Raw genomic sequence first — 98,120 nt, 5'->3', positions numbered from 1 at the left:
CCCGTCACTGGTAAATTCTGGCGCATAAGAACCTCAAGGGTTGGCTGTTTTATTTTATTGTTTTCGGCATTAAGCCCAATTTCTTGAGCGTTACGATAAAGCTAGCATGGAAACGATAGGTGCAAGCAAGTTAAGGGTTGCATCGCGCATGTCAATCTAGGCTATACCCTAACTTGATGTCAGGCAGGGCCGCGCCGCTTCGTCAGTGTCATTTTCAGAAGACGACTGCACCAGTTGATTGGGCGTAATGGCTGTTGTGCAGCCAGCTCCTGACAGTTCAATATCAGAAGTGATCTGCACCAATCTCGACTATGCTCAATACTCGTGTGCACCAAAGCGAGGTGAGCATGGCGACGGACACCCCACGGATTCCAGAACAAGGCGTGGCCACTCTGCCTGATGAGGCTTGGGAGCGTGCGCGCCGTCGTGCGGAGATCATCAGTCCGTTGGCGCAGTCGGAGACGGTCGGGCACGAAGCGGCCGATATGGCGGCTCAGGCGCTGGGCTTGTCTCGGCGCCAGGTATACGTTCTGATCCGGCGTGCCCGGCAAGGCAGCGGCCTCGTGACGGATCTGGTGCCCGGCCAGTCCGGTGGAGGTAAAGGTAAGGGGCGCTTGCCGGAACCGGTCGAGCGCGTCATCCACGAGCTACTGCAAAAGCGGTTCCTGACCAAGCAGAAGCGCAGCCTAGCGGCCTTTCACCGCGAAGTCACTCAGGTGTGCAAGGCTCAAAAACTGCGAGTGCCGGCGCGCAATACCGTGGCCTTACGGATCGCTAGCCTTGACCCGCGCAAGGTCATCCGCCGGCGGGAAGGCCAGGATGCCGCTCGTGACCTACAAGGTGTGGGCGGCGAGCCTCCTGCCGTGACCGCGCCGCTGGAGCAGGTGCAGATAGACCATACGGTCATCGACCTGATCGTGGTCGATGACCGCGACCGGCAACCTATTGGCCGCCCGTACCTGACCCTCGCCATCGACGTGTTCACCCGCTGCGTGCTCGGCATGGTCGTCACGCTGGAAGCGCCGTCTGCCGTTTCGGTTGGCCTGTGCCTCGTGCATGTCGCCTGCGACAAGCGCCCTTGGCTGGAAGGACTGAACGTGGAAATGGATTGGCAGATGAGCGGCAAGCCCTTGCTGCTCTACCTAGACAACGCGGCCGAGTTCAAGAGCGAGGCCCTGCGCCGGGGTTGCGAGCAGCATGGCATCCGGCTGGACTATCGCCCGCTGGGACAGCCGCACTATGGCGGCATCGTGGAACGGATCATCGGCACGGCGATGCAGATGATTCACGACGAACTGCCGGGAACGACCTTCTCCAACCCTGACCAGCGCGGCGACTACGATTCCGAAAACAAGGCCGCCCTGACGCTGCGCGAGCTAGAGCGCTGGCTCACATTGGCGGTCGGCACCTACCACGGTTCGGTGCACAACGGCCTGCTCCAACCGCCGGCCGCGCGCTGGGCCGAGGCCGTGGCGCGTGTCGGCGTACCGGCCGTCGTCACACGCGCTACTTCGTTCCTGGTCGATTTTCTGCCGATCCTCCGGCGCACGCTGACCCGCACCGGCTTTGTCATCGACCACATCCACTACTACGCCGATGCGCTCAAGCCGTGGATTGCGCGGCGTGAACGCTGGCCGTCCTTTCTGATCCGGCGCGATCCGCGCGACATCAGCCGTATCTGGGTCCTGGAACCGGAGGGACAGCATTACCTGGAAATTCCCTACCGTACCTTGTCGCATCCGGCTGTCACCCTCTGGGAACAACGGCAGGCGCTGGCGAAACTGCGGCAGCAAGGGCGCGAACAGGTGGATGAGTCGGCGCTGTTCCGCATGATCGGCCAGATGCGTGAGATTGTGACCAGCGCGCAGAAGGCCACACGCAAGGCGCGGCGTGACGCGGATCGCCGCCAGCACCTCAAGACATCAGCTCGGCCGGACAAGCCCGTTCCGCCGGATACGGATATTGCCGACCCGCAGGCAGACAACTTGCCACCCGCCAAACCGTTCGACCAGATTGAGGAGTGGTAGCCGTGGACGAATATCCCATCATCGACCTGTCCCACCTGCTGCCGGCGGCCCAGGGCTTGGCCCGTCTTCCGGCGGACGAGCGCATCCAGCGCCTTCGCGCCGACCGCTGGATCGGCTATCCGCGCGCAGTCGAGGCGCTGAACCGGCTGGAAGCCCTTTATGCGTGGCCAAACAAGCAACGCATGCCCAACCTGCTGCTGGTTGGCCCGACCAACAATGGCAAGTCGATGATCGTCGAGAAGTTCCGCCGCACCCACCCGGCCAGCTCCGACGCCGACCAGGAGCACATCCCGGTGTTGGTCGTGCAGATGCCGTCCGAGCCGTCCGTGATCCGCTTCTACGTCGCGCTGCTCGCCGCGATGGGCGCGCCGCTGCGCCCACGCCCACGGTTGCCGGAAATGGAGCAACTGGCTCTGGCACTGCTGCGCAAGGTCGGCGTGCGCATGCTGGTGATCGACGAGCTGCACAACGTGCTGGCCGGCAACAGCGTCAACCGCCGGGAATTCCTCAACCTGCTGCGCTTCCTCGGCAACGAACTGCGCATCCCGTTGGTTGGGGTAGGCACGCGCGACGCCTACCTAGCCATCCGCTCCGATGACCAGTTGGAAAATCGCTTCGAGCCGATGATGCTGCCGGTATGGGAGGCCAACGACGATTGCTGCTCACTGCTGGCCAGCTTCGCCGCTTCGCTCCCGCTGCGCCGGCCTTCCCCAATTGCCACGCTGGACATGGCTCGCTACCTGCTCACACGCAGCGAGGGCACCATAGGGGAACTGGCGCACTTGCTGATGGCGGCGGCCATCGTCGCCGTGGAGAGCGGCGAGGAAGCGATCAACCATCGCACACTCAGCATGGCCTGTCGACAACCTCTCGCGCAACCAAGACATCGCGGTCGGACTGCAAGTGATCTTGAAGCCACGGGCCCGTCCCACCCCGACATGGACCTCGATGCCCGAACGGACGTTAGATTTCGAGTTCTAGGCGTTCTGCGATGAAGGTTGGATCCCAGCCGGGATTGAAAGTGTCGACGTGGGTGAATCCGAGCCGCTCGTATAGGCCACGCAGGTTCGGGTGGCAGTCGAGCCGCAGCTTGGCGCACCCCTGCGTTCGCGCGGCATGGCGGCAAGCCTCGATCAGCGCGGAGCTGACACCCCGGCCCGCATGTGTCCGTCGCACCGCGAGCTTGTGCAGATATGCGGCCTCCCCCTTGAGGGCGTCGGGCCAGAACTCGGGATCCTCGGCCGACAAGGTGCAACAGCCGACGATGCCGTCGCTGCAACTCGCGACTAGGAGCTCGGATCTCAGGACGAAGGTCTCCGCGAATGTCCGGTCGATCCGCGCGACGTCCCAGGCGGGCGTTCCCTTGGCGGACATCCACGCCGCAGCGTCGTGCATCAGCCGCACAACCTCGTCGATATCACCCGAGCAGGCGACCCGAACGTTCGGAGGCTCCTCGCTGTCCATTCGCTCCCCTGGCGCGGTATGAACCGCCGCCTCATAGTGCAGTTTGATCCTGACGAGCCCAGCATGTCTGCGCCCACCTTCGCGGAACCTGACCAGGGTCCGCTAGCGGGCGGCCGGAAGGTGAATGCTAGGCATGATCTAACCCTCGGTCTCTGGCGTCGCGACTGCGAAATTTCGCGAGGGTTTCCGAGAAGGTGATTGCGCTTCGCAGATCTCCAGGCGCGTGGGTGCGGACGTAGTCAGCGCCATTGCCGATCGCGTGAAGTTCCGCCGCAAGGCTCGCTGGACCCAGATCCTTTACAGGAAGGCCAACGGTGGCGCCCAAGAAGGATTTCCGCGACACCGAGACCAATAGCGGAAGCCCCAACGCCGACTTCAGCTTTTGAAGGTTCGACAGCACGTGCAGCGATGTTTCCGGTGCGGGGCTCAAGAAAAATCCCATCCCCGGATCGAGGATGAGCCGGTCGGCAGCGACCCCGCTCCGTCGCAAGGCGGAAACCCGCGCCTCGAAGAACCGCACAATCTCGTCGAGCGCGTCTTCGGGTCGAAGGTGACCGGTGCGGGTGGCGATGCCATCCCGCTGCGCTGAGTGCATAACCACCAGCCTGCAGTCCGCCTCAGCAATATCGGGATAGAGCGCAGGGTCAGGAAATCCTTGGATATCGTTCAGGTAGCCCACGCCGCGCTTGAGCGCATAGCGCTGGGTTTCCGGTTGGAAGCTGTCGATTGAAACACGGTGCATCTGATCGGACAGGGCGTCTAAGAGCGGCGCAATACGTCTGATCTCATCGGCCGGCGATACAGGCCTCGCGTCCGGATGGCTGGCGGCCGGTCCGACATCCACGACGTCTGATCCGACTCGCAGCATTTCGATCGCCGCGGTGACAGCGCCGGCGGGGTCTAGCCGCCGGCTCTCATCGAAGAAGGAGTCCTCGGTGAGATTCAGAATGCCGAACACCGTCACCATGGCGTCGGCCTCCGCAGCGACTTCCACGATGGGGATCGGGCGAGCAAAAAGGCAGCAATTATGAGCCCCATACCTACAAAGCCCCACGCATCAAGCTTTTGCCCATGAAGCAACCAGGCAATGGCTGTAATTATGACGACGCCGAGTCCCGACCAGACTGCATAAGCAACACCGACAGGGATGGATTTCAGAACCAGAGAAAGAAAATAAAATGCGATGCCATAACCGATTATGACAACGGCGGAAGGGGCAAGCTTAGTAAAGCCCTCGCTAGATTTTAATGCGGATGTTGCGATTACTTCGCCAACTATTGCGATAACAAGAAAAAGCCAGCCTTTCATGATATATCGCCTGAATTAAGCCGCGCCGCGAAGCGGCGTCGGCTTGAATGAACTGTTAGACATCATTGGCGTGGAGCCGAGCAGACTGGCGGCTTCGTGCTTCACAAAGTAAATGAACGCAGTCAACTGATCAGCGCGTGAGGCCAAGCAATCCATCCCTTGTCCAAGGTAAGCCTGCTGGGCTTCAAGCAGCACGGGCTGATGTTGGACGGGCAGGCGTTCCATTACCCAGTTGGCAGCTACATCCTTCGGCGCGATCTTGCCGGTTGCTGCGCTGTACCAAATGCGAGACAAGGTAAGCACTACATTCCGCTCGTCGCCTGCCCAATCCGGTTGTGAGTTCCATAGTTTCAAGGTGTCGGCCAGTGCTTTGAATAGATCGCTTTCCGGGACTGGGTTGAAGAAATCTTCCGCGGCCGAACCTGCCAAGGCAAGGCTGTGTTGCCTTGCTTTAGTTAGCAGAATAGCCAGATCAACATCGGTTGTCGCGGGCTCGAAGATGCCCGCAAGAATGTCCTTGCGCTGCCACTCCCCGAATTGCAGTTCCCGTCTGGCTGGATAACGCCAAGGAACAACATCGCCGTACACGACGATGGTAACTTCCAAGGCACGGAGAGCTTCACTTTGGCCGGGAGAAGCGGAAACTTCCAGGAAATCTACGAACAGAGCCTGCCGCACAGTCTCATCGAGCTGTGCAGTCACAGTAACCAGCAAATCAATATCACTGCATGGCTTCAGGCCACCGTCGAGTGCAGAGCCGTACAAATGCACGGCCAGCAACGTCGATCCCAGATGATGCTCGATGACGTTGAGTGCCTGTGATAGCTGTACCGAAATCTCGGCGGGCACTGCGTTGCTCATGATGTCTAACTCCCAATTTGTGTAGGGCTTATTATGCACGCTTAAAAATAATAAAAGCAGACTTGACCTGATAGTTTGGCTGTGAGCAATTATGTGCTTAGTGCATCTAACGCCTGAAATAAGCCGTGCCGCGAAGCGGCATCGGCTTGATTGAATTGTTAGACGGCAAACTCGAGCCAATACTTGTGCAGGCCAACAATATTAGACGAGCACAGCATGGGCATTGCCGCTTTGATCTTCTCCAGTGACCAATTCCACCACTCCATCTCCAGAAGCAATGAAATTTCCTCATCGGTGAAGCGTTTCTTAATCTTCTTAGCGGGATTGCCGCCAACGATAGCGTAAGGCTCCACATCTTTTGTCACCAACGAGCGGCTGCCTATCACCGCACCGTGCCCGATCTTGATTCCGGGCATGACCATTGCCTCAGAGCCGATCCAAACGTCATTGCCAATGACAGTATTACCTGCTTTTTGGAAGGCATCGAGTGCGCTTGAGAATGCAGGTTCTTCCTGCATATAAAAGAACGGGAAAGATGATGCCCAGTCGTACCGATGCCCCTGATTGCCAGCCATGATAAAGGAAGCCCCACTCCCGATAGAGCAGAAACTACCGATGATCAACTTATCAACGTCATCACGGTCCGGAAACAGATACCGTGCGCAGTCATCGAATGAGTGCCCATGATAGTAGCCAGAGTAATAGCTGTACCGCCCAACTTTGATATTGGGGTTCTTCACTTGCTCAGAAAGCAGCTTGCCTTTGAAGGGGCTATCAAAGTAGTTGGTCATAAGAGATCCCGCGGTCTGTGACTTTGCCGTCTAACGTAGAAGTAACCGGCGCTGCGCGGCTTTATCGCGCTGCGTCCGAGTTGACTGCCGGGTTGGGCGGCAACGCTTCGATAGAGCGAAGGATTGCCCGCACTATTGCCTCCCTTTTGAAAAGGTCATCCATCCTGTTTGGCGTATCAATATTCAGTGCGAAGAATACGGGGCCAGTCGGCCACTCAACCCATCCTACCCACCAACCCATGCGGCCTTCCCAGCCCGTCTTTGCGCGCAGTATCCAGTTGCGACCGGCTTCCACAATCATGAGGTCCTTGACCAAGCGCTGATGTTCTACCCGAAAGGGCAACTCGTTATGATAGAGCTTCCTGAGAAATGCAATCTGTTCTTGTGCCGCGATAGCAAGATTGCCATCTATCCAGTAATCGCCATTACTTGTCGAAGGATCGGCGTTGCCATAGTCGATTTGCTTCAAATAGCGTCGAGCCTTGTCTTCACCGATCTCTTTTGCAAATAGCTCATAAATCCAGACAGTAGAATTCCGCATTGCTGATCGCAAGTCTTGGTCTTGGTTGTGAGCTGCAAAGCTTCTTTTGATGCCGTCCCATCGGAAAACTTGAAACTCATCACGTGCAGCGCCTGCGTCAAGTGCAAAAAGTGTATGTGGAATCTTGAATGTCGAGGCCGGCGAGTAGCGTTTCTCTGACCGCACCTGATCAAAAACCAATATGACACGATCTGTTTGGCGTTCGTCTGCCACAACTATCGTGCCTTTGGCTTGAAATTCGCTGAAAAACTTCCGCCAGTCAGAACGTTCGCGCATGCCTTCTTGTGCATGCGCGAACGTGCCAAAAACAAAAGTGGAGAAAAGTATTGCGAAGATTCGGATTGCCATTAAGTTTTCCTTGACGCCCAACACCTGAATTAAGCCGCGCCGCGAAGCGGCGTCGGCTTGAATGAGTTGTTAGGCAACACCGCGCTTTCTCTCGAAGGCTTGTCGTGTTTGAACCATGTAAACCGCCGGCCCGTCAGGCGTGGTGATGATCTTCTCCCGCACGAATCCTGCCTTCTCATAGCAGCGTATGGCTCGATGGTTGTTCGGAGTCGGGTCGGTCTGAATCTTCGTCACGGTGGGGTCCGAGAACAGTAGTTCAACGAGAGCGCGGACAAGCCTTGTTCCTAGGCCTTTGTTCAACTGTGTCGGGTCAGCCAGAGACTGGTCTATTCCTCGCACTCCTGGATCAGTTTCATCTTCCCACCAGCCATCACCGCTTCCGAGCGCGACGTACGACTGAGCATAGCCGATCGGTTCCTCGCCCAGCATTGCGATGTACGGTGTTACGGACTCTTCCGCCATAGCTCTGGGCAGGTAGTGTTCCAGCACTTCATCAAGAGTCGGTCGCTCTTCGTCACCACCCCACCACTCAACGATGTGCGGCCGGTTGAGCCAATCATGGAGCATCGGCAGGTCGCGCTCGGTCATGAGGCGAAGAGTTATGGGGGGGGTGCTCGCGGACATGAAATGGTCGCTCTGTGCTGCCTAACGTTTGACATGAGAGGCGGCGCAAGGGCGTAGCCCTTGTGACGTCCTCTCGATGGAAGGGTTAGGCCACGCGTTCAAGCGCGGCAACAGGATAGATTTGTACAGAGCCCGGATGAGACTCGGACTCGACGGCATAGCCTTCTGGGGTTAGTTTTGTGCTGTACCAGCCGACAACTTGACCCTGCCAAGCGGCGCCAGATTTCTTGCGTACGCGATCTCCCAGGCCAAACGTGGCGCGGAATGGGAGCGCAAACTGGTCAGTAGCTGGAGAACTGACTTCCTTACTACTTTGATCCATACCTAACCTTTCTTGTGGATGCCTTGAGGGGATCTGGTGATCCATATCTACCATTTGACTGGGTGAGCGTTGGTTGCATCCGCGGTGAGCTGCCAGGAACTGCGGCGCTAGGCGTGGGAACTACAACTTTCTGCGCAGGCTAAGAAGTTCAAAGCGCCGACTCTCCCCTGCGGGGCCTAACTTTGTTTTAGGGCGACTGCCCTGCTGCGTAACATCGTTGCTGCTCCATAACATCAAACATCGACCCACGGCGTAACGCGCTTGCTGCTTGGATGCCCGAGGCATAGACTGTACAAAAAAACAGTCATAACAAGCCATGAAAACCGCCACTGCGCCGTTACCACCGCTGCGTTCGGTCAAGGTTCTGGACCAGTTGCGTGAGCGCATACGCTACTTGCATTACAGTTTACGAACCGAACAGGCTTATGTCAACTGGGTTCGTGCCTTCATCCGTTTCCACGGTGTGCGTCACCCGGCAACCTTGGGCAGCAGCGAAGTCGAGGCATTTCTGTCCTGGCTGGCGAACGAGCGCAAGGTTTCGGTCTCCACGCATCGTCAGGCATTGGCGGCCTTGCTGTTCTTCTACGGCAAGGTGCTGTGCACGGATCTGCCCTGGCTTCAGGAGATCGGAAGACCTCGGCCGTCGCGGCGCTTGCCGGTGGTGCTGACCCCGGATGAAGTGGTTCGCATCCTCGGTTTTCTGGAAGGCGAGCATCGTTTGTTCGCCCAGCTTCTGTATGGAACGGGCATGCGGATCAGTGAGGGTTTGCAACTGCGGGTCAAGGATCTGGATTTCGATCACGGCACGATCATCGTGCGGGAGGGCAAGGGCTCCAAGGATCGGGCCTTGATGTTACCCGAGAGCTTGGCACCCAGCCTGCGCGAGCAGCTGTCGCGTGCACGGGCATGGTGGCTGAAGGACCAGGCCGAGGGCCGCAGCGGCGTTGCGCTTCCCGACGCCCTTGAGCGGAAGTATCCGCGCGCCGGGCATTCCTGGCCGTGGTTCTGGGTTTTTGCGCAGCACACGCATTCGACCGATCCACGGAGCGGTGTCGTGCGTCGCCATCACATGTATGACCAGACCTTTCAGCGCGCCTTCAAACGTGCCGTAGAACAAGCAGGCATCACGAAGCCCGCCACACCGCACACCCTCCGCCACTCGTTCGCGACGGCCTTGCTCCGCAGCGGTTACGACATTCGAACCGTGCAGGATCTGCTCGGCCATTCCGACGTCTCTACGACGATGATTTACACGCATGTGCTGAAAGTTGGCGGTGCCGGAGTGCGCTCACCGCTTGATGCGCTGCCGCCCCTCACTAGTGAGAGGTAGGGCAGCGCAAGTCAATCCTGGCGGATTCACTACCCCTGCGCGAAGGCCATCGGTGCCGCATCGAACGGCCGGTTGCGGAAAGTCCTCCCTGCGTCCGCTGATGGCCGGCAGCAGCCCGTCGTTGCCTGATGGATCCAACCCCTCCGCTGCTATAGTGCAGTCGGCTTCTGACGTTCAGTGCAGCCGTCTTCTGAAAACGACAGTCAGAATAGAGTCTGCTTTCCCATTTTTTGACACATGCCCGCGAAGGTTATAGATTTCAGCCTGACAGAAATGGGCTTTGAGGCACAACGGAACAGAAAGTGCACTTAAGCCGCCTTCAACCAAGGAGACATCGTGCAGGGGCACCGCATCGGCTACGTCCGGGTCAGCAGCTTTGACCAGAACCCGGAACGCCAGCTGGAACAAACCCAGGTGAGCAAGGTGTTCACCGACAAGGCATCGGGCAAGGACACCCAGCGCCCCCAGCTCGAAGCGCTGCTGAGCTTCGTCCGCGAAGGCGATACAGTGGTGGTGCACAGCATGGATCGGCTGGCCCGCAACCTCGATGACCTGCGTCGCTTGGTACAGAAGCTGACTCAGCGCGGCGTGCGCATCGAGTTCCTGAAGGAGGGCCTGGTGTTCACTGGCGAGGACTCGCCGATGGCCAACCTGATGCTGTCGGTGATGGGGGCCTTCGCTGAGTTCGAGCGCGCCCTGATCCGCGAGCGGCAGCGTGAGGGCATCGCCTTGGCCAAGCAGCGTGGCGCGTACCGGGGCCGCAAGAAAGCCCTGTCCGATGAGCAGGCTGCTACCCTGCGGCAGCGAGCGACGGCCGGCGAGCCCAAGGCGCAGCTTGCCCGCGAGTTCAACATCAGCCGGGAAACCCTCTACCAGTACCTCCGCACGGACGACTGACACATGCCGCGTCGCTTGATCCTCTCGGCCACGGAGCGGGACACCCTGCTTGCGCTGCCGGAAAGCCAGGATGACCTGATCCGCTACTACACCTTCAACGACTCCGACCTGTCGCTGATCCGCCAGCGACGCGGCGACGCCAACCGCCTCGGCTTCGCCGTGCAGCTCTGCCTGCTGCGCTACCCCGGTTACGCGCTGGGAACCGACAGCGAGCTGCCCGAGCCGGTCATCCTGTGGGTGGCGAAGCAAGTCCAGGCCGAGCCGGCGAGCTGGGCAAAGTACGGCGAGCGCGACGTGACCCGTCGCGAGCATGCCCAGGAACTGCGCACCTACCTGCAACTGGCCCCGTTCGGCCTGTCCGACTTCCGCGCCCTGGTGCGCGAGCTAACCGAGCTGGCCCAGCAGACCGACAAAGGCTTGCTGCTGGCCGGTCAGGCCCTGGAGAGCCTACGGCAGAAACGACGCATCCTGCCGGCGCTGAGCGTGATTGACCGGGCCTGCTCGGAAGCCATTGCGCGAGCCAATCGGCGGGTCTACCGCGCCCTGGTCGAACCACTCACGGACTCGCATCGGGCCAAGCTGGACGAGCTGTTGAAGCTCAAGGCCGGCAGCAGCATCACCTGGTTGACCTGGCTGCGCCAGGCACCGCTGAAACCCAACTCTCGGCACATGCTGGAACACATCGAGCGGCTGAAGACATTTCAGTTGGTGGACTTGCCCGAAGGCCTGGGCCGGCACATCCACCAGAACCGCCTGCTCAAGCTGGCCCGCGAGGGTGGGCAGATGACGCCCAAAGACCTCGGTAAGTTCGAGCCGCAGCGCCGCTACGCGACCCTGGCCGCCGTGGTGCTGGAGAGCACCGCGACCGTGATCGATGAGCTGGTCGATCTGCATGACCGCATCCTGGTCAAGCTGTTCAGCGGCGCGAAGCACAAGCATCAGCAGCAGTTCCAGAAGCAGGGCAAGGCGATCAACGACAAGGTGCGCCTGTACTCCAGGATCGGCCAGGCGCTGCTGGAAGCGAAGGAAAGCGGCAGCGACCCCTATGCCGCCATCGAGGCGGTGATTCCCTGGGACGAGTTCACCGAGAGCGTCAGCGAGGCCGAGCTGCTGGCCCGGCCGGAAGGCTTCGACCACCTGCACCTGGTCGGCGAGAACTTCGCCACCCTGCGCCGTTACACGCCGGCCTTGCTGGAGGTGCTGGAACTGCGCGCCGCGCCGGCCGCGCAAGGCGTGCTGGCAGCCGTGCAGACCCTGCGTGAGATGAACGCCGACAACCTGCGCAAGGTGCCGGCCGATGCACCCACGGCCTTCATCAAGCCGCGCTGGAAGCCGCTGGTGATCACCCCGGAAGGCCTCGACCGGAAATTCTACGAAATCTGCGCCCTGTCCGAGCTGAAGAACGCCCTGCGCTCCGGCGACATCTGGGTCAAGGGCTCGCGGCAGTTCCGCGACTTCGACGACTACCTGCTGCCGGCCGAGAAGTTCGCCGCACTCAAGCGCGAGCAGGCCCTGCCCCTGGCGATCAACCCGAACAGCGACCAGTACCTGGAAGAGCGTTTGCAGCTGCTGGACGAGCAGTTGGCCACCGTCACCCGCCTGGCCAAGGACAACGAGCTGCCCGATGCCATCCTCACCGAGTCAGGGCTGAAAATCACCCCGCTGGATGCGGCGGTGCCGGATCGGGCGCAGGCGCTGATCGACCAAACCAGCCAGTTACTGCCGCGCATCAAGATCACCGAACTGCTGATGGACGTGGACGACTGGACGGGCTTCAGCCGCCACTTCACCCACTTGAAGGACGGGGCCGAGGCCAAAGACAGGACGTTGCTGCTGTCCGCAATCCTCGGTGATGCGATCAACCTCGGGCTGACCAAGATGGCCGAGTCGAGCCCCGGCCTGACCTACGCCAAGCTGTCCTGGCTGCAAGCCTGGCACATCCGCGACGAAACCTATTCGGCGGCCTTGGCCGAGCTGGTCAACCACCAGTATCGCCACGCCTTTGCCGCCCACTGGGGCGACGGCACGACCTCATCCTCCGATGGCCAGCGCTTCCGCGCGGGTGGCCGGGGCGAGAGCACCGGGCACGTCAACCCGAAGTACGGTAGCGAGCCGGGACGGCTGTTCTATACCCATATCTCCGACCAGTACGCGCCGTTCAGCACCCGCGTGGTGAATGTCGGCGTCCGCGATTCCACCTATGTGCTCGACGGCCTGCTGTACCACGAGTCCGACCTGCGGATCGAGGAGCACTACACCGACACGGCCGGCTTCACCGATCACGTCTTTGCCCTGATGCACCTGCTAGGCTTCCGCTTCGCGCCGCGCATCCGCGACCTCGGCGAAACCAAGCTGTACGTGCCGCAGGGCGTGCAAGCCTACCCGACGTTGCGCCCGCTGATCGGCGGCACCCTGAACATCAAGCACGTGCGTGCCCACTGGGACGACATCCTGCGCCTGGCCAGCTCGATCAAGCAGGGCACCGTCACCGCCTCGCTGATGCTGCGCAAGCTCGGCAGCTACCCGCGCCAGAACGGACTGGCCGTGGCCCTGCGCGAGCTGGGCCGGATCGAGCGCACGCTGTTCATCCTGGACTGGCTGCAAAGTGTTGAACTGCGCCGCCGCGTGCATGCCGGCCTGAACAAAGGTGAGGCGCGCAACTCGCTGGCCAGGGCGGTGTTCTTCAACCGCCTTGGGGAAATCAGGGATCGGAGCTTCGAGCAGCAGCGCTACCGGGCCAGCGGCCTCAACCTGGTGACGGCGGCTATCGTGCTGTGGAACACGGTGTACCTGGAACGCGCCACCCAGGGGTTGGTCGAGGCCGGCAAGCCGGTGGACGGCGAGCTGCTGCAATTCCTGTCGCCGCTGGGCTGGGAGCACATCAACCTAACCGGCGATTACGTCTGGCGGCAGAGCCGCAGACTGGAAGACGGGAAGTTTCGGCCCTTACGGATGCCCGGAAAACCTTAGCGTACGATTTTTTCCGAATTCTGCGGGCTCCCCTATCTCATCTGCGCAAGGCAGAACGTGAAGACGGCCGCCCTGGACCTCGCCCGCGAGCGCCAGGCGCACGAGGCCGGCGCGCGGACCCGCGCCACGGCCCACGAGCGGACGCCGCAGCAGGAGCGCCAGAAGGCCGCCAGAGAGGCCGAGCGCGGCCGTGAGGCTTGGACGCTAGGGCAGGGCATGAAAAAGCCCGTAGCGGGCTGCTACGGGCGTCTGACGCGGTGGAAAGGGGGAGGGGATGTTGTCTACATGGCTCTGCTGTAGTGAGTGGGTTGCGCTCCGGCAGCGGTCCTGATCAATCGTCACCCTTTCTCGGTCCTTCAACGTTCCTGACAACGAGCCTCCTTTTCGCCAATCCATCGACAATCACCGCGAGTCCCTGCTCGAACGCTGCGTCCGGACCGGCTTCGTCGAAGGCGTCTATCGCGGCCCGCAACAGCGGCGAGAGCGGAGCCTGTTCAACGGTGCCGCCGCGCTCGCCGGCATCGCTGTCGCCGGCCTGCTCCTCAAGCACGGCCCCAACAGTGAAGTAGCTGATTGTCATCAGCGCATTGACGGCGTCCCCGGCCGAAAAACCCGCCTCGCAGAGGAAGCGAAGCTGCGCGTCGGCCGTTTCCATCTGCGGTGCGCCCGGTCGCGTGCCGGCATGGATGCGCGCGCCATCGCGGTAGGCGAGCAGCGCCTGCCTGAAGCTGCGGGCATTCCCGATCAGAAATGAGCGCCAGTCGTCGTCGGCTCTCGGCACCGAATGCGTATGATTCTCCGCCAGCATGGCTTCGGCCAGTGCGTCGAGCAGCGCCCGCTTGTTCCTGAAGTGCCAGTAAAGCGCCGGCTGCTGAACCCCCAACCGTTCCGCCAGTTTGCGTGTCGTCAGACCGTCTACGCCGACCTCGTTCAACAGGTCCAGGGCGGCACGGATCACTGTATTCGGCTGCAACTTTGTCATGCTTGACACTTTATCACTGATAAACATAATATGTCCACCAACTTATCAGTGATAAAGAATCCGCGCGTTCAATCGGACCAGCGGAGGCTGGTCCGGAGGCCAGACGTGAAACCCAACAGACCCCTGATCGTAATTCTGAGCACTGTCGCGCTCGACGCTGTCGGCATCGGCCTGATTATGCCGGTGCTGCCGGGCCTCCTGCGCGATCTGGTTCACTCGAACGACGTCACCGCCCACTATGGCATTCTGCTGGCGCTGTATGCGTTGATGCAATTTGCCTGCGCACCTGTGCTGGGCGCGCTGTCGGATCGTTTCGGGCGGCGGCCGGTCTTGCTCGTCTCGCTGGCCGGCGCTGCTGTCGACTACGCCATCATGGCGACGGCGCCTTTCCTTTGGGTTCTCTATATCGGGCGGATCGTGGCCGGCATCACCGGGGCGACTGGGGCGGTAGCCGGCGCTTATATTGCCGATATCACTGATGGCGATGAGCGCGCGCGGCACTTCGGCTTCATGAGCGCCTGTTTCGGGTTCGGGATGGTCGCGGGACCTGTGCTCGGTGGGCTGATGGGCGGTTTCTCCCCCCACGCTCCGTTCTTCGCCGCGGCAGCCTTGAACGGCCTCAATTTCCTGACGGGCTGTTTCCTTTTGCCGGAGTCGCACAAAGGCGAACGCCGGCCGTTACGCCGGGAGGCTCTCAACCCGCTCGCTTCGTTCCGGTGGGCCCGGGGCATGACCGTCGTCGCCGCCCTGATGGCGGTCTTCTTCATCATGCAACTTGTCGGACAGGTGCCGGCCGCGCTTTGGGTCATTTTCGGCGAGGATCGCTTTCACTGGGACGCGACCACGATCGGCATTTCGCTTGCCGCATTTGGCATTCTGCATTCACTCGCCCAGGCAATGATCACCGGCCCTGTAGCCGCCCGGCTCGGCGAAAGGCGGGCACTCATGCTCGGAATGATTGCCGACGGCACAGGCTACATCCTGCTTGCCTTCGCGACACGGGGATGGATGGCGTTCCCGATCATGGTCCTGCTTGCTTCGGGTGGCATCGGAATGCCGGCGCTGCAAGCAATGTTGTCCAGGCAGGTGGATGAGGAACGTCAGGGGCAGCTGCAAGGCTCACTGGCGGCGCTCACCAGCCTGACCTCGATCGTCGGACCCCTCCTCTTCACGGCGATCTATGCGGCTTCTATAACAACGTGGAACGGGTGGGCATGGATTGCAGGCGCTGCCCTCTACTTGCTCTGCCTGCCGGCGCTGCGTCGCGGGCTTTGGAGCGGCGCAGGGCAACGAGCCGATCGCTGATCGTGGAAACGATAGGCCTATGCCATGCGGGTCAAGGCGACTTCCGGCAAGCTATACGCGCCCTAGGAGTGCGGTTGGAACGTTGGCCCAGCCAGATACTCCCGATCACGAGCAGGACGCCGATGATTTGAAGCGCACTCAGCGTCTGATCCAAGAACAACCATCCTAGCAACACGGCGGTCCCCGGGCTGAGAAAGCCCAGTAAGGAAACAACTGTAGGTTCGAGTCGCGAGATCCCCCGGAACCAAAGGAAGTAGGTTAAACCCGCTCCGATCAGGCCGAGCCACGCCAGGCCGAGAACATTGGTTCCTGTAGGCATCGGGATTGGCGGATCAAACACTAAAGCTACTGGAACGAGCAGAAGTCCTCCGGCCGCCAGTTGCCAGGCGGTAAAGGTGAGCAGAGGCACGGGAGGTTGCCACTTGCGGGTCAGCACGGTTCCGAACGCCATGGAAACCGCCCCCGCCAGGCCCGCTGCGACGCCGACAGGATCTAGCGCTGCGTTTGGTGTCAACACCAACAGCGCCACGCCCGCAGTTCCGCAAATAGCCCCCAGGACCGCCATCAATCGTATCGGGCTACCTAGCAGAGCGGCAGAGATGAACACGACCATCAGCGGCTGCACAGCGCCTACCGTCGCCGCGACCCCGCCCGGCAGGCGGTAGACCGAAATAAACAACAAGCTCCAGAATAGCGAAATATTAAGTGCGCCGAGGATGAAGATGCGCATCCACCAGATTCCCGTTGGAATCTGTCGGACGATCATCACGAGCAATAAACCCGCCGGCAACGCCCGCAGCATCGCGACCGTCATCGGTGAGAAGTTCGGCAGGTATTGGGTGGTGACAATGTAGGTGCTGCCCCAAATGGCAGGTGCTATCGCTGTGAACAATAAATCGGGCGTGCGTAATGACATGCGATTACAAGACCTCCGCTACGGCGATGGGTTTTTGAGAGTTGCAGGCGCCGCGATGACCGCACCCTGACTTGGACTGGCCCTGCCTCGCACCAATCCACCTGCGGCTATGGCCGCGATCATGCGAGGCCCGAAAATTACACGACCTGTACACGTCCGCCGAACCCGGAACGCAACAGAGCTTCGTGGGCATCCCGATCCGGGTCGTAGCAGCAGTCCTGGACCAAACGCACGTCGTAGTCCGCATCACTAGCCCAGGCGACGCTTGAAAGAACAACGCCGGTGGTGCTTATCCCGGCCATGACAAGCGTGCTTACGCCGCGCGTCCGAAGGTCGGCGTCGAGCGCCGTGCCATAAAAGACGCTGGCTCGCGGACATGCATAGAAAAGGTCGCCCCGTTCGATCGCAAGCCCTTCGACGGGCAGACCGGTGCGAAATCGTCCGCTCGGGAGATACGGTGAGATTTGGCGATTCGTCGCCGGCGGCGCATGTTCATACTCTTCGCCGAGCGAAAAGTTGGGGAACAGCACGGGCCGGCCGCGCAAGGCGTGCTGGCAGCCGTGCAGACCCTGCGTGAGATGAACGCCGACAACCTGCGCAAGGTGCCGGCCGATGCACCCACGGCCTTCATCAAGCCGCGCTGGAAGCCGCTGGTGATCACCCCGGAAGGCCTCGACCGGAAATTCTACGAAATCTGCGCCCTGTCCGAGCTGAAGAACGCCCTGCGCTCCGGCGACATCTGGGTCAAGGGCTCGCGGCAGTTCCGCGACTTCGACGACTACCTGCTGCCGGCCGAGAAGTTCGCCGCACTCAAGCGCGAGCAGGCCCTGCCCCTGGCGATCAACCCGAACAGCGACCAGTACCTGGAAGAGCGTTTGCAGCTGCTGGACGAGCAGTTGGCCACCGTCACCCGCCTGGCCAAGGACAACGAGCTGCCCGATGCCATCCTCACCGAGTCAGGGCTGAAAATCACCCCGCTGGATGCGGCGGTGCCGGATCGGGCGCAGGCGCTGATCGACCAAACCAGCCAGTTACTGCCGCGCATCAAGATCACCGAACTGCTGATGGACGTGGACGACTGGACGGGCTTCAGCCGCCACTTCACCCACTTGAAGGACGGGGCCGAGGCCAAAGACAGGACGTTGCTGCTGTCCGCAATCCTCGGTGATGCGATCAACCTCGGGCTGACCAAGATGGCCGAGTCGAGCCCCGGCCTGACCTACGCCAAGCTGTCCTGGCTGCAAGCCTGGCACATCCGCGACGAAACCTATTCGGCGGCCTTGGCCGAGCTGGTCAACCACCAGTATCGCCACGCCTTTGCCGCCCACTGGGGCGACGGCACGACCTCATCCTCCGATGGCCAGCGCTTCCGCGCGGGTGGCCGGGGCGAGAGCACCGGGCACGTCAACCCGAAGTACGGTAGCGAGCCGGGACGGCTGTTCTATACCCATATCTCCGACCAGTACGCGCCGTTCAGCACCCGCGTGGTGAATGTCGGCGTCCGCGATTCCACCTATGTGCTCGACGGCCTGCTGTACCACGAGTCCGACCTGCGGATCGAGGAGCACTACACCGACACGGCCGGCTTCACCGATCACGTCTTTGCCCTGATGCACCTGCTAGGCTTCCGCTTCGCGCCGCGCATCCGCGACCTCGGCGAAACCAAGCTGTACGTGCCGCAGGGCGTGCAAGCCTACCCGACGTTGCGCCCGCTGATCGGCGGCACCCTGAACATCAAGCACGTGCGTGCCCACTGGGACGACATCCTGCGCCTGGCCAGCTCGATCAAGCAGGGCACCGTCACCGCCTCGCTGATGCTGCGCAAGCTCGGCAGCTACCCGCGCCAGAACGGACTGGCCGTGGCCCTGCGCGAGCTGGGCCGGATCGAGCGCACGCTGTTCATCCTGGACTGGCTGCAAAGTGTTGAACTGCGCCGCCGCGTGCATGCCGGCCTGAACAAAGGTGAGGCGCGCAACTCGCTGGCCAGGGCGGTGTTCTTCAACCGCCTTGGGGAAATCAGGGATCGGAGCTTCGAGCAGCAGCGCTACCGGGCCAGCGGCCTCAACCTGGTGACGGCGGCTATCGTGCTGTGGAACACGGTGTACCTGGAACGCGCCACCCAGGGGTTGGTCGAGGCCGGCAAGCCGGTGGACGGCGAGCTGCTGCAATTCCTGTCGCCGCTGGGCTGGGAGCACATCAACCTAACCGGCGATTACGTCTGGCGGCAGAGCCGCAGACTGGAAGACGGGAAGTTTCGGCCCTTACGGATGCCCGGAAAACCTTAGCGTACGATTTTTTCCGAATTCTGCGGGCTCCCCTGGTGGGAGTGTTATCATGGCTAATTGAGAATAAATATCAACCAGAGGGTTAGTGCAGGATCTCTGCGCAACCTTGGCAAGCCCGGCGCCCGACCTTATGATCGCGCCCTTCCCTCTTCTTTGGAGCACACCACAATGCGACCACGCCTCCCGCAGATGCTGGGCTGCTCCCTGCTCTGCGTGCCCCGCATGCTGGTCTGGATCTATTAGCTGCGCTCACGCGAACGCAACCCATCCGATCCATTCAGCAAAGGAGTACAAACATGACCCCCTGCCAACACTGGTCGCAGGTCGAATACCTGCACCTGACGGTGACCAACCCCAATATCTGCCTCAAGGGACAGCACAGCTACTACTCGGGTGCCTGGGATGGCCCATTCGAAGAGGTGGCGGTACGCTACCTCCATGGCGATCCCTTCAGCCGCAGCCCGGAAACCGGCTGGGAGCCGCTCTGGCATATCGACCGGCTCCATATCGGCGATTATGTGCAGATTGCCGCCGGGGTAAAGATCATCATGGGCGGCAACCACACCCACAACACGTCCTTCATCAGCACCTATCCGTTCGCCGATCTGACTGCGCTCCAGCGCAGCTTCCGCCCCGCAGGCGATACCCGCATCGGCAACGATGTCTGGATCGGCATGGAGGCGATGATCATGCCCGGCGTCACCATCGGAGACGGCGCCATCATCGCCGCCCGTTCGCTGGTCAATCAGGATGTGCCGCCCTATGCCATGGTGGCGGGTACCCCGGCCAGGGTGGTGCGGATGCGCTTTGGCGAGGAGGAGATTGCCCGGCTACAGGCCCTCGCCTGGTGGGATTGGCCGGATCAACAGGTCAACGATCTGCTACCGCTGATCCAGCAAGGTGACGTCGCCCTGCTTGAACAGGCGGCTGCCCACTGGGCGGAGCGCCATGAGTGACCACCGCTAACCAGTAGCTGACAGCAGGAGGGCGACCCTTGGGTCGCCCTCTGTTATCTCCGACATACTCTGGATGCCGTCATCGCACATCCACTCACTGCGCGCTTTTGGACTGGTTGAGGCTGCACTGCTTGCCGGGATAACCGGGTAGATCCTTGGCATCGCTGCCGCAGGCGAGCCGTTTGGCCTGTTGCAGCCTGGCCGCCAGATTGGCGCTGTCCACCGGCATCCATTGCATCTGCTTGCCGAGCCAGCTGGCCCAGGCAAACTCGACGAAATAGACCTGTTTGTCCTTGCGAAAGTAGCCCGCATTCTGCAGCAGCCCGGCCAAGGTGCGATAGGGATAATCAGGCAGCTTGTCGATGCTGGTCGGCAACTGCTCCGGGGTCAGCGGCTGCCCCTTCTCATCCTTGAGCCAGGCCCAATGGTTGTTCTGCATCTGGCTCCAGAAGTTGGCCTTGTCCTGCAGACGGCCAATCACCTTGACACGGGCATCCTTGACGCCCTGCTGCCACAACGCCTTGGTGAGATGGTGCCTGTCCACCAGCCAGTAATTGCCATCCGGCGCAATCACTACAGGAATCTCTTTCTTTTTCATCAACTTGTCGAGCTGCTTTGCGCTCATGCCCGCCAATGTGGCCTGGGTTTCATCGACCTGGATCTGGCCGACGCCCCCCTGGGTCGGGTGCAAGGCATCGATGCCGATCTCGCACCAGTTGCCCACCGCCGTGTCGCTCTGGCACGGGGCCAACGCCCAGGCACTCTGGCTCAACACACAGGCCAGCAATAACCATGCTTTCATCGTTTGACACTCCTCACCACATTGAACTGCACAGACGCCGGGAACGCTCTTCTACCCCGATTGGGAGTGAGAGTCGAATGCTGGCGGTCAGACCAGCAAACGGGATATCATGATTTCCCATCTGTCGGCGATATTTTCTCGCCGAGTTTTCTCCCCGCTTCACACTATTTGAAGGATCCGACCCATGAAAGGATGGAGCCCCTTGCTGGCCCTGCTGGGCTGTGCTGCTGTCCAGGCTGCCGATATTCCCGCCGGAACACAACTCGCCGCCGAGCAGATTGTCGTTCGCCACCTCAAGGATGAACCTGCGAGCCTGAGCCCGCTCAAGCTGGTCGGCCTGCCGGAGTTGCAGGTACTGCGGGATCTGTTCGAGGGGCTGCTGACCCAGGGGCCGGATGGCAAACCGGTTGCCGGGGTGGCGGCTAGCTGGGAGAACAAGGGCAACCAGTTCTTTACCTTCCATCTGCGCCCGGATGCGCGCTGGTCCAACGGCGATCCGGTCAAGGCCGGCGACTTCGTCTACGGCTGGCGCAAGCTGGTCGACCCGAAAGAGGCGGCCACCTTCGCCTGGTTTGCCCAACTGGCCCGTTTCGACAAGGTGGACGAGATCGTGGCTGGCAAATTGCCTGCCAGCGAGCTGGGGGTCAAGGCCCTCGATGACCACACCCTGCAGGTGACCCTCTCCCAACCGGTGCCCTACTTCCTGAACCTGCTAAGCCACCCCAGCCTGTCGCCGCTCCATCAAGCCAGCATCGAGCAGTACGGCAACCAGTGGACCCAGCCCGGCAAACTGGTGGGCAACGGTGCCTTTGTGCTGAACAATCGGGTGGTCAACGAGAAGCTGGAGCTGACCCCCAACCCTTATTACTGGGATCGGGCCCATACCGTATTGACCAAGGTGATCTTCATGCCGATCAATCAGGAGAGCGCGGCGACCAACCGCTACCTGGCTGGCGATCTGCATATCACCGAATCCTTCCCCAAGGAGCAGTACGACAAGCTGAAGCAGCAGATCCCGAATGAGGTCTATACCCCGGAGCAGCTCGGCACCTACTACTACGCCTTCAATACCCGTCAGGCACCACTGAACGATGTGCGGGTGCGCAAGGCGCTCTCCTACACCATCGATCGCGCCCTGATCGCCGACAAGGTGCTCGATACCGGCGAGAAACCGGCTTATCACTTCACTCCGGATGTGACCGCCAGCTTCACCCCAACCGCCAACCTGCTCTCCACCAGCAGCCAGCCAGCGCTGGACAGCAAGGCCAAGGCCCTGCTCAAGGAGGCCGGTTACGGCCCGGACAAGCCGCTCAAGCTGACCCTGCTCTACAACACCGCGGAAATTCACAAGAAGATGGCACTGGCGATTGCCAGCATGTGGAAGCAGAAGCTGGGCGCCGAGGTCGAGCTGACCAATCAGGAGTGGAAAACCTATCTCGACAGCCGCCAGAGCGGTCAGTTCGAGGTGATCCGCTCCTCCTGGGTCGCCGATTACAACGACCCTTCAGCGTTCCTTGGCCTGTGGGGCTCTCGTCACAGCGGCAATATGGCTGGCTTTGCCAATGCCCGTTATGACCAGCTGCTGGCAGAGGCGGCCAGCACCCAGGATGCCGCCAGCCGCAGCAAGCTGTTTGGCGAGGCGGAGGCGATCCTGCTGGATCAAGCCCCCATCGCCCCCATCTACCAGTACACCAATGCCCGACTCATCAAGCCATGGCTCAAGGGCTACCCCATCAACAACCCGGAAGATGTGGCCTACAGCCGCCAACTCTACCTCGTCAAACACTGAGACCGGCCACAACTATGCGAGGCCCCGCTGGGCCTCGCTATTGATACTGTTCACACCACGATTTCCAGCCTAAAATGCCGCCCCTTCTGTTCAATTAATCTTCAATGCCCAGTCAGACATGCGTTATTTGATACTGCTCTCGTTGTTGTGGACCCTGCCTGCACAGGCCAACAGCGAATCCCAATGCCAGCAAGAGTTTGTCGGCTGGATGCTGCACCAGCAGCAACAGTTCAGCGATCGCAAGTCTGACAAGATGGAGCGGCGCCGGGCCGAACGGGCTATCGAGTTGGCTCGTCAGGAGTACGACAAGCAGACCAGCTTTTGCAAGACGATGGAGCTGGTGCGCAGCTACAAAGATAGCGATCCGCGCTTTAAACCGAGAAGCGGCGAAGTTCACGATTTCACCCCGGCCAGCTGACCCTCACTTCATCAATTCATTGTGTTGATTAATTGACCCAAGCCAAGTTCGGGTCACTGAAGAGCCTTAGAATGATTAACTGAGAACGACAATAAAAAACATAGTTATCAGTTAGTTGGCTTTTTCAGGAACGACACATGACCAAACTCCATCAGGAGGGGGAGATACACTTCCCCGACAACATCGCACTCATCTCGACCACGGATCCCGCCAGCCATATTACCTATGCCAACCAGCACTTCTGTGATGTGGCCGGATATGGTACGACCGAAATGGAAGGCGTGCCCCACAATCTGGTGCGACACCCCGACATGCCCAAAGCGGCCTTCGCCGACATGTGGCAGCGGCTGCGACAGGGCAAAAGCTGGATGGGGCTGGTCAAGAACCGCGCCAAAAGCGGTCAGTTCTATTGGGTAAACGCTTACGTCACCCCGATCCTCAATGCGCAGAAGGAGATCGTCGAGTTCCAGTCGGTGCGCACCAAACCCGCCGCCAGCGATGTGGCCTGGGCCGAGCAGCTCTATGGCCTGCTGCGCAGCGGCAAAGCGCTTCCCTGGCTGAGCCGGTGTCACATTGAACCGGGTCAGCTGACCCTCTGGCTCTCCGCTTCTGCCTTGCTCACCACCCTTGCTAACTTTGCCACCGGCAACCTGTTATGGCTGCTGCCCACCGCCTTGTTGCTGTTGGCACAGGCAATCCACGGCTGGCGATTGCAGCAGCGGCTGGCTCATCTGCTCACCCTTGCCGATCAAGACAAGGGAACCCGCCTCTGTCAGGTGCTCTACACCCGACGGCGCGATACCCTGGCGGCCGTCGAACTGGCCCTGCGGATGAAGCAGGCCGAGCTCAAGGCCGTGGTCGGGCGCAGCGCCGACACCAACCAGCAGATCCTGCAGGCAGCCGAAGATGACCGGGGCAATATCCAGACCATCGATACCCACCTGCAGCAGCAGCGCGCCCACAGCGAGCAGCTGGCGACCGCCATCACCGAGCTGAGCCACTCCATTCGGGATGTGGCCCACAGTGCCCATGAGGCGAGCAATCTGGTTATAGAGGTACAGCAGGTCTCCGACGAGGGGCTGCAAGCATTGGCGACCACCCGTTCTGCCGTCAACCAACTCCATCAGGAGCTGGATGCCAACCATGCCGTGTTGGCCCAGCTCACCAGCGACAGCCAGAAGATCAGCGGTATTCTGGAGGTGATCAGTCAAATCGCCGACCAGACCAACCTGCTCGCTCTCAATGCAGCCATCGAGGCCGCTCGGGCGGGCGAACAGGGGCGCGGCTTTGCCGTGGTGGCGGATGAAGTGAGGGCGCTGGCCCAGAAGACCCGTGCCTCGACCAGCGAGATCCACGAGATGATCCAGGCGCTGCAACAGACTACACGACAGCTGTCGGACGGGATGACACAAGGGGCGCAGACCTCGGGGCGCTGCCAGCAGCACGCGGGCACCACCGCCGACGTACTCACCCAGATCAACCGGATGCTGGGGCAGGTAACCCGCACCAGCGACGAGATCGCCCAGGCGGTGAGTCAGCAGGCCGACGTGACCGCGACCCTCGATGAAGGGGTACACCAGATCCACCAGCTGGCCAGCCACACCGCCGACAACAGCAGGCAGGCGCTAGATGGCATCACCCTGCTGGTTGAGCGGCTGCAAGATCTCTCGCGGCTGATCAACCAGTTCAGATATTGAAGCGACAGCGATCAAAAAAGCGCGTCAACTGACGCGCTTTTTTCGCTTTGCCTGACAGGAGAGTTATTCGCCCTGCTCGCTGGCGGCAAACTCCGGCACCTTGGCCATGGCATCCAGCACCACCTGAATATCCGCTCCCGGTTTGCAGGCATTCTCGCTCAGGTGACGGCGCCAGGCGCGGGCCCCCTGCATGTTCTGGAACAGCCCCAGCATGTGGCGGGTCATGTGGGAGAGGTAGTTGCCCTTGGCCAGCTCCTGCTCGATATAGGGCAGCATCATCCGCACCACCTCGTGGCGGCTCGGCACGGCGTTATTCTGGCCGAACACCAGATTATCCACCTGCGCCAAAATGTAGGGGTTCTGATAGGCTTCGCGCCCCATCATGACGCCATCGACGTGTTGCAGGTGCTCGAGAGTCTGCTCCATGGAAGTAACACCACCGTTGAGGGCGATGGTGAGATCCGGGTAATCCTGCTTGACCCGATAGACGCGGGGATAATCGAGGGGCGGGATCTCGCGGTTCTCCTTGGGACTCAGGCCACTCAGCCACGCCTTGCGGGCATGGACGATAAAGGTGTCGCAACCGGCATCGCGCACCTGTTCGATAAAGGCCTGCAGAAATTCGTAGGAGTCCTGATCGTCGATACCGATACGGGTCTTCACCGTCACCGGAATATCGACCACATCGCGCATCGCCTTGACGCAGTCTGCCACCAGCGCCGGTTCACCCATCAGGCAGGCACCAAAGCGGCCGTTTTGCACCCGATCGGAGGGGCAGCCGACGTTGATGTTCACCTCGTCATAGCCGCGCTCCTCGGCCAACTTGGCACAGCGCGCCAGATCGGCCGGATTGCTGCCACCCAGCTGCAGGGAAATGGGATGCTCCTGCTCGCTGTAACCCAGATAATCCCCCTTGCCGTGGATGATGGCGCCGGTGGTCACCATTTCGGTATAGAGCAAGGTCTGGCGACTCATCAGTCGATGAAAGTAACGGCAATGCCGATCAGTCCAGTCCAGCATGGGGGCGATGGAAAAACGCTGCGCCTGCATAAAAATCATCCGGGTTGGCTAAAGAAAGGGGCGGATTTTATCACAACGTGAAGCAGCCCCAGAAAATGAATTTTGTCGCCGCGCCATGCGAGGCCCTGTGATAGTATCCGGCTAATAGAAAGGGTATCTGCGCGATCATGAAACAAGACCAACTTTTACAACGAGCCGAGCGACTCTGTATACAGCGAGGGATCCGCTTCACCCCGACCCGACGTCAGGTATTTCGCCTGCTGGCGGCACACGGCAACGCCATCAGCGCCTATGATTTGTTGGCCCAGTTGCAACAAACCGAAGCCAATGCCAAGCCGCCAACCGTCTATCGGGCACTCGATTTTTTGCTCGAACAGGGCTTTGCTCACAAGGTGGAATCTCTCAACGCGTTTATCTTCTGCTGCCACTTCGATCACGCTCACCCGATGCAGTTGTTGATCTGCGACGAGTGCGGGGATGTGGTCGAGCTTCACGATACGGCGATCGATAGCGCGTTTTCCGAGCAGGCCCACTTGCATGGTTTTACTATTACCAATAAGACGATAGAGGCACATGGCCAATGTGCCCGTTGTACGCCCACTGTAGGAAGTCATCATGAAGGCTGATTTTGTAAATCCGTTCCTGCTATCCCTGCTCAATGTGCTCTCGACCATGGCACAGCTGGAACTCAAACCGGGCAAACCGAAACGCAAGATGGATGAGCTGGCGCGCGGCGACGTCTCCGGCCTGATCGGCATGGTCGGCCCGCAGACCCGTGGTTCCCTCTCCATCAGCTTCGAGAAGGGGCTGGCGCTGGAGATCATGCGCCGCATGCTGGGGGAAGCTCCCGCCAACATCAACGAAGAGGTGACCGACATGGTCGGTGAAATCACCAACATGGTGACCGGCGGTGCAAAGCGGATGCTGGGCGAGAAGGGCTACGAGTTTGACATGGCGACCCCCATCATCGTCTCCGGCCCCAACCACACCATTACCCACCGTGCCGATGGCACCAAGATCATGATGCCGTTCGAATCGGATTTCGGTCGCGCCACTATCGAAATTTGCTTCGAGTAACCCTATGTGGAAAGCATTGAAATGGATTTTCATCTGCTGGGCCCTGCTGTTGATACTGTCGGACATTCAGATCAGCACCTCCCTCTACAAGTACGAAGATAACCGGGTGCTCATCAACTTCCCGCGCGGGGAAGCCAAGCAGCCTTGGGGCACCTTCGAGTGGCATGCCGGACGGGTAGAAACCCACTGGTATGGTCTGGATGGCAAACCCAAGCCGGCAGGCCCGCAAATCTGATCCGGTAACGGATCCGGCAGAAACAGAAGAGGCCAGCAGCTGCTGGCCTCTTTGCTATTTCGTTGTTTCTGAATCAAGCCGCTTCGGCAGCCAACTTCCCGCTTGGTCGCACCAGGATGCCGACGATGCAGGCCAGCAGAGTCGGCAGCAGCCAGGCAAGCCCCTTGTCGAACAGCGGCAGGAAGGCAAAGCCGTCCATCGCCATCCCGGCAGCCCCCAACCCATCGAGGCAACCAAACAAAAAGGCGACCGTCAGCACGCCGCGAAACGCCAGCCGTGGCTGGGCAAACCATCCCTTGAGGAAGGTCACCAGCACCAGCGCGATGGCAACCGGATAGATGGCCACCAGCACCGGAATCGAGAGGCCGATCAGCTCGCTCAGCCCCACATTGGCCACCAGTGCACAGAGCGCCCCCAGCAGCATGACCCAGTTGCGATAGGCCCAACCTGTCAGGCCATGGAAGTAGTCGGCACCGGCACAGAGCAGGCCGACCGCACTGGTAAAACAGGCCAGGGTGATGATGGCAGCCAGAATAAACTGTCCCGGTTGGCCAAACAGGCTCAGGACGTAGGCATTGACGATGGCGCCGCCATTACTGATATCGCTTGCCACCCCACCGGCGCTGTTGCCCAGCTGAAAGAGTGAGACATACACCGCCGACAACCCGACCGCCGAGATCAAGCCCGCAATGGTCAGATATTTGAACTGGCTGCGATAATCCTCGATCCCCTTCTGGCGCAGCAACCCGATGATCAGGGCGCCAAACATCAGGGAGGCCAGGGTATCCATGGTGTTGTACCCTTCCAGCATCCCTTTGGTCAGGGCTGCATCTATGTACTCACCGCTGGCATCAGGCATGGTGCCCTGCGGCGTCATAAAGACCCCGACCGCCAGAATGAGCAGCATCGCCATCAGGGCTGGGGTCAGATACTTGCCGACCGCATCAAGGAGCTTGCCGCGATCGAGCGCCACCAGGATCACCAGCGTAAAGAAACTCAGGGTATAGATCCGCAGCCCCGCATGACCGGCATCGCCAAGCCAGGGCTTGAGCCCCATCTCGTAGGCGACCAGACCGGTGCGGGGAATGGCAAAGGCGGGCCCCATGATGATATAGATGGCGATGGCCAGCGCTGTCGCCGCTCCGGCGGGCAGATAGCGGGTCATTCCGGTCCAGCCACTCGCGCCGCCCCCCGAACTCCCCTTGGCCACCGCAATCAGGGTGATCAGCGGCAAGCCCACTGCCGTTAGCAAAAAGCCGCACATAGCGGCCAGCAGATGCTCACCAGCCATAAAACCGGCCAGCGGCGGAAAAATGATATTGCCAGCCCCCAGATAGAAGGCAAACGTCATAAACCCCAATCCGAATACGTCGGACAACTTCAATGATTTCGTCAAACTCAACCTCATCTGCCTTATCAGCTTGTTATTGATTGCACCCACTGCCTGGCAGATAACCGGTAACAATACCTCTCGCCCCCACACGGCCCGCGGACCGGATGAGGCGCACCACCTTTAGCATAAAGAAGAGGAGTTCGATCTCAATCACCAATTAATATCTTGAAACAATTTACCGCTGCGGAATTAATCGCCGAACAACTCGGTGCTCCATAAACAGGTGTCACACGTGGCGTATGGGAGGCAAGAAGGGGGGAACGGGTTATAGCGGCAAGATACGGCTGCTCAGATGCTATCTGAGCACGGTGACAATTACGGCAGCAAAGCGAGGAGAAATGCGAGGCTCACAGAAAACAAAAGAGCCTGCACGGGGCAGGCTCTTGGCAATATCACATCGGGCGTGATCAGGCAGCTTCGGCAGCCATCTCGGTCGGACGCACCATCACGCCAACTACGCAGGCCAGCAGGGTCGGCATCAGCCAGGCGAGGCCCTTGTCGAACAACGGCAGGAAGGCAAACGCATCCATCTTCATACCGGCAGCACCCAGACCATCCAGGCAACCGAACAGGAAGGCAACCATCAACACGCCACGGAACACCAGACGGGGACGGCCGAAGTAACCCTTCAGGAAGGTGACCAGTACCAGCGCCACGGCAACCGGATAGATGGCAACCAGCACCGGAATGGAGAGGCTGATCAGCTGGCTCAGGCCCACGTTGGCCACCACGGCACAGATAACGCCCAGCAACACCACCAGCTTCTTGTAAGCCATGCCGGTCAGATTGTGGAAGAAATCGGAACAGGCGGAGATCAGACCGACTGCAGTGGTAAAGCACGCCAGAGTGATTATGGCCGCCAGAATGAACTGACCCGGCTGACCAAACAGGCTCAGTACGTAGGCGTTGACGATAGCGCCACCGTTGCTGACATCGGTCGCCACACCGGCGGCCGTGTTACCCAGCTGGAACAGGGAGACGTACACCACGCTCAGACCAACGGCAGAGATAAGGCCGGCAATGGCCAGATACTTGAACTGGCTCTTGTAATCGTTGATGCCTTTCTGGCGCAGTAGATCGACGATCAGGGCGCCAAACATCAGGGACGCCAGGGTGTCCATGGTGTTGTAGCCTTCCAGGATACCTTTGACGAAGGGGCTGTTCTGATAGTCACCGGACGCATCAGGCATGGAGCCTTGCGGCGCGACAAATACCCCGATAGCCAGAGTCAGCAGCAGCAGCATCAGTACCGGAGTCAGGTATTTGCCGATGGCGTCCATCAGCTTGCCCTGGTTCATGGAGACCAGAATGGCCACACCAAAGAAGATCACGGTATAGGCAGCCAGACCAACCTGACCCATGTCACCGATGAACGGCTTGAGGCCCATTTCATAGGCAACCAGACCGGTACGGGGCGCGGCAAAGGCCGGGCCTATGATGATATAGATGGCAACGGCCAGCGCAGTCGCGACACCGGCAGGCAGCAGCTTGGTCATGCCAGCCCAACCGTTACCGGCTTTCGCCACGGCCAGAATGGTTACCAGAGGCAGACCCACGGCAGTGACCAGGAAGCCAAACATCGCCAGGGAGAGGTGCTCACCAGCCATGTAACCGGCCAACGGCGGGAAAATGATGTTACCGGCGCCCAAGTAGAAGGCGAAGGTCATAAACCCTAATCCGAGTACATCGGACAATGTGAGTGATTTCGTCAAGTTCAACCTCGTCTGTCTTGTAAATTATTGCTTGTTATAGTTTTTATCGGTCGCTGACCGGGTGTGTTCAGGGGGTATAAAAAAAGAGCCCCGCATGTTTTTTCATCGCAACCAGTGGTTTTAGCTGGTCTGGAGCGGGCGCTCGATCTGGAACCAGCATAATGGCGTGAAAAAATAGTTCAAGACGAAATTTACATCTTCAAATAGAAGGGGTTGGTCAGTTGGATATATCTGTCGGAATAGGCCCCATCAGCAGAATGGATCACAATTTCACCCCTCTCACACCTGTTTAATCCTCTGCCAAGTAGCAATAAAACACGATTTGCCTCTTTACCCTCTCTGGTGATAACAGCTGTATAACAAATGCCATGCAGATCATAATTCGCCGAAATGCATAAAATTTCATCGGCCATCGCCGTCGGCAGCACCAGCGCCACCTGCCCGTTCGGGCTCAGCAAACGATCGCAGGCCGCCAGTAATGTGTGGCTGTCGAGGGCACCGGTATGGCGGGCCAACGCCCGCGCCGGATCGCTAAATGACTGGCCTGCCACGAAATAGGGAGGGTTGGAGACGACAAGTTCGTAAGGGGCGGCCTGATAATCCTGAATGGCACTATCTATGACGGTCACCCGATCGGCCCAGGGAGAGGCAGCCGCATTCTCTCGCGCCTGACTGGCCGCATTAATATCCAGCTCAACCGCATCAAGACGGCAGTCAGATCTGCTGCGCTGGGCCAGCATCAGAGCGATCAGGCCGCTGCCGGTGCCGATATCGAGCACTCGACGCGCCTGTTCGACCGGCGCCCAGGCACCGAGCAAAATGCCATCGGTGCCCACCTTCATGGCGCAGCGATCGTGATTGATATGGAACTGTTTGAAGGTAAATCCGCGACTACGTCCCATCTGGCCCCCGTCATCTGCAAAAATGGTGGGCGATTATAGCGGCTAAGACACACTCACCAATAGGAGCCGACGAGATAATCGCCTATAATCTGCCGTTTCCTTAATGACCGAGTATTGCCATGAGCCAGTCCTTTGATGATTTCGACCTGCACCCAGCCCTCAACCGGGCCTTGGCCGAGATGGGATTCACCCGCCCCACCACCATCCAGCAGATGGTGCTGGAGCCAGCCCTGGACGGCCGCGATATTCTGGCATCCGCCCCGACCGGTACCGGCAAGACCGCCTCTTTCCTGCTGCCGGCACTCCAGCATCTGCTGGACTTCCCGCGCCGCAAGCCGGGCCCCTGTCGCATGCTGATCCTGACCCCGACCCGCGAGCTGGCGCTGCAGGTGACCGCCCACGCCAAGGCGCTGGCGGCCCATACCAACCTCAGCATCGAAACCATCATCGGCGGCGTCAGCCATGAAGAGCAGCTGCCTGCCCTGACCAAGACCACCGACATCGTCGTGGCCACCCCGGGCCGTCTGCTCGAGTACATCGAGAAAGAGGAGTTCGAGAGCCACGACATCGAAGTGCTGGTGCTGGATGAAGCGGACCGCATGCTGGACATGGGCTTTATCAAGGATGTGAACCGCATCGTGGCCGAAGCACGCTACCGCAAGCACACCATGCTCTTCTCCGCCACCCTGGAAGGAGCCGGCCTTGAGAAGTTCGCCAACGAGATCCTCAAGGATCCGGTGGAGCTGCACGCCGAGCCGCCCCGCAGCGAACGTCGCCCCATCACCCAGTGGATCCATCTGGCTGATGACGCCGCCCACAAGCTGGCGCTGCTGACCCATATCCTGAAAGATCCGGAAACCCAGAAAGCCATCATCTTCGTCAAGACTCGCGAGCGTCTGGCGGAGCTCTCCGGCCAGCTGCAGGCTGCAGGTATCTCCTGCGCCTGGATCCGTGGCGAGATGGAGCAGAGCAAGCGTATCGAGTCGATCCGCAAGTTCCACGAAGGGGAAGTGCCCTTCCTGATCGCCACCGACGTCGCCGCACGCGGCATCGACCTGCCGAACGTCAGCCATGTCATCAACTACGACATGCCCTACGGCGCCGATGTCTACGTCCACCGGATTGGCCGTACCGGCCGCGCCGGCAACCGTGGCTGTGCCATTAGTCTGGTAGAAGCCCACGACATGGCGATGGTCGCCAAAATCGAACGCTACACCGAGGAGCGCCTCAAGCGCCGGGTGATCGACGAGCTGCGCCCGAAACACAAGGAAGCGCGGGTACCGGTGAAGAAGAAAAAGCCGGTCGACAAGAAGAAGTCCGCCAAGAAGAAAAAGAAGAAGTGATCGCCTGGCGATAAAGAGAAGGGCCATCCCGCGGGATGGCCCTTCTGCATTCTGAATCACTCTGACGAGTGGTTATGCCACCACTCTGCGCATTCCCATATGGGGGATATCATCTTCGAGATAGCCTTCCCCTTCCGCCACAAAACCGTGTTGGCCGTAGAAGCCCTGCAGATGAGCCTGAGCACCAAGCCAGATGCTGTGGGCAGGCCAGCGCGCCTCGCACGCCTTGACCGCCTCGCTGATCAGCTTATGACCAAGACCACCGCCGCGCGCCTTGGGTGAGGTCACCACCCGACCGATGGCGGCGCCGCTCTCATCGCCGAAGCCGGGCGCCATAATCCGCGCGTAAGCAGCAAGCTGGTCGCCCTGATAGCCGAGCAGGTGCCAGACCCCCTCGCGGCGATCGAGCCCGTCCAGATCCTGAAAGGGGCAGGTCTGCTCCACCACGAACACCTCGGCCCGCAGCGCCAGCAACTCATACAACTCGTCAGTGGTCAGTTCAGACCAGGGTTTCAGGATCCAGTTCATCGGCAACTCCTTATCAGTTCGGCCTGCCAGCATAATCGTGGCGCCAGCGCCCTGCATTAACCTTTGTTAAGTTCAGTGCCTGTAACGAGTTATTCAGCCCCAGAAAACTCTTCGATGAGATCAAGTCTCTGGTTCATCCAAATTGCAACAATATTGTTCGCAGCAATTGTGGCAGCCGATGCCAGCATTCCCTTCTCATCCTGCAACCACATCTTGGTGATCTGGCGAACAGTAGGAAGAGCCTTAATCACAGCGTCACGTTCTATGGCCGGCCAAGATTTCTCATCCCAGTTGCTGAGGCGCGGCTCGACTGGTTGGGTTGACATGAACTTCTGCTCTATTTCCATAAAATCCTGCGGAGCAATATTGACGTGCAACTCATTGATCGTCCAACTGGCATAGTATCCATGCACGATCGTGCCAAAATTCGGGGACACTCGCCCCATCTGGACCTCCAGTGTCTGCCACAGCCGTTTCCATGCGGGTTGATTGAACAAATTCTTCGGCACTGTGCAATAGGGCACTTGACTGTCACGACTGGAACCCCAGAACCCGCCAAATGCCTCATACGCAGGCCAACCGACCCGCTTAAAAATAAAACAGTGCATCTGTGATTCATTTCTGGAGGCATCTTCGAGGGCTAAACGTAGCAGAATGAGCGCAGCCTTAGCCTTTGTGGTAGCCGCATCGTAACCATTGTCTGATGCCATAAGAGCGACAGATTTGTCGCTGAAATTAGCCAACGCTTGTTCATAGCGGGCTTGAGCCAGTTCATCACTCACCTTGCTAGTTGGTTCAAACTGATTGAGATAGACCAACCAGGCTGATGCTTCTGCTGTGCTGTAGTCCTTTAATTTGGTCGCGGCGACAGCAGGGTTGCCAGGAATTGAACTCACAACCTTGGCAAACTCTTGCTCTTGAAGTGACAGACGTTCATCAAGCGCTTTGAGCCGTTCAGTCATACTATTTTTCAGACAATGCACCAGCATTGATGACTGTTCACTACAGCTATTACGCTGTTTCAACCACTGTCGCTGCTCAGTGCGCAGCACACTCCGTTTAGCTAACGGGGCTCTTTTGATCAGATACCGATATGATTCAGCAAGTTGTTCATCCAGAACACCAAGTCCATGGTTATGACAAATTTCTCGCTCTATTACTGTGCCAGCAACTGAGCAGTCAAATGAAGCAGAGTAAGCCGCCGAAATACTGCCAAAAAGCGTTAAAACTAACTGACCCACGGTTAATGACCATCTCATGGGTAAATTCCGCATTCCGTTGAAAATACTACACATGGTAATTTTGAACTCAAATGAGAACAACGCTAACGTAAGACTATGAACCTCAGCCTTTATTAAACAAAACGCAACCTTTTGCGAATGCGGCTCAGACTGATGGGCGTGATACCGAGATAGGCGGCAATCTGGTGGTCTGGCACTCTGGCATCGAGTGCGGGAAAGCTGTCGAGAAAGTGCTGATAGCGCGCCTGCGGGCTGCCGGTCAGCAGTAACTGTTCCTTCTTCTCCTTGATGCGCAGCTGCACCTCCAGCAGGTGCAGGTACCAGCGCGGCCATCCGGGCAGCTGGCGCAGGTCAGCCAGACTGAACAGCTGCAGATGGCAGGGCTCCAGCGCCTCCACGCTGTAGCGGGCCGGCTCGCCACTGAGCAGGTGGTGAAAGTCGAGAAACTCGTCCCCCTCCCAGTAGAACTCCTTGATGTACTCGCGGCCATCCTCCAGCACCAGCTTGGCCCGCAGCAGCCCCTGCTCCACCCTGACCAGCAGATCCGGGCTGTCACCGGCGTGCCAGAGGCAGCTTTTCGGGCTGAGGGTCAGCGGGCGGGCAAAAGAGAGGAGGCGCGCGGCCTCCTCTTTATCTGCGACCTGCGCCCAATCGAAGGGGGGTCTGTCAGTCAGCATGATTAACCGCGACGCTGACGCACGGCTTCAAACAGGCAGACGCCGGTCGCCACCGAGACGTTGAGGCTGGATACCGCCCCTGCCATCGGGATGCTCACCAGCTCGTCGCAATGTTCGCGGGTCAGGCGACGCATACCTTTACCTTCGGCACCCATCACCAGCGCCATCGGGCCGGTCAGTTTGGCCTGATAGAGGTCGTGATCGGCCTCGCCAGCGGTGCCGACAATCCAGACGCCGCGCTCCTGCAATTCGCGCAGGGTGCGGGCCAGGTTGGTGACCTGAATGAGCGGCACCACTTCGGCCGCGCCACAGGCAACCTTGCGTACGATCGGGGTGAGACCCGTGGCCTTGTCGCGCGGTACTATCACGGCATGAGCCCCGGCGGCATCGGCGCTGCGCAGGCAGGCGCCGAGGTTGTGCGGGTCAGTAACGCCATCCAGCACCAGCAGGAAGGGCTGGCTCTCATGTGCCGCCAACTCGTCCAGCAGGCTGGCCAGATCGTGCTCGGCCAGCTTCGGCGCATCTTTCACCCGGGCCATGATGCCCTGGTGATTGTTGCCTTCCGCTTTGTCATCAAGGGTCTTGCGGTTCACGCTCTGCACCTTGAGGCCGAGGGATTCCAGCTCGGCCAACAGGGGTTGCAGCCGGTCGTCATCCCGCCCCTTGAGGGCCCACACTTCGATGAAGCGCTCGGGAGTGCGCTCCAGCAGCGCGGTGACAGCGTGAATGCCGTAGATCAGTTCAGTACTCATTTAGTGCTCTTGGCCTTATCGCGAGCCTTTTTGCTCGGTCGTCTGTTGCTGGGTTTGGCGCGGCCACCCTTGTCGGATTTGCCGTGATCCTTGCCCTCTTTACGTTTTTCGTGGCGCTGGGCACTCTTGGCCTTCTCTTTCTTGATCTCGGCCTGCTTGCGCGCCATCTCTTTGGCGTTCTTGCCGGTGGCCTTGAGCGGCTCTTCCACCATCACGAAGTCGATCTTGCGATCATCCAGGTTCACGCCCATCACCTTAACCCGCACCTTGTCACCCAGACGGTAGCGACGGCGGAAGTTCTCGCCGATCAGCTGCATGTGCAGGGGATCAAACTGGTAGTAGTCGTTGGTAAGGGTGCTGACGTGCACCAGACCATCGATGTGGATCTCCGCCAGACGGACGAAGAAGCCAAAGCCGGTGACGCTGGCGATGACGCCGTCGAACTCGTCACCCACGTGATCCAGCATGTACTCGCACTTGAGCCAGTCGGCCACATCGCGGGTCGCATCGTCGGCACGGCGCTCGGTCATGGAGCAGTGTTCGCCCATCGGGTCCACTTCTTCCAGCTGGTAGTGATAACCACCGCTCGGGGTCCACTTGTGGCGCAGGTTGCCCTGTTGCTCCTTGGCTGTCTGATACTTGATCGCCCGGTGCAGGATCAGGTCGGGATAGCGACGGATTGGCGAGGTGAAGTGGGCGTAGGACTTCAACGCCAGACCGAAGTGACCGATGTTGTCAGCCTGATAGATGGCCTGACGCATGGAGCGCAGCAGCATGGTGGAGAGCAGCTCCGCATCCGGGCGCCCTTCAAACTTGGCTGCCAGCTCGGCAAAGTCTTTCGGCTCGGGCTCGAGACCGCCTTTGAGCTCCAGACCCAGTTCGGCCAGGAAGTCGCGGAAACCGGTCAGACGCTCTTCGCCCGGACGATCGTGGACCCGGAACAGGGCAGCAGCTTCGTTCTTCTCGATATAACGAGCAGCAGCCACGTTCGCCTGGATCATGCACTCTTCGATGATCTTGTGGGCATCGTTGCGCACCAGCGGCACGATGCGGTCGATCTTGCGCTGGGCGTTGAAGATGAAGCGGGTCTCCTCGCTCTCGAACTCCACCGCACCGCGCTGGTGACGGGCATGCTTGAGCGCCTTGTAGAGGTTGTTGAGCTCCTCGATATGGCCCACCAGCGGATCATACTGCTGACGCAGCTTGGGATCGCCATCGAGGATCGCGGCAACCTTGGTGTAGGTCAGACGGGCGTGAGAGTTCATTACCGCTTCGTAGAACTTGTAGCCGGACATACGACCAGCGGCGGAGATGGTCATCTCGCACACCATGCAGAGGCGGTCAACTTGCGGGTTCAGGGAACACAAGCCGTTGGAGAGCACCTCAGGCAGCATGGGCACCACGAACTCGGGGAAGTAGACGGAGTTGCCGCGCTGATACGCTTCGGCATCCAGCGCCGTGCCCGGCTTCACATAGGCGGAGACGTCAGCAATGGCAACCCACAGGCGCCAGCCGCCACCACGCTTGGCTTCACAGAAGACGGCGTCATCGAAGTCGCGGGCATCTTCGCCGTCGATGGTGACCAGCGGCAGGGCGCGCAGGTCGATGCGGCCCTCTTTGGCCTTCTCCGGCACCTGTTCGCCGAGACCGGCAACCTCTTTGGTCACCTCTTCCGGCCAGGTGTGCGGGATACCGTGGGTACGCAAGGCAATTTCGATCTCCATGCCCGGCGCCATGTTCTCGCCCAGTACTTCCAGTACAGTGCCGACGGCATTGATGCGGGAGGTGGCGCGCTGATTGATGCGCACAACCACGACCTGGCTCTGGCGAGCCCCTTTGTTTTCCCCTTCCGGGATGATGATGTCCTGGCCGATACGGCTGTCATCCGGCACCACGAAACCAACGCCATTCTCGACGAAGTAACGGCCGACAATGTCTGCCTCACGGGACTTGAGCAGGCGCACCAGACGCGCTTCCTGACGACCCTTGCGGTCAATCTCGGTCGGCTGCACCAGCACGTAATCGCCATGCATCAGGCGTTGCATCTCTCGGTTGTTCAGATACAGATCCGGACCACCACCTTCCGGACGCAGAAAACCGAAGCCATCCTTGTGGCCGATTACATAACCTTTGACCAGATTCAGGCGATCCGGCAGGGCATAACATTGGTTGCGAGTGAATACCAGTTGTCCATCACGCTCCATGGCGCGCAGACGACGACGCAAGGCTTCCAACGGCTCTTCATCTTTCAGCTTGAGGACCTTGGCCAACTCTTCACGGGACATGGGCTTTTCATGGCCCTTGATGAGTTCCAGGATCAACTCGCGACTGGCGATGGGGTTATCGTATTTTTCGGCCTCGCGTTCGAGGAAAGGATCTTTTTGAGACATAAGCAGGCCTTAGGGTAGGTGGTAACGGTGCCATTATATCGGAGGGGGGGGCGAATGGCATCCATCGGCTGCCTTTTGGCCAATCTCTCTGTCATACTATCTTCAGTTCGCTGGCATGATGAGACACAGAACTCATGAGTAAGGACACATTTGCCCAATCCGCCGCCTATCTCAAACAGGCGGTCCCCTTGATGATCAAGTACCAGATCCCCACGACGCCGGACAATTACCACCTGTGGTACAACTATGTCTCGGCCAGCATGCCCGAGCTCAACCAGGCGATTGATCAGGCAGTCAAAATGCAGGGAACCTGCTCGCTCACCACCTGCGAGCGACTCTATCACCAGTATCTGGCCGCTCAGGACGAGAAGCAGATGGAGGCGATGAAACTGAGCCTTGCCGCCATGGCCAATGAGCTCGGCCACTCCATGCAGGACGCCATCTCCGATACCGGCATGTTTCAGGAGATGCTCGACAAGAGTTTTGACAAGCTCAGCCGCATTGATGATGAGGGCTTCAGCCTGGAAGACACCATGGGGATCCTGCGGGAGCTGGTGCGCGAATCGCGGGATGTGCGCATGTCCACCATGCACTTTCGCAACCAGCTCAGCAATGCGGAGAAAGAGATCAAGGAGCTGCGGGCCGCGCTCAACGAGACGCGCAAGCTGGCCAACGAGGATGCCCTCACCAATCTGCTCAACCGCCGCGCCTTCGATCTGGAGCTGGAAGGATTGATCCGCAGCCAGCACCCCTTCTCGCTGATCCTCGCTGATATCGATCGCTTCAAGAACTTCAACGACGAGTACGGTCACCTGCTCGGCGATCAGGTGCTGCGCGCCTTCAGCAAACGGCTACGCGACGCCTGCAAGGAGGGGGTCACCGCCTATCGGCTGGGTGGGGAGGAGTTCGCCATGCTGGTCCCCCATCGCTCGCTGGCGCTGGCCAGACAGATGGCGGAGAGCATGCGCCGCGCCATCGAGCGGATGTCGATTCTGGATCGCAAATCGGGCCGCCGCATTGACCACATCACAGCCTCGTTTGGCGTGGGTGAGTTCAACGGTCAGGAGAGTGCAGACTGTCTGGTCGAACGTACCGACAAGCTGCTCTACAAGGCCAAGGAGCTGGGGCGCAACCGGGTGATGCCGCTCCCTTCCTGATTTAGTCCCCTGCCCGACCGCAATGCCAATGCAAAAAGCCAGTCAGATCAACTGACTGGCTTTTTGGTCTCTCTTGCTCCGACAGGGGCTGTTCATTCCAGCCCCAGTGGAACTCTGCTCAGTGTGAAGGATTACTCCTGCACCTCGCTAACACCTTCGACTTTCACATCAACACGGCGATCCGGAGCCAGGCAGACGATCAGCTCACGCTTGGACTTGCTGACGCAGCTGTCGCCGGTAACGGGTGAGGATTTACCACGCCCTTCCACATTGATCTTGGCGGCCGGGATCCCTTTACCAACCAGATAGTTGGCAACAGTCTGGGCACGCTGCTCGGAGAGCTTCTGGTTGTAGGCATCAGAACCGATACGGTCGGTGTGACCAATTACGGTTGCCACGCCATCTTTGGGTCGTGCTTCTTCAATCTGGCTATAGAGGCTATCCAGTGCCTGACTGGCCTCTGGCTTGAGGGTCGCCTTGTTGAAGTCAAACAGCACATCGGAGCTCAGGGTAAACTGCTTCTCAACCATCACAGGTGCAGGAGCAGGTTCCGGAGCCGGGGCGGGCGCCACAGGGGCAACCTGACCAAAGCGATAAACCGCTGCCAGTGAGAGCAGGCCGTTATCCATTCTCAGACCGGTATCATCGCGGCTGCCATACGGGGTGGTGTACTGGTACTCCAGGCGAGCGGCCCAGTCGAGATTGAACGCATACTCGGCACCCAGAGCACCGACCATGACAAAGCGGCTGTCATCTTTGTAGACATCGCTCTTGGTATCAGCCCAGCCATAACCGCCACCGACACGACCATACAGATCCAGATTATCGGTAACCGGGAAGCCCAGTTTCAGAGTCAGTTGAGCCAGCTGTGCTTTTACTTCATCACTGAAAGCGCCTGCCGCCGTAGTGGCATCGTATTTGTAATTGCCCAGATAGTCGTAACCCAGCTCCAGTCCCAGATTCTGGTTGATCTGATAACCGCCAAACACGCCTGCACCCAAGGCATCGTTGGTCTCATTGCCAAGGGTCAGGGCATTGCTTTCATCAATGCCGTAGAAGTTGGACCAACCCAGTTTGGCACCGCCATACCAGGTGTTGTCCTGACCGGCAGCCTGGGCATTGGCCGCCAGCAAGCCGGTAACCAGCAAGGTAATCAATGATTTTTTCATGTTTGAGCCTCTGCAACTTTATGTAGGAGGAGGTTGATTGATATCACCTCGTCTTATAGGTGCAACCACCCAAAAGCGATCGCAGCATATCAACGTTAGCCTATTTTCAAGTCACTGATATCAATTAACAAAAAACACTCTAACGCAACCACGTTACAAAAACAGCAACAAACGTTTGTTATTTGAACTGAATGTGACGCAAAAAGACGCACAGATGAGGGCAGATAGGAAAAAAGGCCAGCAACATGCTGGCCCGAAGCGATATCAGTGACGAACAAACTCGTAGTGCTGATCGATAAAGTCAGCAACACGCTGGCTCAGTACCTTGTGCACCGTCCTGGTCGGATGCACTTGATCCCAGAACATATGCTCATCGCAGTTGAGAGTTGCGGCTCGCCCTTTTGCCTGCCCGCTCACCACCGCCTGCGCCAGGATCGGGTTACCGGCAATAGCCACTCTTTCGGAGACACTCAAAGCCGGGGTCGCAGCCACCTCGGCGGCGCTGCCGGAGAACGGCTTCCACGTATAGCCGCCACCGTAACAGGCGTGTTCTGTGTCACTCAGTCCGAACTGCTGAGGATCGCGCATCATCTCGTCAAACTGCTTGTCCACTTCGAACAGCTTCACGATGCCAAGGGGAGCCAGCTCTCGAGTGAGGTTCTGCAACTTCTGGTTGTGGTAGCTGGCCACATGGCGCACCTTCTCCACCACCTTCATACTGCGGGCTGACGGGGTCTGCCCCAGATCAGGAATGTTGAACAGCAGGATCTGCTGCGCGCCGTTGAGCACCAACCGGTTGGATGCCAGCCGGATGGTATCGATCACCCGATCCGCATCCCGCTCGGTGTTCCAGCCATAAGCCAGATAGTCGTTGGCACCGACCCAGATAACCACCAGATCATCGGGGCGGAACTTGTCCTTTTTCAGGAACTGATCGATCTCGTAATCGAGGTTGTTGATCACCTGATATTTGGGATCCCAGGACCAGAAACCGAGCCAGCCGTTCAGAGCCCCCAGATGGTTATAGGCCACCGCGGTCGCACCGCCTTCCGCCTCGTTGGCCACGACCAGACCGGGGAAGCGCTCGTCACCCAACTGCTCCAGCCACACCGGGCCGTTGCTGAAACGCCCGTTGAAGTAAGGTGGGCTGGAGGGGAGATACCCCCGCATCTTCTTGTACATCTTGCCGGTGTCGGAGAGGCTGTCACCAAACATCACAACCCGGGAAAAAGGTTGGCGTCCCTCTGCCGCTTGCGCGGTCAATGCCATTAACCCTAATAAACAAACAAGCCATTTTTTCATATTGTTATGCTCTTCGATTAAGCAGGTGAGACCTGCGGACTTCTCCTCGAGTGGCGACAGGCATGGGAAGAGTCTGCTGCCACTGACTTCTGGTGAAGGCGACAGATTACAGTTCCAGATGAAATCACACATGTTCCGCCACCGATGAAATCGCTTGCGCTCACAAAACAGACAATCACACCAGCCTATTTCTTTCACGCTTGTTTCACGCCCCCCCCGGCACAATGCCCTCATACCAACGACAGGAGTATGAAATGAACAAGGCAAGCGCAAGCGTAATCGGACTGTTGACCCTGATGTCTGTCTCCTCTTTTGCCATGGCGGCCTACACAGGCCCGCAAGAGCAGAACAAGGTTTCCGTTGCTCAGCTGAAAGATCTGGCCGATGACAGCTGGGCCACCCTGGAAGGGAAACTGGTCAAGCACCTGGGCGGCGAGAACTATCTGTTCCGCGATGCCAGCGGTGAGGTGGAGGTCGAAGTGGATCAGGATGTGTGGCGTGGCACCGAAGTGGGCCCGGATGATCAGATCCGCATCCGTGGTGAAGTGGACCACAGCTGGAACAAAACCGAAGTGGAAGTGAAAACCCTGGAGAAAGTGGGCGCGGCCCCGCAGACCAAGGGCGGCTTTATCGCCAAATAAGGCCACTTCAACGATGAACTGGCCAGACGTTAAAAGGGCGCTTGATATCAAGCGCCCTTTTGCATGGTCCAGCGTCACAGCTTAACCGGCCCGACTGGCAAAGGCTCTCTTGAACCCCTTCTCGGCCTGATTGACCTTGTAGAGGTAACGGCGCGCCTCCTCTTTGGGATGCTGCTCGGTCAACACCTGATAGACCGCCTCGGGGGAGAGCCGGTTGATCCGGCCCGGCGCCGCCTTGCGATCGCTGGAGAAGGTATTGAGTACCCCGCCCGCACCACCGTTATAGGCGGAGATCACCGCATAGCGACGGGAGCGCGGATCCTCGATATCCGCCAGATAGACGGTCTGCAACAGGTGGAGATAGGCGGTACCGACATCGATGTTGTAGGCCGGGTTGAACAGCTCCTCCCGGGTCGGCTGGCCGTTCTTGCCCTTGACTCGCACATAGACGTCACGCCCAGCCGTAGCCGGAATGACCTGCATCAGGCCATAAGCGTTGGCATGGCTCACCGCATAGGGGTTGAAGCTGCTCTCGGTCTTGATCACCGCATAGATCAGGCTCTCCGGCACGCCGTATTTGCGCGACGCTTCCCGGATGATCCCCGCATACTTGTAGCCCCGTCGATCTTCATGGTTGGCCACCATGGGAATATCAACGAAGAAGATGGTGCGAATCCCCAAAGTGCGCTTCTTCATCGCAGTGTTGAGCAGGTAATCGGCATAACGCTCGGCGCGCCAGGAGGCGCGGATTGGCTGGCGCTGGTTGTCCAGCACCTGACCATAGAGGAAAGGCTCGCCGCCGGTCAGAATTTCCCGATCGGAGTAAAGATCCACTTCGGCCGGATCGTCCGGCGTCAGCAGGGTCTCGATAATGGCGCGACGCAGGTGAGCGCGGGGATCGATGCCAGATACCGTCTCTACCATGATGTGGCCGCTGGAGAAGTCAATGTGGGCCCGGCTCTTGTACTGATCCGTGTATTTGACGTAGTCAAACTTGCCCGCAAACAGCGCCTCCCGCCCCCATATCTCGTTCACGTTATGGGAGAGCGCGCTGATCATGTGTTCAAAACCGCGGATGTCCTTGCCGTTGACCAGATCGTCATCCTCACTCCCGCTGGGCTTGGGGGAAGATGAGCAGGCAGAGAGAAACAGCAGGGTGCACAGCAGCCAAAAAATTCGGCCCATAGGATCCTCAAACCGGGCAGCAGAGCTGCCCATCATTCATTTGCTGCGACTTCAGGAGCGGTCACGCCAGTGTGGCGCCATTCCCGCACCTGTTCACACGTACAACAGCCGGAGAGCTTACTGGGCAGGCGGGGTGTAACCTTCGATCTGCACTTCACCTGCATCAAACAGGTAGCTGACCATCTCTTTTTCCAGCAGTTGGCGATGCTCAAGATTCATCATGTTGAGCTTTTTCTCGTTGATCAGCATCACCTGTTTCTTCTGCCACTCGGCCCAGGCTTCCTTGCTGATGTTGTCAAAAATCCGCTTGCCGAGCTCACCGGGATAGAGTTGGAAATCCAGACCCGGGCCCTCTTTTTTCAGGCGTTGGCAAAATACAGTACGGCTCATGTTGACCTCTATGGTTGTAACTCTGGATAGGCGAGCAGACGGGCCGTGGCGGCCGCCAGCCCCACCTCGGCAGGATGGCGTAAGTTATACCAGAGTCGGTTATCTGCTTCCATGAGCCGCAGCGGCTGCGCCTCATCAATGTCAATCAGCAGCGGCTGAATATCGAGATGGAAGTGGCTGAAGGTATGGCGAAAACCGGCCAGTTCACGATAACTGTGATGGCTCAGGCCGAGGGACGCCAGCAGACCATCCACCTCCGCCAGCGAGGCCACCTGCGGGAAGCAGTAGAGCCCGCCCCAGATCCCCTGTGGCGGCCGCTTCTCCAGCAGCAACTCATCGCCGTGACGAATCAGCAGCATGATGCCATCGCGGGCCGGCATGCTCTTCTTGGGCTTGCTGTTGGGATAAGCGGTAGGCTTGCCTTGCGACAGCCCCTGGCAATCGGCCCGCACCGGACAGCGATCACAGGCTGGCTTGCTGCGGGTGCAGATCGTCGCCCCGATATCCATCATTGCCTGATTGTATTGCGCCACCCCCAGCTTGGGGGTGAGCCGGATGGCGATCTCCCACAGCTCGTTCTCCACCTGTTTTTGACCGGGCCAGCCCGGCAGCGCCAGCCAGCGGGTGAGTACCCGCTTCACGTTGCCATCAAGGATGGCATGAGGCTGACCAAGAGAGAGCGACAGCACGGCCCCGGCGGTAGAACGGCCAATGCCCGGCAGCGCCATCACCTCGTCAAAGCGCTCGGGAAAGAGGCCATGGTGATGATCGCGGATCTGCTGGGCCGCCTTGTGCAGGTTGCGGGCCCGGGCGTAGTAGCCAAGCCCGGTCCAGTGGTGCAGCACCTCATCGACAGGGGCATCGGCCAGCGCCACAACATCGGGGAAGCGCGCCATAAAACGCTGGTAATAGGGGATGACTGTGGCGACCTGGGTCTGCTGCAGCATGATCTCCGAGACCCAGACCCGGTAAGGGGTCTTCTCCTGCTGCCAGGGCAGGGTTTTGCGGCCATGAAGCTCGTACCACTCCAGAACCCGGCTTGCGAAGGTTGATTGATTCACGTTGTTCTCATGTCGTTGATATATGGGGAACTCTGCGGTTCCTTCGGCTCATCTGGCCTGCGTGGGCATAAAGTCATCCCGCGCACAGCGTCAGCTGTCTGGTGCGGCAGCGTAAGGCCTCGTCACGCCCAAGTCAAAGCCGCGCTGACTGACGCTGCGGGCAGGTGGTGGTCAAGCAGCAAAGCGGTAACAAAGACGATATACTCGGCCCCACGATTGATGACGGGAGAGACGGTTTGCAGACTTATCTGGTTGGGGGCGCAGTGCGGGATCGCCTGCTGGGATTGCCGCAGGGCGACAGGGATCATCTGGTGGTCGGCGCCACCGTGGAGCAGATGCTGGCGCTGGGCTTTACCCAGGTCGGTCGCGACTTTCCCGTGTTTCTTCACCCCAAAACCCAGCAGGAGTATGCCCTCGCCCGTACCGAACGCAAGCAGGGTCAGGGCTACACCGGCTTTGTCTGCCACGCCGCCCCCGATGTGACGCTGGAGCAGGATCTGCTGCGCCGGGATCTCACCATCAACGCCATCGCCGAAGATGAACAGGGAGAGCTCCATGATCCCTACGGTGGCATCAAAGATTTGGAGAAACGGCTGCTGCGCCACGTCTCCCCCGCCTTTGCCGAAGATCCGCTGCGCATCCTGCGGGTCGCCCGCTTCGCCGCCCGCTTCCACGCTCAGGGCTTTACCATCGCGCCGGAAACTCTCGCTCTGATGAGTGAGATGACGGCCGCTGGCGAGCTGGCCCACCTCACGCCGGAGCGAGTCTGGAAGGAGTTGGAGAAGGTGCTGCTGGGGCCAACCCCGCAGATCTTTATCGAGGTGCTGCGCCAATGCGGCGCCCTGAAGGCACTGTTCCCAGAGATTGATGCGCTGTTTGGCGTCCCCGCCCCGGCCAAGTGGCACCCGGAGATCGACACCGGCATCCACACCCTGATGGTGCTGGAGCAGGCGTGCCGGATCTCCCCGGAATTGACCGTCCGCTTTGCTGCCCTCTGCCACGACCTTGGCAAGGGAGTAACCCCCAAGGAATTCTGGCCCAGCCATCACGGTCACGGCCAGAAGGGGCTGCCGCTTATTCGCGCCCTGTGTGAGCGGTTCCGGGTACCCAATGAGTGCCGGGATTTGGCGCTGCTGGTGAGCGATCTGCACACCCACATCCACATCGCCTTTGAACTCAAGCCCGCCACCCTGCTCAAGGTCTTCGACAAGGCTGATGCCTGGCGCCGCCCCGAGCGCTTTGCTCAGCTGCTGGATGCCTGCCGCGCCGACTTCCACGGCCGCACAGGTTTCGAGGAGCGGGTCTACGCCGAGCCGGACTATGTGGCCGAAGCGCTGGCTGCCGCCCAAGCAGTGCCGGTGAAAGAGATAGTGGCGGCCGGTTACAAGGGGGAAGAGATCAAGGAGCGGCTTGCCAAAAAGCGGACCGATGCCATCAGCCGCATCAAGGATGAGTGGACCTTTATCGAAGAGTAACCTCGGCCCCATAACAGACGGCCGCCCTGATGATGAACTCCGCAAGGAGAGCATCGCCAAGGCGGCCGTTTTGCATCCAGGTTTGCATAGGAAGGGGTGTCAGCCCCCTTCTGATGCCGTTATGCGGGACCAATTCGCTCCATCAGGCTCATATGGGATGAGCCATCGTGGCGCTTGAGGTTCTGGCGATATTCGAACTGGCGCTGGCTCTCCTGCTTGAGTCCCAGCATCAGCGAATAGCACATCGCCAGCATGATCACCGAGAAAGGCAGCGCCGCTATGATGCTGGCCGCCTGCAAGGCTGCCAGGCCGCCGGAGACCAGCAAGATAGCGGCAACCAGCCCCTGCCCCAGACCCCATACGGCGCGGTGCAGTACCGGCGGCTCCTGATCACCGATGGAGAGCAGGGTGGTGATGACCAGCGTGCCCGAGTCACTGGAGGTGATGAAGTAGGTGCAGATAAGCAGGGTCAATACAGCCTTGGCGATCCAGCCGAAGGTCTCCCAGTGCAGCAGCTCGACCGTCTTGTAGAGCGCCAGCGTCACATCCTGATTGACCGCAGCGACCACGCCGCCACCGCCAAACAGCTCCAAATTCATCGCCGTACCGCCAAACACGGTGAGCCAGAACATGCCGAGCAGCGAGGGTACCAGCAACACACCGAGCACAAACTCGCGAATGGTACGCCCCTTGGAAATGCGGGCGATAAACATGCCGACAAACGGCGCCCAGGCAATCCACCAGCCCCAGTAAAACGCCGTCCAGCTCGACTGCCAGGCCGAGGTGCCGTTGGCCTCGGTGTTGGTCCAGAAGCTCAGTTTGACGATGTTCTGCAGGTAATCACCGATGTTCTGTACATAGGCGTTGAGGATATAGGTGGTCGGTCCCAGCACCAGAAAGAGTGCGAGAACGAAGACGCTCAGCCAGATATTGAGCTCGGAAAGGATCTTCACTCCGCGCCCGACCCCGGAAACCGCCGACAAAGTGGCGATCAGGCTGATACCGCCAATCAGCCAGAGCTGGTTGGACTGCGACACCGCCATACCAAACATCTGGTTGAGGCCGGTATTCATCTGGGAGACCCCCAGACCAAGAGAGGTCGCCACCCCGAAGACGGTGCCGAACACCGCCAGCACATCGGCCGCATGGCCCCAAAAACCGTAAATCCGCTCGCCAAGGATGGGGTAAAGCACAGAGCGGATCGCCAGCGGCAACTTGCGCCGGTAGCTGAAAAAGGCAAGTGACAGGCCGACGATCACATAGATGGCCCAGGGGTGCAGGCCCCAATGGAAAAAGGTGAGGCGCATGGCGATCTGGGCCGCTTCCGGGGTCATCCCTTCGGTAATGAACGGGTTGCCCTGCAGATGGTTCATCGGCTCGGCGATGCTCCAGAACACCAGACCGATACCCATGCCTGCGCTAAAGAGCATGGAGAACCAGGCGAAGTAGCCGAACTCCGGTACCTGGTCGTCGTCACCCAGCCGGATGCTGCCAAAACGGCTGAACATCAGGTAGACAGCGAAGAACAGGAACAGGGCGACCACCAGAATGTAGTACCACTTGAACCCGGCAATAATCTGATCCTTGGCACCGACAAACCAGGCGGCCGCGGTAACGGGAACAAATACGCCAAACAGCAAAAACAGGGTGATCACGGTGAGGGCCGTCATGGCCATGGTGGGGTTGAGGCCTTTCAATAGCCCTTTGCTTGCTCGCATCCAGCCTCCTTAGTCGTTGTTGAAAAAGTCTTCGCCCACATGATCACCGGCCCCGCCGATGGCGCGATAGACCAGCTTGCCAGCTGCTTGTTCGCGGTGATCCACCAGCGAAACCGAGGGCTGGCCATTCACGGCGTGACGCTTACCAAGGAAGATAGCCATGGGGACGCCCAGATTGGAGATACCGCTGGTGATCCAGAGGCGGTTGAAGTCGTAAGAGCCACCGATGAACTCCAGCTGGGCCAGGCCGGTATCGAGGCCGGTCAGATAGAAGTTCATGGCACTTTCGTCAGGAAAGAGGTGCACCAGCACATAGGCGTAGCGCAATTCATTCACCAACTCCTTTAGGTTGAAAGTACCTGTCTCACTGCAAGAGAGGGGTAACTCACCATCATAGTGGTGTACCTTGAGGTTGTTGGGGTCTTCATCATAGGCAGGCTGATAGCGCACAAAAGCCGAGGTATCCGGCAGTTCATAGCGTACTCTGACCACACGTAACTCGGCCACCAGAGACTTGATATCCAGCTCGTCATTCATCATTTAGCTCCTCAAATGCCAGGGTGAATTCCGTGAAATGCCCGTCAACCTAACACAAAATTAGTTAGAGCAGAAATTATTACAGCAAAAACCATATTGACCTTATGACGAATTAGGCGGAAAATTTTGCCCCTCTCCATAGCCCTCCAATGACGCACACCCCATGGAAAAACATGATGAAGTGCTGGTCGCCCTGCGCCAGATTATTCGTGCCATCGACATGCACTCCAGGCGCTTGATCAAAGAAGCCGGGCTCACCTCCCCGCAACTCTTGCTGCTCAAAGGGATCGACGAGCTGGGACAGACCTCCATGCGCCAGCTGGCCGATCACACCAACATGAGCCAGGCCACCGCCACCACCATCATGGACCGATTGGAGAGCCGCCAACTGGTGCAGCGCGTTCGCAGCAATACCGACAAGCGCAAGGTTCACGCGACACTGACTGACGCAGGTCGCGCCCTGCTGGCCCAGGCCCCGACCCCGCTGCAAGAGCGCTTCATCCAGCGTTTTCAGGCACTGGAAGCGTGGGAGCAGACCCTGCTGCTCTCCTCCCTGCAACGCATCTCCGCCATGATGAATGCAGACGAAATCGATGCCGCCCCGGTGCTGAGCGTCAGACCCCTCACCGAAGAGCAGGCATAAGCTGCTGAACAATTTCAGGCATAAAAAAAGCTCCCGAACGGGAGCTTTTTCGATCAGGGGCCGCAGAGGATTACTCTTCCAGGCTGATCCCGATATTGGAGACGCCATCCTGAGAGGCGAATGCTCTGATGGCCAGGATACGATCGCTGTCGCGCTCATGGGCAACCCGCTTGAGCAGTTCAACCTGGAACTCCAGCTCAGCTTCCATGTACTCGTGCTCGTAGAGCTCTTCTTCGGTCAGATCCCGCTCTTCCAGCAGCTCGATAAAACCGGCCACGGTACCGACTGACGCATGGCTGGCATCGTTGGCCTCTTCACCAACCCGGCAGATCACCGAGTTATAGGCGCAGCCCAGCGCAACACAGGCATCCAGCGCCGGATAGGCACCGTAGGATTCAAACTTGCGGGGATCCGGAATGTGAGACTCGAACTCTTCGAGAATGGCACCCAGATTGACCCGGGATCCCTTGACGGTGAGGTAGACCCACATCTGATCCAGCGCATGCCGGAAAGCGCCAGCATTGCCAAAGCCGGAGGCCTGACAGAACAGGGCATAGTTGGGGTACATGCGCTCTGCCAGCGCCAGGGTGTAGACGGTCTGTTGCCAAGGCTGTAGCTCGGCCAGTCGCTTATAAAACTTGTCACCAAACACTGGAGTCGGATCCTTTGCAAAATGTGGGGCAGATTGTAGCCCACGAGGCGCGCGGCGAAAACGAAAAAGCGCCCTGGTCGGCTATGTTGCGATATGAAGTCAGGTAAGATGGGTCGAGAGCGGCATCTTGTTGCGCCGCAAATTCTGATAAGGAACAAGAGTATGAGCCAACGTACCCTTCTTTTGCTCAGCCAGGATAATGCTCACTACGAACGGCTGCTCAAGGCCGCCAATCTCCCCCATCTGCGCATTCTGCGAGCCGATAACCAGAGCGATGCCGAGAAGCTGATCGGCGAAGCCCATATTCTGATGGCCGAACCGGCCCGCGCCAAACCGCTGCTGCCCAAAGCCAACAAGCTGAGCTGGTTCCAGTCCACCTATGCGGGAGTCGATGTGCTGCTCGACCCTGACAGTCGCCGCGACTACCAGCTTACCAATGTGCGCGGCATCTTCGGCCCGCTGATGAGCGAGTATGTCTTTGGTCATCTGCTCAGCCTGATGCGCCAAATTCCCCTTTATCGGGAACAGCAGAAACAGCGACTGTGGCAAAGCCACCCCTATCAGGGCCTCAAGGGGCGCACCATGCTGATCCTGGGGACCGGCAGCATTGGTCAGCATATTGCCCACACCGGCAAACATTTTGGCATGAAGGTGCTGGGCATCAGCCGCAGCGGTCGGGAGCGGGCCGGGTTTGATCAGGTTTATCAGCTACCTGCGCTCAACAAGATGCTGGCGCAGGCCGATGTCATCGTCAGCGTGCTGCCTGCCACCCGCGATACCCGTCATCTGTTCAATGCCGCCCGCTTCGAACACTGCAAACCGGGCGCCATCCTGTTCAACGTCGGTCGTGGCAGCGCCGTGCACTCGGGCGATTTGCTCACCGCACTGCGTACCGGCAAGCTGGCGATGGCGGTGCTGGATGTGTTCGAGCAGGAGCCGCTGCCCGCCGACAGTCCATTGTGGGGCCAACCCAACCTCATCGTCACCCCCCACAACAGCGCCTACAGCTTCCCGGATGATGTAGCCCAGATCTTTGTGCGCAACTACATCCGCTTTATCGATGGCCAGCCACTGGATGGCAAGATTGACTTCGACAAGGGTTATTGACCCTCACGGCGCATGTAAAAAGGCCCCGCCAATCTGGCGGGGCCTTTCATTTCAGGCTGTGACGACAGGAATCAACCCGCTGCCAGCGCCTTGCGGTAGCTCTTCACCTTGGCAAGGAACTGACGACGCTCCTTGCCGCTCAGGGGTTCAGCCATCGGCAGCTTGGCGGTCATGGCATTGACCGGGCGGTTGTTGATCCGCAGCTCGTAGTGCAGGTGAGCACCGGTCGAGCGACCTGTGTTGCCGGAGAGGCCGATCTTGTCGCCCATCTTCACTCGCTGACCGGTTTTGACCAGCAGCTTGCTCAGGTGCAGATAACGGGTAGAGAGAGTACGGCCATGCTTGATGACGATATAGGTACCCGCCAGCGGGTGGCTGGTTGCCTTCTGGACGATACCATCGCCAGTCGCCAGCACTGGCGTGCCCACCGGTACCGCGAAGTCGGTGCCCTCGTGAGGACGCACCATACCGGTTACCGGATGTTTGCGCGCCGGGTTGAAGTTGGAGCTGATGCGGTAGCGGCTGTGGGTCGGGTAGCGGCGGAATCCGCGCTCCAGACTGTTGCCCTGACCGTCGTAGTAGTTGCCGTCATCGGAGAGCCAGGCCGACACCGTCTTGCCCTGGCTGGTCACTTCCACACCCAGCAGCTGGCTGTTGCCAGTGCTCTTGCCTTCCACCGTCTCCTGGCGTACCAGCACTTTGAACTTGTCGCCCTTCTGCAGATCCTTGGCGAAATTCATCCGCCACTGGAACAGGTTGGCAATTTTCTGGATATGGTTGGCCGGAATCCCCGCATTGCGGGCACTGACATAGAAGCTGCCGTTGATCACGCCGTTGTAACGCTGCGGTTGCCACTCGACCTTCTCATTGATCATGGAGGCGGTATAGGCATCGTCGCTGCGCGCCATCACCAGTGTCTGCTTGATGTTCAGGCGGATTTTGAGTTGCTGCAGGATGTTGTCCTGATCGATCAGCAGCTCGATATTCTGGCCCGGCTTGAGGCGCGCCAGATAGTTCTTGTTGTCCGCGTCCAGCACCTTGTAGAGGGTGGTGGTGGATAGACCGAGATTGTTAAAAATAGCGGTCAGGTTTTCGCCGTTGCGGACCCGGTAATCCTGCCACTGGGGGGTGGTGTCGACCGGGATGTCGTCATCCGGCGCACTCTGATCAACCAGTTCGTGATCGGGAATTTCGTTAAAGTCGGTGTTGTTTTCGTTGGTTGCCGTACCGGCGGTATCAATGGGCAACTCAAGACGCAGCGGCCGCTCGAGGATGTCACCCGGAGCTGGCAATAATGCCACTGCTGACAGGGTCATGGCCGTCAGCATCAGCATGGCGTAAAAGTGTTTGCGGGGAACCGGTGGTTCCCAATTGGCAGCCTGTACTACCAAGGGACGGAGACGTTTCATCCGCTATCCTGTATTTAGATCTAAAGAGTGTGAGTTGCGATGTCAGTTGTGACAAAACCGTATAAAACTGTTTGTTGGACACAAATAATTACAAATAGTTCATCACAATCTGCATGAACCTCACATTTTATGCATAACCCGCCCGGATGGGCAGAAATGATCGTCTTTTTTAACCATTTTTTCCTATTTTTAAGAACCGGGTCGGATTCGATACTGAATAGAAACCTGGAATGTTGCGATAACTTTTCCATGGAGTGGATATGTCGTTAGCAAAACTGTTAATCAGAATAATTGTCGTCCTGTTCCTGATCGGTGCAGCGCTGCTGTTTGCACTGGAAGTCACGACGGTCCGCCAATCCATCCTCGACCAGATGTCAGCCAACCTGGAAACCGCCATCACCGCTCTCGGGCTGGTGCTGCAAGGAACCCTGCTCAATGACGACAATGTGCTGGCCGAGACCATCGTCAATGCCATGTTTGATGGCGGTTTCGTCAGCTCGGTCATTCTGGTGGATCCGGATGGTCAGGTACTGTTTCAGAAGGCATTCCACTCTACCCAGCAAAATGTCCCCGGCTGGCTTCCCTCGGTTATCGGCATGCCCCCCGTCAAAATTGAGCAAGAGTTAACCGATGGCTGGCGCATGCTGGGCACTCTGACCCTTGAGGGGCATAGCGGCTACGCCTATCAGCATCTGTGGAATGCCATCAGTCGCACCGGTCTGGCGCTGCTGGCGGGCCTCGTCGTATTTACCCTGATCATCTCTCTGGTCTGCAAACGCCTGCTACAGCCCCTGGAGCAGATCAACCTGCAGCTGATCCGTATCCGCAAACACCAGTTCAACAGCACCCTGCCCACTCCCTGGTTGCAAGACCTCAGAGAAGTGGCACTTTCCATCAACCAATTGGTTTCCGAACGCAAACGGGATCTGCTGCAACAACGACTCAAAATCACCCAGCTGGGAAAACAGCTGCCACTGACGACCCCACAGCCGCTGCAAGGAGTGAGCCCGCTGCCGGAAGGCGGGCAACTGCAAAAATTTGTCTCCACACAAGGGGAAATCGCGCTCTATCAGCGTTTCTTGCCCAGTCAGCCCCTCGGTGCCGACAGCGATCTCGCAACCATCCAGAGCGCCCTGCAACAGTGGCAGCACTCTCATATAGAAGGGGTCTTGCTGCCCCTCTCCCTGCTCAATCACCCGCAATGGTCCGAGATCGCCCCTCTGCTAAGCCAGGGTCGCGGCAAAACACTGGATTGGAGCTGGGATGTAGCCACATTCCCCGCCCACGGCCAAGCCACATTGGCTGCGTTGCAGGAACAGGGGTGTGAGCTCGCCTTCAGCGCCATTCCCCTCAATGCGGATACCTTCAATCAACTTGACCCACTCAATCCCATTTTTATCAGCTGTCAGCTGACCGATGCACCGCTCTACTGGAATCTGCTCTCCCAAACCATGCATGCCGCCGGTTATACCCTGCTGGCAGAATCGGGAGAGTGTCGTGACATCGACAAACTGCGGACCTGGGGTATCGATGGTTATGCCAAGGAGGCGCAATCATGAAAAAGCTCGCCATGCTGTTGCCCCTGCTGTGGCAACCCGGCCTGATGGCTGAAACCGTCACTATCACCACCGGGGGTGAGCAGGGGATTTATCACCAGATAACCAAAGAGTTTTGCCGTCTGGCCCATGAGGTCGATGAGCAACTTGCGTGCACATTGCAGAGCTCATCGGGTTCAATAGAAAACCTGAAGCGGCTGAAGAGTGGCGAGACCTCCTACGCCATGGTGCAGTCAGACTGGCTATATCAGGCAAACCAGGGCTTTGGCCCTTTTGCCACGCAGCCGCAACCTGAGCTGCGCGCCCTGTTTGCCACCCATGCCGAGCCCTTCACCATAGTGATCCGTGCCGATGGCGATATCACGTCACTGGAACAGCTCAAGCTCGCCCCCATCGACATGGGGTTGAAGAGTTCGGGTACCCGCCAGACGGCGCTGACCCTGTTCAACATCTTGGGAGCAAAAGAGCAGGATCTCGATCTGAAGAGCATGGCCAACCTGCCGGATGCGCTCTGCAGCAAGCAGATCGACGCATTTGCACTGGTGATGGGACACCCTAACCGGATTGTGCTCGACACCGCCAAACGTTGCGCGGTCAGTTTCCTCCCCATCGATGGGGTCACTCGGGATCAGCTACTCAAAGGGGTCAAATATTACCAACGCAGTCAGGTGCCCGCCCGCATCTACCCCGGCAATCTGAAGGCGACGCCCACCTTTGCCATTGCCGCCACTCTGGTTACCAATGCCACCATGCCGGAAGAGTCTGTCTATCGCCTGACCAAGGCCATGCTGGCCCAGCAGACCAAGTTCAATGAGCAGACTTATGGCTACGCCAATATGTTTCACCGGGCACGCAATAAAACCGGCCCGGTGCTGAGTATTGAGCAGCATCCGGGCGCAGCGAAATATTTCGATGAGTTGAAGGCGGCGGGCAAGCTATAGCTGACGACGGGGAGAGCGCAGTTGCTCGCTGGAGAAGCGGGTCTTCATAGATGTCCACTGCGCCAACCGATCGGCACTCCCCGCCAGCGTCCCTTCCCGCCGTGACTTCATGATCCAGATGCTTTTGGCATCGAAACTGTAAACGGGAATGAGGTCGGTACGCTTACTGCCCGGCAGGATCCGGCTGTTGATGTTGTCGAGCACCAGTGGGTCAGCCTTGGGTGTCGGGAAGTAGAGCGTCACCATGTGGAACTGGTTGTAACGCACAGCCTTGACGTAGGCCAGCCGCAGCTTCTTCTCATCCACCCCCAGCTCCATCAGGGTATAGTACTTGGAAATGCTGTAATCCTCGCAATCCCCACCCCGGGCACCGATGAACTCCAGCGGATTGGCCCAGTAATCCTCATCCCCCCACAGCTTGGGATCCTCGCTGTAGGTCAGATTGTTGAAGTAGTTGTTCACCAGCTCGATCTTCTGCTGGTCGGTTGTACCCGCTCTGGGGGTGAGCAGGCGAGAGAATGCCTCGGCCCGTTGAATGGCGCGGCCACCATACACTTCCTGCAGTTTGGCCCGCAGATCCGGACTGGCAATATATTCGGAAAGACGCGAAGCCTGCACGTTGGCGCAACATAGCGCCAACGTGCAAGCCGGGATCAACAACCATTTCATACCGGACACTCCATGTCAGATGCTGGAGGTCAGTATAGCCCCTCCGGATGAGAGGCTCAGCCGCTGATCAGCGACACTGGGCGAATGCGTCTGCCAGTTGCTGCATGAATTGGGGATAACCATCCGGGCCGAGCGGTACCTGCTCACCCACCTCATCAAGCAACAGCACCTTGGCGCCGGTATTGCGTGCCACCGATTCGATCACAGCCGGTGAGAATTGCGGCTCGGCATAAATGCAGCTCGCCTGCTTCTCTTCCAGCGCCTTGCGAATATCCACTAGCGTCTTGGCGCCAGGGCGACGCTCAGGGCTCACGGTAAAGTGACCCTTTGAACTCATGCCGTAGTGGCGCTCCCAGTAGCCATACGCCTCGTGGAAGACAAAGTACCCCTTCTCATTCACCGCCTTCATCTGGCCAGCAATCACCTTGTCTTTGGCATCCACCTTGGTAACAAATGCCGCGAGGTTGGCGTCATAACGAGCCTGATTGGCCGGATCCAGCTTGCCCAATTCACTTGCGATCGCCTTGGCAATCACCTTGGCCTGCGTCGGGCCAAGCCAGATATGGGGATCGACCCCTTCGTGATGATGTCCCTCATGCCCTTCATCATGATCATGGTTACCGTGCTCGTGGGCGGCATGATCGTGATCATCATGGTCATGGGAGTCATGACTATCCTGAGTCGCGTAGTTGAACAGCGGCATTCCCTCAACCTGAGTCAGGGCCAAAGCATGGGGATGATTGGCCAGCGGCTTGGCCATAAACCCTTCCAGCTCGGGGCCAACCCACACCACCAGATCGGCACTGTTGATGCTGCGAATATCGGACGGACGCAGGGAGAAATCGTGGGGAGAGGCACCGGTCGGCAGCAATACCTTGGGCTCGCTCACGCCGTCAGTGATCGCCGCTGCGATGAAGCCAAGGGGCTTGATGGTGGTCAGTACCTCAATGGCACGAACAGGCAAACTCACCGCCAGCAGGGCAGTGAAAAGCGCAATAATTCTCATTGGTGAATCTCGTCAGGGGGTGAGTATGTGATAATATAACAGCCGCTTTTTGTTATATTATAACTCTCACTGGCTGTAAACCCCGGAGTTGTCATGAGCCAACTGGTAGAGCTGAAAGAGGTCTCTCTCTCGTTTGATGGACACTCTGTGCTCGACAAGGTCTCCTTTACCCTCAATAAAGGCAAAATCACCACGCTAGTCGGCCCCAACGGGGCTGGCAAGAGCACCCTGAGCAAGCTGGTGCTGGGTCTGCTCACCCCGGACTCGGGCAAGATCACCCGCAGCCGCGATCTGAGAGTCGGCTATGTGCCCCAGCGCCTTTATCTGGATCCCACCCTGCCGCTGACGGTGCGCCGCTTCCTGCAGCTGGGCAAAAACAGCCGTCTCTCCATCGAGGAAGCTCTGGTCCGGGTGGGCGCCGAAGGGTTGCTGGAGAACCGGATGCAGAAGCTCTCCGGCGGTGAGATGCAGCGTGTACTGCTGGCCCGCGCCCTGCTGGTCAAGCCCGAGCTGCTGGTGCTGGACGAACCGGTGCAAGGGGTTGATATCACCGGCCAGATCGAGCTCTACGCCCTGATCGGCCAGCTCGCCGCCGAATTCAATTGCGCCGTGCTGATGGTCTCCCACGACCTGCATCTGGTGATGGCCAGCACCCACGAGGTGATCTGCCTCAATCGCCACGTCTGCTGTCATGGCGAGCCGGAAAGCGTGGCGCGCCACCCCGAATTTGCCCGTCTGTTCGGGCGACCGGAGCAGGAGGTGCTGGCTGTCTATACCCACCATCACCACTGCGACGGCGAACACCATCATCATGAACCGCAGGCTCCCGTCATCCGCCTGCCTTCTCGCAACAACGCTCACAGCAAATAGCGCAAGCAACAGGACATTCAAGTGGACAGCTTTCTGTTATACGCCCTCGCGGCCGGTCTCGGCATCGCCCTGCTGGCCGGCCCCCTCGGCAGCTTCGTGGTATGGCGCAAGATGGCCTATTTTGGCGATACCCTCTCCCACGCCTGCCTGTTCGGCATCGCGCTGGGCATCCTGCTGCAGGTAGATCTCACTCTGGCGGTAGTGGTCTGCTGCCTCGCCATGGCGATGCTGCTGGTGATCATGAGCCGCAACCAGCAGGTGGCGACCGATACCCTGCTCGGCATTCTGGCCCACAGCGCCCTGTCGCTCGGTCTGGTTACCTTGAGTTTTATGGATAACGTGCGGGTGGATCTGATGGCCTACCTGTTCGGCGACCTGCTCTCGGTACAACCGATGGATCTGCTCTGGATCTACGGCGGTGGCGCGCTGGTACTGCTTACCCTGTGGCGACTGTGGGATCCCCTGCTCTCCATGACCATCTCGGAAGAGCTGGCACGGGTAGAAGGGATCCGGGTCGATGTGCTGCGCTGCGTACTGATGCTGCTGATCGGGCTGGTGATTGCCGTGGCGATGAAGTTTGTCGGCGCGCTGATCATCACCTCCCTGCTGATCATTCCCGCCGCCACCGCCCGCCGCTTCAGCCAGACGCCGGAGCAGATGGCTGGCTTTGCCGCGCTGATCGGCTGTCTCGCCGTGCTGGGGGGGCTGACCCTATCCTGGTATCAGGACACCCCGGCCGGGCCTTCGGTCGTCGTCTGTGCCACCAGCCTGTTTGTCCTAAGCCAGTTCAAGAGAGCCTGATAACCCGAGCAATTACAACGGCATGCTCTGGCGTGTCTCCATCATCAGCCACTGGCGCAACCGGCTGATAGCGGGCTCATGGGCCCGCGAGCGCTTGCAGGTAAAGTAGAAGGCATCCCCCGTCTCCAGCTGGTGTACCGGCAAGGCCACCAGCTGGGGATCATCGGGCCGCAGCATGTAATCATTCACGAATGCCACCCCCTGATCCCAGGCCGCCGCCTCCATCGCCAGCAGCACATGGCTGAAATGGTGCATCCGCGCCTCGTCCGGGATCACCAGCCCGCCCGCCTTGGCCCAGCGCTGCCAATCCTCCCCCCGCGCCTTGTAGATGGACTGCACCGAAAGCAACGGCAACTGCCAAATGGCCTCGGGCCACTCCCCGCTGATCTGCTGCAACAGGCGGCGACTGCAGACCGGAAAGAGCCGCTCCTGATAGATAAGGTCGTGGCAGTAGCCCCGCCCGTGGGGTGAGACTGTGATAAAGCAGTCCGCCACCCGATCGGAGAGCTCGGGGTCTTCCGCCACCATCTCCAGACTCAAATCCAGCTCGGGGTAGAGTTGGCGCAATCCGGCCAACCGCGGGATCAGCCATTTCACCGCAAACGAGCTGTAGACCGCGAGCCGGACTCGCATCTCGCCACCACCACGCAGCTGTTCGCTGCTCTGGGCAATCTGGCTGAGCCCAGCAGCAATTCCCTCGAAATAACTCTCCCCCTGGGGTGTCAACGAGAGCAACCGCCCCTGACGCAGCAGCAAGCGCTCACCCAGAAAATCCTCCAGCAGACGGATCTGGTGGCTGACCGCACTCTGGCTGACGTTCAGTTCCAGAGCGGCGCGGGAGAAGCTGAGCAGCCGGGCCACCACCTCGAAATATTGCACCGCACGCAGAGGAGGAAGCTTCATTATCTAAATATCTCATGAGTGGTCATTTTTTATCATTTTACTGGATATCAACCGGCACGCTACCCTCCGCCCATCTGAAGTGGGAGGTGGTATGAATGCAGTAGGGATCGGCATCCTTTATCTGGTGCTGGGCAATATGGTGGCGGTTTTTTCCGATGCGCTGGTCAAGGTGCTGGAGCCGGATCAGCCCATCTTCCAGTTTGTCTTTTTCCGCCAGCTCTCGGCCGCCATTCTGCTGATGCCCTGGCTGCTCTGGTCATGGCGCCGCAACCCACCGGTGGCCATCAAGTGGCACCTGCTGCGGGCCCATATTTGGGCGGTCGGCGTCTGCCTGATGGTGGTGGCCCTCACCCGCTTGCCGCTCGCTACCGCCAATGCCCTCTTCTATGCCGCCCCCCTGATGATGGTGCCGCTGGCGGTGTGGATGGCGGGGGAAGCGATCTCGCGTCAGAAGGTGCTGACCGCAGTCATCGGATTTATCGGGGTTTTGATCGTGCTGCGCCCGACCGAGGTGAACTGGGCCGCGCTGGCGGCGCTGGGGGTGGCGCTGTCGATGGCGCTCAACAACCTGCTGATCAAGCGGATCCCGCTCAAGCAGCCCATCGCCCAGACCCTGTTTTTCACCAACGTGCTGAGCATGCCCTTTATTCTGGCGCTGGCATTGTGGGAAGGGGGCGACTGGCAGTGGCAGATGTGGTGGCCCGCCTTCGGCTCGTCGGCGCTGATCATGGTCTATGCGGGATTGTGCGTAGTGGCCTATCGCAAGGCGGAGGCGAGCAAGATCGCCTCGGCGGAATATACCGGTCTGCTGATGGCCGTCGCCATCGGGGTGTGGCTGTTTGACGAGCAACCGGGCCTGCCGCTGCTGCTGGGCTGTATCTGCATCGTCCTGCCGCTCATCGCCATGGCCCGCAGCAAACCAAAACCGCTGGCCGAACCGGCGCTTTAAGCGCTCAGGGTCGTTCCAGCAAAGGGGCGACCCTTTGCTGCAGATGGGGGACGATCTCATCCTCGAACCAGGGATTCTTTTTGAGCCAGAGGGTATTGCGTGGGGAGGGATGCGGCAACGGCAGCCAGCCGGGGCCATAGTCGGCCCAGCTGCGCACCGTGTCGGTGAGCGATCCCTTGGCCGCCCCCCGCAGGTAGTAGGCCTGTGCATACTGGCCGATCAGCAGGGTCAGTTCGATGTTGGGTAACAGCATCAGTACCTTGTCATGCCAGGTGGGCGCACATTCGGGGCGCGGTGGCAGATCGCCGGATTTTCCCCTGCCGGGATAGCAGAGCCCCATCGGCATGATGGCGATGCGGGATTCGTCGTAAAAGGTGGCCTTATCGACACCGAGCCAATGGCGCAAGCGATCGCCGGAGGGGTCATCCCACGGGATACCGCTGGCATGCACCCGGGTGCCGGGCGCCTGACCGATGATCAGCAAACGGGCACTCTCGGCCCCGCGGATCACCGGACGAGGCCCCAGCGGCAGATGAGCCTCGCACAGACGGCAGGCCCTGATTTGTTCAAACAACTTATCGATTCGCTGCATGACGTTGATAGTACCAGCATTTCCCTGTTTTCCCTCTTGTGGAAACAGGGCGCGCGCCCTACTATCGCCATGAGCGTTTAATTTAATAAACGGACAATAATGAAAAACTGGCTAGGTACCGGCACCGCGACCCTCTCCTTCATCCTGTGGGGGATGCTGCCGCTCTATTATCAATTCATGCCCGAGGTCAACATGTGGGAGCTCATCTCCCACCGGGTGCTCTGGTCTGTGGTGCTGCTGGGTGCCCTGTTTTTGCTGCTTGGCCACAAGGTGCCCTGGGCACAACTGCGCAGCGAACCGCGCCAGCTCGGCCTCATTCTGCTGGCGGGCCCCGTCATGTCCATCAGCTGGTGCATGTTCACCTGGTGCCTCACTACCGGGCAAGTGCTGACCACCAGCCTCGCCTTCTTTATGACCCCGCTGTTCAATATCGTATTCGCCGTCATCTTCCTCAAAGAGCGACTCACCCCGCAAAAGCATCTGGCGGTCGCCCTGGCGCTGGCGGGTCTCGCCTACATGCTGTTCTGCTACGGCCAGCTCCCCTGGTTCTCCCTCATCATGGGGGCCAACTTCGCCTGCTATGGCCTTATCAAGAAGAAGATCCACTACGACACCGGCACCTGCCTCTATCTGGAAGCCATGGTGCAACTGCCCGTCGCGCTGATCATCATCGGCACGCTGGCGTGGCACGGGGAGGGGGCATTCGTGAATGGGGATCTGGCCGACAAGCTGCTGCTGATGGGCAGTGCGCCCGCCACCCTGCTGCCGGTGGGGCTGTTCTGCTACGCAGTAGCGAGAACCCGGATGAGCACTGTGGGGCTGCTGCAATATATCGAGCCCAGCCTCGCCTTCCTGCTCGCCATCTACTGGTTTGGTGAGGCGCCGGACCCCATCAAGGCTGTCGGTTTCGCCTTTGTCTGGGCAGGTCTGCTGGTGAGCCTGTTACCGCTGCACCGGCTCAAGCGCCGCCCTCAGGGCGTACCGCGATAGGACTCCAGCACCTTGTGCCAGCGGGGATCCCTGTCCATCTGCTCGGCGATGTCGTTGAGGGTGGCATGCAGCTCTGGGCGAGATTTTGGCAGCAGGATATGGCGGGTATAGCTGGATTGGGGGAAGGGCGAGATAAACAGCTTGCCCTGATAGTGCTGTGCGTCGATGAAAAAACCCAGCGATGAACCACTCACCAGCGTCACATCGATGCGACCGCGCACCAGCAGCTCAAGATTGGTCTTCACCTTCTTGGCATCCTGACGCACCAGCTCGCCGCGGCTGGCCGCATCATCGATCCCCTGATAGCGGTAGCCCTCCACCCCGCCAAACACCAGCCCCTTGAGGGAGTCAGGCCCGCGATAGGTGACCGGGTTGTCGATGTTCGAGACCAGCTCGTTGGTGTCGCGCATCACCGGGAAAGTCCAGAGATAGCGTTCGCGATGGGGATCCCCCACCCAGGCGGGATTGACCCAGACCACCAGACCGTCAAAGTCGGGATCCGCCATCTCCAGCGCCAGTCGGGCGCGATTGACCAACCAAAGCTCGATTCTGGGTTCACCCCCCAGCTTTTCATTGAGATACTTGACCAGCTCGCGGCTCAGCCCTGCATCCACTCCGGTGTTGAAGGGGGGATGCTGATGGTAATCGTAGAGACGGATCGTCTCCCCCAGAGCCGGGACCGACAACAATAACCACAACCAAAACCAGACTCTCATCGCACCTCCTTGAGCTGCCTCTGAGTTTGGCACAGAGAATTTGAATGAGAGAACCCGCGACCACCACTCCAGCGCCGCAACCATCCACCCCTTCCCGCTGGTCTGTCTATATGGTGCGTACTGCCACCGGCCTGCTCTATACCGGGATTAGCACGGACCCGCTGCGCCGTCTGGGCCAGCACCAGAGTGGCAAGGGCGCTCGCGCCCTGCGCGGCAAGGGTCCACTAACGCTGGCGTGGCAACAGGAAGTCGGCGAGAAGGGGGCGGCCCTGCGCATCGAATACCGCCTCAAACAGCAGCCAAAATCCTTCAAGGAGCAGCTGATAAAAAGCCCGGCACTCTGGCAGAGCTGGAGCGCGCAGTGGTTAACCGAAACGACTCGGCCTTAAGGGATGCAGGCAAAAAAAGGCCACTCGATGAGTGGCCGGAAAGGGGAAATCAGGGAGCATCACACAACGTCTTGCACAACCTCAGGCGGGTTAGAGGTAGGTATTGGAACGCTTGCTGCGGTTGCTGATCAGCCAGCAAACCGCCAGCACCAGCAGCAACCAGGGGGCCAGCTTGATGATCAGAGCAAGCATGCCGCCCAGCGCCCCAAGCAGCACGAACAGACCGCTCACCAGCAACATGGCTACCAGGGTAAAACCGGTCAGTGCCATGACCAGCAGCACCACCAGCAAGATGAAAAATTCCAGCATAACTTGCTCCTTATCAGTACTTTGTCTGCCGGCTGATCAACCCTTCGGTCAATCCAGCCAGCGCTTCAATTCATAACGGGGCGGCATCACCAGCACCGCCAGCAGATAGGCTGCCAGTGCCAGCGGCGGCATCAGGATCAGGGCGAGCAGTGCCACCACCCGCACCGTGACTCTGGAGACCCCCAACCGCCTGGCAATACCGGCGCAGACCCCGGTCAGCTTGCGATGCACCAGATCCTTGGGCCAGGGGCTCATGATTACGCCTCCGCCTTCTGGCCTTTGAGGCGAGCCAGCTCGCGCTCGATCTCGTCATTGAGCTCCAGCTCGCGGAACTGTGCCTCCAGCGAGGGATTCTGCCCCAGGGTGGCCGCCTCCAGCTGGGCTTCCAGCTGATCGACCCGGCCCTGAAAACCGTCAAAACGCGCCATCAGCTCATGCATGCGCTGGTTGTCCACCTGGGCGCGGGCACGAATGCGGCTGTGGGCTGTCTGCTCGCGCAGGGTCAGCAGTTTCTGCTTCTCGCGGGCCTCGGTCAGCTTGGCCGCCAGTCGCTCGCTGTCGGCGGTAAGTTGGGCCAGCACCTCGGCGACCCGGGCCTTGTCCTGCTCCAGCTGTTCACATTTTTTGACCTCCGCCAGCTTCTCGGTGAGGGCGGCACGGGCCAGATCCTCACGCCCCTTCTGGATGGCGAGCTCGGCCTTGGCCGACCACTCCAGGATCTGCGCCTGCAACGCCTGCTGGTGACGCTCCAGCTGTTTCTGTTCGGCAATCACGCGGGCGGCCTGGGTACGCATCTCGACCTGCACCTGCTCCATCTCTTCGATCATCAGGCGCAGCATCTTCTCCGGCTCTTCACTCTTGTCGAGCAGGCTGTGCAGGTTGGCATTAATCACGTCGGTCAGGCGGCTGAATACGCTCATGGTCTGGCTCCTTGTTGATGGGATGGCTATCTCTTCCCATAGCATTACAAGAGCCGTGCCAAGAAAAATTATTGTTGTTTTACATATAGATGGGAATTTACTGAGGAAATTCAAGAAGGGGTTGTTGGTGAGAATAGCCAACCTTGTGGTGATTTTTACCAACAAAAAAGGGAGCCTGTGGCTCCCTTGTCGATGCGTCTGCGCTATCCGTCAGGCGGCGTGGCTGTGGCCCAGCTTGCAGTCCAGTTCGGTCAGCTTGGCCTCCATCCTGGCACGGCAGGTGTCGGAGAGATCGCGAATGCCGCTGGCACCGTGTTCCTTGCTGCAGACCGGGGCCATCACTTCCACCAGCACTTCGCCGTTATCCCAGCGATTGAGGTCGACCTGACCGAAGTAGCTGGAGCAGACGATGGGCACCACGGGAACTTCAGCCTGTACCGCAGTGTGGAAAGCGCCCGCCTTGAACGGCAGCAGGCCACGTCCCTGGGAGCGGGTCCCTTCCGGGAACATCCAGATGGAGGTGCCGCGGTTCTTGATGCGATCCACCACCTGACCTATGGTGCCGATGGCACGGGAGCGGTTGGAGCGGTCGATCAGCACGTTGCCGGAGAGCCAGAAGATAAGGCCGAACAGCGGCAGCCAGAGCAGGCTCTTTTTGCCCACCGCCACCACACCGGGCTGCACCGCACCGGTCACGGTGAAGATGTCGAAGTTGCTCTGGTGGTTGCAGACGTAGACCGCCGGGCCGACCGATTTGACCTCGTCGGCCACCGTCACCTTGACTCGCAGCCCGATCAGCGGGCAGACCGCGTGATACATGCGAGCGAAGACATAGACGTTGTTGGGATGGCGCGGACGAACCAGACAGAGCAGCAGGCCGAACAGGAACCAGAAAATGAGCAGCAGACCAAGCAGCAGCACACGGGCAATTTTGAGCATCGAACACCTCGAGTTTTAACTCGGCGCAGTATACTGATCCCCCTTTTAGCGAACAAGCGTTCGCCAAACAGAACCGACCACCCTCCCCGTCGCGCCACCCATAGTACTGCTCATCAATACGCCGCCGACTTGCCCCACCCGCCATTGGTCGTTAGGATGGCCCCATCTTGATGGACGGGGCGAACATGATTTTGCAACAACGGGTAGCGAAACATCTCCTGCTGCTGGTCTGCCTGCTGGTGCTCAATTGTGCGGCCCAGCCGCTGGCCCGGCTTGCCCTGCTCGATCACGCCCTCAGCTGTCAGGCACTGCCTGTTCCAGGCTCGGCAACAGATCAAGAGGATGCCAAACCGGCCAGCCCGCAGCCCACCAGCTGCCAGCTCAACGGCAAGTGGCTGAGCGCCGCCACCCTGCTCTGCGTCGAACAGCTCTTCTTTGCCGTGGCCGTGCTGATCGCCCTGCTGGCCCCCCTTTGGCGCTACACACCGCCACTGCCCCCTCCCAGAGTCATCTCGCCGCCCGAGCGGCGTCTGCACCTCACCCTCTGCGTCTGGCGGGAATGAGTTCGGCAGCGTTCTTTCGTTAGCTGTCACTCAATTTTTGCGAGACTAAAAAGATGTCGAATCTCTTCAAGGCGGCCCTGCTACTGGGCGGTCTGCTGTGGCAATCCATGGGATTGGCCAGCGACACGGGCTGGCTAACCAGCCCACAGAATGATCACGCCAGGGTACGGCTGCAGGCCGACCGCAGCACGGCAGATCAGACCCGCATCCTGCTCGATGTCGAGCTGGAGTCAGGCTGGAAAACCTACTGGCACAGTCCGGGAGAAGGGGGCATTGCCCCCCAGATCCTCTGGGATGAGCCGGTCGGTGCCTTTCAGTGGCGCTGGCCGGCGCCACGCCACTTCGAGGTAGCCGGGCTCAGCACCCAGGGTTATCAGTGGGAGGTGACCTTCCCTCTCAGCCTCAACTATCCCGCCGGGCAACCGCTCAAGGGGACTCTACGCCTCTCCACCTGCAGCAATGTCTGCATCCTGACCGACTTTCCCTTCACCCTCACGGTGGATGGGCGAGCGCCAGCCGACTTCGATTTTGCCTGGGCGAAGGCGATGAGTACCCTGCCCCAGCAATTGCCTGCCGAAACCCGGGTCGAGCTCGGTTATCAGCACAACCAGCTGCAACTGCGCGCCGAGCGGGCAGAGGGCTGGCAATCACCAGCGCTCTTTATCGACGCTCTGGAGGGGGCCGAGTTTGGCAAACCGGCGCTTGAGGTAGAGGGCAACACCCTGATCGCCCGGGTGCCGGTGAGCGATGGCTGGCAGGGGGATGCGCCGGATCTGCGCGGCCAATCCCTCGGCTTGCTGCTCACCAGTGGCGAACAGGCATGGCAGGGTAAGGAGACAATCGGCGCGCCGCTCGCACTGCCCGGCCAGAGCCATTCGCTGTTCTGGTTGCTGGGAGCGGCGCTGCTCGGCGGCCTCATCCTCAATCTGATGCCCTGCGTGCTGCCGGTGCTGGCGCTCAAGCTGGGAACTGTGTTGCAACATCAGGAGCGTGAACAGGGAACGGTGCGCAAGCAGTTCCTCGCCGCCAGCGCCGGGATCATCGCCTCCTTCTGGGTGCTGGCCGCCATGAGCAGCCTGCTGCGCGCCACGCAAGGGGCCGTCGGCTGGGGCATCCAGTTCCAGAGCGCCGGTTTTATCGGCTTGATGGTGCTAGTCACCCTGCTGTTTTGCGCCAACCTGTTGGGGCTGTTCGAGATCCGCCTGCCCAGCGCCCTCAGCACCCGCCTCGCCACCAGCGGCGGCAACGGCCTCGGCGGTCACTTCCTGCAGGGGAGCTTCGCCACTCTGCTGGCGACCCCCTGCTCGGCCCCCTTCCTCGGCACCGCGGTGGCCTTTGCGCTGGCGGCGCCACTTGGCCAGCTCTGGCTGATCTTCACGGCATTGGGAATTGGCATGAGCCTGCCCTGGCTGCTGGTGGCAGCCCTGCCACGGCTCGCCCTCTGGCTGCCGAAACCAGGGCGCTGGATGAACCATCTGCGCATCCTGCTCGGCCTGATGATGCTGGGCTCCAGCCTCTGGCTCACCAGCCTGCTCGACAACCATCTCGGCAGCTATGCCACCGGCTGGCTGATGGTTGCCATGCTGCTGGCACTGCTGGCTGGCATCATCTGGCGTTACGGCATGCGCGGCTTCACGCTGGCGATCGCCCTTACCGCCCTGATTGGCAGCCCCCTGCTGCTGAGCGGCGCCTTTAGCGCGCAGGGCTCGGCCAGCGTTGACAAGGTGGTCTGGCAGCCGCTCTCCGAACGCGCCATCACAGATGCGCTGGCCCAGAACAAACGGGTCTTTATCGATGTCACCGCCGACTGGTGCGTTACCTGCAAGGCCAACAAATACAACGTGTTGCTGCGCGATGAGGTACAACAGGCCCTCTCGGCCCCCGATGTGGTGGCCCTGCGCGGCGATTGGAGCAAACCAAGCGACACCATCGCCGCCTTCCTGCGTAAGCGGGGTGCGGCAGCCGTCCCCTTCAACCAGATTTACGGCCCGGAGTGGCCGCAGGGGGTCACGCTGTCACCCCTGCTCGACAAGGACGATCTGCTGACCACATTGCACAAGGCTGGCCTGCTTCAGGCTGGCACCACCCGATTTTAAGGAGTAATCATGAAACCGACTCTGAGCGCCCTGACCCTGCTGGCCTCCCTTTCTGCAACCCTGCTGGCCCCGGCCCTGCACGCCGCCCCTTTCACCCCGGAGCAGGAGGCGCGCATCAAGGAGCTGATCCGCGAGACCCTGATCGCCAACCCCAAGATCCTCGACGAGGCCGCCGAATCCTGGGAGAAACAGAACGCGGCAGCCCAGGAGGCGCAGCTTGGCAACTTCATCAAGGGCAACAAGGATGTGCTGTTCAACAGCGCCACCAGCCCGCGTCTGGGAGCCAAAAACCCCAAGCTGACGCTGGTGCTGTTCACCGACTACAACTGCCCCTACTGCAAGCAGTTCGATCCCCAGCTGACCAAGCTGCTCAAGGCCTATCCGGACGATCTGGGGCTGGTGATCAAGCTGCTGCCGTTCAAGGGGCAGACCTCCGCCAAGGCGGCCCAATACAGCCTGACCCTGTGGCAGCAAGATCCCGCCCGCTTCCTCACCCTGCACGACAAGCTGATGAGCAAGCAGGGGATGCTGACCGAGGCGGACATCAACAAGGCGCTGGCCTCCACCGGCAACACCGCGCTCAAACCGGCCGCCAAGGCGACCGAGGAGCTGCGCAACAGCCTGCGCATCGGCACCATTCTGGGGGTACAGGGCACACCGGCGACGCTTATCGGCAACCAGCTGGTACCGGGCGCCATCCCCTATGAGGAGCTGGAGCAACTAGTGCAGGCCGAACTGGCCAAGCAGGGGTAAAGGATGACCACCAATCCTCAACCCCGCTGGCGCCGCTGGGGCAAGGAGGCGCTCTGGCTGCTGCTGATGGCGCTGATCATCTCGACCCTGCTCGATCTGTGGCGCAGCCCAACCCTGCCAGAGGGGGCGATGAGCGCCCCCGTCACCCTGCAGGATGGCAGCAGCACGGATCTCGCTACCTTAAGCCAAGGCAAGCCACTGCTGGTCTACTACTGGGCCAGCTGGTGCGGGGTGTGCCGTTTCACCACCCCGGCGGTACAGCAGCTCTGGCAAGAGGGGGAAAACGTGCTGACGGTGGCGCTGCGCTCCGGCAATTCGGAGCAGTTAGCCAAGGGGATGAGCAAGAAGGGGCTCACCTTCCCGACCCACAACGACGAGTCGGGAGCGCTGGCCGCCAAGTGGCAGGTAGGGGTCACCCCGACTTTCCTCGTCATCAGGGATGGGACGCTTGTGAGCAGCACCACCGGCTGGAGCTCGAAGTGGGGCTTGCAATTGCGGCTCTGGTGGGCATCGCTCTAGCCACGCAACTTCGTTGCCTTTAACAGGGCCATCCCACCGGATGGCCCTTTTTTATGCCGACATATTTATCCCGACATCAGACGGGGAGCTGCATCCCGCGCACCTGCTCCAACAGGGCGGTCACCGCTGCCGAGCGCAGCGCATCGGGGGCGTAGCAGAGCCCCACCCGCCGCTTGAAGGAAGAGGCCGCCAGCTCGGTGACTGTACAACCGGGCGGGCAAAGCGAACGGGGCAACCAGCCGATCCCCGCCCCGGCGGCCACCATAGTCGCCGCCAGTCGCAGCGACCCCGCCCGCCGTGGATAGAGTGGCGCCTGATTGCCGAGGATGGCGATCAGCCGCAGGTGGGAGTCGTGGCGCGGGCAGGTGACCCAGGGCTCGTCCGCCAGCGCATCCGGGGTGAGCGATCCCTTGCCCGTCAGCGGGTGATCCGGCGGCAGCACCAGCACAAACTCCTCCTCCAGCAGGGGGATAAAGAGCTCGTCACCGCAACGCAGGGATTCACACCCCAGCCGCACATCGCCACAGCAGCCCTCCTCCAGAGTCAGCAGGATCTCCTCGTGGGCTAGCGCCCCGTTGACCAGCGCCCCCACCACACCATCGCCAAGGTCTGCCTCAATCCCCACCGTCAGCTCGAGGCAGGGGGAGGTTTCACGAAACTCGCGGGCGAGGGAGTCGGTGTCGGCGATCAGCCGCTTGGCGCGGGGATAGAGCCGGTGCGCCGCTTCGGTCCCCTCCACCCCGCGCGCCTGCCGCACAAACAGGGTCACCCCCAGCTCATCCTCCAGCGTTTTGATGGTGGTGGAGAGGGTGGGCTGGGTAATGAAGAGGCGGGTAGCGGCCGCCGTGATGTTGCGCTCCTCGAAGACAGCCACAAACGCACGCAGGGTTCGCACATCCATAGAATTCACCTATACCAGACAATCATAAAAGCCATTTTTCACGGCGACACTGGGCAAATATAGTGGCTTACCTGCCACAAGGCATCCCAATTTTCTATATCAGCGTCTATCAACACTGCCAGGAGCCATCATGCGCCATCTCTCTGTCATCGGCCTCGGGGCCATGGGCTCCGCCCTCGCCACCACCCTGATCAAGGCGGGCCATCCGGTCACCGTCTGGAATCGCAGCGCCGCCAAGGCGGCCCCGCTGCAAGCGCTGGGTGCGACACTCGCCCCCTCGGTTGGCGCAGCCATCGCCGCAAGCGATATCACCCTTGTCTGCGTCGATAACTACGCCGTCAGCCAGCAGTTGCTGGATGAGGCGAGCGACGCCGTGGCGGGCAAGCTGCTGGTGCAGCTCTCCACCGGCAGCCCGCAGGGGGCCAGAGCGCTGGAGAGCTGGTGCCACGCCCGCGGCGCCCGTTATCTCGATGGCGCCATTCTCTGTTTCCCGGATCAAATAGGCACCAGCGATGCCAGCATCATCTGCTCGGGGGCCAGCGCTGCCTTTAGCGAGGCCGAGCCGGTGCTGCGCTTGCTCGCCCCCACCCTCGACCATGTGGCCGAGGCGGTAGGCGCCGCCGCGGCGCAAGATTGTGCAGTTGCCGCCTACTTTGCCGGTGGTCTGCTCGGTGCTCTGCACGGCGCGCTGATCTGCGAGGCGGAAGGACTACCGGTAGCCAAGGTGTGCGCCCAGTTCAGCGAGCTTTCACCGATTTTGGGTGGCGATGTGGCCCACCTTGGCAAGACGCTGGCGAGCGGCGATTTCGATCACCCCTACGCCAGCCTGAAAACCTGGAGCGCCGCCATCAGCCGCCTCGCCGGTCACGCCACCGATGCCGGGATCGACAGCCGCTTCCCGCGCTTTGCCGCCGATCTGTTTGAGGAAGGGGTGGCGCAAGGGTTTGGTCAGCAGGAGGTGTCGGCCCTGATCAAGGTGCTGCGGGCGCGCAATGGAGCGGCACAATGAACGGTAAACAAATCGCACTGGTCACCGGCGCCGCTGGCGGGATTGGCCGCCAACTCTGCATTGGGCTGGCCGAGGCGGGTTATCGGGTGATCGCCACCGATCTGGCCTCTCACGCTTTCGACCATCCCGAGATCCACTTTCACCCGCTCGATCTGCGGGATGAGCAGGCCATCGTGCGCCTCTTTACCGAGGTGCGCGCGCAGCATGGCGGCATCCACCTGCTGATCAACAACGGCGCCATCAGCAAGTTCCACACCCGCTTCGAGGAGCTGAGCGCAGCCCAGTTCGATCAGGTGATGACGGTCAATGTGCGCGGCGCCATGCTCTGCGCCCGCGCCTTTGTGCAGGCCAACCGCGATCTGCCCTATGGCCGCATCATCAATATTGCCTCCACCCGCTGGCAGCAGAACGAACCAGGTTGGGATGCCTACGGCGCTTCCAAGGGGGCACTGGTCGCTCTCACCCAGTCCCTCGCCAACTCGCTGGCCGACCATCCCATCACGGTCAATGCCATCAGTCCGGGCTGGATCCAGGCGGAGGATTACCACACCCTGACCGAGGCGGATCACCGCCAGCACCCGAGTGGCCGGGTCGGTCGCCCCGACGACATCACCCGCGCCTGCCTCTTTCTGGCGGATCCTCGCAACGACTTTATCAACGGTGCCAATCTGGTGGTCGATGGCGGGATGAGCAAGAAGATGATCTACCACACCTCCGCCTCCTTCTGGGAGGAGTAACCCCTGCGGCGGCAGCCTCGCCCCGGCCTGCCGCCCGCTCCTTTTCTGCCCGTTTTTTCATCGCTTTTGCCCCGCCGCCCTTGCACTGGCCAGACCGACTGGCAACAATAGGCACTCAACTGACCCCTCTTCATCTAGCCCGTTAATTGATCGCCCAACTCATCGCGTTGGCGGGCTGTTTCCGTTAAAATGACGGGTTTTTGCCGTGCCTGGTTTGCCAATCCCCACCATCAGGCACTCGCAGCGTGAATCCTATGATGCCAGTGATGCAGGATCTGCCATGAACAACTACTTTCGGGTGCTGGGCGTCAAGTCCAACGCCAGCGAAAACGACATCAAGAAAGCCTATCGTCGGCTCTCAAACCAGTACCACCCCGACAAGCTGCACGGGGCCAGTGAAGAAGAGAAAGAGCAGGCAGCCATCAAGCTGCACCAGGTAAAGCAGGCCTATGAAGTGCTGTCCGATCCGAAACAGCGGGCCGCCTTTATCAAGGATTTCAACAACGTCATCGTGACCGACCCCGCCTCCGCCATGCAGGAGATGTGGGATCAGTTCTACCCCTGAAACAGCAGGCAGAAAGAGCAACTATGCAAAAGAGATGGGACCAGGCGCGGCTCAAGTCGCTGCAAAGCGATGCCAGCGAAAACATCGAATCCTACCGGGATCAGGACGACCCCAAGGGGCTGGAACAGTTCACCGACCAGATGAAGAGCCTGCTGCTGGCCGATATGAGCATGCTGGAGTTTATGCCCGAGTATCTGCCGCTGGCCCTCTATGGCCGGGTGCAGTTCCCGGCCAAGGCCAAGTCGCAGTGGAACAAGTGGCTCGCCAGCGGCGAGCAGCCGGGCTGGGACGAGTTCAAGGTGAGCGTCGGCTTCAACAACGCCGCCCTGCCGCTGGTCAAGGCGGTGCGGGCCCAGAGCGAAGATCAGCTGATGGAAGCCTGCGCCGTGCTGTTCCTGCTCGACAACCCGCTACCCCGCGGTAGCCACCGCGGTGATGACGACTATGAGCTGCGCGACGAAGAAGATGAAGACGGGGAAGATGCCGACGCCGACTACCATGGTGGCAGTGACCGCTATGGTGATGACGACGGCGATCAAGATATGTACGACGAAGTCCGTTTCTAATTGGGGCAAGGCATGAGCAACAGTCTGATAGAAATTACCGCCATCGAGATCAAAGAGCTGGCCGTTATCGAGCCGAAGCAGGCCAGCGAGAAGTTCGAGCTGATCGCCAAGACCATGTCTGACGACCAGCTGGCAGAAGTGATTGAAAACATTGATATCGTTACCCTGACCCAGATTAACGGCCAGCACGATATCTCCTTCCCCTCCATCATCTCCGAGCTGATGACCCCGGAGCGGATCCGCGACATCGTCTGCCAGCAGCCGCTCTATTGGGAAGAGGCGATCAAGAACAACGCCGATGAGCTGCAACAGCACACCTTCGACTTTCTCAACTACCTGATCCGCACCCAGGATAGCGAAGCCAAGCAGCGCGAGATCCTCGAGTGCGTGGCCGAAGATCCGGCCGGTCTCTTCTACCTCGCCATCCCCTTTATCGAGTTCTATCGCGGCGATCGCTATGAAGAGGACGAAGGCTATCGCGACGTGCTGCACGCCGAAGAGGAAGATCTCGAAGAGTCCCTGCGCTACAGCGAACGCCAGCAGAGCGAGGATGTCCACGACTTCGCGCTGGATGACCCGCGCAGCCTCTTGATGCTCATTCGCGAGCTGGCCCCCGAGGTGGAGAAAGCCATCAAGGCGCTGCTGCGCAACGAGCACTCCAGCTGGGACGGCATCATCAACAAGTTTGCCGCCGAGCTGGTGATGCAGGCCAAAGAGAAGAACAAGGTCGAGGAAGACGAGTACGGCGACGTCGACGACATGTTCAGCTTTCTGGATTAAGGAGCCCATTCATGCAGTTAGTCATTCGCGATGCCAACCAGGGCCCCTTTCTGACCCAGGTGCTGCGCTTTGGCCGCGACAATGAACGTTTGACCGAGCAACAGCTGGCCGCCATCAAGGGCAAGGCGGTGCTGATGAGCCTCAAATTCGCCGACAAGTACTACAACAAGTACAAGATGCACCTGCTGGAGCAGGCGGCCCACGACGTCATCGGCGTGGTGAGCCTCGGTCTGCAGGAGCTCTCGGCGCGTGATCCGGCCAAGGCGCTGGCGCTGCTGCAGGCGCCGGAAGGCCCCATCAAGCCGTTCCAGAAGGGCTGGTCGATGCTCATCACCGTCAGCCCCAAACAGGCTGGCAACAGCCTCTATGGTGATGTGGATGCCCGCCTGCTGGACAAGATCTCGAGCCCCCCCGATGTGGAGGAGTGGCAAGGGTGGCAGGAGTACGAGAAGGCGCTGACCGAGCACAACAAGAGCCGCCTGATGGAGCTCATCGACCAGCACTTTTTCGCCTGCGAAAGCGACCACCCCACCATGGAGGACAAGCTGGCCGAAGCGCTGCTCTACCGCATCCTCTGCGGCAAGGGCAGTGGCGCCGCCCCGCTCAAGGTGAAGCAGGATCTCAAGCGCAAGCTGGCGCGGGAGATTGAGCTCGTCGAGGGCTGGTACGACACCGACTACCTCGCTGCCCAGCTCACCCTGATGCTGAGCGCGCTACCCGCCGACATGGCCGCCGCCCTGCGTCAGGAGCTGAGCCCGGGCTTTGTGCCCAACCTGCTGCACACCCTCGGCTTTGTCCGCCAGTACCAGCTGCTGCAAAAAGAGAACGCCTCGCCGGAGAAGCTCGACAACATCGAGATGCGCGCCGGTCTCAAGCACCCGCTGCTCGGCTGGCCGCTCTACCACGACTTCTAAGGCCGCTTTCGCCGCCCATCAGTCGCACCACAACGCCCGGCCCGCCGGGCGTTGTAATATCTACGTCATCAGCCCCCACGATTGACCTAACAAATCGGGATGCAACCAGTTCAGATGGCTTCATTCAAACCTTGTTCGCAGCTATACTGCGCCCCTGATTCAGGGCTGAATAAACCGGTCATAATACAGGTCAGATTTTTATGCTGCTGCCACTTTTAATGCTTATCAGCGCCAATACTCCGCTACTGTCAGATACCCGCCTTTATCGAGAAGTTACCAATAATTGTAAAAATGTAGATTTGGAAAATTGGCAACATCCGACCAGAAAGGTATTACTGGAACGAGGCGTTATATTAAAAAAAGTCGAGTTATGTAACGATGGTAAATATCCAATCTATCATGTTCGACTCCCGTATGACCCGGGTGGTCAGACTCAAGATTATTTCAACCCACTCTATGTGGCCATGTATGGAGCCAACGGAAAATGGCCATATGCCATGGTCGATGAGGAAGGGACTATTGTCTATATGACCTATCGGAAAGGTTCTATTATCACACCGGACTACGATCTTTTCTCACCATAATCAGATTTTATCTCTGAGGAAAATACTCAAACCATGCCAAGGCAATATATTTCTATAAAAATATCATCACGATTATCAGCCCCAAAATGCTCTGATTGATATATTATTCGACTATCTTAAGTCACCTATCTGTCGAAACTAATCTGTATCACGTTATTACAACAAGAATATATATTATCCCCTGCGATGAAACGCTCAAAAATCCCCCACACCATCAGGTTCTGACAGGCCCTCATTTTCAATATTTATTCACTCAAACAGTGAAGCTGAATAAATAAGCTGCTACTCAACATGCCGGCGGCGATGGCGAAAGAGCAGCCAAAAGCGGGATGGTGATCTCACTATCAAATCAGTTCAGGCCAAAATGGGTTCCATTCAACCTCGACTACTCTGATACCTACCCAGCCAGCGCCAGCTTTTCAGCAGCCAAAACCGCATAAAAAACCGGAATAGATCAATAAAAGACAATTAATCTCGCCAGATTAAATTTCAGGTATGGCTATTTGTACCGCTTGGCCGCTAAATGACAGACCGGCCTTCAGACCAGCATGGAAGCGCACAAGGCTAGCCGGCAGCAGACCGGTACGCTCTCAGGATGAGTTGTGATTTTCTCTTCTCACAGGAGACAGACCGTGAGCGCTTCGACACCACACCCTCATCACGCCGCCGTCCCACCCGGCTCAGGCGCCCTGTTCTTTATCCAGACCTTCTCGACCCTGGGGTTTGCCGTGCTCTACTCCACGCTGGTGCTCTACGCCACCAAGCGGCTCGGCTTCAGTGAATCCCAAGCCAACGCCATGATGGGGGTCTTCGGGGCCTTCAACTATGGCCTGCACCTGTTTGGCGGTTATCTAGGCGGGCGCTACCTCAGCAACCGCAACCTGTTCGTGATGGGGATGGTGCTGCAGGTGATCGGCTGCTACTTCATCGCCGAGATGGGGATCACCGGCCTCTACTGGGGGCTCGCCATGTTCCTTACCGGCAGCGGCCTCAACGTCACCTGCCTCAACATGATGCTGACCCAGCGCTTCGCCCCGGATGATCACCGCCGCGAGAGCGCCTTCCTGTGGAACTACGCCGGGATGAATCTGGGCTTCTTTATCGGCTTCACGGTAGCGGGCTACTTCCAGCTCACCGAGGATTACCGCACCCTGTTCCTGTTTGCGACGCTGGGCAACATCATCGCCATCATCGCCACCTTCGCCTGCTGGCCCATTCTGGCGGATATCAGCACCCCACTGCGCCATGTCAAAGGGAGCGGCTTCTACCGCCGCATGCTGGCCGGGATCGCCATTCTGGCCATGCTGGTGCCGGCGCTGCGCCTGCTGCTGACCCACGCCAGCTTCAGCGGCAGCTTCGTGCTGATCCTGGGGGCCGTGATGCTGGTGCTGCTCTGCGTAATGACCGCCCGCCACCCGGACGCCGCCGAGCGCAGCCGCATGGTGGCCTACCTGATCCTCGCCCTCGGCTCCCTCATCTTCTGGTCGCTCTACCAGCTGGCGCCCATGGGGCTGATGCTCTTCTCCGAGCACAACATCAACCTCAACGTGTTCGGGCTGCGGGTTGCTCCCCAGTGGATCCAGAACATCAACACCCTCGTCATCGTCATCGGTGGCCCGCTGATGGCGCTGCTGTTCAAGCGGCTGCGCGAACAGGGCTGGAATATCGACATCCCCTCCCAGTTTGCCGCCTCCCTGTTCTGCATGGGGCTCGGCATGCTGGTGCTGCCGCTCGGCATCCATCTGGCGGGGGCCGACGGGCTGGTCGCCTTCAAGTGGATCGCCATCAGCTATGTGCTGCAGAGTTTTGGCGAGCTGCTTATCTCCCCCATCGGTTACGCCATGATTGGCAAGCTGGCCCCCGCCAGCCTGCAAGGTCTGCTGATGGGCTGCTGGATGATGGTGACCGGCGTTGCCTCCGTGCTGGCGGGCTATGTCTCCAGCGCCATGCCGCAAAATATCGGCAGCATCCCGGTGGCCACCAACCCGGGTTACAGCTCGGTATTCAATATGCTGGGCTGGGGGTCGCTGGCAGGCGGCGTGGTGTTGCTACTGCTGGTGCCCCGCCTGCGCCAACTGATCGCCTCGAAAATAACCCCGCAACCTGCGGCGACAGCAATCCCTGTATAATCGGGTTCGGGCCAGCCATTTCACTGGCCCCTGCCAGCGCGAACGGTTGAATCGGCAATGCAGCTGATAATGCGAAGGGCCCCGCCATCATGGATGGCGGGGCCCTTCTCTTTTGGCGGGATGGGTGACCCTAATCTGGCTGGCGAGCCCCCGTTTAGGCTTCGTCAATCAAGCCTATTTCCCTACAGGTCTCGTTGATCAAACATCCGATTTGGGGTTCCCAAACGCAGCAGCTTGAGCAATCGATATAGAAAAAGTGGCTGAATAATCGTCAACACTATGGTTAGCCAAGCCAATAGAGTTATGTTGCCAAGGTGACCATCGACATTTGTTAAAATCATCGAAGACACTACGGCAGCCGAGCCACTGAATATATGTTGAAAAACATTTTGCAATGACATGAATCCCGCCCTTTCCCAAGGCGCTGCCACTTGACTATTAACAGCAGCTACGGTGATCGTTCGGGTCGATGTAACCACCATGAATAACGTGAAAATCACTATGGTCGGCAACCCAGGCTCATGCCAAAAACCATCCCAAACAACCGCTATCGTCAATGCCCCCATCAAAATCGTCACTTTCATTGCGCCAAAACGGTCAATAAACAATCCGCCAAGCTGCATTGAAAACAGGCTAAAAATACCGCCCATGACATAGTACTGACTCATATCGCCGCGAGGGACATCAAGGTTAAATTGAAAATAAGCAGCTATGTTGGGAACAATAAGGAAGGTGCTGAAAATTGCCAACCCAATTGCCATAAACGCATTCAACACCACAGGTCGCTTCAACATTTCAATGGATGAAAAAGCCTTCTGGTTCAATCCCAAGTGGGCCGTCATTCCAGGCAGCCTTGTATATACCGCCACGCAGATACACAATCCCAAGCCACCTAAAACATAGAAAGGCGCACTCCATCCTTTCAACATTGCCAGCTCCAATCCCAACGGCACACCGGCAATCGCTGACAACGAAAATGCCCCCATCACGATGGCCATTGCTCGACCACGTTGATCTATTGGCGTGGCATCCACAACGATCGCCAGAGCAATGGATGTTGCAGGGCCAGCAAACATACCGGCCAGCAAGCGGGTAAAGAATAAACTTTCCATATCCCATGCCAAAGCACAGGCCCAAGTGGATAGCGTGATACCCAACAATGTGATCAGTGCGACATGCTTTCTATCAAATCGGTCGAGATATCTGGCACATAACAACGATGATAGTGCGGCGGCCAGTGCATACCCACCACCTAAATATCCTATATAGGTTGGACTTATATTTAGTGCGCGAGATAAATCAGGCCCGAGAGGCATAATCATCATAAAATCAAGCGCACTGACCAATTGAATCAATGCGGCCAACCAGACAACGTTAAAATCCATAACCGAACTATTGTTGTGAGTTTTTTTACCCACATTATTTTTATCTAGCATCATGGTGTTTACTCTCAATCTTTAGAGATAAAGAGTATAACCACTATCACATTTTAATTTTATTCGTTAAAATGGCATGAATTTTTATCAGATTAGGGATAATCAATGCGTACCGGCATGGAATTGAATGCGCTGAAAATTTTCATTGCAGTGGTTGAAAACAGCAGTTTTGTCGGGGCATCTAAAACCCTTCATATCCCCACCTCAAATGTGAGCCGCAGTATTTCTCAATTGGAAGAAGCCTTGAACCTTCAACTGATTGAACGCTCAACCCGCCATATGAAGCTCACACAATCAGGGCAACTGCTCTATACCCGAGTAAAACCACAGCTGGAATCACTGGAGCAAACCGAGGCTGAATTGACATCACAGCAGATTCAGCTGAAAGGGCCATTACGCATCTGCATCCCCAATGAGGCTGGGCCAAAACTGCTCGGTACTGCCATTGCCGACTTTGCCTGCCAACATCCTGAAATAACGATCAGCTGCATTACCAATCTCTCCGGACTTGAATCATTAAGAGAGGATTTGGATATGGCAATCATCATTCACAGAGGCAAGATGGATGATTGCGATTACATAGCCAGCCATTTGACCACCATTCCCTGTACTGTTGTTGGCTCCCCTTCATTGATCCAGAAGTGGGGGCTTCCCAACCACACATCACAACTCAAAACTCTCCCCTGCATAACTACGGTGAGCGCTCTGAAAGGGATGCCCTGGCAATTTACTCGCACAGGCAGTGAATTTTCCACCATCCAGGTGAATGAACACTATCGGGTCAATAGTGGCGAACTGGCGTTAAAAGCAGCCATAGCTGGTATAGGTTTTGCCATTCTTGCCAAGGTATCTTGCCAGGAGTTTATTGATGATGGCAGCTTGGTTGAAATTGAACTTGAGCTACCCGCCGCCCCATTGCAGTTGTTTGCTGTTTATGCAAATCGCCAATATCTTCCAGCTAAAACGCGTGTATTTATTGAGTTCGTACGACAAAATATTATGAGCTATCAGTAGCTAAAATCGGTAAAGCCTCAACAGGTCAGGCTGACTTTTCAAAATATTAAAAGGCGCTTTCCAGTTTTTAGCATTCGTGAGCTTTTGATTACGCTGTGCTAGTCGGATCTACGGCCCCTCACCCTGACCCTCTCCCAAGGGGAGAGGGGATCAGCCCCTGCCAACCTGTAGTCGTAGCTGTCACGCATTCCAAAATTGCTGCGATCTGGGCTCCCTTCTCCCCTTGCGGGAGAAGGGCCGGGGATGAGGGGAGCAAACCACCGACAAGCAGCAGGACGTTAAAGAAAACAGAGAGAAGTAGGGTCGATTAGCGAAGCGTAATCGTCCGCACCGCAATCTCGATGGCTATGGACATAGAGAAGAGATCTGCTGGCGTACCAGCAGAATAGCGGCAACCTGTTTTCGCGATCGTCTGATTACGCTTCGCTAATCAGACCTACGGGCCTCAGTATTTATTGACACCTCAATTATGTTTAACCCGTCACATACTCAAACAAACAAAAACATTATAATTACATTCCCACCTTTCAATTAGAAAGTTAAGAGCTGGCGTAAATATGTCCAATGAGAACAATGTTGAAAAAACCAAACAACTCATATCTACGGGCTCAGAAATAGCCGGTGCTGCCGTAGGCGGCGCTATTGGATTTTTTGCTGCAGGCCCCATCGGCGCAGCAGGAGCAGGATCACTTGGTGTTGTTTTAGCTAAGGCAGGTGCAAAGTTATTAGGAGATATTGCAGATCGGGTTATGTCTGACAGGGAAAAAACACGAGTGGGAGCAACTGCAGCAATTGCTTTTGATAAGATAAATAAAAATAACAAAGCAGGATTAAAACCAAGGGAAGATGACTTTTTTAGCTCAAAGAATGGCTCCCGTAGCCAATCAGAAGAGATCCTTGAAGGAACACTTAAAAAAGCTCGAGACGAGTATGAAGAGAAAAAGTTAGAGTTTCTAGGGAATTTTTATGCAAACGTAGCTTATTCGTCGGGAGTCAGTGTAGATGAGGCCAATTATTATTTAAGACTTTTTGATGCGATCACATATCGTCAACTATGTATTATCTGTCTCGCGTTCATGAAACCATACCATATTGACTTCCAAAACCTAAGAGATAGGGATTATCGAACTTATAACAACAGTATGCTGGCCACCAAGGCTATTTTACTTCAAGAAGTGTTTGAACTAGATAAACTGGGGCTCGTTGCCTGCAGAACTAATGATGGTAATGGATACTCAGCTTTACTTGGATGGTCTGATATTGTTCCATCTAAGATGGAACTAACGGCATTAGGAGAGAGATTTCAATCTTTATTTATGTGTGGTGGGAGGTTAACACTGTTAGATATAGACGCAGTTGCTGCACAGTTAAGATAAATAATAGGTTTTATCTACGGTTCCTTTAAATGAAGGGCGCTTTCGCGCCCTTCTATATTAATTACCCTTCCTGATTTTCTCCGGCTACCGGTTCGGTTCCGGCGGCGGGTTCAATCTCGATACGATCGACACGCTGCAAACCGCGGGGCAGCTTGGCGCCGCGGCGGCCGCGCTCGCCACGGTAGTAGTCGAGATCGGACGGTTTGAGGGTCAGCTTGCGCTTGCCGGCAAACAGAGTGACCGACTGACCCTGCGGGATCACGGCGGCCATCACCACAAACTCCTCCCGCGCCTTGACGCGAGCCGACGGAATGCTGATGAGCTTGTTGCCCTTACCCTTGCCGAGCACCGGCAAGGTGTTGAGCGGGAACAGCAGCATGCGCCCTTCGTTGGAGATGGCCATGCAGAGATCGGTCTCCGGCGAGCCGATCTTCTGGGGTGCCATCACCTGGCCCCCTTCCGGCACGGTGAGCAGCGCCTTGCCGTTCTTGTTCTTGCCGATGAGATCGTCATAGGTGCAGACAAAGCCGTAACCGGCATCGCTGGCGATCAGATACGGCTCGCCCTCGTTGCCCATCACCAGATGGCGCACCTCTTCCCCAGCCCCCAGCGCAAAGCGGCCGGTGAGCGGTTCGCCCTGACTGCGGGCGGATGGCAAGGTATGGGATTCGAGGGCGTAGGTTCGGCCCAACGTGGAGAGGAACACCGCCTGCTGGTTGCTGCGGCCACAGGCGTGGGCCAGATAGCTGTCCCCCGCCTTGTAGGAGAGCCCCTCGACATCCACGTCGTGGCCCTTGGCGGCGCGCACCCACCCCTTGTCAGAGAGGATCACGGTAACCGGCTCACTCGGGGTGAGCTCCTTCTCGGTCAGTGCCACGGCGGTGGCGCGCTCCACCAGCGGGGTGCGGCGATCGTCGCCGTACTTCTCGGCGTCCGCCAGGATCTCTTTCTTGAGCAATGTGCTGAGACGGCGCTCGGAACCCAGGATCAGTTCCAGCTTGTCGCGCTCTTCCGCCAGTTCGTTCTGCTCGGCGCGCAGCTTGAACTCTTCGAGCTTGGCCAGGTGGCGCAGTTTGAGCTCGAGGATCGCCTCGGCCTGGGTCTCGCTGATATTGAAACGCTCCATCATCACCCGGCCCGGCTCCTCCTCGGTACGGATGATCTCGATCACCTCGTCGATGTTGAGGTAGGCGATCAGCAAACCTTCGAGGATGTGCAGGCGGGCCAACACCTTGTCGAGGCGATACTGCAGGCGGCGGCGCACCGTCTCACGGCGAAAACTCAGCCACTCGGTGAGGATGGTCTTGAGGTCTTTCACCTGGGGCCGATTGTCCAGACCCAGGATGTTGAGGTTGACCCGGTAATTCTTCTCCAAGTCCGTGGTGGCGAACAGGTGGGCCATCAGCCCCTCCACATCCACCCGATTGGAGCGCGGCACTATGACCAGACGGGTCGGGTTTTCGTGGTCCGACTCATCGCGCAGATCGGTGACCATGGGCAGCTTTTTGGCCACCATCTGGGCGGCGATCTGCTCCATGATCTTGGCGCCCGAGGCCTGATGGGGCAGCGCCGTGATGACGATGTCGCCATCCTCTTCGCTCCACACCGCCCGTTGCTTGATAGAACCCTTGCCGGTCTCGTAGATTTTGCGGATATCGTCGCGCGGCGTGATGATCTCGGCATTGGTCGGGTAGTCCGGCCCCTGCACATGGGCCATCAGGGCATCCAGGCCAGCATTGGGATTATCCAGCAGTTCCACGCAGGCGTGGGCCACTTCCCGGGCGTTGTGGGGTGGGATATCGGTCGCCATCCCCACCGCGATGCCGGTCACCCCGTTGAGCAGGATGTGCGGCAGGCGGGCAGGCAGCACCACCGGCTCTTTCATGGTGCCGTCGAAGTTCGGCGTCCACTCCACCGTGCCCTGGCCGAGCTCGGAGAGCAGCAGCTCGGAGAAGCGCGACAGCCGCGCCTCGGTATAACGCATGGCGGCGAAGGATTTGGGATCGTCCGGCGCACCCCAGTTGCCCTGACCATCCACCAGCGGGTAGCGGTAGGAGAAGGGCTGGGCCATCAGCACCATGGCTTCATAACAGGCGATGTCGCCGTGGGGGTGGTACTTACCCAGCACGTCACCCACGGTACGGGCTGACTTCTTGTGCTTGGAGAGCGCCGACAGCCCCAACTCGCTCATGGCGTAGATGATGCGCCGCTGCACCGGTTTGAGGCCATCGCCGATATGCGGCAAGGCCCGATCCATGATGACGTACATGGAGTAGTTCAAGTAAGCCTGTTCGGTAAAGGTGCGCATTGGCTGGCGCTCTACCCCGTCCAGACTGAGCTCGATAGCATCACTCATATGTTTTTCTCTTGCTATGGCGCGCCCCTGGAGGGCACGCCTGAAATGCGGGTCGGCAGGTGACCGACGGCTTAAATGATGGCGAGGTTGCCCTTCTCTTCGAGCCATTCGCGGCGATCGCTCGCCCGCTTCTTGGCCAGCAGCATGTCCATCAGCTGCAGGGTCTCATCCCCTTCGGCCTCAGGCCCCATGGTGAGCTGCACCAGACGGCGAGTGTTGGGATCCATGGTGGTTTCCCGCAGCTGTTTCGGGTTCATCTCACCCAGACCCTTGAATCGGGTCACCATCACCTTGCCTTTCTTCTTCTCGGCCTCGACCCGCTGCAGCACGCCGTTCTTCTCGTCCTCGTCGAGGGCGTAGTAGACCTCTTTACCGATATCGATCCGGTAGAGGGGCGGCATGGCGACATAGACGTGGCCCTGATTGACCAGCGCGCGGAAGTGCTTCACGAACAGGGCGCAGAGCAGGGTGGCGATGTGCAGACCGTCCGAGTCCGCATCCGCGAGGATGCACACCTTGCCGTAGCGCAGGCCGCTGAGATCCTCTGAGTCGGGATCGAGCCCGATAGCGACCGAGATGTCGTGCACCTCCTGCGAGGCGAGCACCTGACCGGCCTCCACCTCCCAGGTGTTCAGGATCTTGCCGCGCAGCGGCATGATCGCCTGAAACTCGCGATCCCGCGCCTGCTTGGCGCTGCCACCCGCAGAGTCACCCTCCACCAGGAACAGCTCCCCCTGCATGGGGTCGGCGCAGTTACAGTCAGTCAGCTTGCCGGGCAGCGCCGGGCCTTGGGTAATCTTCTTGCGCACCACCGTCTTGGCGGCGCGCATCCGGCGCTGGGCGCTGGAGATGCAGATCTCGGCGATCTGCTCCGCCAGCTCGGTATTGCTGTTCAGATAGAGGCTGAAGGCATCCTTCACCACGCCGGAGACGAACGCCGAGCTCTGGCGGGAGGAGAGCCGCTCCTTGGTTTGGCCGGCAAACTGCGGATCCTGCATCTTGATGGAGAGGATATAGGCGCAGCGATCCCAGATATCTTCCGGGGTCAGCTTGACCCCGCGCGGCAACAGGTTGCGGAACTCGCAGAACTCGCGCATGGCGTCGAGCAGGCCCTGACGCAGGCCGTTGACGTGAGTACCGCCCTGCGCGGTGGGAATGAGGTTCACATAGGATTCGGCGAGGCATTCGCCCCCTTCCGGCAACCAGCAGAGCGCCCAGTCCACCGCCGATTGTTCGGAGCTGAACGAGCCGATAAAAGGCTGCTCCGGCAGGCAGGTGAACTGCTTGACCGCGTCGACCAGATAATCCTTGAGGCCATCTTCGTAGCACCACTCCAGCTTGATGCCGGTGTTCTTGTCGAGGAACTTGATGGTGAGGCCGGGGCAGAGCACGGCCTTGGCTTTGAGCAGGTGCTCCAGCTTGGTGACCGAGAACTTGGGCGAATCGAAGTAGCTCGCCTGCGGCCAGAAGCGCACCCGGGTGCCGGTGTTGCGACGACCACAGGTGCCGGTGATGGTCAGCTCCTGCACCTTCTCGCCACGCTCGAAGGCGATGTCATAGACCTGACCGTCGCGACGTACCGTCACCTCGACCCGATCGGAAAGGGCATTCACCACCGAAATACCCACCCCGTGCAGACCGCCGGAGAACTGGTAGTTCTTGTTGGAGAATTTGCCGCCCGCGTGCAGCTTGCAGAGGATCAGCTCCACCCCGCTGACACCCTCTTCCGGGTGGATATCGACCGGCATGCCGCGGCCGTCGTCGATCACTTCGAGGGACTGGTCTTCATGCAGGATCACCTCCAGATTGCGGGCGTGACCTGCCAGCGCTTCATCGACGCTGTTGTCGATGACCTCCTGGCCGAGGTGATTGGGCCGGGTGGTGTCGGTATACATGCCGGGGCGGCGACGCACCGGCTCAAGGCCATTGAGGACCTCAATGGCATCCGCATTGTATTGAGTAGACATGGAGGGCCTTGCGAATTGACGTTTGGAGGGAATCTTAACTGCTAGGCGGGGGTAGAACAAACTCCCCGCACCGAAAGCTTGATCTGGAGAAGAACAAGCAGGGCGAGACCGCCCTTATTGACTCAAACCTGACTATAACCCGAGGAAACGGATGATCTGGGCGGGGTAGCGCTCGAACGCGACAAAGGCGTGGTTGCCGCCGCACTCCAGCGAGAGGCGGGCAAAGCGGTACTCATCCAGCGCCTTGCGATAGTCGAGCACCTCATCCCCCTGCTGTTGCAGGATCCAGAGTCGCTCCGGCGCCGCCACCGGTACCGCCAGTGCCCGCAGCTCATCCATATGTTCAGGCAGCAGTACATACTGCTCACCGGTATAGGGATTGGTCTGGGGGCCGAGGTAGTCGCAAAGGAGCTCGTGCGGGCGCACCGCCGGATTGATCAGCGCCGCGCGGCAGCCGTACTGTTCGCTCACCCGGGTCGCCATAAAGCCGCCGAGTGAGCTGCCCACGGCGCCGAGCTTGAATTCACTACCATAACGACGCAGCAGATCGGCAATGGTCTGTTCGATAGCCGCCCAAGCCGCCGCCGGCGTATTGGGCTGAGCCGGAATGATCACCTCGATGTCGGGCCGATTGGCGGCCACCCAGGCAGCCATCTGCTGCGCCTTGGCGGAGCCCGGTGAGGAGTTGAAACCGTGCAGATAAAGGAGAACCGACTTCATGGAATGCTCTCCTCAATAACCGGTGGCGTTGGGGTCGGGCACAAACTGTCCCACCGGCAGGCGCCACACCTCGCTGGCCACCCGCCCATCCGGATAGAGGGTGAGATAGCGCCAGCCCGGGCCGGATTCATCCAGCGCGAAGCCGTCGGATAGCGGTTTGAACTGAATGCAGGTGGAGGGGCTGGCAATCAGCCGCACCCCGCGGTGCACCTCGTCAAACTCCTGATGAACGTGGCCGAACAGGATGGTCTTCTGCTGCGGATGACGAGCCAGCACGGCGAACAGGTCATCGGCATTCTTGAGATTGTGCTGATCCAGCCAGGCGCAGCCCACCGGTACCGCCTGATGGTGCAGGGTGATAAGGGCGTGGCGATCAGGATATTGACGCAGGGCACGGTCGAGGGCGGCCAGCTGGTGATCGCCAATCATGCCGTGGGGTTTGCCGCGCACCTGGGTGTCGAGCAGGATCACCTGCCAGTGGTCGCCCACCAGCTGTTTGGATTCGCTGATCCCGGCGGCATGGAGATATTCGGTCATCAGCGGGCTGTCATCGTGATTGCCCGGCAGCCAGTAGATGGGGCGGCCCAGGGGCGCCATCATGGAGGCGAAACGCTGATAGGATTCCGGGCTGTGATCCTGCGACAGATCGCCGGTCGCCAGAATTACCTCGTAGGGGTGTTCATTGGCCTGCACCTGTTCCAGCACGGCGGCCAGACTCTCTGCGGTGCGCACAGCCAACAGCCGCCCTTCGGCACTCGCGAAGAGGTGGGTGTCGGTAATTTGCAACAGGCGCACACTGCCGTCCTGCGCCTGGGGGAGCTCTGTTTCCAAAATCACGCTTCTTTTTATTTGTTCAACTGGAGATATTGATCGGGCTGGTACCATGTCTGAGACAAAATTTTAGCCATTCGGCCAGAAACAGATTTACCTGCTCCTTTTCGTCCCGCTGGTGCATCTTTTTATTGGGATAATCATAACGTGGTTGCAAACGGGAAATCTGTTGCGCTGCACACACTTCCGCCATCCGCACATCGTGATACAAACGAATCTCTATCTGAGCTTGTAAATATTCGGGCAATTCGGGGTTGTGCTGGCTCAGGATCACCTGATTGGTGAAGCGACTCTCGCCAATGATGGTGAGCTGGAACTGCAGATCGTTGCCGACCCGATAGCGGCGCTCGGCGCCGACTTCCCCATCAGGCGGCAGCAGTTTCATCAACGCCATGTAGTTGACCTCGCAGGTACGCTGCAAGGACATCAGATCAGGCACATAGCGCCTGCTCTGTTGCAGGGTCAGCGCCACCTCAGCGATCCGCCAGCCAGCGGGCGCGCAGCTCGCCGTGGTTGAGAGCAAGCCACTGCAGGGCGATGACCGAGGCCGCATTGTCGATGCGCCCCTCTTTGAGCCAGGCATAGGCCTGCTCGCGGCTCACCACGTGCACCCGGATATCTTCGCCCTCATCAGCCAGACCGTGCAGACCACTCGCCTTGCTGGCATCCACCTCGCCCACAAAGACCTCGATCCGCTCGGTGCTACCGCCCGGGCTCACCAGATAGCTGATGGCATGCTCGCAGCGGGCCACCTCGATCCCGGCCTCTTCCACCGCTTCGCGGCGCACCACCGCCTCGGCGGTCTCCCCTTCGTCGATAATGCCGGCCACCAGCTCCAGCAGCCAAGGGGTCGGGCTGGTCTCCATTGCGCCGATACGGAACTGCTCCACCAGTACGATCTGGTCGCGTACCGGATCATAGGGCAGCAGCGCGGCAGCATGGCCCCGCTCGAACAGCTCGCGCACGATGGGCTGGTTCCAGCCGCCCGCAAATAACCGATGCTGCAGACGATAGACGTTCACCTTGAAGAAGCCGTTATATCCAGCTGATTTTTCAATGATTTTTACATCATCGGCGGCGTAATGCCGATCTTGCGGCAAGGGTTGCTGCGACATCCGGGGCTCCCGTCAGCTTGACTTGTATCAGTTTGACCATAAAATCCGAGGAACATGAATGAACGTTCATTCACTCGGCGTGCCATGGTAATGAGGGGTGGATTTTAGCAGCCACAGACCATTTGGCTAGGCGCGCGGGGAGAAAACTGCGTCCGGTTCTTGACGTTCCCGTCACCGGACCTGAGACTCTTAGCATTAAATTTTGCTTATAGTAGAGTGATTAAGCTGCAATCAAGCTTGGTCGGTGACAATATTTGCCTCTCCAGCAACCAGTTTGGGTTACTACATAAGGTTAAAACGATCTATGAAAAGAACACTTTTGTCAGTCATGGTGTTGCTGGGCGTCAGTGCCGGTGCCCATGCCGAAAACCTGCTCGACATCTACCAGCAAGCCCAGATCAAAGACCCGCAGTTGCTGCAGTCCAAAGCCGTTCGCGACCAGGCCTTCGAGAAGATCAACGAATCCCGTGCCCCTCTGCTGCCCCAGATCGATCTGGGTGCCGGGCTCAATTATCTGCAAAACAAGAACGATACCCAGAGCAATACCAACGCCAAGGGCGAGGTGACGCTGTCGCAATCCCTCTATCGTCGCAGTAACTGGGTCAATCTGGATATCAGCGAGAAGCAGGCCACCCAGTCAGATGTCGCCTACAACCTCGAGATCCAGAACCTGATGGTGCGCACCGCCAAAGCCTACTTTGATGTGCTCAAGGCGATGGATACCCTGGAGTTCGTCCGTGCCAACAAGGTTGCCGTAGAGCGTCAGCTGGAGCAAACCCAGCAGCGTTTCGAAGTGGGCCTGACCGCCATCACCGACGTCCATGAAGCCGAAGCCTCCCGCGACCAGGCGCTGGCTGACGAGATCAATGCCGAAAACTCGCTGGACAACAGCTACGAGACCCTGCGCGAGCTGACCGGTATCGATCATCGCAATCTGGACGTGCTGAACACCGATCGTTTCAGCCCGCAGAAGACCGCCTTCGGCTCCGACAAGTGGCTGGAGCTGGCGCTGGACAAGAACCTGCAACTGCACAGTGCCCGCATCAGCAAGGACATTGCCAAGGAGCAGATCGATCTGGCCAAAACCGGCCATGAGCCGACTCTGGATCTGGGTGCCGGACTGCAAACCAGCAATACCGATTACAAGCTGGATAGCATTCCGGGCGGCAATGACAATCAGGCCAATATCGGTCTGACCTTCAAGCTGCCCATCTACAGCGGTGGCGCCACCAGCTCCAAGGTGAAGCAGGCTCAATACAACTACGTAGCGGCCAGTGAACTGCTGGAGAAGAACTTCCGCTCGGTGCAGAGCACAGTACGCTCCTCCTACAACAACGTGAACGCCAGCATCGGCTCGGTGCGCGCCTACAGCCAGTCTGTGGTCTCCGCCGACAGCGCCCTGAAGGCGACCGAAGCCGGTTACGAAGTAGGTACCCGTACCATCGTCGACGTGCTGGACTCCACTCGCAAGCTGTACGAGGCCAAGCAGAAGCTCTCCGAAGCCCGTTACAACTACATTCTCAATATCCTGAGCCTGAAACAGGCTGCCGGTATTCTGGAAGCGCAGGATCTGGTGGAAGTAAACCAGGGTCTAATGCCTGCCACGGCAAAAGCCAGAGGCTGATAGCCGCTATCGGACATGAAAAAGGCGACCGCAAGGTCGCCTTTTTGTTATCCGTATTTCTGTCGGCTTGCTACCGCCGATAGAGAGCCCCGCCAGATTGCGGGGCCAGTGGCGCGTTAGCCGCGCTCGCGGATCGTCTTGATGATGTCGGTGGTGGAGCAGCCATCCTCGAAGTTGAGAACTCGCACCTGGCCGCCATTGGCGGTCACCTCGGCGTAACCGGCGATATCTTCCGGCTTGTAGTCGCCGCCCTTGACCAACAGGTCGGGCAGGATTTCGGCGATCAGGCGCTGCGGGGTATCCTCGGAGAAGGGCACAACCCAGTCCACCGCGCCCAGCGCAGCCAGTACGGCCATGCGACGCTCGGTCGGGTTGACCGGACGACCCGGCCCTTTCAGACGGCGAACCGACTCGTCGGTGTTGACCGCCACGATCAGGCGATCCCCCAGCTTGCCGGCGTTGGCCAGATAGGAGACATGGCCGGCGTGCAGGATGTCGAAGCAGCCGTTAGTCATCACCACCTTCTCGCCACGCAGACGGGCGGCACGAACCGCTACTTTCAGCTGGGCTTCGGACATGACGCCGAAGCCGGTCTCCTGCTCGGTGTAAAGTGCATTGGCCAGCTCGACCGGACTGACGGTGGAGGTACCCAGCTTGCCGACCACGATACCGGCAGCGGTATTGGCCAGCGCGCAGGCTTCGTCCAGGCTCTTGCCTGCCGCCAGTGAGGTAGCCAGAGTGGAGATGACGGTATCACCGGCACCGGTCACATCATAAACCTCGTGGGCCTGAGCCGGCAGATGCAGCTCCGGCTGACCTTCGCGGATCAGGGTCATGCCGTTCTCGGAACGGGTAACCAGCAGGGCATCCAGCTCGAAACGCTTGACCAGATCCAGTCCCTTGGCGACCAGCTCCTCTTCGCTCTTCACCTTGCCCACCACGGCCTCGAACTCGGACATGTTGGGGGTCAGCAGGGTGGCACCGCGGTACTTCTCGAAGTCGGTACCCTTGGGGTCGACCAGCACCGGAATACCGGCGGCACGGGCTCGCTGGATCATGCCGGGCACATCGTTGAGAGCACCCTTGCCATAGTCGGAAAGGATCATCACGTCGCTGTTTGGCAGCGCCTGCTCGACCTTGCTCATCAGCAGAGTGGCATCGACGGAGTGGAAGGGCTCTTCAAAGTCCAGACGCAGCAGCTGCTGGTTGCGGGACAGCACCCGCAGCTTGGTGATAGTCGGGAAGTCGGCCAGACGAACGAAATCACAGGCCACCTTGACGCCAGCCATTTGGCCAGCCAAGGCATCGGCAGCCTCGTCCTGACCGGTCAGGCCAAGCAGCACAGCGTGGGCGCCAAGGGCAGCGGAGTTGAGGGCCACGTTGGCCGCGCCACCGGGACGCTCCTCAATGTGTTCAACCTTGACCACGGGCACCGGCGCCTCGGGGGAGATCCGACCGGTAGGGCCATGCCAGTAACGGTCCAACATGACATCGCCAACGACCAGAACGCGGGCTTTTTCAAAATCGGGCAGGGTGATCTTCATCTGTATCGACTCTCAAAACCTGAAAAATCAGCGGGCGATTTTATCACACTCTTTTATCCGGTGTAGAAAAAGCCGACCGCAGTTGCCGCCGCTGTCACGCTAACCGGACGCAGGCTACCCCTCTGACCAGCACACAGCCATTCGCCCCCGCCCCCTCTTTTCGGCTAGAATCCCCCGATTGTGTTTGCGAACAAGAGATTAGCCATGGCCCATGACAACGCTCCCCGCCTGGAGCCCCGCCTGTTTCATCCCCGTTACTGGGCCAGCTGGTTCGGCCTCGGCCTGCTCTGGCTGCTGACCCTGCTGCCGTGGCGCAGCCAGATGTGGCTGGGCCGTCAGCTCGGTCGCCTCGCCGCCAAGATTTTGAAGTCCCGGGTCAAGATTGCCCGTCGCAATCTGGAGCTGGCGATGCCCGAGCTGACCCGGGATGAGCGGGAGAAACTGCTCAAGGCAAACTTCGAGAGCGTGGGCTGCGCCGTGTTCGAGGTGGGAATCGCCTGGTTCTGGCCAGACTGGCGGATGCGCAACCTGATGAAGGTGGAAGGGGAAGAGCACGTCATCGCCGCCATGGAAAAAGGTCAGGGCATGCTGCTGCTCTCCTGCCACTTCCTGACGCTGGAACTCAACGCCCGCTGTTTCGGGCTGGTGCGCCCCGGCGTGGGGGTCTATCGCCCCAACACCAATCCGGTGCTGGAGTATGCCCAGTATCACGGTCGCTGCGCCTCCAACAAATATCTGGTAGACCGGATGGATGTGAAGGGGATGATCAAGGCGCTGCGCAACGGCGACGCCCTCTGGTACGCGCCGGATCACGACTACGGCAGCCACGCCAGCGTGTTCGTGCCTTACTTCGCGGTGGAGCAGGCCGCCACCATCACCGGCACCGCCACCCTGGCGCGGGTGAAGAACACCGTCACCCTCCCCTGCTACAACATCCGCACCAGAGAGGGTTACACCCTGCATATCGGGGCACCGCTCGCCGACTACCCCAGCGGTGACGACATGATCGATGCCGCCCGCGCCAACCGCGAGATTGAAGCCGCTGTGCGCAAGGCGCCGGAGCAGTACATGTGGCTCCATCGCCGCTTCAAGACCCGCCCCTCCCCCGAGGATGCCGGTTTCTACTAAACCGCAGCCCCCGACAGGGGATAGCTCGTAAAAACCGACAAACCGCCTGCTGGCGGTTTGTTTTTATCTGCTAAGCAAGCTCCCCGAACATCTGCCGCTCGATAACATCCTGCATGTTGGCGCCCATTCCCATCAGCCAGCAGCAAAAGAGCCCTCATCACCGACCGTAAAAACTGAAAGCGGGTTACAAATTTATTGATTCATTGGTAAGCAATGGAGTGTTGCGATAGATCCATCGTCACTACCCACTGATGAGTAATTGAGTGATTTGTCCCATTCGAATACAAAAATTGAATTTGTGACGAAAGTCACTATTCAGCAAGAGAGCCACAAAACAACTTTAGTGATTTGAGTCACAAAAAATGACCATGCAAAACAGAAAAGATCGAAATGTAGCCGAATTACAGCATGGGAATGTGATGTGGGTCACTGGTTATGGAGGGGGTATCGCTGGGTATCCGAGATCTGGATCACAAGACACCCCGTTTTCAGCCTAATTTGATCGCAAGCTGGTAGATTGAAGTTGCTTAGACGACAGGGATGGAGGTTCGGCAAAACCGGCCATCCCGAACTACCACTTTTAATCAAACAGGCTTAAAACGGGGTCCCGACATGTTATCACCGGATACCAAAGTCAAGATACAGAATTTTGGACGCTTCCTGTCCAATATGGTCATGCCCAACATAGGCGCCTTTATCGCCTGGGGCTTTATTACCGCCCTCTTTATCCCCACCGGCTGGCTGCCCAATGAAACCTTGGCCAAGCTGGTCGGCCCCATGATCACCTACTTGCTGCCGCTGCTGATTGGCTACACCGGCGGCAAGCTGATGGGCGGTGATCGTGGCGGCGTGGTCGGTGCCATCACCACCATGGGAGTCATCGTGGGGACCGACATTCCCATGTTCATGGGCGCCATGATGGTCGGCCCGCTCGGTGGCTGGGCCATCAAGCGCTTCGACAAGGCGATGGACGGTCGCGTCAAGAGCGGCTTCGAGATGCTGGTCAACAACTTCTCTGCCGGTCTTATCGGCATGCTGCTGGCAATCCTCGCCTTCTTCGTGATCGGCCCCTTCGTCAAGGTGCTCTCCGGCGTGCTGGCCGGTGGCGTCGGCTTCCTGGTGGATAACCACATGCTGCCGCTCACCTCCATCTTCGTCGAGCCGGCAAAGATCCTGTTCCTCAACAACGCTATCAACCACGGCATCTTCTCGCCGCTGGGGATCCAGCAGGCGACCGAGCACGGCAGCTCTATCTTCTTCCTGATCGAAGCGAACCCGGGCCCGGGCATGGGCGTGCTGCTGGCCTACATGGTGTTCGGTCGCGGCGCCGCCAAGCAGTCCGCAGCCGGTGCCTCCATCATTCACTTCTTCGGCGGCATCCACGAGATCTACTTCCCGTATGTGCTGATGAACCCGCGCCTTATTCTGGCGGTGATCGCCGGCGGCATGACCGGGGTCTTTACCCTGACCCTGTTCAATGCCGGTCTGGTCTCCCCTGCCTCACCGGGTTCCATCTTCGCCGTGCTGTTGATGACGCCGAAAGCCTCCCTGATCGGAGTCGCCCTCTCCATCATCAGCGCCACCCTGGTCTCCTTCCTGGTCGCCGCCGTGTTCGTCCGCGCCCAGCAGCCGGAGGCTGACGAGGCCGATGCCCTCGGTGAAGCCACCCGCAAGATGAAAGCCATGAAGGGCGGCAAGCCCGAAACCGCAGCGGCCAAGAAGCCGGGCGGCGAACTGATGGCGGTACGCAATATTGTGGTTGCCTGCGATGCGGGCATGGGCTCCAGCGCCATGGGCGCCGGCATGCTGCGCAAGCGGGTGCAGGCCGCAGGGCTCGATATCAGCGTCACCAACCGCGCCATCGATCAGCTCGACGATCAGGTGGACTGGGTCATCACCCACAAGGATCTGACCGAGCGGGCCCGTCGCCATGCGCCGAATGCTCATCATATTTCCCTGACCAACTTCCTCGACAACGGCCTCTATCAGGAGCTGGTACAGAGCCTGAGCCGCGCTGCCAACGATGATGTCGCCAACCCGCAACTACTGGTGGCGGCCAACGACGACAGCTACGAGCCGCAGGCAGCCGAAGTCTTTACCCTGAGCCGTCATGACGTGCATCTGGGGCTGAAAGCGGACAACAAGGAGGCCGCCATCCTGACAGCAGGCCGACTGCTGGCGGAGCGGGGCTACGTGGCGCCCGACTACGTCAACGCCATGCTGGAGCGTGAACAGCTGGTCTCCACCTACCTCGGCGAATCCATCGCCGTGCCCCACGGCACCATAGCCGCCAAGGAGTTTGTGAAGCGTACCGGCATCGTCATTTGCCAGTACCCGGCCGGGGTCGCCTTTGGCGAGGCTGCCGATGAGGTAGCGCGGCTGGTGATCGGCATCGCCGCCCGCAACGACGAACACATGCAGGTGATAACCCGCCTGACCAATGCACTGGATGAACCCGGTCTCATCGACCGGCTGGCCAGCACCACGGATCCCCAGGCCTTCCTGGATCTGCTGGGTGCCGAACAGGCTGCGTAATCATCTTTCATCGTCTTTGGTTCAAGAGGTTAATATCATGAAAACATTGCATTTTGGTGCTGGTAACATCGGTCGCGGCTTTATCGGCAAAGTGCTGGCGGATGCCAGCCATCAGGTCACCTTCGCCGACGTCAACGACCCCCTGATCGACCAGCTCAACCACCGTCAGGAGTACAAGGTCCATGTAGTAGGGGCGGATCAGAAGCTGGACGTGGTGCGCAACGTGGCGGCGGTGAGTTCCGCCGGTCACGAGGTGATCGCCCGTATCATCACCGCCGATCTGGTCACCACGGCAGTAGGCCCCAACATTCTGGACAAGATTGCCAGCACCCTGGCCAAGGGGCTGCAAGCTCGCTTCGATGCCGGCAACCTGACACCACTCAACGTGATCGCCTGCGAAAACATGGTGCGCGGCACCAGCCACCTCAAGCGGGAGGTACTCAAGTACCTGCCGGTCGCGTATCATGCCACGCTCGAATCCTGTATCGGCTTCGTCGACTCGGCGGTGGATCGCATCGTGCCGCCCGCCGCGGCTGCCAACGATGATCCGCTGGAAGTGACGGTAGAGAGCTTCAGCGAGTGGATCGTCGACCAGACCCAGTTCAAGGGGGAGCTGCCACAGGTGGCAGGCATGGAGCCCACCGACAACCTGATGGCCTTCGTCGAGCGCAAGCTGTTCACCCTCAACACCGGCCACATCGTCACCGCCTACCTCGGCAAGTTGCGGGGCTACCACACAGTGCGCGAGGCGATCGAAGATCCGGTGATCCGCAGCAAGGTGCGCCGCGCCATGGAGGAGAGCGGTGCCGTACTGGTGAAACGCTACGGCTTCGACCCGCGTCTGCACGCCGCCTACATCGAGAAGATCCTGGCCCGCTTCGCCAACCCCTATCTGGTGGACGAGATTGACCGGGTCGGTCGTCAGCCGCTGCGCAAGCTGGCGGCGGGAGATCGACTGGTGAAGCCGCTGCTGGGCACCCTGGAGTACGGCCTGCCGAGCGATCAGTTGCAGGAGGGGATCGCCGCGGCGCTCCACTATCGCAATGCCGATGACCCGCAGGCGGTGGAGCTGCAAGCCCTGCTGGCGGAGCTTGGCCCGGCCAAAGCGCTGGCCCGCGTCACCGGACTGGATGAAGAGAGCGAAGTGGTTCGCGCCATCGTCGCCCGTTACGAAACCCTGTAATAACCCTGCTTGCGGCGCATTCAGCCACCACTGATAGCGCGCCAAGCGCTTGAATGGCAAGGGAATGTGCCCCATATGATAAAAACCGGGAGAGAGGCCCACTCTCTCCCTGTCAGCTGGACCCAATGCACCTATGACCACACACCAGGAAGATGAAGTACTGGAACGACTGAATGAGCAGGATGGCCCCCGCGGCTTCTTTCTCGAAGCCGTGACCATCCTGGAAGAGGCGGTCGACTCCCTGATGCGACGCGCGTTCCGTCAGGAGGAGTATGCCGTCAAATACGCCATCGAACCCCTGCTCAACCAGAGCGGCCCCCTCGGCCAGCTGGAGGTGCGCCTCAAGCTCATCTTCGCCCTCGGCCTCATCTCACTCGAGCGCTATCAGGATATCGAAGCCTATATCAAGATCCGCGACTTTCTGGTGCGCGACCCCAAGGATTACCGCTTCAGCGACAAACCGATCCGCGACCTGCTCGACCGCCTGCACGGGGTCAATCAGGGCGGCATGATGAAGCTGGAGCCCCCCGCCAGCGAAGAGGATTGGGCCTTCTACCAGATGCAGCTCAACCGGCTCGATCAGATGGTGCGCTCCGCACTGGTACTGGCGCTGGCCGACTGCGTCGGCGAGCTCCACAAGGAGAGCCCCATCTAATCCGGCCCCGAGGCCACACCATCACCACGGTTGGCGTCTGGCTGGCGCCCTTCACACCACCGCCAGCCACCATGACGCCGACTGTCGCACATCTCCCCATCCCGGCCATGACGCCCGCACCTTCGGGTGTCAATCTGACCAACTTAGCCACTACACTAGCTCCATACTCACTGCCTGAATCGAGGTCTGCATGATTGCCCTCTCTCTGGCCGGGATCGCCCTGGTCTCCGTGCTGGCCCAATGGCTTGCCTGGTCGCTGCGGGTGCCCGCCATCCTATTTCTGCTGCTCACCGGCCTGACTCTGGGCCCGGTCAGCGGCCTGCTCGACCCCGATGCCCTGCTCGGGGAGCTGCTGTTTCCGCTGGTCTCCCTGTCGGTGGCCATCATCCTGTTCGAGGGGGCGCTGACCCTCCATCTCGCCGAGCTCAAGGGGATCGGCAAGGTGGTGCGCAATCTCTGTTCCACCGGCATGCTGGTCAGTTTCGCCGTCATCGGCAGCGCCGGTTACTTCCTGCTGGGGCTGGACTGGCGGGTCGCCACCATGCTCGGAGCTGTACTGGTGGTAACGGGCCCGACGGTGATCGCCCCCATGCTCAACGTGATCCGCCCCACCCGGGAGGTGGACCGTATCCTGCGCTGGGAGGGGATCGTCATCGACCCCATCGGCGCCCTGTTTGCGGTGCTGGTGTTCGAGGCGGTACGCCTCGGCAGTCAGGGGGATCTCATCAGCCATACCCTGCTGGCTCTGGCCAAAACGGTGGGGGTCGGCTCTCTGATCGGCGTAGTGGCGGGCTGGCTCACCACCCTGCTCATTCGCAAGGACTGGCTACCGGTCAGCCTGCACAAGTTCGGGGTGCTGGCGCTGGTGCTGGTCACCTTCAGCCTCTCCAACTGGCTGAGCCACGAGTCCGGCCTGCTGGCAGTGACCGTGTTCGGCATCTGGCTCGCCAATCAGGAGGGGCTGGATCTGGAGGAGGTGCTGGCGTTCAAGGAGGATCTCGCGGTCATCCTCATCTCCAGCCTGTTTATCCTGCTGGCGGCCCGCCTCGATCTGGCCCAGCTCTGGCAGCTCGGCCCCATGGTGCTGGCGCTGCTCTGCGTGGTGCAGTTCGTGGCGCGCCCGCTCTGTATTCTGGTCTCGACCTGGGGCTCGGATCTCTCCTGGCGGGCTCGCGCCCTGCTGAGCTGGATCGCCCCGCGCGGCATAGTCGCGGCGGCGGTCAGTGCCTCGTTTGCCATCAGCCTGCATCAGGCCGAGATCCCCGATGCCGACAAGCTGGTGCCGCTGGTATTTGCGGTGATCATCTCCACCGTGGTGTTGCAGAGCCTCACCTCGGCACCGCTGACCAGCCTGCTCAAGATGCGCCAGAGCGCCCCCAACACCTGGCTCATCATAGGGGCCAACTCGGTGGCGCGGGCTATCGGCAAGGCGCTGGCGGATCAGGGGGTGCCGGTACAGCTCTGCGATCCCGCCTGGGAGTTCTGCAAACAGGCACGGATGAGCAACCTCCCCTGCTACTTCGGCAACCCCCAGTCGGAACATGCCGAGCTGCACCTGCCGCTCACCAGTATCAGTACCGTGCTGGCGCTCTCCCCCAACCGCCACAACAACGCACTCGGG

At 59.4% G+C, this 98,120-nt stretch carries 94 protein-coding genes and 1 pseudogene (1 of these 95 running past the window's edge); 47 read left to right on the top strand and 48 right to left on the bottom strand.

All coding sequences use genetic code 11. The features are described from left to right. Positions 1 to 347: 347 nt before the first annotated feature. Positions 348 to 2,027 (top strand): Mu transposase C-terminal domain-containing protein, encoded by a 1,680-nt coding sequence (locus VF684_RS12720; protein WP_000179844.1) that lies wholly within the window; start codon positions 348 to 350, stop codon positions 2,025 to 2,027. Between the two features lie 2 nt (positions 2,028 to 2,029). Then, a complete protein-coding gene (locus tag VF684_RS12715) occupies positions 2,030 to 3,022 on the top strand; it encodes a TniB family NTP-binding protein (RefSeq protein WP_001381192.1) in 993 nt (330 codons plus the stop codon). Here the strand turns inward: VF684_RS12715 and VF684_RS12710 are convergent. From VF684_RS12710 to dfrB, 8 genes are all read right to left on the bottom strand, one after another. Beyond that, positions 2,991 to 3,491, bottom strand: a complete 501-nt coding sequence (locus tag VF684_RS12710) for a GNAT family N-acetyltransferase (protein WP_000376623.1) — start codon at positions 3,489 to 3,491, stop codon at positions 2,991 to 2,993. The two genes, VF684_RS12715 and VF684_RS12710, sit on opposite strands and share 32 nt — an antisense overlap. Before the next feature lie 127 nt (positions 3,492 to 3,618). Further along, positions 3,619 to 4,458 carry a sulfonamide-resistant dihydropteroate synthase Sul1 gene (sul1, locus tag VF684_RS12705; RefSeq protein ID WP_000259031.1) on the bottom strand — a complete coding sequence of 280 codons (840 nt, stop codon included), beginning with the start codon at positions 4,456 to 4,458 and terminating at the stop codon, positions 3,619 to 3,621. Then, positions 4,452 to 4,799 carry a quaternary ammonium compound efflux SMR transporter QacE delta 1 gene (locus VF684_RS12700; RefSeq protein WP_000679427.1) on the bottom strand — a complete coding sequence of 116 codons (348 nt, stop codon included), beginning with the start codon at positions 4,797 to 4,799 and terminating at the stop codon, positions 4,452 to 4,454. Before VF684_RS12700 ends, sul1 begins: the two co-directional genes overlap by 7 nt. Before the next feature lie 15 nt (positions 4,800 to 4,814). Then, a complete protein-coding gene (locus VF684_RS12695; protein WP_045898630.1) occupies positions 4,815 to 5,660 on the bottom strand; it encodes an AadA family aminoglycoside 3''-O-nucleotidyltransferase in 846 nt (281 codons plus the stop codon). Between the two features lie 158 nt (positions 5,661 to 5,818). Beyond that, positions 5,819 to 6,451 carry a type B-3 chloramphenicol O-acetyltransferase CatB3 gene (locus VF684_RS12690; RefSeq protein ID WP_000186237.1) on the bottom strand — a complete coding sequence of 211 codons (633 nt, stop codon included), beginning with the start codon at positions 6,449 to 6,451 and terminating at the stop codon, positions 5,819 to 5,821. A 61-nt stretch (positions 6,452 to 6,512) separates the two neighbouring features. Next, the gene (locus VF684_RS12685) at positions 6,513 to 7,340 is read right to left on the bottom strand and encodes an OXA-2 family oxacillin-hydrolyzing class D beta-lactamase OXA-21 (protein ID WP_014386432.1); all 828 of its coding nucleotides are present in this window, start codon (positions 7,338 to 7,340) and stop codon (positions 6,513 to 6,515) included. A 69-nt stretch (positions 7,341 to 7,409) separates the two neighbouring features. Beyond that, positions 7,410 to 7,964, bottom strand: coding sequence for an aminoglycoside N-acetyltransferase AAC(6')-IIa (locus tag VF684_RS12680; protein WP_023622803.1), 555 nt, complete (start codon positions 7,962 to 7,964; stop codon positions 7,410 to 7,412). Between the two features lie 85 nt (positions 7,965 to 8,049). Then, the gene (gene dfrB / locus VF684_RS12675) at positions 8,050 to 8,286 is read right to left on the bottom strand and encodes a trimethoprim-resistant dihydrofolate reductase DfrB (protein ID WP_111901768.1); all 237 of its coding nucleotides are present in this window, start codon (positions 8,284 to 8,286) and stop codon (positions 8,050 to 8,052) included. Positions 8,287 to 8,602: 316 nt separating this feature from the next. On the opposite strand from dfrB, the gene intI1 reads away from it, so the two are divergent. The 3 genes from intI1 (at position 8,603) to VF684_RS12660 (ending at position 13,483) form a co-directional block, all read left to right on the top strand. Continuing rightward, the gene (gene intI1, locus VF684_RS12670; RefSeq protein WP_000845054.1) at positions 8,603 to 9,616 is read left to right on the top strand and encodes a class 1 integron integrase IntI1; all 1,014 of its coding nucleotides are present in this window, start codon (positions 8,603 to 8,605) and stop codon (positions 9,614 to 9,616) included. Positions 9,617 to 9,952: 336 nt separating this feature from the next. After that, complete coding sequence (locus VF684_RS12665) at positions 9,953 to 10,513, top strand: recombinase family protein (protein ID WP_001161490.1); 561 nt, start codon at positions 9,953 to 9,955, stop codon at positions 10,511 to 10,513. Positions 10,514 to 10,516: 3 nt separating this feature from the next. Continuing rightward, a complete protein-coding gene (locus tag VF684_RS12660) occupies positions 10,517 to 13,483 on the top strand; it encodes a Tn3-like element TnAs1 family transposase (RefSeq protein ID WP_001138014.1) in 2,967 nt (988 codons plus the stop codon). A gap of 331 nt (positions 13,484 to 13,814) precedes the next feature. Here the strand turns inward: VF684_RS12660 and tetR(A) are convergent, their stop codons facing one another. Further along, positions 13,815 to 14,465, bottom strand: coding sequence for a tetracycline resistance transcriptional repressor TetR(A) (tetR(A), locus tag VF684_RS12655; protein ID WP_000164043.1), 651 nt, complete (start codon positions 14,463 to 14,465; stop codon positions 13,815 to 13,817). Between the two features lie 105 nt (positions 14,466 to 14,570). Here tetR(A) and tet(A) point away from each other — a divergent pair, with 105 nt between their 5' ends. Next, positions 14,571 to 15,770, top strand: coding sequence for a tetracycline efflux MFS transporter Tet(A) (gene tet(A) / locus VF684_RS12650; RefSeq protein ID WP_000804064.1), 1,200 nt, complete (start codon positions 14,571 to 14,573; stop codon positions 15,768 to 15,770). 31 nt (positions 15,771 to 15,801) lie between these two features. Here tet(A) and VF684_RS12645 read toward each other — a convergent pair whose 3' ends face one another. Together VF684_RS12645 and VF684_RS12640 are read right to left on the bottom strand one after the other, a co-directional pair. Continuing rightward, positions 15,802 to 16,686, bottom strand: coding sequence for a DMT family transporter (locus tag VF684_RS12645; protein WP_000058717.1), 885 nt, complete (start codon positions 16,684 to 16,686; stop codon positions 15,802 to 15,804). 137 nt (positions 16,687 to 16,823) lie between these two features. Further along, positions 16,824 to 17,216, bottom strand: a complete 393-nt coding sequence (locus tag VF684_RS12640) for a cysteine hydrolase family protein (RefSeq protein ID WP_001351729.1) — start codon at positions 17,214 to 17,216, stop codon at positions 16,824 to 16,826. Positions 17,217 to 17,219: 3 nt separating this feature from the next. On the opposite strand from VF684_RS12640, the pseudogene VF684_RS12635 reads away from it, so the two are divergent. Further along, positions 17,220 to 18,971: pseudogene (locus VF684_RS12635) on the top strand (Tn3-like element TnAs1 family transposase); the annotation flags it as partial. Positions 18,972 to 19,267: 296 nt separating this feature from the next. Next, a complete protein-coding gene (locus VF684_RS12630; RefSeq protein ID WP_139440960.1) occupies positions 19,268 to 19,927 on the top strand; it encodes a CatB-related O-acetyltransferase in 660 nt (219 codons plus the stop codon). Positions 19,928 to 20,021: 94 nt separating this feature from the next. Here VF684_RS12630 and VF684_RS12625 read toward each other — a convergent pair whose 3' ends face one another. Next, entirely contained in the window at positions 20,022 to 20,729 is a 708-nt protein-coding gene (locus VF684_RS12625) for a ParB-like protein (RefSeq protein ID WP_139730656.1), read from the bottom strand. Positions 20,730 to 20,913: 184 nt separating this feature from the next. On the opposite strand from VF684_RS12625, the gene VF684_RS12620 reads away from it, so the two are divergent. The 3 genes from VF684_RS12620 (at position 20,914) to VF684_RS12610 (ending at position 24,633) form a co-directional block, all read left to right on the top strand. Further along, positions 20,914 to 22,518 carry a peptide ABC transporter substrate-binding protein gene (locus tag VF684_RS12620; protein WP_440174291.1) on the top strand — a complete coding sequence of 535 codons (1,605 nt, stop codon included), beginning with the start codon at positions 20,914 to 20,916 and terminating at the stop codon, positions 22,516 to 22,518. A 118-nt stretch (positions 22,519 to 22,636) separates the two neighbouring features. Then, entirely contained in the window at positions 22,637 to 22,936 is a 300-nt protein-coding gene (locus tag VF684_RS12615; RefSeq protein WP_005335795.1) for a hypothetical protein, read from the top strand. Positions 22,937 to 23,073: 137 nt separating this feature from the next. Continuing rightward, on the top strand, positions 23,074 to 24,633 hold the full coding sequence (locus VF684_RS12610; RefSeq protein ID WP_139730654.1) for a methyl-accepting chemotaxis protein: 1,560 nt from the start codon (positions 23,074 to 23,076) through the stop codon (positions 24,631 to 24,633). 63 nt (positions 24,634 to 24,696) lie between these two features. Here the strand turns inward: VF684_RS12610 and dusA are convergent, their stop codons facing one another. Continuing rightward, positions 24,697 to 25,683: a tRNA dihydrouridine(20/20a) synthase DusA gene (gene dusA / locus VF684_RS12605; protein ID WP_043849695.1), complete on the bottom strand. Its 987-nt coding sequence runs from the start codon at positions 25,681 to 25,683 to the stop codon at positions 24,697 to 24,699. A gap of 137 nt (positions 25,684 to 25,820) precedes the next feature. On the opposite strand from dusA, the gene zur reads away from it, so the two are divergent. The 3 genes from zur to VF684_RS12590 are packed head-to-tail and all read left to right on the top strand — an operon-like array spanning position 25,821 to position 26,965. Beyond that, positions 25,821 to 26,279, top strand: coding sequence for a zinc uptake transcriptional repressor Zur (gene zur / locus VF684_RS12600; protein ID WP_139730653.1), 459 nt, complete (start codon positions 25,821 to 25,823; stop codon positions 26,277 to 26,279). After that, on the top strand, positions 26,269 to 26,730 hold the full coding sequence (locus tag VF684_RS12595) for a chemotaxis protein CheX (RefSeq protein ID WP_005335807.1): 462 nt from the start codon (positions 26,269 to 26,271) through the stop codon (positions 26,728 to 26,730). The genes zur and VF684_RS12595 overlap by 11 nt, the downstream gene beginning before the upstream one ends. A gap of 4 nt (positions 26,731 to 26,734) precedes the next feature. Beyond that, complete coding sequence (locus VF684_RS12590) at positions 26,735 to 26,965, top strand: hypothetical protein (RefSeq protein WP_440174289.1); 231 nt, start codon at positions 26,735 to 26,737, stop codon at positions 26,963 to 26,965. Between the two features lie 73 nt (positions 26,966 to 27,038). On the opposite strand, the gene brnQ (VF684_RS12585) is transcribed toward VF684_RS12590, so the two are convergent. The 3 genes from brnQ (VF684_RS12585) to VF684_RS12575 all read right to left on the bottom strand — a co-directional run bounded on the left by brnQ (VF684_RS12585) (position 27,039) and on the right by VF684_RS12575 (position 30,972). Continuing rightward, positions 27,039 to 28,316 (bottom strand): branched-chain amino acid transport system II carrier protein, encoded by a 1,278-nt coding sequence (gene brnQ / locus VF684_RS12585; RefSeq protein ID WP_234921504.1) that lies wholly within the window; start codon positions 28,314 to 28,316, stop codon positions 27,039 to 27,041. Positions 28,317 to 28,765: 449 nt separating this feature from the next. Further along, entirely contained in the window at positions 28,766 to 30,070 is a 1,305-nt protein-coding gene (gene brnQ / locus VF684_RS12580; protein ID WP_040067130.1) for a branched-chain amino acid transport system II carrier protein, read from the bottom strand. A gap of 191 nt (positions 30,071 to 30,261) precedes the next feature. Further along, on the bottom strand, positions 30,262 to 30,972 hold the full coding sequence (locus tag VF684_RS12575) for a tRNA1(Val) (adenine(37)-N6)-methyltransferase (protein ID WP_139730651.1): 711 nt from the start codon (positions 30,970 to 30,972) through the stop codon (positions 30,262 to 30,264). 119 nt (positions 30,973 to 31,091) lie between these two features. Here VF684_RS12575 and srmB point away from each other — a divergent pair, with 119 nt between their 5' ends. Next, positions 31,092 to 32,315 (top strand): ATP-dependent RNA helicase SrmB, encoded by a 1,224-nt coding sequence (gene srmB / locus VF684_RS12570; protein ID WP_005343175.1) that lies wholly within the window; start codon positions 31,092 to 31,094, stop codon positions 32,313 to 32,315. A 72-nt stretch (positions 32,316 to 32,387) separates the two neighbouring features. Here srmB and VF684_RS12565 read toward each other — a convergent pair whose 3' ends face one another. From VF684_RS12565 to rnr, 5 genes are all read right to left on the bottom strand, one after another. Then, the gene (locus VF684_RS12565; protein ID WP_139440954.1) at positions 32,388 to 32,843 is read right to left on the bottom strand and encodes a GNAT family N-acetyltransferase; all 456 of its coding nucleotides are present in this window, start codon (positions 32,841 to 32,843) and stop codon (positions 32,388 to 32,390) included. Between the two features lie 89 nt (positions 32,844 to 32,932). Beyond that, complete coding sequence (locus VF684_RS12560) at positions 32,933 to 34,102, bottom strand: lysozyme inhibitor LprI family protein (RefSeq protein ID WP_139440953.1); 1,170 nt, start codon at positions 34,100 to 34,102, stop codon at positions 32,933 to 32,935. A 95-nt stretch (positions 34,103 to 34,197) separates the two neighbouring features. Beyond that, complete coding sequence (locus VF684_RS12555; protein ID WP_440174287.1) at positions 34,198 to 34,761, bottom strand: Crp/Fnr family transcriptional regulator; 564 nt, start codon at positions 34,759 to 34,761, stop codon at positions 34,198 to 34,200. A gap of 2 nt (positions 34,762 to 34,763) precedes the next feature. Beyond that, entirely contained in the window at positions 34,764 to 35,513 is a 750-nt protein-coding gene (rlmB, locus tag VF684_RS12550) for a 23S rRNA (guanosine(2251)-2'-O)-methyltransferase RlmB (protein ID WP_139440951.1), read from the bottom strand. After that, complete coding sequence (gene rnr / locus VF684_RS12545; RefSeq protein ID WP_106844083.1) at positions 35,510 to 37,903, bottom strand: ribonuclease R; 2,394 nt, start codon at positions 37,901 to 37,903, stop codon at positions 35,510 to 35,512. Before rnr ends, rlmB begins: the two co-directional genes overlap by 4 nt. Positions 37,904 to 38,037: 134 nt before the next feature. Here rnr and VF684_RS12540 point away from each other — a divergent pair, with 134 nt between their 5' ends. Continuing rightward, positions 38,038 to 39,060 carry a GGDEF domain-containing protein gene (locus VF684_RS12540; RefSeq protein WP_019445736.1) on the top strand — a complete coding sequence of 341 codons (1,023 nt, stop codon included), beginning with the start codon at positions 38,038 to 38,040 and terminating at the stop codon, positions 39,058 to 39,060. A 131-nt stretch (positions 39,061 to 39,191) separates the two neighbouring features. On the opposite strand, the gene ompA is transcribed toward VF684_RS12540, so the two are convergent. Then, the gene (gene ompA / locus VF684_RS12535; RefSeq protein ID WP_005363030.1) at positions 39,192 to 40,229 is read right to left on the bottom strand and encodes a porin OmpA; all 1,038 of its coding nucleotides are present in this window, start codon (positions 40,227 to 40,229) and stop codon (positions 39,192 to 39,194) included. Between the two features lie 264 nt (positions 40,230 to 40,493). Next, positions 40,494 to 41,531 (bottom strand): SGNH/GDSL hydrolase family protein, encoded by a 1,038-nt coding sequence (locus VF684_RS12530; RefSeq protein WP_042081581.1) that lies wholly within the window; start codon positions 41,529 to 41,531, stop codon positions 40,494 to 40,496. 254 nt (positions 41,532 to 41,785) lie between these two features. Here VF684_RS12530 and VF684_RS12525 point away from each other — a divergent pair, with 254 nt between their 5' ends. Beyond that, positions 41,786 to 42,172, top strand: coding sequence for a YgiW/YdeI family stress tolerance OB fold protein (locus VF684_RS12525; RefSeq protein ID WP_005335826.1), 387 nt, complete (start codon positions 41,786 to 41,788; stop codon positions 42,170 to 42,172). Positions 42,173 to 42,253: 81 nt separating this feature from the next. Here the strand turns inward: VF684_RS12525 and mltC are convergent, their stop codons facing one another. From mltC to mutY, 3 genes are all read right to left on the bottom strand, one after another. Further along, positions 42,254 to 43,357: a membrane-bound lytic murein transglycosylase MltC gene (gene mltC / locus VF684_RS12520; RefSeq protein ID WP_042052484.1), complete on the bottom strand. Its 1,104-nt coding sequence runs from the start codon at positions 43,355 to 43,357 to the stop codon at positions 42,254 to 42,256. 117 nt (positions 43,358 to 43,474) lie between these two features. Further along, on the bottom strand, positions 43,475 to 43,747 hold the full coding sequence (locus VF684_RS12515) for an oxidative damage protection protein (protein ID WP_005335828.1): 273 nt from the start codon (positions 43,745 to 43,747) through the stop codon (positions 43,475 to 43,477). Positions 43,748 to 43,755: 8 nt separating this feature from the next. Further along, entirely contained in the window at positions 43,756 to 44,808 is a 1,053-nt protein-coding gene (mutY, locus tag VF684_RS12510) for an A/G-specific adenine glycosylase (RefSeq protein WP_201911836.1), read from the bottom strand. Between the two features lie 236 nt (positions 44,809 to 45,044). Here mutY and VF684_RS12505 point away from each other — a divergent pair, with 236 nt between their 5' ends. Further along, positions 45,045 to 46,283 carry a multifunctional CCA addition/repair protein gene (locus VF684_RS12505; protein ID WP_201911838.1) on the top strand — a complete coding sequence of 413 codons (1,239 nt, stop codon included), beginning with the start codon at positions 45,045 to 45,047 and terminating at the stop codon, positions 46,281 to 46,283. Positions 46,284 to 46,402: 119 nt separating this feature from the next. Here VF684_RS12505 and VF684_RS12500 read toward each other — a convergent pair whose 3' ends face one another. Both VF684_RS12500 and VF684_RS12495 read right to left on the bottom strand, forming a co-directional pair. Then, entirely contained in the window at positions 46,403 to 48,001 is a 1,599-nt protein-coding gene (locus VF684_RS12500) for a BCCT family transporter (protein ID WP_201998095.1), read from the bottom strand. Between the two features lie 9 nt (positions 48,002 to 48,010). Beyond that, entirely contained in the window at positions 48,011 to 48,538 is a 528-nt protein-coding gene (locus VF684_RS12495) for a hypothetical protein (RefSeq protein ID WP_005335836.1), read from the bottom strand. 163 nt (positions 48,539 to 48,701) lie between these two features. Here VF684_RS12495 and VF684_RS12490 point away from each other — a divergent pair, with 163 nt between their 5' ends. Then, a complete protein-coding gene (locus VF684_RS12490) occupies positions 48,702 to 49,181 on the top strand; it encodes a MarR family winged helix-turn-helix transcriptional regulator (protein ID WP_139440946.1) in 480 nt (159 codons plus the stop codon). A 70-nt stretch (positions 49,182 to 49,251) separates the two neighbouring features. Here the strand turns inward: VF684_RS12490 and VF684_RS12485 are convergent, their stop codons facing one another. Next, positions 49,252 to 49,833, bottom strand: a complete 582-nt coding sequence (locus VF684_RS12485; protein ID WP_021231718.1) for a YjaG family protein — start codon at positions 49,831 to 49,833, stop codon at positions 49,252 to 49,254. Between the two features lie 162 nt (positions 49,834 to 49,995). Here VF684_RS12485 and VF684_RS12480 point away from each other — a divergent pair, with 162 nt between their 5' ends. After that, positions 49,996 to 50,940: a D-2-hydroxyacid dehydrogenase gene (locus tag VF684_RS12480; protein WP_005363043.1), complete on the top strand. Its 945-nt coding sequence runs from the start codon at positions 49,996 to 49,998 to the stop codon at positions 50,938 to 50,940. A 71-nt stretch (positions 50,941 to 51,011) separates the two neighbouring features. On the opposite strand, the gene mepM is transcribed toward VF684_RS12480, so the two are convergent. Beyond that, on the bottom strand, positions 51,012 to 52,349 hold the full coding sequence (gene mepM / locus VF684_RS12475) for a murein DD-endopeptidase MepM (protein WP_335819946.1): 1,338 nt from the start codon (positions 52,347 to 52,349) through the stop codon (positions 51,012 to 51,014). Between the two features lie 260 nt (positions 52,350 to 52,609). Here mepM and VF684_RS12470 point away from each other — a divergent pair, with 260 nt between their 5' ends. Further along, positions 52,610 to 53,908 carry a LapD/MoxY N-terminal periplasmic domain-containing protein gene (locus VF684_RS12470; protein WP_139440945.1) on the top strand — a complete coding sequence of 433 codons (1,299 nt, stop codon included), beginning with the start codon at positions 52,610 to 52,612 and terminating at the stop codon, positions 53,906 to 53,908. Beyond that, positions 53,905 to 54,846, top strand: coding sequence for a TAXI family TRAP transporter solute-binding subunit (locus VF684_RS12465; protein ID WP_139440944.1), 942 nt, complete (start codon positions 53,905 to 53,907; stop codon positions 54,844 to 54,846). The genes VF684_RS12470 and VF684_RS12465 overlap by 4 nt, the downstream gene beginning before the upstream one ends. Here VF684_RS12465 and VF684_RS12460 read toward each other — a convergent pair. After that, entirely contained in the window at positions 54,841 to 55,515 is a 675-nt protein-coding gene (locus tag VF684_RS12460; protein WP_005335848.1) for a transglutaminase-like cysteine peptidase, read from the bottom strand. The two genes, VF684_RS12465 and VF684_RS12460, sit on opposite strands and share 6 nt — an antisense overlap. A 67-nt stretch (positions 55,516 to 55,582) precedes the next feature. After that, positions 55,583 to 56,521, bottom strand: a complete 939-nt coding sequence (gene znuA, locus VF684_RS12455; protein ID WP_139440943.1) for a zinc ABC transporter substrate-binding protein ZnuA — start codon at positions 56,519 to 56,521, stop codon at positions 55,583 to 55,585. A gap of 93 nt (positions 56,522 to 56,614) precedes the next feature. Between znuA and znuC the strand changes: the two genes are divergently transcribed. Continuing rightward, positions 56,615 to 57,391 (top strand): zinc ABC transporter ATP-binding protein ZnuC, encoded by a 777-nt coding sequence (gene znuC, locus VF684_RS12450; protein WP_139440942.1) that lies wholly within the window; start codon positions 56,615 to 56,617, stop codon positions 57,389 to 57,391. Between the two features lie 21 nt (positions 57,392 to 57,412). Continuing rightward, positions 57,413 to 58,192: a zinc ABC transporter permease subunit ZnuB gene (gene znuB, locus VF684_RS12445; protein ID WP_005354863.1), complete on the top strand. Its 780-nt coding sequence runs from the start codon at positions 57,413 to 57,415 to the stop codon at positions 58,190 to 58,192. A 12-nt stretch (positions 58,193 to 58,204) separates the two neighbouring features. Here the strand turns inward: znuB and VF684_RS12440 are convergent, their stop codons facing one another. Beyond that, positions 58,205 to 59,095, bottom strand: a complete 891-nt coding sequence (locus tag VF684_RS12440; RefSeq protein WP_042052463.1) for a LysR substrate-binding domain-containing protein — start codon at positions 59,093 to 59,095, stop codon at positions 58,205 to 58,207. Between the two features lie 91 nt (positions 59,096 to 59,186). On the opposite strand from VF684_RS12440, the gene VF684_RS12435 reads away from it, so the two are divergent. Beyond that, positions 59,187 to 60,044, top strand: a complete 858-nt coding sequence (locus VF684_RS12435; RefSeq protein ID WP_005335858.1) for a DMT family transporter — start codon at positions 59,187 to 59,189, stop codon at positions 60,042 to 60,044. A 4-nt stretch (positions 60,045 to 60,048) separates the two neighbouring features. Here VF684_RS12435 and VF684_RS12430 read toward each other — a convergent pair whose 3' ends face one another. Beyond that, positions 60,049 to 60,636: a uracil-DNA glycosylase family protein gene (locus VF684_RS12430; RefSeq protein ID WP_139440941.1), complete on the bottom strand. Its 588-nt coding sequence runs from the start codon at positions 60,634 to 60,636 to the stop codon at positions 60,049 to 60,051. A 99-nt stretch (positions 60,637 to 60,735) separates the two neighbouring features. Here VF684_RS12430 and rarD point away from each other — a divergent pair, with 99 nt between their 5' ends. Beyond that, positions 60,736 to 61,626, top strand: a complete 891-nt coding sequence (rarD, locus tag VF684_RS12425; RefSeq protein ID WP_139440940.1) for an EamA family transporter RarD — start codon at positions 60,736 to 60,738, stop codon at positions 61,624 to 61,626. On the opposite strand, the gene VF684_RS12420 is transcribed toward rarD, so the two are convergent. Then, positions 61,608 to 62,342, bottom strand: a complete 735-nt coding sequence (locus tag VF684_RS12420) for a substrate-binding periplasmic protein (RefSeq protein WP_005354874.1) — start codon at positions 62,340 to 62,342, stop codon at positions 61,608 to 61,610. The genes rarD and VF684_RS12420 overlap by 19 nt on opposite strands. A gap of 44 nt (positions 62,343 to 62,386) precedes the next feature. On the opposite strand from VF684_RS12420, the gene VF684_RS12415 reads away from it, so the two are divergent. Further along, on the top strand, positions 62,387 to 62,731 hold the full coding sequence (locus tag VF684_RS12415; protein WP_139440939.1) for a GIY-YIG nuclease family protein: 345 nt from the start codon (positions 62,387 to 62,389) through the stop codon (positions 62,729 to 62,731). 90 nt (positions 62,732 to 62,821) lie between these two features. On the opposite strand, the gene pspG is transcribed toward VF684_RS12415, so the two are convergent. From pspG to VF684_RS12395, 4 genes are all read right to left on the bottom strand, one after another. After that, the gene (gene pspG, locus VF684_RS12410; protein WP_005335871.1) at positions 62,822 to 63,040 is read right to left on the bottom strand and encodes an envelope stress response protein PspG; all 219 of its coding nucleotides are present in this window, start codon (positions 63,038 to 63,040) and stop codon (positions 62,822 to 62,824) included. A gap of 48 nt (positions 63,041 to 63,088) precedes the next feature. Further along, positions 63,089 to 63,295 (bottom strand): PspC domain-containing protein, encoded by a 207-nt coding sequence (locus tag VF684_RS12405; RefSeq protein ID WP_005335873.1) that lies wholly within the window; start codon positions 63,293 to 63,295, stop codon positions 63,089 to 63,091. A 2-nt stretch (positions 63,296 to 63,297) separates the two neighbouring features. Continuing rightward, on the bottom strand, positions 63,298 to 63,960 hold the full coding sequence (gene pspA / locus VF684_RS12400; protein WP_110303598.1) for a phage shock protein PspA: 663 nt from the start codon (positions 63,958 to 63,960) through the stop codon (positions 63,298 to 63,300). Positions 63,961 to 64,170: 210 nt separating this feature from the next. Then, positions 64,171 to 64,899, bottom strand: a complete 729-nt coding sequence (locus VF684_RS12395) for a 1-acylglycerol-3-phosphate O-acyltransferase (protein ID WP_201998093.1) — start codon at positions 64,897 to 64,899, stop codon at positions 64,171 to 64,173. A 185-nt stretch (positions 64,900 to 65,084) separates the two neighbouring features. Here VF684_RS12395 and VF684_RS12390 point away from each other — a divergent pair, with 185 nt between their 5' ends. From VF684_RS12390 to VF684_RS12375, 4 genes are read left to right on the top strand one after another with little or no spacing between them, the layout of a single operon-like run. Next, positions 65,085 to 65,462, top strand: a complete 378-nt coding sequence (locus tag VF684_RS12390; protein ID WP_005335876.1) for a hypothetical protein — start codon at positions 65,085 to 65,087, stop codon at positions 65,460 to 65,462. A gap of 53 nt (positions 65,463 to 65,515) precedes the next feature. After that, complete coding sequence (locus VF684_RS12385; protein WP_139440937.1) at positions 65,516 to 67,558, top strand: protein-disulfide reductase DsbD family protein; 2,043 nt, start codon at positions 65,516 to 65,518, stop codon at positions 67,556 to 67,558. A gap of 9 nt (positions 67,559 to 67,567) precedes the next feature. After that, the gene (locus VF684_RS12380) at positions 67,568 to 68,311 is read left to right on the top strand and encodes a DsbA family protein (protein ID WP_139440936.1); all 744 of its coding nucleotides are present in this window, start codon (positions 67,568 to 67,570) and stop codon (positions 68,309 to 68,311) included. A 3-nt stretch (positions 68,312 to 68,314) separates the two neighbouring features. Continuing rightward, the gene (locus tag VF684_RS12375) at positions 68,315 to 68,830 is read left to right on the top strand and encodes a protein disulfide oxidoreductase (protein WP_058057951.1); all 516 of its coding nucleotides are present in this window, start codon (positions 68,315 to 68,317) and stop codon (positions 68,828 to 68,830) included. Between the two features lie 76 nt (positions 68,831 to 68,906). Here the strand turns inward: VF684_RS12375 and VF684_RS12370 are convergent, their stop codons facing one another. Continuing rightward, on the bottom strand, positions 68,907 to 69,731 hold the full coding sequence (locus VF684_RS12370) for a LysR family transcriptional regulator (protein WP_201998092.1): 825 nt from the start codon (positions 69,729 to 69,731) through the stop codon (positions 68,907 to 68,909). Between the two features lie 130 nt (positions 69,732 to 69,861). On the opposite strand from VF684_RS12370, the gene VF684_RS12365 reads away from it, so the two are divergent. The 8 genes from VF684_RS12365 to VF684_RS12330 all read left to right on the top strand — a co-directional run bounded on the left by VF684_RS12365 (position 69,862) and on the right by VF684_RS12330 (position 77,015). Then, positions 69,862 to 70,740 carry an NAD(P)-dependent oxidoreductase gene (locus VF684_RS12365; RefSeq protein ID WP_139440934.1) on the top strand — a complete coding sequence of 293 codons (879 nt, stop codon included), beginning with the start codon at positions 69,862 to 69,864 and terminating at the stop codon, positions 70,738 to 70,740. After that, positions 70,737 to 71,477 (top strand): SDR family NAD(P)-dependent oxidoreductase, encoded by a 741-nt coding sequence (locus tag VF684_RS12360; RefSeq protein WP_139440933.1) that lies wholly within the window; start codon positions 70,737 to 70,739, stop codon positions 71,475 to 71,477. Before VF684_RS12365 ends, VF684_RS12360 begins: the two co-directional genes overlap by 4 nt. A 280-nt stretch (positions 71,478 to 71,757) precedes the next feature. Beyond that, positions 71,758 to 72,042: a cold adaptation protein ActJcold adaptation protein ActJ gene (atcJ, locus tag VF684_RS12355; protein ID WP_005343121.1), complete on the top strand. Its 285-nt coding sequence runs from the start codon at positions 71,758 to 71,760 to the stop codon at positions 72,040 to 72,042. A 23-nt stretch (positions 72,043 to 72,065) separates the two neighbouring features. Beyond that, positions 72,066 to 72,608, top strand: coding sequence for a cold adaptation protein AtcA (gene atcA, locus VF684_RS12350; RefSeq protein ID WP_113739871.1), 543 nt, complete (start codon positions 72,066 to 72,068; stop codon positions 72,606 to 72,608). A gap of 12 nt (positions 72,609 to 72,620) precedes the next feature. Further along, positions 72,621 to 73,388 carry a cold adaptation protein AtcB gene (gene atcB, locus VF684_RS12345; RefSeq protein ID WP_139440932.1) on the top strand — a complete coding sequence of 256 codons (768 nt, stop codon included), beginning with the start codon at positions 72,621 to 72,623 and terminating at the stop codon, positions 73,386 to 73,388. Positions 73,389 to 73,399: 11 nt separating this feature from the next. Then, on the top strand, positions 73,400 to 74,302 hold the full coding sequence (gene atcC / locus VF684_RS12340) for a cold adaptation protein AtcC (protein WP_139440931.1): 903 nt from the start codon (positions 73,400 to 73,402) through the stop codon (positions 74,300 to 74,302). Between the two features lie 200 nt (positions 74,303 to 74,502). After that, complete coding sequence (locus VF684_RS12335; RefSeq protein WP_201998087.1) at positions 74,503 to 74,886, top strand: hypothetical protein; 384 nt, start codon at positions 74,503 to 74,505, stop codon at positions 74,884 to 74,886. Positions 74,887 to 75,518: 632 nt separating this feature from the next. After that, entirely contained in the window at positions 75,519 to 77,015 is a 1,497-nt protein-coding gene (locus tag VF684_RS12330) for a peptide MFS transporter (RefSeq protein WP_139440929.1), read from the top strand. Between the two features lie 182 nt (positions 77,016 to 77,197). On the opposite strand, the gene VF684_RS12325 is transcribed toward VF684_RS12330, so the two are convergent. After that, complete coding sequence (locus VF684_RS12325; protein ID WP_234879877.1) at positions 77,198 to 78,454, bottom strand: MFS transporter; 1,257 nt, start codon at positions 78,452 to 78,454, stop codon at positions 77,198 to 77,200. A 102-nt stretch (positions 78,455 to 78,556) separates the two neighbouring features. Here VF684_RS12325 and VF684_RS12320 point away from each other — a divergent pair, with 102 nt between their 5' ends. Both VF684_RS12320 and VF684_RS12315 read left to right on the top strand, forming a co-directional pair. Beyond that, a complete protein-coding gene (locus VF684_RS12320) occupies positions 78,557 to 79,465 on the top strand; it encodes a LysR family transcriptional regulator (protein ID WP_440174282.1) in 909 nt (302 codons plus the stop codon). A gap of 557 nt (positions 79,466 to 80,022) precedes the next feature. Further along, positions 80,023 to 80,841 (top strand): hypothetical protein, encoded by an 819-nt coding sequence (locus tag VF684_RS12315; RefSeq protein ID WP_139440926.1) that lies wholly within the window; start codon positions 80,023 to 80,025, stop codon positions 80,839 to 80,841. Positions 80,842 to 80,902: 61 nt separating this feature from the next. Here VF684_RS12315 and parC read toward each other — a convergent pair whose 3' ends face one another. From parC to nudF, 6 genes are all read right to left on the bottom strand, one after another. Beyond that, entirely contained in the window at positions 80,903 to 83,197 is a 2,295-nt protein-coding gene (gene parC, locus VF684_RS12310; RefSeq protein ID WP_440174281.1) for a DNA topoisomerase IV subunit A, read from the bottom strand. Positions 83,198 to 83,268: 71 nt separating this feature from the next. Continuing rightward, positions 83,269 to 85,164, bottom strand: coding sequence for a DNA topoisomerase IV subunit B (parE, locus tag VF684_RS12305; protein ID WP_439977870.1), 1,896 nt, complete (start codon positions 85,162 to 85,164; stop codon positions 83,269 to 83,271). A 132-nt stretch (positions 85,165 to 85,296) separates the two neighbouring features. Next, the gene (locus VF684_RS12300; protein ID WP_139440923.1) at positions 85,297 to 85,884 is read right to left on the bottom strand and encodes a YqiA/YcfP family alpha/beta fold hydrolase; all 588 of its coding nucleotides are present in this window, start codon (positions 85,882 to 85,884) and stop codon (positions 85,297 to 85,299) included. Between the two features lie 12 nt (positions 85,885 to 85,896). Beyond that, positions 85,897 to 86,715, bottom strand: a complete 819-nt coding sequence (gene cpdA, locus VF684_RS12295; RefSeq protein ID WP_041202814.1) for a 3',5'-cyclic-AMP phosphodiesterase — start codon at positions 86,713 to 86,715, stop codon at positions 85,897 to 85,899. A gap of 22 nt (positions 86,716 to 86,737) precedes the next feature. After that, complete coding sequence (locus VF684_RS12290) at positions 86,738 to 87,142, bottom strand: DUF1249 domain-containing protein (RefSeq protein WP_202411252.1); 405 nt, start codon at positions 87,140 to 87,142, stop codon at positions 86,738 to 86,740. Between the two features lie 46 nt (positions 87,143 to 87,188). Beyond that, entirely contained in the window at positions 87,189 to 87,830 is a 642-nt protein-coding gene (nudF, locus tag VF684_RS12285) for an ADP-ribose diphosphatase (RefSeq protein WP_064335385.1), read from the bottom strand. Between the two features lie 304 nt (positions 87,831 to 88,134). Here nudF and tolC point away from each other — a divergent pair, with 304 nt between their 5' ends. After that, positions 88,135 to 89,454 (top strand): outer membrane channel protein TolC, encoded by a 1,320-nt coding sequence (tolC, locus tag VF684_RS12280; protein ID WP_139440922.1) that lies wholly within the window; start codon positions 88,135 to 88,137, stop codon positions 89,452 to 89,454. A gap of 116 nt (positions 89,455 to 89,570) precedes the next feature. Here the strand turns inward: tolC and hldE are convergent, their stop codons facing one another. Further along, complete coding sequence (hldE, locus tag VF684_RS12275) at positions 89,571 to 90,998, bottom strand: bifunctional D-glycero-beta-D-manno-heptose-7-phosphate kinase/D-glycero-beta-D-manno-heptose 1-phosphate adenylyltransferase HldE (RefSeq protein WP_139440921.1); 1,428 nt, start codon at positions 90,996 to 90,998, stop codon at positions 89,571 to 89,573. Between the two features lie 204 nt (positions 90,999 to 91,202). On the opposite strand from hldE, the gene lpxL reads away from it, so the two are divergent. The 5 genes from lpxL to VF684_RS12250 all read left to right on the top strand — a co-directional run. After that, positions 91,203 to 92,126 (top strand): LpxL/LpxP family Kdo(2)-lipid IV(A) lauroyl/palmitoleoyl acyltransferase, encoded by a 924-nt coding sequence (gene lpxL, locus VF684_RS12270; protein WP_139440920.1) that lies wholly within the window; start codon positions 91,203 to 91,205, stop codon positions 92,124 to 92,126. A 612-nt stretch (positions 92,127 to 92,738) separates the two neighbouring features. Continuing rightward, positions 92,739 to 94,661 (top strand): PTS mannitol transporter subunit IICBA, encoded by a 1,923-nt coding sequence (locus VF684_RS12265; protein WP_113739878.1) that lies wholly within the window; start codon positions 92,739 to 92,741, stop codon positions 94,659 to 94,661. A gap of 37 nt (positions 94,662 to 94,698) precedes the next feature. Continuing rightward, on the top strand, positions 94,699 to 95,844 hold the full coding sequence (locus VF684_RS12260; protein ID WP_162516389.1) for a mannitol-1-phosphate 5-dehydrogenase: 1,146 nt from the start codon (positions 94,699 to 94,701) through the stop codon (positions 95,842 to 95,844). Between the two features lie 133 nt (positions 95,845 to 95,977). Next, the gene (locus VF684_RS12255) at positions 95,978 to 96,499 is read left to right on the top strand and encodes an MltR family transcriptional regulator (RefSeq protein WP_005335907.1); all 522 of its coding nucleotides are present in this window, start codon (positions 95,978 to 95,980) and stop codon (positions 96,497 to 96,499) included. A gap of 190 nt (positions 96,500 to 96,689) precedes the next feature. Further along, on the top strand, positions 96,690 to 98,120 hold the 5' portion of the coding sequence (locus VF684_RS12250) for a cation:proton antiporter (RefSeq protein ID WP_201998084.1). It continues 357 nt past the right edge of the window; 1,431 of the gene's 1,788 nt are visible here — the first part of the coding sequence; it begins with the start codon at positions 96,690 to 96,692; its stop codon lies beyond the right edge, outside the window.

Origin of the sequence: Aeromonas sp. Lyrl_2 (genome assembly GCF_051948815.1) — a bacterium.
GTDB classification, from domain to species: domain Bacteria; phylum Pseudomonadota; class Gammaproteobacteria; order Enterobacterales; family Aeromonadaceae; genus Aeromonas; species Aeromonas veronii.
The sequence above is the reverse complement of the archived record's forward strand: the minus strand, read 5'-3'. Positions and strand labels throughout refer to the sequence as shown.

What these genes read in the sequence shown, in the direction of transcription:
- VF684_RS12575 (WP_139730651.1), bottom strand. Translation starts at nt 30,972, where the DNA reads ATGGGACGTAGTCGCGGATTTACCTTCAAACAGTTCCATATCAATCAC.
- pspG (WP_005335871.1), bottom strand. Translation starts at nt 63,040, where the DNA reads ATGCTGGAATTTTTCATCTTGCTGGTGGTGCTGCTGGTCATGGCACTG.
- VF684_RS12320 (WP_440174282.1), top strand. Translation starts at nt 78,557, where the DNA reads ATGCGTACCGGCATGGAATTGAATGCGCTGAAAATTTTCATTGCAGTG.
- VF684_RS12265 (WP_113739878.1), top strand. Translation starts at nt 92,739, where the DNA reads ATGTTATCACCGGATACCAAAGTCAAGATACAGAATTTTGGACGCTTC.
- dfrB (WP_111901768.1), bottom strand. Translation starts at nt 8,286, where the DNA reads ATGGATCAAAGTAGTAAGGAAGTCAGTTCTCCAGCTACTGACCAGTTT.
- dusA (WP_043849695.1), bottom strand. Translation starts at nt 25,683, where the DNA reads ATGCAGGCGCAGCGTTTTTCCATCGCCCCCATGCTGGACTGGACTGAT.
- VF684_RS12720 (WP_000179844.1), top strand. Translation starts at nt 348, where the DNA reads ATGGCGACGGACACCCCACGGATTCCAGAACAAGGCGTGGCCACTCTG.
- VF684_RS12530 (WP_042081581.1), bottom strand. Translation starts at nt 41,531, where the DNA reads ATGAAAAAATGGCTTGTTTGTTTATTAGGGTTAATGGCATTGACCGCG.
- rnr (WP_106844083.1), bottom strand. Translation starts at nt 37,903, where the DNA reads ATGTCTCAAAAAGATCCTTTCCTCGAACGCGAGGCCGAAAAATACGAT.
- VF684_RS12625 (WP_139730656.1), bottom strand. Translation starts at nt 20,729, where the DNA reads ATGAAAGCATGGTTATTGCTGGCCTGTGTGTTGAGCCAGAGTGCCTGG.
- VF684_RS12540 (WP_019445736.1), top strand. Translation starts at nt 38,038, where the DNA reads ATGAGTAAGGACACATTTGCCCAATCCGCCGCCTATCTCAAACAGGCG.
- ompA (WP_005363030.1), bottom strand. Translation starts at nt 40,229, where the DNA reads ATGAAAAAATCATTGATTACCTTGCTGGTTACCGGCTTGCTGGCGGCC.
- VF684_RS12365 (WP_139440934.1), top strand. Translation starts at nt 69,862, where the DNA reads ATGCGCCATCTCTCTGTCATCGGCCTCGGGGCCATGGGCTCCGCCCTC.
- zur (WP_139730653.1), top strand. Translation starts at nt 25,821, where the DNA reads ATGAAACAAGACCAACTTTTACAACGAGCCGAGCGACTCTGTATACAG.
- VF684_RS12695 (WP_045898630.1), bottom strand. Translation starts at nt 5,660, where the DNA reads ATGAGCAACGCAGTGCCCGCCGAGATTTCGGTACAGCTATCACAGGCA.
- VF684_RS12395 (WP_201998093.1), bottom strand. Translation starts at nt 64,899, where the DNA reads ATGCTCAAAATTGCCCGTGTGCTGCTGCTTGGTCTGCTGCTCATTTTC.
- rarD (WP_139440940.1), top strand. Translation starts at nt 60,736, where the DNA reads ATGAAAAACTGGCTAGGTACCGGCACCGCGACCCTCTCCTTCATCCTG.
- atcB (WP_139440932.1), top strand. Translation starts at nt 72,621, where the DNA reads ATGAGCAACAGTCTGATAGAAATTACCGCCATCGAGATCAAAGAGCTG.
- znuC (WP_139440942.1), top strand. Translation starts at nt 56,615, where the DNA reads ATGAGCCAACTGGTAGAGCTGAAAGAGGTCTCTCTCTCGTTTGATGGA.
- VF684_RS12495 (WP_005335836.1), bottom strand. Translation starts at nt 48,538, where the DNA reads ATGAATGACGAGCTGGATATCAAGTCTCTGGTGGCCGAGTTACGTGTG.
- VF684_RS12385 (WP_139440937.1), top strand. Translation starts at nt 65,516, where the DNA reads ATGTCGAATCTCTTCAAGGCGGCCCTGCTACTGGGCGGTCTGCTGTGG.
- VF684_RS12560 (WP_139440953.1), bottom strand. Translation starts at nt 34,102, where the DNA reads ATGAGATGGTCATTAACCGTGGGTCAGTTAGTTTTAACGCTTTTTGGC.
- VF684_RS12440 (WP_042052463.1), bottom strand. Translation starts at nt 59,095, where the DNA reads ATGAAGCTTCCTCCTCTGCGTGCGGTGCAATATTTCGAGGTGGTGGCC.
- VF684_RS12360 (WP_139440933.1), top strand. Translation starts at nt 70,737, where the DNA reads ATGAACGGTAAACAAATCGCACTGGTCACCGGCGCCGCTGGCGGGATT.
- sul1 (WP_000259031.1), bottom strand. Translation starts at nt 4,458, where the DNA reads ATGGTGACGGTGTTCGGCATTCTGAATCTCACCGAGGACTCCTTCTTC.
- VF684_RS12685 (WP_014386432.1), bottom strand. Translation starts at nt 7,340, where the DNA reads ATGGCAATCCGAATCTTCGCAATACTTTTCTCCACTTTTGTTTTTGGC.
- intI1 (WP_000845054.1), top strand. Translation starts at nt 8,603, where the DNA reads ATGAAAACCGCCACTGCGCCGTTACCACCGCTGCGTTCGGTCAAGGTT.
- VF684_RS12465 (WP_139440944.1), top strand. Translation starts at nt 53,905, where the DNA reads ATGAAAAAGCTCGCCATGCTGTTGCCCCTGCTGTGGCAACCCGGCCTG.
- VF684_RS12565 (WP_139440954.1), bottom strand. Translation starts at nt 32,843, where the DNA reads ATGAACTGGATCCTGAAACCCTGGTCTGAACTGACCACTGACGAGTTG.
- parC (WP_440174281.1), bottom strand. Translation starts at nt 83,197, where the DNA reads ATGAGTGATGCTATCGAGCTCAGTCTGGACGGGGTAGAGCGCCAGCCA.
- VF684_RS12500 (WP_201998095.1), bottom strand. Translation starts at nt 48,001, where the DNA reads ATGCGAGCAAGCAAAGGGCTATTGAAAGGCCTCAACCCCACCATGGCC.
- VF684_RS12630 (WP_139440960.1), top strand. Translation starts at nt 19,268, where the DNA reads ATGACCCCCTGCCAACACTGGTCGCAGGTCGAATACCTGCACCTGACG.
- atcJ (WP_005343121.1), top strand. Translation starts at nt 71,758, where the DNA reads ATGAACAACTACTTTCGGGTGCTGGGCGTCAAGTCCAACGCCAGCGAA.
- mltC (WP_042052484.1), bottom strand. Translation starts at nt 43,357, where the DNA reads ATGGGCCGAATTTTTTGGCTGCTGTGCACCCTGCTGTTTCTCTCTGCC.
- lpxL (WP_139440920.1), top strand. Translation starts at nt 91,203, where the DNA reads ATGGCCCATGACAACGCTCCCCGCCTGGAGCCCCGCCTGTTTCATCCC.
- VF684_RS12325 (WP_234879877.1), bottom strand. Translation starts at nt 78,454, where the DNA reads ATGATGCTAGATAAAAATAATGTGGGTAAAAAAACTCACAACAATAGT.
- atcA (WP_113739871.1), top strand. Translation starts at nt 72,066, where the DNA reads ATGCAAAAGAGATGGGACCAGGCGCGGCTCAAGTCGCTGCAAAGCGAT.
- VF684_RS12610 (WP_139730654.1), top strand. Translation starts at nt 23,074, where the DNA reads ATGACCAAACTCCATCAGGAGGGGGAGATACACTTCCCCGACAACATC.
- VF684_RS12380 (WP_139440936.1), top strand. Translation starts at nt 67,568, where the DNA reads ATGAAACCGACTCTGAGCGCCCTGACCCTGCTGGCCTCCCTTTCTGCA.
- VF684_RS12260 (WP_162516389.1), top strand. Translation starts at nt 94,699, where the DNA reads ATGAAAACATTGCATTTTGGTGCTGGTAACATCGGTCGCGGCTTTATC.
- VF684_RS12405 (WP_005335873.1), bottom strand. Translation starts at nt 63,295, where the DNA reads ATGAGCCCCTGGCCCAAGGATCTGGTGCATCGCAAGCTGACCGGGGTC.
- VF684_RS12590 (WP_440174289.1), top strand. Translation starts at nt 26,735, where the DNA reads ATGTGGAAAGCATTGAAATGGATTTTCATCTGCTGGGCCCTGCTGTTG.
- VF684_RS12680 (WP_023622803.1), bottom strand. Translation starts at nt 7,964, where the DNA reads ATGTCCGCGAGCACCCCCCCCATAACTCTTCGCCTCATGACCGAGCGC.
- VF684_RS12420 (WP_005354874.1), bottom strand. Translation starts at nt 62,342, where the DNA reads ATGAGAGTCTGGTTTTGGTTGTGGTTATTGTTGTCGGTCCCGGCTCTG.
- brnQ (WP_234921504.1), bottom strand. Translation starts at nt 28,316, where the DNA reads ATGACGTTTGCCTTCTATCTGGGGGCTGGCAATATCATTTTTCCGCCG.
- parE (WP_439977870.1), bottom strand. Translation starts at nt 85,164, where the DNA reads ATGTCTACTCAATACAATGCGGATGCCATTGAGGTCCTCAATGGCCTT.
- VF684_RS12435 (WP_005335858.1), top strand. Translation starts at nt 59,187, where the DNA reads ATGAATGCAGTAGGGATCGGCATCCTTTATCTGGTGCTGGGCAATATG.
- znuA (WP_139440943.1), bottom strand. Translation starts at nt 56,521, where the DNA reads ATGAGAATTATTGCGCTTTTCACTGCCCTGCTGGCGGTGAGTTTGCCT.
- VF684_RS12375 (WP_058057951.1), top strand. Translation starts at nt 68,315, where the DNA reads ATGACCACCAATCCTCAACCCCGCTGGCGCCGCTGGGGCAAGGAGGCG.
- VF684_RS12515 (WP_005335828.1), bottom strand. Translation starts at nt 43,747, where the DNA reads ATGAGCCGTACTGTATTTTGCCAACGCCTGAAAAAAGAGGGCCCGGGT.
- pspA (WP_110303598.1), bottom strand. Translation starts at nt 63,960, where the DNA reads ATGAGCGTATTCAGCCGCCTGACCGACGTGATTAATGCCAACCTGCAC.
- hldE (WP_139440921.1), bottom strand. Translation starts at nt 90,998, where the DNA reads ATGAAGATCACCCTGCCCGATTTTGAAAAAGCCCGCGTTCTGGTCGTT.
- VF684_RS12470 (WP_139440945.1), top strand. Translation starts at nt 52,610, where the DNA reads ATGTCGTTAGCAAAACTGTTAATCAGAATAATTGTCGTCCTGTTCCTG.
- VF684_RS12615 (WP_005335795.1), top strand. Translation starts at nt 22,637, where the DNA reads ATGCGTTATTTGATACTGCTCTCGTTGTTGTGGACCCTGCCTGCACAG.
- VF684_RS12660 (WP_001138014.1), top strand. Translation starts at nt 10,517, where the DNA reads ATGCCGCGTCGCTTGATCCTCTCGGCCACGGAGCGGGACACCCTGCTT.
- VF684_RS12290 (WP_202411252.1), bottom strand. Translation starts at nt 87,142, where the DNA reads ATGTCCTTGCAGCGTACCTGCGAGGTCAACTACATGGCGTTGATGAAA.
- VF684_RS12690 (WP_000186237.1), bottom strand. Translation starts at nt 6,451, where the DNA reads ATGACCAACTACTTTGATAGCCCCTTCAAAGGCAAGCTGCTTTCTGAG.
- VF684_RS12430 (WP_139440941.1), bottom strand. Translation starts at nt 60,636, where the DNA reads ATGCAGCGAATCGATAAGTTGTTTGAACAAATCAGGGCCTGCCGTCTG.
- atcC (WP_139440931.1), top strand. Translation starts at nt 73,400, where the DNA reads ATGCAGTTAGTCATTCGCGATGCCAACCAGGGCCCCTTTCTGACCCAG.
- VF684_RS12525 (WP_005335826.1), top strand. Translation starts at nt 41,786, where the DNA reads ATGAACAAGGCAAGCGCAAGCGTAATCGGACTGTTGACCCTGATGTCT.
- VF684_RS12555 (WP_440174287.1), bottom strand. Translation starts at nt 34,761, where the DNA reads ATGCTGACTGACAGACCCCCCTTCGATTGGGCGCAGGTCGCAGATAAA.
- VF684_RS12335 (WP_201998087.1), top strand. Translation starts at nt 74,503, where the DNA reads ATGCTGCTGCCACTTTTAATGCTTATCAGCGCCAATACTCCGCTACTG.
- VF684_RS12700 (WP_000679427.1), bottom strand. Translation starts at nt 4,799, where the DNA reads ATGAAAGGCTGGCTTTTTCTTGTTATCGCAATAGTTGGCGAAGTAATC.
- VF684_RS12710 (WP_000376623.1), bottom strand. Translation starts at nt 3,491, where the DNA reads ATGGACAGCGAGGAGCCTCCGAACGTTCGGGTCGCCTGCTCGGGTGAT.
- VF684_RS12480 (WP_005363043.1), top strand. Translation starts at nt 49,996, where the DNA reads ATGAGCCAACGTACCCTTCTTTTGCTCAGCCAGGATAATGCTCACTAC.
- VF684_RS12300 (WP_139440923.1), bottom strand. Translation starts at nt 85,884, where the DNA reads ATGAAGTCGGTTCTCCTTTATCTGCACGGTTTCAACTCCTCACCGGGC.
- VF684_RS12645 (WP_000058717.1), bottom strand. Translation starts at nt 16,686, where the DNA reads ATGTCATTACGCACGCCCGATTTATTGTTCACAGCGATAGCACCTGCC.
- tolC (WP_139440922.1), top strand. Translation starts at nt 88,135, where the DNA reads ATGAAAAGAACACTTTTGTCAGTCATGGTGTTGCTGGGCGTCAGTGCC.
- VF684_RS12490 (WP_139440946.1), top strand. Translation starts at nt 48,702, where the DNA reads ATGGAAAAACATGATGAAGTGCTGGTCGCCCTGCGCCAGATTATTCGT.
- VF684_RS12390 (WP_005335876.1), top strand. Translation starts at nt 65,085, where the DNA reads ATGATTTTGCAACAACGGGTAGCGAAACATCTCCTGCTGCTGGTCTGC.
- VF684_RS12620 (WP_440174291.1), top strand. Translation starts at nt 20,914, where the DNA reads ATGAAAGGATGGAGCCCCTTGCTGGCCCTGCTGGGCTGTGCTGCTGTC.
- VF684_RS12315 (WP_139440926.1), top strand. Translation starts at nt 80,023, where the DNA reads ATGTCCAATGAGAACAATGTTGAAAAAACCAAACAACTCATATCTACG.
- srmB (WP_005343175.1), top strand. Translation starts at nt 31,092, where the DNA reads ATGAGCCAGTCCTTTGATGATTTCGACCTGCACCCAGCCCTCAACCGG.
- VF684_RS12415 (WP_139440939.1), top strand. Translation starts at nt 62,387, where the DNA reads ATGAGAGAACCCGCGACCACCACTCCAGCGCCGCAACCATCCACCCCT.
- VF684_RS12595 (WP_005335807.1), top strand. Translation starts at nt 26,269, where the DNA reads ATGAAGGCTGATTTTGTAAATCCGTTCCTGCTATCCCTGCTCAATGTG.
- nudF (WP_064335385.1), bottom strand. Translation starts at nt 87,830, where the DNA reads ATGTCGCAGCAACCCTTGCCGCAAGATCGGCATTACGCCGCCGATGAT.
- rlmB (WP_139440951.1), bottom strand. Translation starts at nt 35,513, where the DNA reads ATGAGTACTGAACTGATCTACGGCATTCACGCTGTCACCGCGCTGCTG.
- VF684_RS12460 (WP_005335848.1), bottom strand. Translation starts at nt 55,515, where the DNA reads ATGAAATGGTTGTTGATCCCGGCTTGCACGTTGGCGCTATGTTGCGCC.
- VF684_RS12370 (WP_201998092.1), bottom strand. Translation starts at nt 69,731, where the DNA reads ATGGATGTGCGAACCCTGCGTGCGTTTGTGGCTGTCTTCGAGGAGCGC.
- mepM (WP_335819946.1), bottom strand. Translation starts at nt 52,349, where the DNA reads ATGAAACGTCTCCGTCCCTTGGTAGTACAGGCTGCCAATTGGGAACCA.
- VF684_RS12255 (WP_005335907.1), top strand. Translation starts at nt 95,978, where the DNA reads ATGACCACACACCAGGAAGATGAAGTACTGGAACGACTGAATGAGCAG.